Here is a 115,343-nt window from a genome sequence, read left to right as displayed (position 1 = left end):
GCGCTCACGTGGCGGATCGCCGTACCCGGGCACGGTTCGTGGAGCGCCGAGATCGTCGCCGAGGCGATGGTGGCCGGCCGGTGGATCGCCCCGGGCTTCGAGCGCGGCAGGCCGGTCGACGAGAGCGCGGCCGCCCGCAGGCTGAGCGCGTGGCGCTCGGCGGTCACCCGCGTCGGCGCCGGGAGTCCGGGGCTGGCCGCGGTGCTCACGCGTACGGAAATCGACCTCGGCGTGCTGCAGGCGCCGGACCCGCGCACCGGGCAGCCGTTCGTGGCCGCCGGCGCGCCCTGGTACATGACCCTGTTCGGCCGCGACAGCCTGCTCACCGCGTGGATGGCGCTGCCGCTTGACCTGTCGCTCGCCGTGGGCACGCTGCAGGCGCTCGCCGCGACGCAGGGCCGCACCACCGACCCGCGCACCGAGGAGCAGCCCGGCCGGATCCTGCACGAGCTGCGCCTCGGCCCGGACAGCGACCGCGCGCTCGGCGGCAACCGCTACTACGGCACCGTCGACGCCTCGCCGCTGTTCGTCATGCTGCTCGGCGAGGCCTGGCGGTGGGGCGCGGGCGAGGCGGTCGTCCGGGATCTGCTGCCGGCCGCGGACGCGGCCCTGGACTGGATCGACACGTACGGGGACCGCGACGGTGACGGCTTCGTCGAGTACGAGCGGGCCGCCGCGCACGGCCTGGTCAACCAGGGCTGGAAGGACAGCGCCGACGCGGTGAGCTTCGCCGACGGCCGCCCGGCGCGGACCCCGATCGCCCTGTGCGAGGTACAGGCGTACGTCCACGCCGCCCTGCTGGCCCGCGCGGAGCTGGCCGACGCGTTCGGCGACCCCGGCCGTGCCGCCGCGTGCCGGGACCGGGCCGCACGCCTGCGCGCCGCCTTCGCGGAGGCCTTCTGGCTGCCGGATCGCGGCTGGTACGCCCTCGCCCTGGACGGCGACAAGCGGCCGGTCGACGCGCTCACCAGTAACCCGGCTCACGCGCTGTGGACGGGAATCGCCGCTGACGCCCACGCGGAGGCCCTCGTCGCGCGGCTGTCGCAGTCGGACATGGACACCGGGTACGGCCTGCGCACGATGTCGTCGGCGATGGCCGCGTACGACCCGGTGAGCTACCACAACGGCTCGGTGTGGCCGCACGACACGGCCATCGCCGTGGCAGGCCTGCTGCGCTACGCGCACGTGCCCGGGGCCGTCGAGCTGGCCCACCGGCTGAGCGCGGGCGTCATCGAGGCGGCCGCCGGGTTCGGGGCCCGCCTGCCCGAGCTGTACTGCGGATTCGGCCGCGACGAGTTCGCGCCGCCGGTGCCGTACCCGACGTCCTGCTCGCCGCAGGCGTGGGCGGCGGCCGCGCCGCTGCTGCTGGTCCGGGCCGCGCTCGGGCTGGAGCCGGACGTGCCGCGCGGCACGGTCGGGCTGACGCCGCGGCTTCCGGCGTCGTGGGGCACGGTGACGCTGTCCGGCCTGCGGCTCGGAGCGGCGACGCTGCGCATCACGGCCGCGGGCGACGCGGGGGAGATCATCGGGCTGCCGGCCGGGTGGCGCCGGACGGGCGCCTGACGGACGAAGCCTTCCCATCTGTGCCCGATGTGGAGCGTGTCGGGGCACAAGCCGTGTACCGGTTGCGACGGTCGGTGTCGCATTCGTTAAGTTAAGTCCATGATCGAGACGGGAGGGGGGCCGCGCGACTCCCGCTACGCGGTCGGCGCCGTGCCGGGCGCGCCGCGGCGGCCGGGACCGCACCGGCGGCCGACCGCCGAGGCCATGGCCATCGTCCAGCAGACCGCCGCGGTCGTCGCCGACCGGCCGGTCGCCCTCGCCGAGGCCTTCTACCGGCACCTGTTCGTGCTCGCGCCGGACGTGCGGCAGATGTTCCCGGACGACATGACGGCCCAGAACGAACGGCTGTGCCGGGCCCTGCTCTCGGCGATCCAGTCGCTCGCGGAGCCCGAACGGTACGCCGCCGGCATGGAACGCACGCTGCGCATGCTCGGCCGCGACCACGCCCACCGGTACGCGGTCGCGCCGGAGCACTACCCGTACGTGGGACACGCGCTGGTGCGGGCGGTCCGTGACGTGTCCGGCGACTGGACCGTGGCCACCAGCTCGGCCTGGATCTGGATGTACGACTGGATGAGCGCGCACATGCTCGGCGAGGCCGCCTGAGCCGCGATCCTCAGGGGAACGCGGGCTCGCCCGTCCGCGCCAGCTGCCGGGCCTCGTCGTCCAAATAGAAGTTCGGGCGCTGGTCCGCCTCGTGGTAGTAGCGGTGGAAGACCGGCGTGGCCCCGCCCGAGATCGGCGGGACGATCCACGACCAGTCGGCCGGCACCTGACGGCCCGCCGCCTCCTCGCGGCGTACGTGCTCGAGGAAACGCGCCGACTCGGTGTGGTGGTCGGTGATGCGCACGCCGGAGCGCTCGAACGAGTGCAGCACCGCGCGGTTCAGCTCCACCAGAGCGCGGTCACGCCACAGGGTCGTCTCCGAGCTCGTGTCGAGACCCAGGAGCCGGGCGACCGTCGGCAGCAGGTTGTAGCGATCGCCGTCGGCGAGGTTGCGCGCGCCGATCTCGGTGCCCATGTACCAGCCGTTGAACGGGGCGAGCGGATAGTCGACGCCACCGATGCTCAGCCGCTGGTTCGCGATGGCGGGGACCGCGTACCAGCGCAGGCCCAGCTCGGCGAAGCAGTCGTGCTCGGGGTGCGCCAGCGGCACCTCGAGGATCGCGCTCTCGGGCAGCTCGAAGAGCGTGACGCCGTCCCGCGGGGTCTCGACGGCCAGCGGCAGCACGTCGAAGGCGGTGCCGGGACCCTTCCACCCGAGCAGCTCCATCGCGGTGGTGAACTGCTCCTGCGCCGGGTCGCCGACGATCGCGCCGTCCACGTCGCGGTAGCCGGCGTACCGGACGAGCTGCTCGTTCCACACCCGCGCGTACGGCCGCCCCGGCGCGGCCGGCGCGAACACGCTGATCACCGGGCGGATGACGCCCCCGCGGGCGTGCCGCCCGGCGCGGGAGTCCGTACCGCCGGCGATCTCCAGGTGGCGCACCAGGCTCTCGAAGATGCCGTGGGGAGTGTGGACGCTGCGCCGGTCCAGCACGAGCAGGCTGCGCCAGTACAGCCGGCCGATGCACCGGCTCGCGTTGCGCCAGGCGAGCTTGGCGCCGTACGTCAGCTCGTCGGCGGTGTGGACGTACGTGCCGGTGGCGTCGATCTCCCGGCGTACGGCGGCCAGCCGCTCCCGCAACCCCTCGGCTGCCGCGTTCTCGGCGTGGTACTGCCGCAGGAATTCCTCGGCCTCGGCGAGGTCGGCCGGCGCCGCCGGATCCCACGCGGGTGCCGGATGGTCCCGGTAACCGGGCGTGCCCATGCGTCGCGTTCCTTCCGGCCGGACGTGGCGCCCGTACCGGCGTGGTGGTGGCGACGTCGCTCGATGAGGTCAGATCGCCCAAGATCGTATTTTGGGGGGCAGATGACCGTCAATGCGACGGATGTCTCCTGCCCGAACGGGCAAGCCGCACGACCCGCGCCGCGTCCGCCTACGCTGGCGGGGTGGCCAAGGTCCTCATCACCGGCATGTCCGGGACCGGAAAGTCCAGTGCCCTGCAGGCGCTGGCGGCGCGCGGGCACCGCACGGTCGACACGGACACCGACGAGTGGAGCCGGTGGACGACCCAGCCCGACGGGTTCCGCGACTGGATCTGGCGCGAGGACGCGATGACCGCGCTGCTGGACGGCCACCGGGCGGGGGATCTGTTCGTCGCGGGCTGCAAGAGCAACCAGGGCGGGTTCTACCCGCGGTTCGACGCGGTGGTGCTGCTGAGCGCGCCGGCCGAGGTCCTGCTCGCCCGGATCGCCGCGCGCACCGGGAATCCGTACGGCAAGACCCCGGAGGAACGCGCCGAGGTCCTGCGGCACCTCGCGGCGGTCGAGCCGCTGCTGCGGGCCACGGCCACGGCCGAGATCGACGCGACCGCGCCGCCGGCCACGGTCACCCGCCGGCTGGAGGACATCGCGGCCGCCGTGGCGGTGAGCAGGTGAGGGAACCCGGTATCGCGGGTAGCCGGTCCCGCATGCGCCTCGGCGTCCTCGACATCGGCTCCAACACCGTGAATCTGCTCGTCAGCGAGGCCGACGGCGGGCTGCCGCTGCCGGCGCACACCTGGAAGCTGCGGACCCGGCTGGCCGAGCGGCTCGGCCCGGACGGCACCATCGCGCCGGGCGGCCGGCGGCGCCTGGTGCGGGCCGTCGCCGCGGCGGCCGGGGAGATGGAGCGTGCGGGTGTCGACTGGCTTTTCGCGTACGCGACGGCAAGCGTGCGGGACGCGCCCAACCGCGACCATGTCCTGCGGGAGGTGGAGAAGGGCAGCGGCATCCGGCTCGGCACCCTGTCCGGGCTGGAGGAGGCGCAGCTGACGTTCCTCGCGGCGCGGCGGTGGCTGGGGTGGAGCGCCGGGCCGATGCTGCTGCTGGACATCGGCGGCGGCACGCTGGAGGTGGCGTTCGGCCGTGACCGGCTGCCCGAGTCGGCGCTGTCGCTGCCGCTGGGCGCCGGCCGGCTGACCCGCGAGTTCCTGCGCGACGGCGACCCGCCCAGCGAGCGGGCCGTCCGCGAGCTGCGCCGGCACGTCCGCGAACAGGTACGCCGCATCGCCGCCCGCGGATCCTGGGAGTCGCCGCGCACGGCGGTCGCGGCGTCGAAGACGTTCCAGCAGCTGGCCCGGCTGACCGGGGCGGCGCCGCTGCGGCACGGCCCGTTCGTCACCCGGCGGTTGCGGCGCGGGGCGCTGCGCCCGGTGATCGAGCGGCTCGCCGGGCTGCCGTCGGCCGAGCGGCAGCGGCTGCCCGGCGTGTCGGCGCACCGGTCACGGCAGATCCTCGCCGGCGCGATCGTCGGCTACGAGGTGATGCGCGGGCTCAACGTGGAGGCGGTACGGATCTGCCCGTGGGGGTTGCGCGAGGGGATCCTGCTGCGCCGGCTGGAAGCGTACGAACCGGAGCTGGGCAACGCCGCCTGGCGGCCGTGGCCCCCTCAGACCGCGGCGAGGTCGAGGACGTAGGACTCGTCCTCGCGGCGGAACCCGAGCCGGTCGTAGTACGGCGCCAGCATGCCCGGCGGCGTCACGACCGTACGGCAGCCGCGGTCGGTGAACAGATGGCTGCGCCGGTACACGAACTCGCCCGGGGTGAAGTCCCGGTACCGCTGGGTCACGTAGTCCAGCTCCACCCGGGCCACCCCGGCCTCCGGGCGGAACAGCACCACGCCGACGATCTCGTCGCCGTTGACGATGAGGTACGCGGCCCGGTCCGCGCCGCCCTCCGCCCGGAAACCGGGGTTGAACCGCGCGATGTCCTCGCGATGCAGCTCCAGCACGTGCCGCAGCATGTCGCCGTCGGCGCGTACCTCCACCACCCGGTACGCCCGCTCGTCGTGCCGGCTGGTCACCATCCGCGCCAGATACCAGACGTTGATGATCGCCAGCACGACGTTCAGCCCCACCATGGGCCAGACCCCGACGGCCGCGTTGAAGCCGATGAGCACCAGGCAGCCCACCAGGTTGAGCGCGCGCAGGCGCAGGAGCCGGCTCTGCAGCAGCGACCACACCAGCAGCGCCGAACCCGTCCAGCCGATCACGTCGAGCCACGTCATCCGGCCAGCCTAGGCGGCCTGCCCGGCCGGTACGCCGGGAACCCGGCCCTGCGCGCCAGGTCAGGGGCAGGCCGAGCCGAACCGCTTCCCGTCCCGGTCGCGGTCGCGTACGGCCGGAGCCGCGGCCATGGCCGCGCTGGACATCGACAGCATGCGCTATCCGGCGTTGGCGTAGGCGGCCTCCAGCCAGCTGTGGACCTCGGCGTCGACCTGGGCCGGTTCCCACAGCTCCACGTGATGCATCCACACGTTGGGAGCCGGCTGCACCACCTGCTTGATGCGGGGCGAGTGCAGCCGGATGGGCAGGCCGAACGACAGGACCGCCGGTACGGAGCTGGTCACGTACTGGCCGGGGCGCCACACGTACGCGAAACCTTTGCGCCGGCGGAAGGAGATCTGGGCCTTGCCGACCCGAACCTCGGCCGGGCCGAGCGCGCCGACGGCCGCGGCCAGCGCCCGGTAGAGCGCCAGCCCGGCCGGTGAGCCGTCGAAGAACTGCTCCGGCGTCATGGTTCCGACGGGCGCGGCTTGCCGGTGTGCACGACCCGGTCGAGGCGGATGGCGGCGTAGCCGAGGCTGGACAGGACGCAGATGATCAGCAGGTCCAGGATCGCCACCGGTTCGGTGCCGAGCAGGCTGTTGAGGATCGGCACGTACAGCGCGGCGAACTGCAGGCCCAGCGCCGCGGCGACCGCGACCAGCAGCATCGGGTTGGCGCGGGTGCCCGGCCGCGCGCGGGAGCCGATCGCGACGGCGAGCTGGGTCGCCCCGAGGGCGAAGAACGCCATGCTCTGCCAGGGCCGGCCGGTGGCGTCGGCCCAGACGGCGATGCCGAGGGTGACGGCGGCGATGACCGCGCCGACGCGCAGGATCCGCTGCCACAGGCCCGCCCCGAGCACCGATTCGGCCGGCGGGCGCGGCGGGCGCCGCATGACGTCCGGCGGGGCCGGTTCGCTGCCGAGGGCCACGCCGGGCAGGCCGTGGGTGAGCAGGTTGACCCAGAGGATCTGGGCGGGCAGCAGGAGCAGCGGCAGGCCGAGGAACGGGCCGGCCAGCATGACGGCGATCTCGGCGGTCCCGCCGGACAGGCCGTAGAGCAGGAAGCGGCGGATGTTGGCGTAGACGCGGCGGCCCTCCTCGGTGGCGGCGACGACGGTGGCCAGCTCGTCGTCGGCCAGCACGAGGTCGGCGGCCTGCCGGGCGACCTCGGTACCGCGCAGCCCCATGGCGACGCCGATGTCGGCGCGGCGCAGGGCGGGGCCGTCGTTGACGCCGTCGCCGGTCATCGCCACGATGTCGCCGGCCTCCCGGCGGGCGGTGATGATGTCCAGCTTCTGCTCGGGGGTCGCCCGGGCGAACACGCGCGCGTGCCGCATCCGGTCGTCGTCCAGGGTTTCCCGGCAGTCGACGACGTCGTCGCCGGCGGCGATGATGCCCACCTCGGCGGCCACGGCACGGGCGGTGGCGGGATGGTCGCCGGTGATGAGCACCGGGGTGATGCCGGCGCTCTGCGAGGCGGCGATCGTCGCGGCGGCCGAGGGCCGCGCGGGGTCGCGGATGCCGATGAGGCCGAGCAGCCGCAGGCCGCTCTCCCAGGTGTCCGGTGCGCCGAGGCCCTCGTGGTCCGCCCGGGTGACGGCGAGGACCCGGTAGCCGTCGGCGGCCAGCTCGTCCGCGGCCGCGGTGGCGGACGAGATCAGGTCGTCCGGCTCGCCGAGGAACGCCGGGTGCAGAAGCACCTCGGGCGCGCCCTTGCAGATGAGCCGGATGCCGCCGCCGGGCAGCCGATGCGCGGTGGTCATGCGTTTGCGGCCGCTGTCGAACGGCAGCTCGCCGATGCGCGGCAGCGCGCTCCTCAGGGCTGCCGGGTCGAGTCCGAGCCGGCCCGCGGCGGCCAGCAGGGCCGCCTCAGTGGGATCGCCCAGCGCCGTCCAGTCGCCGCCGGGCTCGTCCGGGGCGCGCAGCCGGGCGTCGGTGCACAGGGCGGCGGCCGTGAGCAACTCGTCGAGGTCCGCGGCGGAACCGGCGGTAACCGGCCGGCCGTCGCGGCGTACGGCGCCGTGCGGGGCGTACCCGTGACCGTCGATCCGGGCCTCGCCGGCCGGCGTCCACAGCCGGCGCGCGACCATGCGTCCCTCGGTGAGGGTGCCGGTCTTGTCGGTGGCGATGACGGTCACCGAGCCGAGCGTCTCGACCGCGGGCAGGCGGCGGATCAGCGCGTGCCGGGCGGCCATCCGGCGCGCGCCCAGCGCCAGGGCCAGGGTGACCACGGCGGGAAGCGACTCCGGTACGGCGGCGACGACCAGGCTGATCGCGGTGACCACCATCAGCTCCGGCGACTCGCCCCGGGCCAGGCCGATGACGAGCACCACCGTGCACAGCGCGACGGCGGCCACGGCGAGCGCCCGGCCGACCCCGACCAGGCGGCGCTGCAGCGGCGTCAGACCCGAGCCGGTGGCCATCAGGCCGGCGATACGGCCCATGGCGCTCGCGGGGCCGGTCGCGGTGACCACGGCCCGGCCGCGTCCGCGGACCACCACCGTGCCCGACGAGACCTGCTCACCGGGGTGCTCGGCGCGGCCGCGGCCGTCGCGCACGGCGGCCTTGTCCACCGGTACGGACTCGCCGGTCAGCGCCGACTCGTCGACCAGCAGGGCCGCGGCCTCGACGACCGTGGCGTCGGCGGGCACGATGTCGCCCTCGGCCAGCACGAGCAGGTCCCCGGCGACGACGTCGGCGGCCGGGACGAGCCGCTGCTGCCCGTCGCGCAGCACCCGGGCCTCGGGCGCGGTCATCGTGGCCAGCGCCGTGATGGCCTGGTCGGCCTTGACCTCCTGCACCACCCCGACGCCCGTGTTCACGACGATCACCAGCGCGATGACGGCCGCGTCGGTCCAGTCGCCGGTGACGACGGTCAGCGCGATCGCGACCAGCAGCACGATGATCAGCGGGTCGCGCAGCTGGGTCAGCACCCGGCGCCACACCGGCACCCGCGGATGCGTGGGAAGCGAGTTGGGCCCGTCCTGCGCGAGGCGTTCCGCCGCCTCCGCGGAGGACAGACCGTGGACACCGGTCGGCATGGCTTGCAGGTCTCCGGGCACGGCCGCCTCCTCGCGTCAGCGTTCCCGCATCGAGGGTGCTCCCGTTCGCCCCTGTCCTCCCAGGGGCGCAGGGCCCGCGGCCGCGGGCAGATCGTCCCGCCGTCGTGGGGGACGGCTCGGCCCTGGCGTGTGCGCTCGTACCGGGGCGAGGCTGGAAAGCATGGCGCGACATGTGTCGATCGCGCGTCCCGACCGCACCGAGCCGGCCCCCGCCGCGATCATCTGTACCGGTCTGACGAAGGACTACGGCGCCGGCCACGGCCTGTTCGGCCTGGACCTGACCGTGGCGCGGGGTGAGACGTTCGGGTTCATCGGGCCCAACGGCGCCGGCAAGACCACCACCATCCGGCTGCTGATGGACCTGATCCGTCCGGATCGCGGCTCCGCGACGCTGCTGGGGCTCGACTCCCGGCGGGACAGCCTGGCCGTCAAGCGCCGGGTCGGATACCTGCCCGGCGAGCTCGTGCAGTTCCCCGGCGTGACGGCGGGCTACATGATCGGGTTGCTGGCCGGCGTCCGCGGCGGCGTCGACCCGGCTCGGGTCGCGGCGCTCGCCGAGCGCTTCGAGCTCGACCTCGGCCGCCGGTACGAGACGCTCTCGCACGGCAACAAGCAGAAGGTCGCCCTCGTCCAGGCGTTCATGCACCGTCCCGGCCTGATCATCCTGGACGAGCCGACGCTCGGGCTGGACCCGCTGATCCAGCGCGAGTTCCGTCAGGTCGTCAAGGAGTCGGTCGCCGCCGGCGCCACCGTGTTCCTCTCCTCCCACGTGCTGTCCGAGGTGGAGCTGATCTGTGACCGCATCGCGATGATCCGCGACGGCCGGCTGGAACGGGCCGGATCGCTCAACGACCTGCGGACGCTGCGCATCCACCGCATCGAGGCCGTGTTCACCGGCCGGCTGGCACCGGGCGACCTCGCCGACGTACCCGGTGTCACCGACGCCGCGGTCGCCGATCACCGCCTGACCTGCGCCGTACGCGGGACCGTCGCCCCGCTGCTGCGCGTGCTCGACGGCGCCGGGGTGGTGGAGCTGGACAGCCACGAGCTGTCGCTGGAGGAGGTGTTCCTCGGTGAGTTCCCCGACGCTGCCCAGCCGGCCGCTGGTCGCTGACACGATGCGGGCCCACCGCTGGGGCGCGCTCGCCTGGGTGGCCGGCTCGGCGGTGGCGATGGTCGCCATCGGGCTCGGCTTCGTCGCCGAGGTGAAACGCTTCGCCGGGGGCGCGGCCGAGATGGCGGCCGGGATGCGACCGGGTGTCGAGGCGATGCGGCTGCTGCGCTGGCCGGCCGACCGCCTGGACACCCTCGGCGGGTACCTGACCTACCACAACGTCACCCTGTTCGGCCTGGGCTTGGCGGTGTACGCGGCGGTGCAGGGCGGCCACGTCCTGCGCGCCGCCGAGACCGGCGGGATCCAGGCGGCGATCCTCGCCGCCGGGCGCAGCCGCACCGGCATCCTCGTCGACCGCGCGGCAGGTTTCGCGGCAACCCTCGGGCTCGTCTGTCTCGGGATCGGCGCCGGCCTCGCCGCGGCGATGGCCGCCGGCGGCGAGCCCGACACCGGCGGGTCGTTCATCACCGCGGCCGCGATGGGCCTCTGCGCGTACGCCGGGTACGCGCTGGGCCTGCTCCTGGCGCAGCTGATCCCCGCACCACGGGCCGGCACCGGCCTGGCCGCGCTGCTCCTGACTCTGCTGTATGTGCTCACCAACGTCTGGCAGAACGTGGGCTGGCTCGGCGTGGTGCGGTACGCGTCGCCGTTCTACTACGCCGGCTTCTCCCGTGCCCTCGTACCCGGCCACGGCCTGCACCTGCCGTCCACTTTGATCCTGCTCGCCGCCGGCACGGGCCTGCTGGGCGCCGCGGCGTGGGTGTACCGGCGCCGCGACTACGCCGCCGGCCTGTTCACCCGGCGAGCCCGGGCCGCCCGGCCGCTGCGCCGGGTGCAGCGACCGGCGCTGCGGGCCGTATGGTCGGCGACGCTGCTGCGGCAACGCTGGACCCTGCTCGCCTGGGCGTCGGCAGCCGCCGGATACCTCGCCCTGATGGGCTGGCTGGAACCCACCGTCGCGCAGATGTGGGACAAGTTCTCCTACACCGACCGCATCATGGGCGCCGACCCCGGGCACAGCGTCGCCGACCAGTACCTCGCGTTCACCGGGCAGCTCATCGTGCCGATCGTCACCGCGTACGTCATCACGCAGGCCGCGGGCTGGGTCACCGAGCTGCGGCAGGGCCGCGTCGAGCTGTTGCTCGCCGCGCCGCTGTCCTGGCCGCGGCTGACGGCACAGCGGCTGCTGGCCACCCTGGCCGGCGCCGCCCTGGTCACCGCGGCCGGCATCGGCGGGCTGGCCGGGGCGGCCACCGCGGTCGGCGCCGGGGTCGACGGGCCGGGCCTGATCCGGCTGGCCGCGGACACGCTGCTGCTCGCGGCCGCCCTGTCGGCGGTCGCCGCGGTGGTCGTCGCCGCACTGCGCAGCACCGCCGCGGTCGGCGTGCTGGCCGTCTTCGTCGCCGCCTCGTACCTGCTGATCTACCTCGTACCGTTGTTCGCCTGGCCCGATTGGGTCAATCGGCTGTCGGTGTTCGGCGCGTACGGCAACCCCTACCTGGAGATGCCCGCCGCGGCGAGCCTGACGGTCGTCACGGCGGTCGCCGTCGGCGGCGCCCTCGCGGCCGCCGCCGTCGCGCGGCGCAGCCCGAAGGTGTCCGGATGACCGCGCCACGGGTCGCATGAGGACCATCGGCCCTGGGCGCTGCCCGCCCGGCGCGCGAAGGATCGAAGGCGGGAACATCGCCATCAGAGCATCTGGAGGCTGCGATGTTGCAGGCACTGAAAGACCTCGTCACCAGCGCCAAGGAAGCTCTCGGCATCGAGACTCCCGCCGTCGACCCCGCAGCCGTCACCGACGCCGCGGCCGGCGCCACCGGCCAGGCCGGCGAGGCGGTCACCGCCGCGACCGACGCCGCGTCGGGCGCCGCCGCGGACGCCGCGGGTGCGGCCGGCGAGGCCGTCGGCGCGGCCGGCGAGCAGGTCGCCGCGGCCGGCGAATCGGTCACGGCCGCCGGCGAGGAGATCACCAGCAAGGTGACGGACTTCCTCGGCCGCTTCGGCGGCTGACGCGCCGTCCAGAGAGTCGCGGAGGAGGACACCATGCCCACGCTCGCGGAGCGCCTCAAGACCTTCCTGAACAGCCCACGCGGCAAGAACATCGTCGAGCAGGGGAAACGTCGGCTAGCCGAGCCCGAGAACAAGCGCAAGGCCCGGCAGATGGTCGAAGGTCTGCGTCGCAAGCGCTCTCCGGACCGGTAGACCTGACGCGGGATGCCGTGGCGCGCGGTCAGCGCCAGTCGAAGTGTTCGCGGTGGATGTCGCGGCTGCGGACGCCGGCCTGGCGGAACCGGCGGACGAAGCCGTCCACCATCGCTTTCGGGCCGCAGAGGAAGACCGACAGCCGGCGCGGATCCTCGTCGAGGGTGGCGAGGACGGCGTCGGGGGTGAGGTAGCCGTGCGCGCTGGTGTCGTGCAGGTGCACTCGGACGGTGGGGTGGGCCTCGGCGATGGCGGTGATCTCCCCGGCGAACGGCGGGACGCCCTGGGTGCTGTAGAACAGGTCGACCGTGCCGGGCGCGGCGTGCCGGTCGAGGGCGCGCAGCCAGCTGAGGAACGGGGTGATGCCGATGCCGCCGGCGATCCAGATCTGCCGGTCGGTGCCGCGGGCGCGGTCGAAACGGCCGTGCGGGCCGCCGACGACGGCCGGCATGCCGGGGCGTACGAGGGTCTGCATGCGGGTGGTGTCGTCGCCGAGCGCCTTGATCGTGAAGCGCAGGAACCGGTCGCGGGGCGCGCTGGAGATGGTGAAGGGGTGTCGCCGCCACCCGGCGCCGGTCTCCAGGAAGAGCATGGCGAACTGGCCGGGGGTGAAGGTGATCGGCCGCCCGACCGGCGCCAGCGAGATCTCCGTCAGGTTCGCTCCGACCGGCGTGACCTTGGCGACCTGGTAGTCGTGGAGGGCCGTCAGGTGCCGCGCGACGGTCTCCCGGTAGACGTAGAAGGCCAGCCCGGTGCCGCCCGCGACCAGGTAGGTCCAGCGCAGCACCGGTGAGCCGAACATGGTGCCGTCCAGCAGGCCGTGCACGAACGCGGCCGCCAGGAACAGCCCGGTGAGCCGGTGCAGGGCCCGCCAGCGCTCGTACCCTCCGAATATCCAGCGGCCGGCGGCCAGGACCCGGCGCATCGCCGGGTGGGCGGCCACGCGGTCCGCGGCGCGGGCGAGGTGCGGGCCGATCCAGGGCAGCATCGTGCGCCAGCGCGGCGCGATGGCCCAGGCGGCGAGCGCGAGCAGTCCCCACACCCCCACCTGGGCCAGCAGGCCGCCGATCCCGCCGCCGTCCTCGCCGCTGGAGAAGAGGACGTGCGGGGCCAGCAGCGCCAGGCCCGTTACCGATAACCGGCGGTGCCAGATCGCGGCGCGGTCGATGCCGTCGAACCACACCTCCACGGCCGGCAAGAGCGAGATGAGCACCATCGCGATCGCCATCAGCAGCACGGCCTCGGCGCCGGCGAGCTGCCCCGCGAACGACAGCCATCGCCCGTCCGGCGGTCCGGCGACGACCCACACCACGGCGAACGCGACGGCCACGAGCCCCACGCTGAGCGGGCCGAGGCGCCGGGCCGGCGGCATCAGCGACCTCGTCGGGTACGCGGGGGACCGATCGGCGACACTCATCGCCTCAGCATCGCACCGGCCGCAATCCCGCGGCGCCCGTCGCGGCTTCCCGCCGCGGCCGTCGCGTGGCCGTGACCGGGCGCCTCGCGTACCGTGCTGGCGTGATCGACACTGACCCGGCGCAGCCCGGGCCCGGTCCGCGGCGCCGGTGGGCGTCGTGGACCACGCAGCGCTGGTTCGCGACCGTCCTGGTCGCCATGGTCGTTCTGATCGTCGCGGGCGCGGTGATCGGGGCCGGCGCGCTGTCGCGCACGGCCGCGGTGTCGAACCGTCTCAGCGACCGGATCGCCCCGGCCGGCAAGGCCACGGTGCAGCTCGGCGCCGCGCTGGCCGACCAGGCCGCCGACGTGCGCGGCTTCCTGCTCAGCGGGGACCAGGCCTTCCTGGATTCGTACGCGGACAGCCAGGCACAGGAACAGGAGCTGCTCACCCGGTTGCGGCAGCTGCTCAGCGCCGAACCGGCGGCCGTGGCACAGGTGGCCGCGGTCGAGGAGCAGGCGCGACAGTGGCGGTCCACCGTCGCCGGCCCGCTCGTCGAGGCCCGCCGCGCCGGGGCGGCCGCCGACCCGGCCGGCCCGGTGGCCCGCAACGTCGCGGCCTTCGAGCAGGTACGCGGCGGCGTCGTCGCCCTGGAGGACCGGCTGTCGGAGCTGCAGGACGCCGCCCGGCGGGACCTCGCGGCGACCCGGCGGCTCCGTGACGCCGTCTTCCTCGGCCTGGTCCTCGCGTTGCTGCTGCTCGTCGGGGTCATCGCCGTGCTGCTGAGGGTGGTGGTGCTGCGGCCGCTGACGCAGCTGGGCACGGCCGTGCGCCAGGTCGCCGGCGGGGACTTCCACCACCGGCTGGACCCCGCCGGCCCGGCGGACCTGGCCCGGCTCGCCGGGGACGTCGAGGCGATGCGCCGCCGGCTCGTTGACGGGCTCGACGCCAGCCAGCAGGCCCGCGAGCAGCTGGAGCAGCGGCAGGTCGAGCTGCACCGGCTGAACCAGGACCTGGAGCAGTTCGCGTACGTCGCCTCGCACGACCTGCAGGAGCCGCTGCGCAAGGTGGCGTCGTTCTGCCAGATGCTGCAGCGCCGGTACGCCGGATCGCTCGACGACCGGGCCCAGCAGTACATCGGCTTCGCGGTCGACGGCGCCACGCGCATGCAGCAGCTCATCAACGACCTGCTGGCCTTCTCCCGCATCGGCCGCCTGTACGACGCCAGCCGCCTCGTCGACCTGGACGACGTCCTCGACGGCGTGGAGCAGACCCTGGGCCTGAGCATCGCCGAGGCCGGGGCGCGGATCTCCCGGCCGCCGCTGCCGACCGTGATGGGCGATCCGACCCTGCTGACGATGCTGTGGCAGAACCTGCTCGGCAACGCGGTGAAGTTCCGGCACCCCGAGCGCGCTCCGCACATCGAGATCACCGCGGCGCAGGCGGAGGGCCGCTGGACGTTCGCCGTCCGGGACAACGGCATCGGCGTCGACCCCGAGTTCGCCGAGAAGATCTTCGTGATCTTCCAGCGGCTGCACCCGCGCGAGGCGTACGCCGGCACCGGCATCGGCCTGGCCATCTGCAAGAAGATCGTCGAGCACCACGGCGGCACCATCCGGCTCGACGCGGCGCACAGCCCGGGGGCGTGCCTGACGTTCACCCTCCCGGCGGCCTGACAGTCGGTGCAATCTCCGCGCAGCCGGGACTCCTCTAGGTGGGAAGGGTGTCGCCGAACGCCGTGCGCGCGTTCCGCGAGGAGGACGGCTTCGGCGTCCTGGCCGGGCTGGTCTACCCGAAGCCGGCCTCCGGCCGGCGGCGGCGGACCACCGCGAGCCCGCCCTTGCCCGGCGCCACGGCGATGCCCCGGTTGTGCGAGCGTTCCGGACGCTGCGCCGTCGGCACGAAGGTGAAGTCGCGCAGCAGCGTGCGCAGCACGACGTTCATCTCCAACGTGGCGAAGGCGGCGCCGATGCACCGGCGTACGCCCCCGCCGAACGGGATCCAGGCCGGGTCGGTCCGCGCGCCCACGAACCGGTCCGGGTCGAACACGTCCGGGTTCGGGAAGAGCGTCTCGTCGTCGTGCAGCAGCGCGATGCAGGCCGTCACCACGGTGCCGCGGGGCAGGGTCCAGCGGCCGAGGCGCAGGCTCTCCGCGCGTACCTGCCGGGAGGTCATCTCGATGACGGGCCGCACCCGCTGCACCTCGATGAGCGTCGCCTCCCGCAGCGCGCTGCCGCCGTCGTCGGCCTCGGCGACCAGGCGGCTCAGCACGCCGGGGTGGCGGCGCAGCCGCTCGACGGTCCACGCGAGCGTCGTCGCCGTCGTCTCGTGGCCGGCCGCCAGCAGCGTCAGCAGCTGGTCGGCGATCTGGCTGCGGCTCATCGCGGAACCGTCGTCGTAGCGCGACTGCAGGAGCATGGCCAGCACGTCGTCGCGGTCGGCGAGGCGGGGGTCGGCGGCCGCCCGGTCGATGAGCCGGCCGACGATCGCGTCGTACCGCTGCCGGTAGCGCCGGAACCGCGCGCCGGGACCGTGGCCGCCCAGCTCGACCCGCGCCGCGGGCAGCACCGCCAGCACCGAGCCGAGCCTGACGATGGCGGGCAGCAGCTCCCGCAGGTCGTCGCGGTCGGCGCCCTCGGCGCCGAACACCGCGCGCAGGATGACGTTCAGCGTGATGCGCATGGTGGAGGGCATGACCGGGAAAGGGCGGTCCTCCGGCCAGGACGCCGTCTCGCGCCGCGTCTCCTGTTCGATCATCGATTCGTACGCCCGCAGCCGGCGCCCGTGGAACGGCGGCGTGAGCAGCCTGCGCTGCCGCCGGTGCTCCTCGTCCCTGATCGCGAAGAACGAGCCGGGGCCCAGCACCGAGCCGAGGTTGGCGTCGGGGGTGTCGGCGACCTCGGGCGGGGTCTGGAACAGCTCGCGGACCTCGGCGGGGTCGGCCAGCATCACCATCCGGCCCAGGTTGAGGGATTGGACGGTGAAGGCGGAGCCGTATCGGGCCCGTAGCCGGTGCATCGTGCGGCGGCGGCCGGCCGCGAACCGCACCGCCTGCACGAGGCGGGGAGTGGCAGGGCCGTCGGGCAGGACCGCCTCGGGAAGGGTGGTCGCGGTCATCGCTCACCTCCGCTGGTACGCTCACGTACCAGGCCACGGTACGGCCGCGTACCGCTACCGCACAAGGGATCAGGCACTAGCTTTAGGTCCGTGACGACCACCGACGTGCCGGCCGGCGCGGACACCGGCTTCCGCCGCCGCCTCCTGGACGGGATGGCGGCTTGCATCCGCCACCGCGGCTACCCGGACACCACGGTGGCGGACATCGTGCGGGCGGCGCGCACGTCACGGCGTACCTTCTATGCGCATTTCGCCGATCGCCAGGAATGCCTCGTCGCGCTGCTGCACGAGACGAACGAGCGCACGATCGCCCGCATCTCGGCGAGCGTCGACCCGGGCGCGGAGTGGGAGCTGCAGGTGCGACAGGCGATCGAGGGCTGGATCGCGGCGGTGCAGGCCGACCCGCCCATCACGCTCAGCTGGATCCGGGACGTGCCCGCGCTGGGCCAGGGCCGCGCCCGGCAGTTCCAGCGCGAGACGATGGCCGCCTTCGTCGTGCTCATCCAGCGGCTGACCGACACGCCGCGGCTGCGGGCCGCGGGCGTACGGCCGCCGTCCGAGGCGACCGCCGTCATCCTGCTGGGCGGGCTGCGCGAGCTGATCGCCGCCACCGTCGAGGACGGCCGCGACGTGCGCACGATCGTCGATCCGGCCGTCGAGGCGACGCGCCTGTTGCTGGGGCCGCGGACCGCCGGGCCCTGACCACCCGGGGCGGTGCGCGCGGGCGATCCATGATTTGCTCGGGGCATGGCGACCTATCCGAAGATCCTCCAGACCGTTCTGGACACCACGGACGTCCGAGGGCTGGCGGAGTTCTACCGCCGGATGTTCGGCCTGGCGTACCGGCCCGGCGACGAGGAGGACAAGGGCCAGGACTGGCTCGTGCTGCGCGCGCCCGACGGCTCCCGGCAGCTCGCGTTCCAACAGGTCGACGAGCTCCCCGCGGCGACGTGGCCCGGCACGCAGGTGCCGCAGCAGCTGCACCTGGACACGACCGTGCCCGACGTCGGCGAGCTGGACCTGCAGCACCGGCGCGCGCTCGACCTGGGCGCCGAGCTGCTGCTCGACCGCCGCGACGACCCGCACGAGCAGCTGTACGTGTACGCCGACCCGGCCGGCCACCCCTTCTGCATCTTCGTGGGCTCATGAGCGCGCCCGACCGCAGCGCCGTGCTCGCGCGGCTCAAGGCCGAACCGGGGCTCTCCGGGCTGCGCCGCTCGCTCGACTTCTACTACGGCGACGCCGGGCGCGAAGCGAGCATGGACGCCTTCTACGGTCGCTTCGTGCGCCCCGGCGACCTCGTGTTCGACGTCGGTTCGCACGTGGGCGACCACATCGCCTGCTTCCGCCGGCTCGGCGCGCGGGTGGTCGCCCTCGAGCCGCAACCCGCCTGCATGCGGGTGCTGGAGGCGCTCTACGGCGACGAGGAGGACGTGACGCTGGTGCACGCCGCCTGCGGCGCGGAGCCCGGCACGCTGGAGATGCACATCAACAGCGACAACCCGACGGTCTCCACGGCCTCGCCGCACTTCATCGCGGCGGCCACAGGCGCCGACGGCTGGGACGGGCAGCGCTGGGACGGCCGCATCGAGGTCCCGTCGACCACCATGGACCTGCTCATCGAGCGGTACGGCGCCCCGGCGTTCGCGAAGATCGACGTCGAGGGCTTCGAGGACCAGGTGCTCGCCGGGCTGAGCCGCCCCCTGCCCGTGCTGTCGTTCGAGTTCACCACGATCGAACGCGACCTCGCCGCGCGATGCCTGCACCGGGGCACGGAGCTGGGCTTCGACGGTTTCACCCTGTCGCTGGGCGACGAGCGGCAGTTCCTGGTGCCGGACTGGGTCTCCGCGGACGAGCTGGGGGAGCGCTTAAGAGCCCTGCCGCACGAGGCCAACTCCGGCGACGTGTACTGCCGCCGGGGCTGAGCGTCAGGCCGGACCGCGGTCGACCAGCGTGAACGCGGTCGGCTCGATGCCGCCGCCCGGCCGCTCGAGCAGGATCGCGCCGCGGTCCTCGCTCCATCGCGCCACCCCCGAGCCGGCGTGGGTGAGCAGCACCGTGTCGTCCGTGCGCGGGTCGATCCGGAACAGGGTGGCGTCGCCGGCGCACGGTCCGAGGGTCACCGCCGGCCCGGCGGTCAGGCAGCGCCCGGAGACCGCCCGGATCCGGTACGCGCCTGCCGCGGACGTGAGCACGAACTCCGTGGGCTCCGCCGACTCGGCCGGGACGACCCGCCCGCCGGCCGCCACGCCGAGGTGGAGGTTGGTGCCCGCCAGTCCCAGCGCGACCCGGCGGTGGCCGGCGAGCGCCGCGGGCGTGACATCGGCCGGGGTGGCCGCCGCGGTCGTCGGCCGGGCGGCCGCCTGGTCCGCCGGCGTCCCGGACGGCTGGCCGGTGGCCCGCAGGGTCACCACGACCGCCGTCGTGACGGCGAGGACCACGGCCGCCGCGGCAGCCACCTCGAACCGCCGCAGGGCGCCGATCCAGTGCGGCACGGCGCGGCGGGGTGCCGGCGGCGGCGCCATCGGGATGGCACGGTCGGCGGGTGCCGCGGTGGCGGGCCGCCGGCTCGCGGCCGCCTCGACCACCTCGCGCAGAAACGGCGTTCCCCGCATCGACGCCGGTGGCGCGGCGGTCGCCGGGGACTGCCTGCCGGGCTGGGGTTGAGGCTGGGGTTGAGGCTGGGGCGCGGTGGCGAGCAACTCGTCGAGCAGCTCGCGGGTGCCCGGACGCTCCGCCGGATCCTTGGCGAGGGCCCGCTCCACCAGGCCGCGCATCGGCTCGTCCAGACCGGACAGCTCGGGTGGGCTGGTCATGATGCGGACGGCGGTGGCGGCGGGTGACTCGGCGCCGAAGGGGGTACGGCCGGTGCCCGCGTACGCCACCACGGCGCCCCAGGCGAAGACGTCGGTCGGCGTGCCGACCCGTGACACCGACTCGTGCTCGAAGCGCTCCGGCGCCATGTAGGACACCGTGCCGACCATCTGGTTGGTGCGGGTGTGCATGCTGGTCGGCTCGAGCGCGCGGGCGATGCCGAAGTCGATGACCTTGATCCCGCCCAGGCCGAACAGCACGTTGCCCGGCTTCAGGTCGCGGTGCACGACCCCGGCGCCGTGGATGGCGGTCAGCGCGGTGGCGATGCCCACGGCCACGCTGTGCAGCGTCGTACGGCTCAGCGGCCCCTGCCGCTGCACCACCTCGGAGAGGCTCGGCCCGTCGATGTACTCGACCACCAGGTACGGCGGGTCGTGGTACGGGTCCGCGTCCAGCACCTCGGCCGTGCAGAACGGCGGCACCTGCCGGGCCCGGTTCACCTCGCTGCGGAAGCGCCGCCGGAACCGGTCGTCGAGCGCCAGCTCGGGCCGCACGACCTTGACCGCGACCTCCCGGCCCCGCGGATCGGCGGCCAGGTAGACGGTGCCCATGCCGCCCTCGCCGAGCCGGCCGAGGATCCGGTACGGGCCGACCTCGGCGAGGTCCCCCGTGAACCGCATCGGCCCCCTCTTCCGCGTGCCCGAACCCGTCGACGACCGTGACGGACCCTACCCCAGGAAAGCCACGGAACGGCTGTTCCGAAGGCGCCACTCAGGCGCTCGTAACCATTCAGAAATCGCTACTCATGAGTACGGCAGAACGGATCGGACAATTATCGGAAAAACCGGTTCAGTGACGCCCGGGGCGGCTATCGCAGCAGGCGGACGAAGACCTCGGCCAGGGCGGTGGCGGTGGTGGCCGGCTCGGCGAGCGGCAGCACGATGTGGCTGACCGTGAGGCGGACGATCGACTCGGCGGCGAGCCGGACCACCCCGGGGCCGGCGTCCGGCAGGTGCGCGGCCGCCCATTCCTCGATGACGGCCCCGGCGGCCTCGAGCACGAGCCCCGAGCGGGTCGTCAGGTAGGGCAGCAGCTCGTCGGCGCCGCCGCGGGCGCTCGTCAGGACGGCGCGGACCAGCGGATTGACCTCGGCCTCGCGCAGGGTGTGCAGGATGGCGGCGTGGGCGGCCGCACGGACGTCCGGGCCGTGGGCGAGCAGCTCCTCGCGGACCGCGGCGACGAAATGCCGGATCTCGGCGGTGGCGAGGGCCTCCGCCAGGCCTGGCCGTCCCTCGAACTCGTTGTAGACCGTCTGCCGGCTGACCCCGGCGGCGCTCGCCACGTCGGCCATGCGGACGTTGTCCCACCCGTGCGCGACGGTCAGGGCGCGCGCGGCGGCGATGAGCGACTCGCGGAGCCGGGCGCGGGTGGCCTCACGGTACGAAGGTGCGGACGTCATGGCCCGCCCAGCGTAGACGGCTCGGTCCGGCGCCGGCGGCGCGGCTGCGGGGGCCGTGGCCGGCCCGGCGCCGGCGGCGCAGGTGCGTGCCCGTCACCGGTTCAGCGTCGGCGGCGCAGGTGCGTGCCCGTCACCGGTTCAGCGTCGGCGGCGCAGGTGCGTGCCCGTCACCGGTTCAGCGTCGGCGGCGCGCGTCCGTGGCCGCGTTGGCGAGCGTGGCGTCGCCGCCGTAGTGGGCGAGCACCCGGTGGTCCATCACGCGGCGCCACAGCGGTGGCACGAGCGCGAGCAGCAGCATCGCGGCGTACCCGGCGGGCAGCTGCGGGGAGACGTCGAAGCTGCGCAGAGTCTGGTACCGGCGCAGCGGATTCGCGTGGTGGTCGCTGTGCCGCTGGAGCTGGAACAGGAAGACGTTGGTGGTCAGCCGGTCGCTGTTCCAGCTGTGCCGCGCGTCGACCTTCTCGTAACGGCCGGCGGCGTTGCGTTGCCGGAGCAGGCCGTAGTGCTCGAGGTAGTTGACCGCCTCGAGGACGGAGAACCCGACGAACGCCTGCAGCAGCAGGAACGGCAGCACCCGCGGTCCGAAGGCGACGGTCAGCGCGGCGAACAGCGCCACGGTCATGGCCCACGCCTGGAGGATGTCGTTGCGGACGGTCCACGGGCTGCGCCCGCGGAGCCGGTGCCGGGAGGTCTCGAGCCGCCACGCCGACCGCAGGCTGCCCAGCACCGTACGCGGCCAGAACCGGTAGTACGACTCGCCGAGCCGGGAACTGGCCGGATCCTCGGGGGTGGCGACGCGGACGTGGTGGCCGCGGTTGTGCTCGACGAAGAAGTGCCCGTACCCGGTCGGCGCCAGGGCGATCTTGGACAGCCACCGCTCGGCGGCCTCACGTTTGTGCCCGAGCTCGTGCGCGGTGTTGATGGCGATGCCGTTGACCAGGCCGGCGGTGAGCACCAGACCCAGGCCGCCCGCGAGGCCGGGGCCGGGTATCCAGGCCGCGCAGCTCACGACCAGGGCCGCGAACTGCGCCGGCAGGAACAGATAGGTGATCCAGCGGTAGTACGGCGAGGCCTGCAGCGCGGGGACGGCGTCCTCCGGCGGGTTGGCGTGGTCGTCGCCGACGAGCAGGTCGACGACCGGGATGACGCCCAGGATCACGACCGGCGTCAGCCACCAGGCCCACCCCGATCCGGTCGCGGCGGCCAGGGCCCAGGCGGCGAACGGCAGGACCGGCACCACCAGGGCCAGCGGCCACAGCGGCCGTTTGGTGTCCCGCCACACGGATTCGGCAACGTCCATGCCGCCATGGTTTACACGGCGACCTCATATGTCAAGCAAGAACCTTGTGAGCAGCGGTTTACCTCTTCGGGGCGATGACCATCACACCCAGGCACATCTCGTCGCTCGTGCCCTCGCCCCAGACCACGTACCGCGGGGGCAGGGTCTTGAGCTGCGGAAGCTGCTGGCGGAGGGCGGCGTCGTGGGTGCAGGTGACGCGGACGGTGTCACCGCGCTCCACGGTGACCGGTTTCGGCAGCGGCGCGAGCGCCTGGTCGTCGAAGTCGTACGCCGGCACGTCGATGACCGTCTGCGCTCTCGGCGTACCCGGATTGATCTCGACCTTGATGGACCGGCCGAGCAGATGCATGTGTCCCGCGGCCATGTAGACGGTGCCCGCTCCGCGGGCGGGCTGGTCGCATCGCTGGGTGGTGCCGGGCACCGGCGCGTGACCGGGATTGCACATCGCCTGCAGGCCGGACACCATCTCGGCGGAGTCCGCGCCGAACCGCTTGCCGACATCCGCCACGGCGGCAGCCCGGTCGCACAGCGGACCCGTCGCGCCGGGCTCGCAGGGCAACTCGATCGGCGCGAACGCCAGGGCTGTCTCCAGCGGGGTGAGCGGCGCCTTGCCGTCCGCGATCCGCATCCGGATGCCGGACCGGTCGGTGTCGCCGCCCTTCGCGCCCAGCAGGTTGTAGTGCACCTGCATGACCAGCTTGCTGCCGGGAGGCATCTCGAACCCGAACCCGGCGGGCATCAGCGTCTCGCCGGCCCCGGGCGCCCAGTGCGCCACCCACGCGGTCTCGCCCTGCACCCCGGTGTCGCCGAAGCAGGTCCAACCCTCGCCCGGCGTCGCGGCGTCCTCCCGGGCGGCGGACCGCGCCTGCTCGGGGCTCAGCCGGTAGAAGATCGCGTGGTGCACGATGGCGGCGTTCTGCGGCAGGAACTTGCTGCCGGTCAGGAACGCGCCCTCGGTCAGCTTCGGGTCGACGAGGAAGCACCGGTACTCGTCGGTGCCGCCGTGCGGCGCGGCCGGCTTGTACGGCTGCGGCAACGCCAGATCGACGAACCGTTCCCCGGCCCGCAGGGGCGCCGGCGGGGCGGCGGAGGCGACGCTGTGCCCGGCGTGGGTGCTCGTGGCGGCTGTGGGCGGTGGCGCGGCCGGGGGCGGCGTCTCGGTCTTCGACGCGCACGCGGCGAGGAGCAGCACGGCGGTCAATGCGGCAGCGGTGCGGGTTGCTCTCATGACGGCTCTCCCAGGGGGTCCGGATGTGAGACCCGTTCATCGTTCCAGCGGCGGTCCGGGAAATATATCCGGGAAGACCCGGATAGGTCGCTTTCGATCGTTCGCGCCGGCCCGCCTCGCCCGGGACCGTGGCACGAACCGGGGATTCACCGGGGCGGCGCGCGCCCTAGCGTCGGCGCGGAGATCGACTCCGCCGACCGCACCGGGAGATCCGTCATGCCACGCACCGCTCCGGTCTTGCGCATCGCGCTGCGGCTGGCCGCCACCTGCGTGGCAGCCGGCGTCGCGCTGGCGCTGACGGGCTGCACGCACGGCGGGGGCGAGCGGAGACGGTTCGCGTCACCGGTCTCGTTCATCCCGCCCAGCTCGGCGGCCGCGACCCCGCAGCCGCCGGCCTTCCCGCGGGTCCCGGCCTCCTCGTCGGCTCCAGCCGCCGCGCCGGCGTCCGCGACGCCGGCTGCCGGGCTGGTCCCCGGTTCCCCGCCGCGGGCTGCCGGACCTGCACCGGGTTCGGCGCCGGCGTCCACGACCGCGCCGGCTCCGAACAGCGCCGGGCCGGGTCTCTCTCCGGGGCCCACCGGGCGCCCTGCTCCGCGTGCCGGGGGACGGAGCCGCCGGCCTGGGACGGAGCCGGCCTGCCGGGCCCCGGCCGACGAGGCCGTCAGGCCAGGACCGAGCCGATCGCGACCGCTGACCACTGCGCACCACTGTCGGAGTCGCCAGGCGCACCGTCGATCCGCTGAACACTAGGTTCCTAGGATGCTCTAGGCGATGCGCTGCCACGCCACCGTGCCGGCGGGCGACGAGGCCGACGGTCAGGCGGGCGACGACGCGGTGGAGCGCACCGGCGTGGCCGGCAGCCACACCGTCATCGTGGTGCCCTCCCCGGGCCGGCTCGCCGCCGTGATGGTGCCGCCGTGCGCTTCCGCCAGCTTCCGCGCGATCGGCAGCCCGAGCCCGCTGCCGCCCGTGGCCCGGGTCCGGGAGCTGTCCGCGCGCCAGAACCGGTCGAAGATGCGGGGCAGGTCCTCCGGCGCGATGCCCACGCCGGTGTCCGTGACGGAGACCGTGAGGCCGTGCGGGTCGGCGGTCGCCGTCACCGTGACGCTGCCGCCGGGTGGGGTGTAGCGGATGGCGTTCGAGACGAGGTTGCCGACCATCTGACGCAGGCGTACGGGATCGGCCTGCACCTCCGGGTCTCCGTCGACCCGCACCGACAGCCGGACCCGGGCCTTCGCCGCGGCGCTGCGGTGGGCCTCGCCCACCTGCGTGATGAGGTCGCGGGCGTAGACGGCCTCGGGGTGGACCCGCAGGTTGCCGGCGTCGGCGGCGGCCAGGTCGCTGAGGTCGTCGATGATGTGCTGCAGCAGCAGCGCCTCCTCGTGGAGGAGGTCGAGCAGGGACGGGCCGGGCGGGGTGAGGCCGTCCTGGGCCGCCTCGAGCCAGCTGCGGATGTTGGTCAGCGGCGTACGCAGCTCGTGGGCGACGTCGCTGACCATCGCGCGGCGCTGGGCTTCGGCGTGCTCGCGGCGTTCGGCGAGGTCGTTGAGGGCACGGGCGAGGTAGCCGATCTCGTCGTCGCCGGCGACCGGCATGGGCGCGCGGTCGTCGACGGGCTGGGTCGCCGCGTCGGTGAGGGCGCGCAGCGGGCGGACGAGGCGGCGGCCCATGAGGACCGTGACGAGGACGGCGGCGAGCAGGACCGCGCCGGTGACCCAGGCGATGCGGAAGGCGTTGGCGCGGGAGAGGCTGAACACCGGGGTGTCCGCGTCGTCGGCGGGGTCGGTGACGAACAGCAGGGCCGGCGGGGCCACGTACGGCCGCAGCTGCCGCACCCGGGACTGCTGGAGGCACGAGCGGACCTGGGCGGTGCCGGCGGCGGGGCTGCGCCGGTCGACGTCGAGCGGGAAGACGCGGAACTGGCGGGAGATGTAGACCGCCTTCGCGTCGACGTCGAGGCACTGGGCGGTCAGTTTGGCGAGCTCGCGCAGCGCCCGCTCCTCGGTCGTGGTGGTGATGTCGCCGACCCGCTCGCCGCAGAAGGCGGTGATGTTCTTCGGGTCCAGCGAGACCGCCTCCACCGTCGGGCGCCCGCCGGGCGAGTCGACGATCTTGCCGTCCACCTGGCCGTCCGCCATGCACTTGAGCTGCGTCTCGAGCATCCGGCGCACCAGGGCGCGCTCGTCGGCGGGAAGCTTGTACGGCCCCACCGCGCGCGGGTCGATGCGTTCGGTGCCGCCGGTGAGCCCGAGGTCGAGACGCAACGGGTCGACGGTGGCCGAGGGCCGGGCGGTGCGCAGCGACGGACCGGGCCGGGAGTCGGCGATGATGTCACGGTCCTCGGTGGTGAGGGTGATGCGCCGGCCCAGCTTGGCGGCGCGGGGCACGATCACCGTGCCGACGTCGGACCAGTCGCGGTGGGTGGCGGCGTAGCCGACGAGCATGTCGTACACGCTCTTGTCGTCGGCGAGCGACTGGCCCTGTTCCTGGCGGATGGCACGGGTGGTGGTCTGGGTGGCGAGCCAGGCGGTCGCCACGATCGCGGCGACCGCGATGAGCACGGAGGTGGCCAGGAGGCGCCCCACGAGGCTGCGGCGCAGCGGTACCCGCCCGCGGGTCACTCGGCGCCGCCGGTGAGTTTGTAGCCGACGCCGTACACGGTGACGAGCAGCTGGGGCCGGCGCGGATCGGCCTCGATCTTGCGGCGCAGGTTCATGACGTGCACGTCGATGGTGCGTTCGGTGGAGTTGCGGTCGAGACCGCGGGTGCGGGTGAGCAGCTGGGAGCGGGTGAAGACGCGGCCGGGCTGGCGGGCCATCGCCTCCAGGATCGCGAACTCGCCGGGCGTGCAGTCGATCGGTTCGCCGCCCGCGCTGACCGTGTGCCGGGCCGGATCGACGGTGATCCGGCCGACGGTGACGAGCGGGCCGGCCGCCGGTGCGGTGACCCGGACCCGGCGCAGCAGGGTGCGGATGCGGGCCATCAGCTCGCGCGGGCTGTACGGCTTCGTCAGGTAGTCGTCGGCGCCGAGGTCGAGGCCGCGCAGGAGGTCGTCCTCGGTGGCCCGGGCGGTGAGCATGAGCACGAGCACGTCGGATTCGCGGCGCAGCGTACGGCACACGTTGAGCCCGTCGAGGCCGGGCATCATCACGTCCAGCACGAGCAGGTCGGGCGGTTGCCGGCGGGCCTGCGCGAGGGCGGTCAGGCCGTCGTGCACGACGGTGGTGGCGTGGCCCTCTGCCTCCAGGTATCGCCGCAGCACCTCGGCCTGCCGCCGGTCGTCCTCCGCCACGAGCACATGGGCACACACGAGGGCGACTATAGGGGCGGCCGGCCGGCGCGCCCATGGCTCGCGGGGGAACCTGACAAGTTCCTCATGATCTCTGCCCAGGATGGTCGGCATGTCTTCTGAGGCGCCGACCGAGCGGATCTCGTTACCGCCCGCAGCGTACGACGACGCTGCGGCCCGGCCCCGCCGCCGCCGATGGCTCGCGGCCGCCGTGGCCCTGCTGGCGCTGTCGGCCGCCGGGGTCGTGGTGGCGCTGCGCCGGCCGGACCGCGACGCCCGCGAGCAGGTGGCGCAGACCGGACCCGCGGTGGAGACCGCCGAGCTCGTCCGGCAGGACATGTCGACCACCGATTCGCTGCCGGGCACGCTCGGGTACGGCGCCCCGCGGCCGGTCGCGGGCGGCGGTGAGGGCATCGTCACGTGGGTGCCGAAGCCGGGCGCGACGGTACGCCGGGGCAGGCAGCTGTATCGCGTCGACGACCGTCCGGTGCCGCTCTTCTACGGCAGCATGCCGCTGTACCGCCCGTTGAGCACGCGCAACACCGCCGGGCGGGACGTGCGCATCGTCGCGAACAACCTGCGGGCGCTGGGGTACTCGATCGGTCACCAGCCGTCGCCGGGGGACTGGGTGAGCAAGCCGCAGCCGGCCGCGCCGAAGGGCGCGGGGAAGGCGGATCCGCCGGCGAAGCCGGCCGCGCCGGCGTCGACGAGGGTGCGCAGCGGGGAGAGCGTGCTGACCGCGTCGCTGATCGCGGCGATCAAGCGCTGGCAGCACGACGCCGGGATGCCCGAGACCGGCGCGCTCGCCCCCGGCGACGTGGTCGTGCAGCGCGGGCCGGTCCGGGTGGACTCGGTGTCGGTGCAGCCCGGCGCGGCCGCCGACGGCCCGCTCATGTCGGTCACGCCGACCGACAAGGTGATCACCGTGCTGGCCGACGCGAACCAGGGCGGCGCCGTGGACCGGGGCGACAAGGTGACCGTGTCCCTGCCCGGTGACAAGACCGCGCGCGCCACCGTCAGCGCCGTCGGCACGGAGCTGAAGGCGCAGGACGGCGAGGCCGGCGACGCCCCGCCGCGGTTGAGCATCACCGTCACGCTGGACGACCCGAAGGTGGCGCGGCGCATCGACTCCGCGGACGTCGAGGTCGCGTTCGCCGGTGAGACCCACGAGGACGTGCTGGTGGCGCCGGTGGGTGCGCTGGTCGCGCTCAGCGAGGGCGGGTACGCCGTGCAGGTCGAGGGCGGCGGCCTGGTGGCCGTGGAGACCGGCATGTTCGCCAAGGGCCTGGTGGAGATCGAGGGCGCCGGCCTGGAACCGGGTACGCGCGTGGTGACCACCTCGTGAGCGCGGTGACGCCGGTGCTGTCCGTACGCGGCGCCACCATGACGTACCCGGGCGGGGTGACCGCGCTGGCCGGGGTGTCGCTGGACATCGCGCCGGGCGAGTTGCTCGCGATCGTCGGGCCGTCCGGGTCGGGCAAGTCGACGCTGCTGAACATCATGGGCACCCTCGACCGGCCGACGTCCGGGACCGTCGAGGTGGCCGGGCACGACATCGCCCGGCTGGGCGATCGGCGGCTGTCGGCGCTGCGCGGGCGGCTGCTCGGCTTCGTGTTCCAGCAGTTCCACCTCACCGACGGGCTCAGCGCCGCGGAGAACGTGGCGACCGGCCTGCTGTACGCGGGGGTGCCCCGGCGGAACCGGCGCCGGCTGGCGCACGAGGCGCTGGCCCGGGTGGGGCTCGCCCATCGTGCCGGGCACCTGCCGCGGCAGTTGTCCGGCGGGGAACGGCAACGGGTCGCGATCGCGCGGGCGCTCGTGAACGGGCCGGCGCTGGTGCTGGCCGACGAGCCGACCGGCGCGCTGGACACCGTGACCGGCCACGCGGTGCTGGATCTGCTGCACCGGCTGCACGCGGAGGGGACCACGATCGCCTTGATCACCCATGACCGGGACATCGCCGCGTCGCTGCCGCGGCGCGTCGAGATCCGCGACGGGCGGCTGGTGTCCGACACCGCGCGGGCGTCCGTACCGGTGGTGTCGCGGTGACGGCCCCGGACATCCGTCCCGTCCGGCTGGCGCCGCTGGACCTGCTCGGGCTGGGGCTGCTGGGGATCCGTACCCGGCGGCTGCGCGCGGCGCTGTCGGCGCTGGGCATCTCGATCGGCATCGCCACGATGATCGTGGTGACCGGCATCCCGGCGTCCAGCCAGGCCGCGCTCCTGCGGGAGTTGTCGGCGCTGGGCACGAACATGCTGCAGGTGATGCCGACCCCGGATCAGGATCCGCCGGCGCTCCTGCCGGAGCAGGCGGTGCCGATGGTCCAGCGCATCGGCCCGGTCACGCAGGCGAGCGCGGTCGCCAACACCCACACCCTGGTACGCCGCAACGACCGTACGGATCCCAAGGACGGTTCCGGCCTCACGGTGCTGGCCAGCCGCCTCGACCTGCTGGACGTCATCAACGCGCGGGTCCGCGACGGCGCCTGGCTGAACCCGGCCACGGCGAAGTTCCCGGCGGTGGTGCTCGGCTCGGTCGCCGCCGACCGGCTGGGCTTCGCGAGCCTGCCCGGTGGTGCGGCGCCCCAGGTGATGATCGGCGACACGTGGTTCACGGTGGTCGGCATCCTCGCCACGACCCCGCTGTCGCCGGACATCGACCGCTCGGTGCTGGTCGGCTGGGAGTCGGCCCGTACGCAGCTGCGGTTCGACGGCCACCCCACCGTCCTGTACGTCCGCGCCGAGGAATCGCAGCTGGAGGCGGTCCGGTCGGTGCTGCCGGCGACGGTGTACCCGGAGCGGCCGGGCCAGGTCGTCGTGAGCCGCCCGTCGGACGCGCTGGCCGCGAAGCGGGCCACCGAGAACGCCTTCTCCAGCCTGTTCCTCGCCCTGGCGGCGGTGGCGCTGCTGGTCGGCGGGATCGGGGTGGCGAACACGATGGTGATCTCGGTGCTGGAACGCCGCTCGGAGATCGGCCTGCGGCGTGCGCTCGGCGCCAGCCGGGGTCAGATCCGGGGCCAGTTCCTCACCGAGTCGGTCGCGCTCGCGGGGCTGGGCGGGCTGGCCGGCACCGCGCTCGGGCTGCTCGGCACGGCGGCGTACGCGGCGTACCACGGCTGGCCGGTCATCGTGCCGGTGACAGCCGCGGTGGCCGGGGTCGCCGGTGCGGTGGTGGTGGGGATCCTCGCCGGGGTGTACCCGTCGATCCGGGCGTCCCGGCTGACCCCGACGGAGGCGCTGGCCACGGTGTGACCGCGGCGGCCCGCCGGGCCGCCGCGGCCGGCGGGCTCACTTGTGCTTCGCGGCTACTTCGCGTTCGCAGTCGGGCGCCTTGTCCATGCCCTTGGTGATGGACTCCTGGTCGTTCTGGTCGCCGCCGAGCATGATGTCGAGGCCGTTGTCGCCGACCTCGACGTACCGGATGCCCTTCTCCTTCAGACACTTCACGACGTCGCGCGCGAAGTCCTTGGCCTCCGGGTTGGCCGGGTCCTTCTCCCACGGCGGCAGCGGGTAGAACAGCGGGTTGCAGATCTTGTCCGCCGCCTCCAGCTTGTTCAGCTGGGCTCCCGTCGGCCGCTTGCCGCCCCATTCCCCCCGGGGCTTCGCCCCGTGTTCCTTCAGGCAGTTGTCGTACGGCTTCAGCATCGCCTCGAACTCTTCGGCCGTGGTGTCGAGCCGTTCCCGGGGCCGGGACGCGGCGGACGCCGATGCGGACGGGGTGCTACCCGTGCTTGCCAAGGTGGCGACCCGCGGGCTGTCGGTGGTGGACGCCGCGCTCGAGCACGCCGAGCCGGCGAGCATCACGGCGGCCATCACGACGACGGCGTGCCGGGGTCTGCGCTTGTATGCCATGGCTTTCGCCTTCCTGACGCGAGATTCCTCCGTCAGGCAGCATCGCGAGCGTATGTGTGAAAGCTGTCAGATCGTGCTCCCCGGCATCGTCGCGCGCTCGTCTGTCCGGTCATACGGCACCGCCGGTCCTGCGTGCCGGGTCGGGGGTGCCCGGACCGCTTGACGTACGATCTGCGCACTTTGACCGTTTTCCGGGGGAGTGCTGTGAAAGTTGCCGTCGTCGCGCTGGTCATGGCGGGCCTACTGAGCGTGCCCGCGCCTGCCCTGGCCGCGCCGCCCGACCCCGCGAAGATCGAGGCCGTCACCGAGATCCAGGACGACATGTGGCCGATCAAGAAGGACTACGCGGTCGCCCCGGGCGAGGTCGTGCCCGCGCCGCTCGGCGTGCAGAGCGCCGACTCCAGCCCGGTGCGGGGCCTGGTGGCGCAGGTGCAGGCCGGTGCGGGCCTCGAGTTCGCCCGCCGTTACCGCAACTGCTGGTACACCCGCGGCGGCGCGGGCGAGATGGCGTGGTGCTCGTTCGACGCGGTGCTCGGGCCGTACCGGACACTCGCCGTCACGGCGCCGATGGTCGCCGTGTCCCCTCAGGCGCAGCCCGGCGCCACCACGGTGCTGGCCTTCCGATGGCAGAGCCGGGCGTGGGCCGACGCGCGCGGCGGCCTGCGCGAGGTGGCCGGCTTCTTCGCCGCGCCGGGCGCCCCGGTCGTGGCCGGCGCCGGCGGTGAGCTGGCGCTGGAGCCGCGGGATCTGCCCACGGCCGACATCCGCGCCAACGGCAACCACGTCCAGGTGCGAATCCTGGCCGGGCCGCCGCCCTCCGCCACCGCATCGCCGGCTCCTACGGCTTCCGCCGGCGGTGCAGGGGCCCCCGGCCCCGCGCCGAGCGCCGGAGCGGGCGGCTCCGGGGCGACGGGCGGGCTGCCCGTCACCGGTCCCGGTTTCACCCTCGTGGGCGTCTTCCTGCTCGCGGCCGGTCTGCTCGGCTACCTGACCGGCCGCCGCGGGCGGAACCGCTTCGTGGCCTGAAACGCGAGGGGCCGGGACTCGTGAACGAGTCCCGGCCCCGGGCCGATCGGGGGGAATCAGCCCCGCCAGTTGATGGTCATCGCGTACCAGATGAGCGTCGCCGCCTCCCTCGAGTTCAGCGCCGCGTTACGGCCGAGCGAGTGCACGACCACCTTGGAGATGTACTGGCCCCAGTTGCGCTTGGCGATCGCGTTGTCGAAGTCCCTCAGCGTCGCCGCGCTCGCCTTGCCGCCCAGGTACTGGCGGGTCAGGATCTGCAGCCAGTTCCCGGTCGCCTCGACGGTGTACGTGAGGTTCACCTGAGCCGCCGTGTTGCCGGCCTTGTCGACGGCGCCCGCGCAGACCACCGTGTGCACACCGTCGTCGGTGGTGGTGTCGGTCAGCTTGGCCTCCGTCGCGACGCCGGACAGCGCGTCGGTGGTGCGGCAGGAGACCGTGGGAACCTCGTCCGCGCCGTACTTGGCACCGTTCGTGGCGCCCAGCACGGTGACGACCGGGGCCGTCTTGTCGACGTTCACCGTCGTCGTGGCGGTGGTGGTGTTGCCGGCCTTGTCGCTGGCCGTGCCCGGCACGCTGATCCCGGCGCCCTCGTCGGCGACCGTGGCTGCCGCGGGGCAGCTCGCCACGGCGGAGCCGGTGTCGGTGCAGGTGTAGCGCACGGTCGGAGCGCTGCGGTACCAGCCCGCGGCGTTCTTCACACCGTCGACGGTGGCGGTGAGCTCCGGCGAGACGAGGTCGACGTTGACCGTCACCGACGCGGTGGCGGTGTTGCCGGCCTTGTCGGTGGCCGTACCGCTGACGGCCTGGGCGGCGCCGTTCGTGGTGACCGTGACGTCGGCGGGGCAGTCGGCGATGCCGGAGCCCTCGTCGGTGCAGGTGAAGTGCACGGTCGGCGCGCTGTTGAACCAGCCGTCGGCGTTCGGCGCGTCCACCAGGGTCGCGGTGATCGCCGGGGCGGCCTGGTCGACGTTCACCGTGACCGAGGTGGTGGCGGTGTTGCCGGCCTTGTCGGCGGCCGTACCCATGACGATCTTGGCCGTGCCGTCGGTCACCGTGGCGTCGGCGGGGCAGTCGGCGATGCCGGAGCCCTCGTCGGTGCAGGTGAAGTGGACGGTGGGGGCGCCGCGGTACCAGCCGTCGGTGTTCGCCTCGCCCACGACGGTGGCGGTGATGACCGGCGCGGTGCGGTCGACGCTCACGACCACCGAGGCGGTCGCGGTGTTGCCGGCGTTGTCGGTCACGGTGCCGATGACGGTCTGCCCGGCGCCGTCCGTGGTCACCTCGGTGTCCGCGGGGCAGGCGGCCAGGCCCGAGCCGGCCTCGATGCAGGTGAAGTGCACGGTCGGCGCGGTACGGAACCAGCCGTCGCCGTTCGCCTCGCCCACGACGACCGCGCTGATCAGCGGCGCGCTGCGGTCCACGTTCACCGTGAGCGACGTGGTGGCGGTGTTGCCCGCCTTGTCGGTCGCGGTGCCGGTGACCGGCAGGTTCGCGCCCTCGCCGTCGACCTTGACGTCGGCCGGGCAGGCCTTGACGCCCGAGCCCCCGTCGGTGCAGGTGAAGTGGACCGTGGGGGCGGTGCGGTACCAGCCGTCCGCGTTCGCGTCGCCCAGGACCGTGGCGGTGATCTCGGGGGCCACCTGGTCGACGTTCAGCGTGACGGAGGTGCTCGCGCTGTTGCCGGCCTTGTCGACCGCCGTACCGGTGATCTTCTGACCGATGCCGTCGGTGGTGATCTTCCGGTCGGCCGGGCAGGTGGCGATGCCGGAGACCGCGTCGGAGCAGCTGAAGCGGACGGTCGGCGGGGTGGTGTACCAGCCGTCGGCGTTTGCGTCACCCACGACGGTCGCGGTGATGACCGGCGCGACCTGGTCGAGGTTCAGCACGACCGTGGCGTTCGCGCTGTTGCCGGCCTTGTCGGTCGCCGTACCGATGACGGTCTGGTTGACGCCGTCGACGGTGACCGGGGTGTCGGCCGGGCAGTTCAGCAGGGTGGAGATGCCCGACACCACGTCGGAGCAGGTGTAGGTGACCACCGGTGCGCTGGTGTACCAGCCGGCGGCGTTCTTGGTGCCGCGGACGGTGGCCGAGATGGCCGGCGCCGTCTTGTCGATGTTGAGCGTCCGGGTGATCGTGGCGGTGTTGCCCGCGGCGTCCACGGCGGTGCCGGAGAACCGCTGGCCGATGCCGTCGGTGGTGGCCGGCAGGTCGGCGGGGCAGCTCGCGATCGAGCCGCTGTCGTCCTTGCAGGTGAAGTGGATGGTCACCGGCGTACGGAACCAGCCGTTGTAGGGCGTCTGCGACAGCGTGGTGGTGATCGTCGGCGGGGTCTGGTCGGAGCCGCTCGCCACCGTGGTGGTGGTCGTGGTCGAGTCCGTCGGCTGCTCGGCCGGCGTGCCGGGGTTCTCCGCGGGAGCGGTCGTGACGCCCGGCTCCGGGGTGGCGGTGGGGGCCGGCGCGGTCGGGGCCTCGGTGGGCTCGGCGACCGGCGTGGAGGCCGTCGTGGCCTCGAAGACCGGCACGGAACCGGCCACCGCGCCGCTGCCGCCGTTGTCGTTGTACGCCTTGACCTCGACGATCCAGCTCTTGGCGACGTCGAGCGCGAGCGTGGCGGCGGTGGTGGCGTCGACCCGCAGCGACTTGGTGATCTTGGTCTCGCCATAGTTGATCAGGTAGTACGTGGCGGCGGGACCGGTCGTCGCCGCCTTCCAGACGACCTCGACGGTGCCCGGCGCGTCGGCGCGGCGCTGCACGACCAGGTTCGTCGGGTCGGCCGGGCGGAAGCGGTCGATCAGCGACTTGGCGGTCGAGCAGGCGCCGAACTCGTTCACCGTGGTGACGGCCAGGGTGTAGGCGCGAGCCGGGTCGATGCCCTCGAAACGGAACGACGTGTCCATGGACGTCGTGTCGGATAGCACGACGCCGTCGGACAGCCGGGTGAAGACGGCCCGGTAGCCGGTCAGCGGCGTGTAGCCGGTCCAGGACGGCACACGCCAGGACGCGACGGCGACCGTGCCGTCGTCCTCCCGCTTGGGCGCCATGCCCATGATGGTGCCGGGCGTCAGCGACTTGAGCGTCCAGAATCCGGTGCTCGTCGTGGCCCCGGCGGCGTCGGAGGCGCCCACCCGGATCTTGTACGACGTGCAGTTGTCCGGCGCGTCGATGGTGTAGCTCGTCGTCGAGGCCGGCACGTTGATGATCGTCTCGACGTCACCGGCGATGCTGTCCACGACGTAGTGGTCGGCGTCGGGAACGGCCTTCCACGTCACGTTGATCTTGTGCACGTCGTCCGCGGCGCGGGCGACCGTAAAGCTCTTGGGGGCAGCCGGGGCAGCACTCGCCATGGTCGGTGTCCCGACGGCGGTCACCGCCACTCCCAGCAGACCGGCGCCCACCGCAGTGAGCAGTCGCCTCACGTCCATGTGGCCTCATCTCGGTTCGAACAGTTCGGCTTCTCGGATCGGCGGGGAACCTCAAGCCCGTCTCAAGCCCTGCTCTGGTTGGGGTAAAGATCGACGGCCGGGGGAGGGCCGCCGTCCGTCAACCGGCCAGGTCGGCGACGACCGGGACCGGGCCGGCCACCGTCTCGGCGGCCGGCAGGGTGAACCAGATCCGCGCGCCACCGCGGAACGTCGGGTCGGCGCCGATGGCGCCGCCGAGCCGCTGCACGATGCGGCGGCAGATCGTGAGGCCGAGGCCGGTTCCCGGGTACGCGTCCGGGTGCGCCCGGTGCAGCTCGGCGAAGACGGCCTCGTGCTGGCCCTCGGGGATGCCGACGCCCTCGTCGGTGACCTCGATGCGGACCATGCCGTTCTCGTCGGGCCGAGCCGAGACGTGCACGCGGGCGGTCTCGCCCGGGCGTACGTACTTGAGCGCGTTGCCCAGCAGGTTCTCCAGCAGCCGCCGCAGCATCCCGTGGTCGCCGCGGACCGCGGGGAGGTCGTCCCAGGTGATCCGGGGCGGCGGGCGCTTCGGGGCGCCGGGCCGGGACAGGTCGACCACCCGGTCGGCCACCACGTCGTCGACGAGGGCCGACAGGTCGATCGTCGCCAGGTGCAGACGGGCGCCGCGCGCGGTCGAGTACGCCAGCACGTCGTCGATGAGCCGGCGCATCCGGTCGATGCCACGGTTGATCTCCGCCAGGAAGTCGTCGTAGTCCTGCGGCGGCACGAAGCCGAAGTCCATGTGGGTCAGCAGCTGCGCGTACCCGCCGATGCCGGTGAGCGGCGCCTTGAGGTCGTGGCTGATCTCGCGGGAGAAGGCCTCGAGCTCCGCCACCGAGCGGCTCAGGTCGCGGACCTGCCGTTCGAGCTCGGCGGTGCGCTGCCGTTCGCGTTCCAGTTCGGCGCGCAGGGCTGCGTCAGCGTGTTCCGGCACCGTCGCCCCTCTCGTCCGAGGCCAGGTAGCCGGCCATGACCTTGACCGCACCGGCCACCGCGTTCTCCACGCCGGCCACCAGTGCACTGAGTTCCTGCTCGCTGGTCTCGGCCGTCGCGCTGCGCTCCACCTGCGCGCACGCCTCGGCGAGCGGGTCGGCACCGAGCAGCGCGCTCGACGACTTGAGCGTGTGCGCGGTCGCCCGCAACGCGTCGTGGTCCTGCTTGCGCAGCGCCTCGGCGAGGGCCGTACGCCGCCCGTCCAGCTGGGACAGGAACGTGTTGACCGTGGTCACCACCAGCGCCCGGTCCTCGAGCTGAGCCTCCAGATCGCGCAACTTGCTCAGGTCCGGCCCGTCGGCCACCGGCTCCGGGCCGGGCTCGCCGGGCTCCTCCGGCTCCTCCTCCGACAGGTACGGCTCCAGCGCCGCCCGCAGCTCCGGCAGGGTGATCGGCTTGCTGAGGTGCCCGTTCATCCCGGCGGCCAGGCAGCGCTCGCGGTCGCCGTGCAGCGCCGTGGCGGTCAGCGCCAGGATCGGCGTGCCCGACCCGCCCGCGCGGATGCGCCGGGTGGCCTCCAGCCCGTCGGTGCCCGGCATCTGCAGGTCCATCAGCACCACGTCGTACGGCGTGTCGCCGAGCACCGCCGCGGCCGCCGCGGCCCCGTCGGCGACCGTGTCGCACTCGACGCCGAGCAGCTGGATCATGCGGCGGAAGACGGTCCGGTTGACGTCGTTGTCCTCGGCGAGCAGCACCCGGCCGCCGCCCAGCGCCGGCACGGTGATCGGGGCGCCGCGCACGCCGGTGCGCTCGAGGTTCAGCGCGGCGACCAGCCGCGAGAGCACGAGGGGAGCGGTCAGCACGCCGGGCTTGCGGACGATGCCGGTCCGCGGGTCGGTGGTGCTGATCATCAGGGCGCGGCCGGTGGGCCCGAGCGCCTCGATGACCGCGTCGGCGCGGCGTACCGCCTCGGGGTCGTGCGAGTCGTCGCACCACAGCACGGTGTCGGCCTGCGGGACGTGCCGGACGACGTCCTCCAGGCGCGCCTCGACGGGCTCCGCCCCGGCGCTGGTCAGCAGCCAGGACAGGGCGAGCAGGGACCGCGGCGACGGCGCGACGACGGCGACCCGGCGACGGGTCAGCGGCAGCGGCGCGGTCACCTCCGGCTGCTGCGGCGCCGCCTCCAGCGGGAGCCGGATCGCGAATTGCGAACCCTGCCCCGGCTCGGAGTGCACGTCGATGCGACCACCCAGCGCCGCGACCAGCCGCGCGGCCAGCGCCAGGCCCAGGCCCGCGCCCTCGTGCCGGCGCGCCGCCGAGGAGTCGGCCTGCACGAACGGCGCGAAGATCCGCTCCCGGTCCGGCCCGGAGATGCCCGGGCCGGTGTCCGACACGGTGATCACGTACGCGTCGTCGCCGTCGCGGGCCGCCGTCACGATGACCTCGCCGGCCTCGGTGAACTTCACCGCGTTGCCGACCACCCCGGTCAGCACCTGCCGCAGCCGTCCCGCGTCGCCGAGCACGGCGGCGGGCAGGTCGGGGGCGGGCGCGGCCAGCAGCAGGATCCCCTTGCGGCGGGCCTGCTGCTGCAGTGGCTCGACGATGCCCTCCAGCACCGCGCGCAGCGGTACGGGCTCGTGGTCCACGGTCAGGTTGCCGGTCTCCAGGCGAGCCAGGTCCAGCAGGTCGTCGGTGAGCGCCTTGAGCGCGTGCACCGAGCGGTGGACGCTGTCGACGACCTCGCGGACGTCCTGGGGCAATGGCTGCGCCCGCAGCAGATCCACTGTGGCGACCACCGTGGTGACCGGCGTACGGATCTCGTGGCCCAGCAGCGCGAGGAACTGCGACTTGGCGTGGCCGGCGGCGTCCGGGCCGGGCTCGGCGGCCGTCACGGTGACCAGCCGCCGGGGTGCGCCGCAGTCGCTCTCCAGGTGCGTGACCCGTACGGCGCTCGCAGCCCCGTCGCACTGGCAAGCCAGGACGGCGGGTCCGGCCGCCGGCGTCATGTCGCGGACGACCTCGGCGAGCTGCGCGTGTCCCGGGCACGGGCCGGGCGCGGCACCCAGAGCGGTGCCCTCGGGCGGGCGCCCGGCGCCGGACCACCGGCCGTTGGCGACCAGGACGCAGCCGTCCCGGTCCACGATCGCAGCCGGGCCGGGGTACGCCTCGACCAGCGTGCGTGCCGCAAATCCCATGCGCTGACCCTTCGCAGGACGGGACCCGGGGGTAGGTCCGCTCACCATGCTCGGGACATCTGGGGGCTACGCGGGAAGCGTTCGGGAGCGAATCGGTTTCAGGCCGCGCGGTGCCGGCTGAGGTACCCGGCCGGAGCCGCGACCGGGGCCGGCGTCCGGCGGGACCGCACCCGGTGCAGGGCGCCGAGGGCGAGGACGGCCACCGCGAGCGCGGCGATCGACCAGGGCAGGGCGTCCACCGGGCCGCGGGCGGCGGCGCGCGGCGGCACCGCGGAGATCAGCACCCGGGAGGCGCCGGAGACCGAACGGCCGGTGACGATGATGCTGGCACCGGACTGCCCGGCGGCGACGAGCTCCTGCGGCACGGTCACCTGCACCCGGCCGCTCTCGTCGCTGCGGGCCTGCTGCAGCGGGCTGTCGCCGAGCCGCACGTTCACGACGGCCTTCGGGCGGTACGCGTACCCGTCCACCTGCAGCTGCCGGCCACCGTCGATCCAGGTGAGCGCCAGCTTGTCCGCGCCCGTCTTGGTGGCGGCCCCGGCAGCGGCGGGCCGCGTGACGAAGAGGGCGCCCCAGAGGCCCAGCGCCAGCACGACGAGGGCGACGGCGAGGCGGGTCGGCGTGGAGAAGGTTCGCATGAGAAGAGATTGCGCCACCGCGAGCCGTTACGGAACGTCATGGAGCCAACCTTGCCCGACGCCTGAGCTGCCCTTGACCTTCGCGCTCCGCCGGGCTCATTTCCGCGCTCGCGGAGCCGATCAGCGGTATAGGACCGGGAACGGCGAAGGGAGGACGGCATGGCGGTCGACATCACGCCCGTTCCGGCCGTCACGCCCAGTGACCCGACCCCGCGACCCGCCCCCCTCGTGGTCGTCGCGGACCCGCCGAAGCGGCCGAAGTCGCGGCACCGGCGGCCACCCGGGCTCGCCGAGATCGCGGACCGGGCCTGGCGCCCGCCGCTCGCGTTGGCCGTCGCCATCTTCGCCGCCTGCGGCCCGGCGCACGCTCTGGGCCATGTGGATCTCGTGTACTACGCCGTGCTCGTGGCGCTCGCGCTGAGCGCCGTTGCGGTGCCGCTGGGACTTCTGGCGTTGCGTCGCCCAGCGGTGGCGGACGAGGAGCCCGAGGTTCGCCGGAGCTCTTCTTGATCTCGTCCTGAGGTCGTCTTGAGCGACGGTGCCGATGGCAGGTCCATGGCTAATCCCCACCATCCGCGCCCGCGTCGCGGGATCACTGTTCGTATGCTGGCCGCGGCGCTTCTGCCTGTTGTGGCCGCGCCGACTCTGACGTCCACCCCCGCCTTCGCCGACGACGACCCGGGTCCCGGAGGTTACTCGCTGGCCGCTACGGTGAGCCCGGCGGCGATGACCGCCGGAGAGTGCGCGGTGGACCCGCTGTGCGTACCCGCGCCGCCCCCGGCCACCGGCGACAGCTCACCTGCTCTGAAGACCGCCGTGGCGGCGGCCGCCGTCAAGGCCGTGCCGGCGGTGGTGGACGCCAACGGCGCCGTGGTGACGCCGCCCCAGCCGGCCACCGTGTTCCTGGGCCCGGGCACCTACTCCCTGGGCTCGACGCTGCGGCTGCCGCCGAACGTCAACCTGCGCGGCAGTGGCCTCACCGCGACGAGTCTCACCATGATCACCGCGAACTGGGCGAACTTCAACTACGGCTTCCTGGTCCGCTGGGATGACAAGGTGACGCTCTCGCCGGGCAGCACGAACCTCGTATCCGACCTGACCGTCAACGGCAACTGCCGCGAGGGTGCCGGTCAACCCGTTCCGGCCGACATGCCGGGGCGCCCGGGCGAGGCCTGCGACTTCCGGGCTGGCACGGGCGCACCCTCCACCGTCGGTGGTGGCGTGAACGTGGGCGACCGCTGGACCGTGCGGCAGGTGCGCTTCACCAACCTGGAGTACTTCAAGCTGTGGATCCTCGGTGCCAAGGACGTACACATCATCGACAACCGGTTCGATAACTGGGGCGGCGCTGAATCGGGCGACGAGGACAATATCGGTGGCGGCTTCCGCCACGACGGTGCGGTGATCGAGGACAACCAGTTCGACAAGACCATTCGCGGTAACGCCCTGGATTTCACCAACGCCATCCGGACCACCATCCGTAACAACGCGGTCTACACCGATCGGGCCGTCGGCGCGGCCCGCGACGCCCGGTACCCCGAGTACGGCGACATGTACCTCGAGGGCGTGCCGGAGGCGACGATCACCGGCAACGTGCTGGTCGGCGGGCACATCATCCTTCAGTCCAACGGCAAGTACAGCCACACGGGGACGAACAAGGACATCACCAATCCCCGGAACTCAGTGGTGCGCGGCAACCGCATCACCGACTCCTTCTACGCCGGCATCACCGTGACGTACGACGACTACGCCGACGCCGACGGCACCTACGGCACTCTCGGTACCTGGGATACCGCGAGCACCGATCCGGCAGACCACGTCGTGCGCGCTGGTGGCGGCAACGTCATCAGCGACAACGTCATCGTTCGCCCGGCCGAGTCGGGCATCGTCATCGCAGGGCTGATGGACCGGGTCAAGAACCAGGCCGACACGGTCACCGGCAACACGATCCAGAACGCCGGATCGGGCGGCTCGACCCAGATGTCGACCGGCGGCGGCACGTTCGAGACCAGCGGCGTCGGTGTCTCCATCGGCACCGGCGACAAGGTGTACGGCAACAGCATCGCCGACGACCAGGGCCACCCGACCACCTGGTACGGCATCCACCTCGGCGCGCGCAACGCCGGCAGCACGGTCAAGAACACCGTGCTGACCGGACCCGTGGGCGAGACCAACACGGTAAGCGGCGTCATCGGCGTCCCCGTGCGAGACGCGTCCGCGGCAGCCCTCGCCCCGGCCGGACTCACGGCCAACGGACCGCTGCTGACCTGGGCCGAGTCGTACGCTGTCGCACCCGCACCCATCGCCGGTTACCACGTCTACCGCGACAACGTGCTCGCCGCCGACCTCCCAGTGGGCAGCGCCGCCGTCCCGGGCAATCTGGTGGCCGATGCCGACGCCACCGTCGACACCGACGCTTCCGGATGGGCTCCTGTCGCCAACACCCGAGTCGCCCAGTACACCGGTGGCGGCGTGCTCGGCGCCGGCTCACTTTCGCTGACCGCAGTCGCGGCCGGGTCGGTCAACGCCGCCGGGCGACTGCTGCCGGTGGCTCCCGGTCAGACCTACACCACGGTGGCGTCGTACCAGGCGCTGGCCGGCCTTGCGCAACGGGCCCGGACCGGCATCGAGTACTACGACGCTGCCAAGACTCGGATCAGCCGCCTGTCGACCTTCAACTACAGCTCCGTCGACACCCCGGGCAACTGGACCACCAGCAGCTACACCAGCACCGCGCCGGCCAACGCGGCGTACGCCAAGGTGTTCGTGCTCGTCGACAATGCGAAGGCCGGAGACGTGCACCTGGTCGACCGGATGGGTCTGGTGGCCGGCACTGCTACCGAGCAGTGGGCTGACCCGGCCGGCGCGCCCGGCGCCGTGTACCGGGTCGTCGCCTACCGGCAGGTTGACGCCCAGCCGGGCTGGATGGCTAGCGTGACAGCGTCCTGACCACCTGCGGACCACGGCCGCCCCGCCGAGACTCCGGTCCCGGCGGGGCGGCCGGTCCCGGGCAACTCCTCAGAGCGGCGTCGCGGCGGCCGATCAGCCGGGAAAGGCCCGAGCGGAGGGGACGGTAGCGTGCGGCGTGTGTTCAGTCGGGCCGCCTGGCTCGCCGCACGCCCGTACGCGATCGTCCTCATGATCTCGTCGCTGATCGTCAGCCGGTGGTTCCGCACCGGCACGTTCATCGCCAGCGGGGACATGGGCCCGTACATCCGGCGCGGCTGGGCACCCGAGGCGACCTGGGCCTGGAACCACCAGACCACCGGCGCGGGATCCGCCGGTTACACGATGGCACGGGGCTTCGAATTCGTCGTCATCTGGCTCTGCAAGCAGGTAGGGCTCACGGAGTACTCCGCGCAGTGGTTCTTCTACACCTGTATCTACGGGCTGGTCGGTTTCGGCATCGCATACCTGGCCGGTGCGTTCGTCCGTAGCGAGGCCGCGATCGTGGCCGCTGGTGCGTTCGGCGTGCTCAACGGCTTCTTCCTGACCCGGCTGCCGAACCCGCTCAATATCATCTCCGTGGGCTCGGTGGCCCTGATCACCGGCATCGCGATGAGGGTCGCGCAGGGCCGGCGGGTGCCCACGCCGATCGCCGGGTTCGCGCTCATCCCCACCTCCTTTCTCGCGTTCAACCCGCCGATGCTGGTCGTCGCGTATGCCTGGGCTGTGGTAGGCACGCCGGTGCTGGCCTGGCTCGTGCTCGGGCGTCGCGGGGCCGTACGTCTGCTGAAGTGGTTCGTGCTGGCCGCGCCGTGGGCGATCGCATTGAACGCCTTCTGGCTGATCCCGCTCGCTCAGGGCTACATCGGTGGCGGCGGCGCGGCGGCCAACGCCGCGTTCACCGACCCGACGAACTGGTCGTGGTCACAGATCAACAACACCCCGCCGAACATCCTCACCATGGTCGCCAACTGGGCGTGGTTCCGTCCGCAGTACCTGCCGTTCGCCGCCGACCTGGACCGTCCGTGGTGGGTGTGGGTGCGCTACCTGCTGCCTGCACTGGTCTTTCTGGCCCCGCTGCTGGCTCCTCGGCGGCTGCGCCGGCTGGCCCTCTGCCTGCTGGCACTGGTCCTCGTATTCGTTTTCCTGGCGAAGGGCCTGCGCCCGCCGCTCAACCAGATCAACCTGTTCCTGTATCTGCACGCGCCCGGCTTCTGGCTGTTCCGCGAGCCGATGAGCAAGCTGGGCCAACTGCTGGTCTCGTTCTTCGGCATCCTGCTCGCGGTCGGTGTCGAAGGCGCGCTGGGACGGTTGCGCCGTGCGCCGCGCCTGCGACTGCCGGGCTGGCCACGCCGGTTCGCGTACGCGGGCTCCGTCCTGCCCCTGCTGCTCGTGCTGGCGTATCCGTACCCGCTCTACACCGGCGCGGTGATGCCGGACGAGCGGCCCACCCAGCCCTCAGCCCACGTGCGGGTGCCGCAGGACTGGTGGGACCTGGCCGAGAAGATCGACGCCGATCCCCGGCCGGGCAAGGTTCTCGTGCTGCCGCTGGACGACTACTACCAGATGCCCACGACGTGGGGGTTCTTCGGCGCCGACAGCATCGCGAACCTGCTGATCCAGCACCCGGTGGTGGCGCCCAAACCGGGTGGCTACTTCGGTGACGTGCCCGGGTTCAGCGCCAACGTGCACGGCATCGAGACCGCCTTGCTCGCCGGGGACCTGACCGCGGTGCCGAAGCTTCTCGACGCCATCGGCGCCAGCCGGGTGATCGTGCGCCACGACCTCGTCCGGGGGCTGCCGAACCGCTACTTCGCCGACGACCGGGTCCTGGCGGCGGCCATGGCGAAAGTGCCCGGCGCGGAGCTGGTCTCCGACGGGACGCTGCAGCTGTGGCAGTTCAACGGGGGGACCAGCCCGACGATGCGGACGTACGACCGGGTGCTGGACGCGCCGGCCCGGGCCGAGGCGGGCGCCGCGGTGCTGGGCACGGTCGACTCCCGTACGGCCATCGCCGCCCGGACGGACACCACACCGGCGTCGCTCAACCCGCAGGTGGACGACACGGCGGTGGTGACACCGGACGTGGTGCACTGGCCGGTGCCCGCGGTCGACTCCGGGTCACCCACCACGACCGTCGACGTGGCCGCCGGCACGTACACGCTCGCGCAGCGGGCCCGGGCCGCCGCCGTGCTCGTGCCCCGGATCGACGCCCGCACCAACCGGCTGATCCTCGAAGACCCGACCGTGGTCCGGGTGGACGGCAAGCCGGTGTCCCGGCGGCCCGCCCTGTCCGTTCCGCTGCCGTCCGGGCGCAGGATCGTCGCCGTCCGGGTCGGCGACCGTACGGTGTCTCTCGACGGCGGTGCCCCCGCGACCGTGGCGGTCGGCTCCGCGACCAAGCTGACGCTGCTGGCCGCCGCTCGGAAGCCCGCCGACACCACGGGTTACTCACCGGTGTTCGACTGCAACAACTACGAGCCGCGCCCGTGGCGCGAGCTGGGGCTCACCTCGACCCTGACCGACTCGCCCCAGGGCAGAACCGTCCGGCTGAGCGCCGCCGACCACGCCGCCTGTACCAAGGTGGTCGTTCGTGCCGCGGAGCCCGGCACCTTCTACCGTGTGCGGCTGCAGTACCGTCATGTCACCGGTAACCGGCCGCAGATCTGCCTGTGGCAGTCGGGCTCCTCCGGCTGCGAGCTGGCGGCCCGGCCGGTGCTCGACGACGGCTGGACCTCGTACGAGCGCGTGGTGACGATGGACAGTCTCTCGCACGAGCTGCAGGTGATCCTGCATGCGGACGTCGGGGAGCGGCTGAAGCCCCGGACCGTCAGCGAGTACCGCGGCCTGCGGATCGACGCGCTCCAGGCGGTGGCGACGCGGACGGTGTTCCCACCCGCGGTCCCCGAGGTCAGCCTCCCGCTGGCCGCCGGCAAGCACGAGTTGCGTGTCGACGGCGCCGTGTCCGGCTCCGTCCTCGCGCCGTTCGAGCCGCTGGAGGACTGCTTCCGCTACGACGACGAGAGCGCGGAGCAGGCCGGACTGGCCGCCGAGTCGCAGATCGGCGCGGACGGCGAAACCACGTACACGCTCAAGGCCGTGCGGCATCTGGCCTGCATCGGCTCGGTCGCGAACGACATGGGAGCCGCCTCGCTGTACGAGTACTCCATGGAGGCGCGCAGCGTCGCGCTGCGCAACCCGAAGTTCTGCCTCTACCTGCGCGGCCCCGACCTGTGCCGCACTCTGCCGGGTGTGGCCGTGTGGAAGGGCTGGACCTCGTACGAGACGTTCGTCGCACCAGATCCGAACGCCGTCGAGACCCGCGTCTACCTGTACGGCTTGCGCGACCTCAACGGAATGCAGCAGTCCCAGGTGGAGTACCGCGGCGTGCGGTTGCGCCCGGTCAACCCGTCGACCGTCGTGCTCGTACGCCAGGAAGCGCCCACCGGCACGTCCTCGGTGGACTTCTACCAGGACAACCCGACCCAGTTCGCCGGGACGGTCACCGCGTCCGGGCCGACCGCGGTCGCGCTGGCCGAGAACGCCGCGCCGGGCTGGTTGCTCACCGGCGCTCCGGGTGCCCGCAAGCAGACGTTGCAGGGCTGGATGGGTGGCTGGCTGCTGCCCGAGGGCGGCACGGTCACTGTGCGGTACACGCCCGCGCGGATCCCCCGGCTGGCGATGTACCTGCTGCCCGTGGCGGTCGCTGCGTCCCTGCTCTTCATGTACGTGGTCCGGCTCCCCGAGGGCCGTCCGGGCGTCTGGACGATGCGCCACCGTCGCCGGCCTCGCCGCTGGAGGCGCCGTTCATGATCAAGCTCAAAGCGGACCGTCGCCGCCTGCGCACCGCCGTCGCGCTGCTCGTGGTGCTGCTCCTCGTCGCTGTCTGGCTGCTCAGCCGTTGCTCGACCGGCCCGGAGACGATCCGGGTGGCCGCGGTCGGCGACATGGCCTGCGATCCGGACGATCCGGACTTCGCCTCGGGTGTGCACGACCACTGCCGGCACAAACAGGTGTCCGACCTGGCGGTGGCGCTCGACCCGGCGGTGTTCCTCGGGCTCGGAGACTTCCAGTACGAATTGCCGGCCACCGAGGCGTACCGGACCGTGTACGGGCCCAGCTTCGGCCGGCTGCTGAGCCGTACCGTGCCGGTCTACGGCAACCAGGAGTACAAGGTGCAGGACGCGAACTCGTTCACCGCGTACTTCGGCGACCGGGTCCGGGACAGGAAGGGCTACTGGTCGCAGGACATCGGACGCTGGCATCTCGTGGTCCTCAACTCCAACTGTTCCGCAGTGGCCGGTGGTTGCGGGAACGGCTCACCGCAGCAGACCTGGCTCGCCGGTGACCTCAAGGCGAACGACCGCAGGTGCGTCATCGCGGCCTGGCACCACCCGCGCTGGTCCACCGGCATCGCGGGCCCGGACGCACGCACCGCCGACCTGTTCCGCACGCTCTACGACCACGAGGTGGAGGTGGTGCTCTCGGGGCACGAGGCCGACTACGAGCGGTTCCCTCCACTGAACCCGGAAGGCAAGCCGGACCCCCTTGGCGTGCGTCAGTACGTCGTGGGGACCGGGGGACAGGCGCACTACCGGCCGGCAGCCGTCGACGACGCGCGCGATGAGAAGGGCGATCCGACCGTCCGTGCCGGCATGCCCGCCAGCGAGTTCGTCGACTACGACCACCACGGTGTGCTCGAGCTGGAGCTCAAGCCGGATTCGTGGAGCTGGAGGTTCCACCAGGTGGCGCCCGGGAACCCGGTCCAGGACGCGGGCTCGGCCTCCTGCCGCTGAGCGCTAGGGGTGCAGCACGGACGCGTACGCCTCGGCGGTCGTCTCGGCGACCCGCTCCCACCCCATGTGCCGGGTCGCCGACTCCAGCCCCGCCTCGGCGTACCGCTCCCACGTCTGCCGATCGTGCAGCAGCGTGATGAGAGCGCGCGCCAGCGCGGAGCTGTCGCCCGGGGGTACCGACAGGCCGTTGACGCCGTCGTCGAGAACCGCGCGGACACAGGCCACGTCGGTCCCGACGACGGGCAGGCCCACAGCCATCGCCTCGACCAGCGCCATCGCCGGCGGCGACGTGGTGTAGTCGAACTTGAACGGCCACGTTCCCACCTGCGCGGCGGCCAGCTCCGCCAGCAGGTCGGGCACGGGTTCGGTGACCACCTCGACGGCCTCGCCGGCCGTACCGGCCCGGGCCAGGATCCGCGGAAGCTCCGGCCGTGGGATCAACAACAGCCGCAGCCGGGCACCGGGCACCGCCGCCCGGACCCGGGGGAACGCGGCCAGCAGCGTGTCGAGCCCGCGGACCGACTCGGCCCGGCCGGCGAACACGATCGTCGGCCGCTCCGCGTCGAACCGGGCCCGGCGGGGGTCGACCGGCGCTCCCGAGCTGAACCGGACGACCGACAGGCCGCGCCGGCGTCCCAGCCGGTCGGCGACCCGGGGATCGGGGGTGAGCACAGTGGTCATGCCGGCGCGGCGCAGCGCGGCGGCGGCGAGGCGTACCGGCAGCACCGTCGTCACGAGGACCCGGGCTCGCAGCACGTTGGAGCTGCGCATCTCCGCCACGGTGGCTCGCCGCCACGCGGCCGGCCGGGGCAGCGTCGGCCACGCGTACGCGGTGAGCAGCTTCGGGTACGGCCGCAGCACCGGCAGCAGCGCCAGGAACGGGCCGAGTGCACCGGCGTGCAGGTGCACGACGTCCGGCCGGATCTTGTCGAGCGCATCCCGCAGTGCGTCGGAGCGGCCGAGCGGGAACGTCTCCAACGCGCCGCCGATCTCGTGCACACCGGCGAACGCGTCCTGACCGTCGAGCGCGTGGGTGGTGACGAGGTGGTGCTCGCCGTCGACCCGGTGCGCCATCTCGGTGACCGTACGGCCCATCGCCTCCTTGGCGGAGAACTCGGCGATCACGTGCGCGACCCTCATGCCGTACCCCCGCGGACGCCGCGACCCGGCCTGCGCAATGCCGCGCGATGCCGTACCTGGCCGACGGCACCGGAGCCGAACTCTCCGAGTTTCATCACCCACAGACCGCCGTACAGCAGCGGGTGCGAGAAGACGTACCGGGAACTGCGCAGGTACAGCCCGAAGCGGTGGAAGATGTTGGTCTGCCACCGGAATGCTTCCGGGTGCGCTTCGGCGAAGAGGTCGGCGGTGCCGGAGTAGCCCAGCTTCTTGCGCATGGTCCGGCCCAGCCGCAGGTCGCCCTCGTTGTGGTAGAGGAAGGCCCGCGTCCGGCCGATCCGGTAGCCGGCCTCGCGGACGCGCAGGTCGAAGTCCTTGTCCTCGGAGAAGACCATCCGCTCGTCGTGACCGCCGAGCTTGTCGTACACGTCGCGGCGGACGCAGCGCAGCGACTCGATCTGCTCGACACCGTCGTAGATCTTCTTCTCCAGCCATTTGCATCGGGCCCAGAACGTGGTGCCGAACGCCTCCTCGGGGATCACGAGCGCGTCGTAGCCGCCGGTGATCAGCTCCGCGCACTCGCCGATCAGCCCGGCAGTGACGGTCATGTCGGAGTCGAGGTGCAGCAGGATCGAACCGCGCGCCTCGGCGGCGCCGCGCTTGCGACCCTGCGCCATCGACCTGTTCTCCCGCAGGTACGTCACGTCCAGTCCGCCGGCCCGGAACTCCTCGACGAGCGCCTCGGTGCCGTCGGCGGAGCGCAGGTCATCGTTGATGACGACTTCGAAGTCCCGGTACTCCGAGGCGCGGCAGGCGCCCAGGAAGTCCCGCAGGAGCGTCGCGCTGTTGTAAGCGGGAACGATCACCGACACCACGGGCTCGCCAGTCATTCTTCCCATTATGAGCGGCTTTCGCCGCTTAGTGACCGATACCGGCCGATCGAATCAAGCGGCGTGCGGGAGCGGGGACGCCCCACCGGGTACGCGGGCGTGCTCGCGCACCGCATCGAGCAGTGTGGCGGCGACGTCGTCCCAGGAGTGGGCTCCGCCGTACGGCAGCGGCGCCGGAGCGGCCGCGGTCAGCCCCGGCAGCAGCTCCACCAGCCGGCGGGCCAGCGCCTCGGGCCGCGGCGGCACCACGACGCCGCCGGCCGCCCGGGTCGAGTCGCGCAGGCCGGGCACGTCGTACGCGATGGTCGAGGTCCCCATCGCCGCGGCCTCGGTGACCACCAGGCCCCAGCCCTCGCGGACGCTGGTCGCCAGGTGCACGTGGGCGCGCGCCATCCGGTCGTGCTTGACCTCCTCGGACACGCGGCCGAGGAACTCGACGCCCTCCGGGGCCTCGCGGCGCAGCCGGTCCAGCAGCGGGCCGCCGCCGATCATCCAGAGCCGCAGGCCCGGCACCTCGCGCCGGGCGAGCTGGACCGCGTGGACGACCTCGCGGGGACGCTTGTAGTTGACCATCCGCCCGCAGAACACGGCCGTGGGCGTCGCCTCCTTGACCACCTGCGGCAGGGTCGCCGGCGGCTCGTAGCCCTCCGGCACGACGGTGACGTCGCGGGCGCCGAAGCGGGCCAGCGCGTCGCGGGTCGAGTCCGAGACCGCGAGGATCGGCGCGCCGGCCAGGCGGCGCAGCCAGCGCGGCTCGAGGACGTAGCGGCCCAGGTGCGCGGCGAGCGGCGGGGCGTTGATGTGCCAGATCTCCTCGCAGGTCTGATGCACCAGGGCGATCGTGCGCGCGCCGTCGTCGACCCATTCGTGGGCGTGGAACGGCACGGTGTTGGTCTCGTCGACGACCACGTCGTAGCGGCCCCGGCCGTAGCGGTCCCACCAGCGGCGCGCCTCGCGGTACACGGTGTAGCGGTTGCCGGCGCGGACGACGCGGTAGCCGTCGACGATCTCGGCGGCGGGGCGCCCGGCGACGGCCGCGGCGAACAGCGTGACCTCGTGCCCGGCGGCCGCCCAGCGGCGCAGCACCTGCTCGGTGTAGACCTCGGCCCCGCCGGATTCGGGGTGGGCCAGGTCGCGCCAGTTCAGGACGAGGATGCGCACGGTGTGCTCCGCAGGTCAGGCCGCGGTCGCGGCGGTACGGGAAGAATCGGCACCGGCCGCGTCGACTTGAGGCGCGGTCCGCGGCGCCCGGGCCCACAGCCGGCCCTCGAGCACCGCCATGAGCAGCAGCGTCGGGGCGAGCGCGGCGGCCGAGCACGCGGCGATCTGGGCGGCCGAGTCGTGCCACACCTCGATCAGCGCCACCTCCAGCACGGCGCCGGCCCACGGCACCGCGATGGTCCACGCCTTGCGGGCCAGCGCCGCGTTGGTCAGCAGCGTCACGAGCGAGGTGGTGGCGGCGATCGCGGACAACGCGCGGACGAGACCGCCGGCGTCGGCGTACCCGTCGCCGTAGAGGACGCGCAGCACCAGCGACGGCACCGCGATGATCACGGCCGCGCCGAGCGCGGCCGGCCCGGCGACGGCGAGGCCGCCGGTGACCAGCGCGCGTCCCCGGCCGGGCCGCGGCCAGGCGGCCAGCAGGCGCGGGAACACCGCCGCCATGATGCCCGCCGGCAGCGCCAGCACGGTCTTGGCCACGGTCGCGGCCGCGACGTACGCGCCGGACGCGTCCTCGCCCAGGTGGTGGCGGGCGAGCAGCAGGTCGGCGGTGGAGAACAGGAACAGCCCCGTCACGGCCAGGCCGGCGTGTGCGACCGCGCCGAGACGCAGCGCGGCGCTGCCCCGGGGACCGCCCGGGTGGCGCAGCGGACCGGCTGCCACGATCAGCGACGCGGCCTCGGCGACGACCGTGCCGAGCAGGGCACCGGTCACGCCGAACGGCACGATGAGCGCCAGGCCGAGGGTGAGGCGGGCGACGGTGCTGACCACGTACGTCATCGCGACCGTGCCGACCCGCCGGTCACCGAGCAGCAGGCCGCGCGCCGCCGCCACCACGGCCGCCACCAGCAGGTACGGCGCCAGCTGCACCGCCTCGGTCACCGACGCCAGGTGGAAGTAGTCGCGCAGCAGGGGAGCGCAGAGCAGCACGACGAGTGCGGGGCCCAGCGACCACAGCGCCACCGAGCGCAGCGTGCGCCGTACCGTGTCGCGGGTCAGCCCGTGCTCGGCGACGAGCGCGGACGCGGCGGTCTGCAGCGCGCCCAGCGGCACGCCGAGCATGAGCATCGCCGACAGCACCGCGCCGAGGGCCCCGTACGCGCCGGGGTCGAGCAGCCGGCCGACCACCGAGTGGAAGGCGAGGTTGCCGGCGCTCTGCACCGCCACGGCAGCGGCGATCGGCGCGGCGCCACGGGCGGCGAGACGCGCGAGGCGGCCGAGGAGTGGATGCACATCGTCTCTATCGACGGCCGGGCCGGTTTTCCGAAGGTTCTCTCGTCGTGTGCGTCGGAGATCCATAATCGGGGGGAAATGACCGATTACCGGCAGGCCGGCACGGCACCGCAGGCGCCGCGGATCCCCGCGGCGGCGCCCGGCCGTGCCCAGATCGTGGCGGCGGTCACCGAGGCGCTGGAGGCCTCCGGTGAGCGGTGGGCCTGGCAGGGCGAGGCCGGCGAGGAGCAGCGCTGGGCGGCCCGGACCGGCCCGAAGGACCTGGACATCTGGTACGCCGGGGAGCCGTCCGCCGACGACCCGGTGGCCGTGCTCAGCCGCCGGTTCGCGTGCGCCCGGGTCGCCGAGGCGCTGGACCGGCGCCGGCTGCGGCACCTCAGCGTGGCCGTGGAGACGCCGACCGGTCCCGCGGTCGTGGACGTCACGTACGGCGACCTGTGCGTCGGCCCGGTGCTGCTGGTGCCCGGCACGCACGCCACGGTCGACCCCGCCACGCACCGGTTCACCGGCGCGGCGGCCGTGGCGGATCTGCTCGTCCGGCCCGTGCTGCGCGGCCGGCTGCCCACCCGCAACCGCCTCGACGAGGCCCGCGCCGCCTGGGCCGACGCCGACCCGGGGCACCGCCGGGCGCTCGCGTACGGGCTCACCGTCCAGCTCGGCGCGCGGGTGGCGGGGGAGCTCATCGCGGTCGCGAACGGGGAACCGCCGGACGCGTCGCTGCCCCGGCGGGCCCGGATCCGGCTGGCCGCCCGCAGCCTCGCACCCGGCGTCGTGGGGGCGACCTGGGCGCAGCGCCGCGCGGTGCTGCCGGCCGCCGGCGCGAAAGGGCCCGTGGGCCTGCGCACCCGGGGCGTGGTCGTGGCGCTGGTCGGCACCGACGGTTCCGGCAAGTCCACGGTCGCGAACGAGCTGCACGAGCGGCTGCGCCGGTACGGGCTGCCCACCGCCTCCGCCTACTTCGGCATGGCCCGCGGCAACCTGCCCGGTGTGGCGCTCGCCCGCCGCCTGCTGCGGGTCGGCTCGACCGCTCCGCGACCCGGCGGCGCACCCTCCCCGCAAAAGGCCGACCACCAGGCGTTGCGCCAGGCGGCGGCCTGGTTCTACGCGGGCGAGTACCTCTGGCGCTACCTGAGCGTCGTCGCGCCCGCGGTGGCCCGCCGCCGCGTCGTCATCGCCGACCGCTGGGTCTACGACCTGCGCGAATCGCCCTGGCCCGGCTCGCGCGCCGCGCGCGTCGCCGAGTGGGTGGTGCCCGCGCCGGACCTGCTCGTGCTGCCGGACGCGCCCGCCGAGGTGATCCACCGCCGCAAACCCGAACGCAGTCTCGCCGAGCAGGCCGGCCAGCAGCAGCGCTTCCGGGACCTGCTCGCCGAGCGTCCGGCCCGGCACGGCGAGCTCGTCGTGGACAGCTCGGGAGGCCCGGCCGACCCGCTCGCGGCCCTGGTGGCGGCGGTGGTGCAGGCGGCCCACGCCCCGCGGCGCCGCCCCCGGTGACCCTGACCGCGAGCCGGCCCGCCGCGGCGCGCACCGGCCCGCGGCACCGGTGGCTGCCCGGCGTCGATTCGCGCTCGGCCCGGCTGACCGCGGAGTCGGCGCTGCTGGGGGTGATCGTCGGCGCGGCCGTCGTGGCGCCGTGGACCCGCGAGGGGTACCTGCTCCTGCTCGACTGGGTGTCCGGCCCGCACCAGGCGATCACGCCCGGCCTGTACGGCCTCGACCCCGCCTCCCTGGACGCGCTGCCGTACCGGTTGATCACCCACGGGCTGCGCTCGGTGGTCGGCGCCGGCGCCACCAGCTGGCTGATCGTCTTCGCGTACTTCCCGATCGTGGCCTCCGGCGTGTCCGCCCTCGCCGCGGGCGGCCGCCGCCGGCGCCACCCGGCCGCGCTCTTCGCCTGCTGCAACCCGTTCGTCGTCGAGCGCATCCAGGCGGGACACGTCGCGTTCCTGCTGTCCGTCGCCCTGCTCAGCTGGCTGCTGGCCTCGGCCGTACGGGCCCGCCGGCGGGACCGCTGGTTCGCCGCCCGGCCCGCCGGCTGGTACGCACTGGCCATGGCCGTCGGCCCGCACGCGGCCTGGCTGGGCGGGGTGGCGCTGCTCGCCGTCACGCTGCTGCCCCGGCCCCGGCGGCGTGACCTGATCCGTCTGGGCTTCGTGGTCGCGGCCGCCGCCTGCATCTACTCGTACGCGGTGGCCCTGCTGCTCAGCGCGATCCTCACCGTCCGGGTGGGCGGGCAGGACCTGGAGGTGTACGCCCCGCACGCCGGGCCCGGCGGCCTGCTGGCCACCCTCGCCTCGCTGCGCGGCTTCTGGCGCGGTGCGGCCGACAGCAGCCCGCAGGTGGCTCTCGGGCTCATCCCCGCGGTGGTGATGGTGCTGGCCGCCGTCGCGGGCCTGGCCCGGCTGTGCCGCCGCGGCCCGGTTGCCGGCGCGCCGCTGGCCGCGCTCGCCGTCGTGGGGGTGCTGCTGGGCGCCGGCATCCACGGCCCGCTCGGCGGCGCGTACCGCGCTGCCTTCGACGTGCTCCCGCTGTTCGCCGCGATGCGCGAGCAGCAGAAGTGGGTCGCGCTGACGATGCTCGCGTACGCGGTCGGCATCGGTGTGGCGGTGGAGGCGCTGTACGGCGTCTGCCGATCGGCCCGTCCCGTCATGGCGCGGCTCCCCGCCGCCGGTTCCCTGGTCGCGGTGGCCGGGGTGTACGCCGTGGTCGCCTCCTCACTGCTGTGGGGGCTGGGCGGCAGCGTCAAGGTGAGCCAGTACCCGGAGTCCTGGTACACCGCCGACAAGATCATGGGTTCGGGCACCGAGTCCGTGCTGTTCCTGCCCTGGCACGAGTACCAGCCGTTCGGCTTCACCGGCAACCGGACCGTCGCCACCCCCGCCGGGGCGTTCTTCCGCCGCCCGGTCATCAGCAGCGATGCCGTGGAACTGGGCCCGGTACGCACCAACTCGGTGTCGCGGCGGATGGCGTACGTGCAACGCCTCGTGGCGGCCGGCGGTGGGGGCGCGTTCGGCCGGCTCGTGGCCCCGCTCGGGGTGCGCTACGTCGTGCTGGCGCGCGAGCGCGAGACCGAGCAGTACGCCTGGCTCGCCACCCAGCCCGAGCTGAAGCGGGTGCTGAGAACGCCCGACCTCGACGTCTACCGGGTCCAGGCAGAGGGCACCGGGCGCGTGGTCGGCGCCCGCGCGGGCGGCTACGACGAGGTGGTCACGCTGGCGGCCCGCAGGGTGCTTGGCACCGAGGCGGTGCTGCCCGGCGGCCGGGCCCGGCTGCCCCTGCCCTCGACGGCGGCCGGCGGGATCGAGCGGCTGAGCTCGACGAGCTGGCGGGTGGAGGCCGGCACCCCGGGCTGGGTGGTGATCCCGGAGGAGTGGTCCCCGGGCTGGTCGGCGGGCGACCTGCGCACCCGGGCCACGGCGGCCGGCACGGTTGCGGTCGATGCCGGGGACGCCGCGTTCACCGTGCGCTACACGCCGTGGCGGTGGCTGCGGCTCGGCCTCGCCGTCTCCCTGCTGTCGATGGCGGTGCTGGCGGCAGCGGGTCTCGTGGAGCACCGCCGGGAGCTCTGGCACTGGTGGTGGGGCGACGCCCCGGAGGTCAGGCGGCCTCGGCGACCTGAGCGGTCCACGCGGCGGGGACGGTCACGGCCTGCTCATCGTGCGCGGCCCGCACGTCGGCCGCCGGCCGGTACTGACGGGTCAGGTGCAGCCGGGCGAAGATGACGAAGGTGTCGCGGATCGTCCGCAGGATCGCCTTGCTCGTCACCGTGGAGCCGGCCACGCGCTCCTCCAGGCGGACCGGTGCGCCGACGAAGCCGCGGATCCCGGCCGCCTTGGCGGCGACGAAGAACTCGAGGTCGAAGGCGAAGCGGCGCTCGCGCAGCCGGGGCAGCAGGTCGGCCAGCACGTCGCGGCGCAGCACCTTGCAGCCGGTCTGGGTGTCGCGCATGCCCAGCAGGAACAGCAGCGTGACCAGCGTCGAGTAGAAGATCGAGACGAGCTTGCGGAACGGGGAGGAGGCGCTGGCCGAGCCGGCGTGCCGCTTGTCGGCGTAGACGCCGGCGTGCCCGCCCTCGCGCGCCAGCCGCAGGTAGTCGACCAGGTGCGCGGGGTCGATGTCGCCGTCGGCGTCGACGAAACCGATCCAGGAGCCGCGGGCGGCGGCGAAGCCCAGGTGCAGCGCGCCGCCCTTGCCCTGGTTGACCGGGCTGATCACGGTCCGCACGCCGGGGATGCCGGCGAGGGTGCGCTCCGAGCCGTCGGTGGAGCCGTCCGAGACCGCGATGACCTCGAAGGCGACCTGCTCGGCGGTCAGGCAGGCGACCAGCCGCTGCACCGTCGGGCGCAGCGCGGCGCCCGGGTTGTAGAACGGCACCACGACCGTCAGCTCGACGGCGGCGTCGGCCGGGCCCCACAGGCGCGCGGCGTCGAACAGCGGCGCCGTGCGGGCGTCGCCGGCCGAGGCGGCGGTACGGGCGGTGGTGGGGTGCAGCGTGACGGTCATGCCCGAGTCGATCGGCGGGCCACCTCAATGCAACCTCTGGTGATCTTCAAGCCCGTGGCAAGGTTGCGAACCGGGTTCCGGGGGGAGCGGTTCTGCAACCCGGGCGTGTCACGATGACGTCGTGACCATCACCCGTACGCCCAGGTCAGGCCCGCTGCTGCTGGCGGCCGCGCTGCTGGGCGCGGTCGTCTCCCCGGGCGCCGCGCTCGCCGACGGCCCCGGGTACGGCGGAACCGCCGACGCGCTGACCGTGCAATGGCAGCAGCCGGCCGCCGGCACCGACGGGCTGGCCGTCTACGCCCTGGGCTTCCGCGGCGGATCGCCGGTGAACCTGCGCGTGGGCGCCGGCGCCGAGCGGACCGTGGCAGCGGACGCCTCCGGTGCGCTGCGCGTGCTGGTGGTCGCGGCTGTCACGCCCATGCCGGCCCCGACGGCGGACACCACGGTGCTGCCGGTCGGCGCGGCCTCGGGCGGAGGGCTCTCGACCGGCACGAGCGTGCTGGCGGTGGGCAAGACGCCCGCGGGGGATCTGCGGACCCTCGTCGGGTCGGTGCCGCCGGTGACGACCGGTCGGGGCGTCCAGGATCTCGCGCCCTGGGGCGGCGCAGCGGCGGCGATGGCCGGGGCCGTGCTGTGGCTGCGCCGGCGCAACGCGGCCGCGGCGGCGGGACTCGTGCAGCGCTACCGCCACCCGGCCCGCCACCGCGTCTAGATTTACGCGCCTGAGGGTTCGAAGCGGTAGCCCACGCCCCGCAGCGTGCGGATGTAGCGGGGCGCCGAGGCGGACTCGCCGAGCTTCTTGCGCAGGTTGCCGACGTGCACGTCGATGATGTGGTCGTCGCCGTACCAGTTGTCGCCCCACACGTCCTCGAGCAGCTGCCCGCGGGTGAACGTGCGGCGCGGGGCGGAGGACAGCAGGTCCAGGATGCCGAACTCGATCTTGGTGAGCTCGAGCACCTCGCCGTCCAGCGTCACCTCGCGCACGTCGGGGTCGATGCGCAGGGTGCCGTACTCCCGGATAGCGGTGCTCTGCGCGGACGCGGAACCGCTGCGGGGCCGGCGGCGCATCGCCTGGATGCGCGCGGCCAGCTCGCGGGGGGAGAACGGCTTGGTCACGTAATCGTCGGCGCCGACGGACAGGCCCACGACCTTGTCCACCTCGTCGGTGCGGCCGGTGACCATCACGATGTACGCATCGGTGAACTGCCGGATCTGGCGGCACACCTCGATGCCGTCGACGTCGGGCAGCCCGAGGTCGAGGATGGCGATGTCCGGGCGCTGGCTCTGGGCCTGCTCGACCGCGCCACGACCGTCGGTCGCGACGACGACGTCGAAGCCCTCCTTCTCCAGCAGATGCCGGCACAGCAGCATGAACTCGGGCGAGTCCTCGACGACGAGCGCACGCGGCCTGGACACGGGACCTCCAAATTTCCTTGCGCAGACGGGACGTGGTCCGCCAGTCCTATCGGTCGCGGCGCGCGGAAACGAAGGGTTAGGAGCGGGTACGCAGCGCCGGCGTCTCGATCTCGGCGCGGTCGGGCAGCGGACCGGGCCGGGCGAGGAAGTACCCCTGCCCCAGCCGTACGCCCAGCGCCCGCAGCTTCTCGTGCTCCTCGACCGTCTCGATGCCCTCGGCGATCAGCATGGCGCCGATGTCGTGGGCGAAGCCCACCAGCGAGCGGGCGAGCGCCATCCGTACCGGATCGGCGTCGATGCCGCGGGTGAGCGTGATGTCCAGCTTGATGATGTCGGGGCGCAGCTGCAGGATGTGGCTCAGGCTCGCGAACCCGGCCCCCGCGTCGTCGACGGCGATGAGGATCCCGGCCGCGCGCAGGGCCTCGGTGACCCGCACCACGGCGGGGTAGTCGTGCACCTGCGCGTGTTCGGTCAGCTCGACGGCGATGTTGCGCGAGGCGTGCGCCAGCAGCGTCGCGCTGACCTGCGGGGTCAGCAGCGCCTCCACCGACAGGTTCGCGCTCAGCCAGGCGCCGGCCGGCATCTCGTCCAGGTGCGCGAACGCCCGCTGCAACGCCAGCAGCTCCAGCTCGACGCCGATGCCCGCCCGGGTGGCCGCGGCGAAGGCGTCCGCCGGGCTGGGGAACTTCTCCTTGTCGAACCGGGCGAGGGCCTCGTAGGCCTTGACGACACCGTCCTCCAGATGCACGACCGGCTGGAAGGTGGGCTGGATGGCCCGGGAGTGGATCACTTCCTGGAGGTTCCGCATCGTGGGCGGGACCGGCACGGTGAGCGTCATGCCATCCAGATCGGCGCCGATCCTCAAGCCAGTCTCAGACCGGTTTCAAGAGATCGGCAAGCCCGCCGGCGGATCTCGGGCCGCCGCCGGGCGCGCCCGGGCCCGGACGCGACCTGGCCCCGGCACGCTGGGCGTGACCGGGGCCGTGTGGTGCGAGCGGGCTTCAGACCAGGGCGGCCTCGTTCTCCCGGGCGCGGTGCAGGCATTCGATGAGCTCGTACGGGTCCACCTCGGCGTCCCCGTCGACGTCGACGACGCCGACCCAGGCACCACGGGCCGCCGCCGCGCCGGCCTGCAGCGCCGCGCCCTTGTCGCGTACGTCCGGATCGCTGATGAGCCGCACGTACGGCAGGTCGGCGAGGCTGCTCTGGGAGCCGTCGCTGGAGCCGCCGGACACCGCGATCATCTCGAAGGAGATGTTCTGCGCGTACAGGGTCTCGGCGAGCCGCTCGACGGTGGGCCGCAGCGAGGCCCCGGGGTTGTGGAACGGGATGACCACGGTGAACTCGACGGCGGCCTGGCCCCGTGACCAGAAGTCCCGCGGGGCGGGGCCGGCGACGACGAAGGGAGGAACGGCGATGAGGTGTGCGACAGTCATGCCCGGTGTTTCGGCCCGCCACCTCAATGCAACCTCAGGCCGTTCTCAAGCCGTACGCAAAGCTGGCGGACGCCGCTGAGCACTTTGTGGCCTTCCGGGTGAGCAGCCGCCCGTGGTGCCATGCCGCCCGTGCCCGCCGACCCCCGACCGCGCCGGTGGCCGGTCACCGTTCTCGGGGCCGGGCTCATCGTGGCCCTCGTCCTGCCGCTGGGCCTGCTCGCCCGGCGGGTCCCGGCGCCCACGCCGGCCGCTCCCGGACCGGCCGCCGTGCTGGAGGCCGCCGCGGCAGCCGCCGAGTCGGCGCCGGGGACGCCCCCGCCGCCCGGGCTCATGCGCTACGTGGCCGCGCGGCGGGTCACCCTCGAGGCCGTCCCGGACGGCGACCACCGGCGGCTGGTGCGCACGGGCATGATCACCGAGGAATGGATCCCGGCGGACCGCCGGCGGCCGTGGACTCAGTGGATCCGCGACGACGGCCCGCCGCAGGCCTGGGACGAGCGGACCGGCGCGTACACGGCCGGCGATCCCGTTCCGGCGAGCCGGTGGTCCGCCCGCTGCGGCGCGTACTTCCCGGTGCCCGGCGCGGACCCGTGCCGCCGGCCCGGCCTCTGGCAGGACCCGACCCCGGCGTTCGTCGCCGGCCTGCCCGGCGATCCGGGCGCCCTGCTGGCCCGGTTGCGCTCCGACGCCGCCGGCGACGACCTGGAGGCCCTCACGTACGCGGCCCAGGCGCTGAGCCGCGACCTGCTGCCGTCTCGCGTCCGCGCCACCGTCTACCGCGCCTTGGCGCTGCTGCCGGGGCTCGGGGTGACCGCCGCCCGGTGCACTCTCGGCCGCCGTACGGGCACGGCCCTCGGCCTCGGCCGCGGCGGTGAGCGCCTCGAGATCGTCGTGGACGAGCGGGGCGCCTACCTCGGCAGCATCCGCCGGCTCACGGCGGCCCGCGACGGCCTGGCAGCCGGCACGGTCACGGACACCACCGAGATCACCACCGGCCTCGCCCGGCGCGGCCGGACACCGTGACAGCCGGGCGTGCTCAGGGCGAGGGCAGCCTGGTCGGACGCTCCCGCGCCTCGTCGCGGCGGCGGGTCTTGCCGGCGTACATGGCCGCGTCCGCGATGCCGATCAGCATGTCGCGGTCGGCGCAGCGGCCGGGACGGGCCTGCGCCACGCCCGTGGTCACGCCCACCGACACGGTCGCGCCGAGCACCGCGATGGGTTCGCGTACCGCCGCGGTGATGCGGTGCCGCAGCTCGCCGGCGTCCAGCCCGGCCGCGCCGCGGCACAGGATGAGGAACTCGTCGCCGCCGAGCCGGCCGACCACGTCCTCGGCCCGGACCGCCGCGGTCAGCCGGGACGCGACCTCCCTGAGCACCGCGTCGCCGGCCGGGTGCCCGTAGCGGTCGTTGACGGGCTTGAACCCGTCGAGGTCGCACAGCAGGACGGTGACCTCGTCGAGCACCCCGCGGTCGAGATCCGCCAGCGCGCGGTCGATCTCGGCGGCCATGTGCCGCCGGTTGTGCAGGCCGGTCAGCTCGTCGTGCGTGGCGTGGAACGCCAGCGTCCGCTCCGCCCGGTCGCGCTGGGCCGACAACAGGTGGATCCGCAGCAGCACGAGCGGCACGACGAGCAGGCTGCCCATCGGCAGCAGCAGGCTGGCCGAGCCCTCGCCACGGACGACCTGCACCGCCGCGATCAACGGGTTGGCGCTCAGCGCGAGCGCCAGCCATCCGAGCCGCTGGCGGCTGACGACGGCCCCGGTGTGCGGCGGTGTGGTCACCTCGGCGGCGTCCGGGTGCACCGGCGCGCTCGCGATGGTCAGGTACGCCGCCAGCATCAGCTCGGCGCTCCACACCCCGCTGCCGCCCGGCGAGAGCGCCGACATGACCGTGGAGCCCAGCGTGAGGATCGCGGTGAGCACGAGGTACGCGAGCGTGCCGCGGCCCGGGCGGCCCATCATGCCCAGCCGCAGCAGGCACCCGGCGACGCCGCACAGCACGAGCAGGTCCCCGAGCAGCAGGGCCTGGCCGATCGGCGGGGCGCCGGGCGGCAGGTGGGGACGCACCACCCATTCCCACAGCGGACCACCCGAGCAGAGTCCGAACAGGGCGGCGTCGATGATGCCGCCCGGGTCGGCGCTCGCCCGCCGGCGCAGGGCCATAGCCGTGCCGAGCAGGAACAGGCTGTGGGCCAGCGACTGGGAGAGGTCCGGGAGGGCGCCCTCGGCGCGGCCGAGGTGCGCGTCGACGATCCACTCCGGCCAGGCCAGATGCTGCAGGAAGAGCATGACCAGCCCGGCGACGGCGAGCAGCCAGGGCCGCCGGTCGGGCAGGTTCCCGCTGGCCAGCGCGGCCAGGAAGGTGAGGATCGGCAGGACGGTGACGGCGGTGTAGACGACCACGCGCTGGTCCCGCCCGCCGGAGGCGTACGCCGTACCCGCGAGCAGGAGCACGCCCAGGAATCCGGCATGGACCACCCAGGCCGGCACAGTGGCGCGCGGCCAGCGCATCAGCAGTTCCCTTCCGCCGGGGGATGCATGAGCCTCATCGGCGGCGCGGGTCCGAACCTGAGTACGGGTCCGCGCCGGTGAACCGGCCTCCGTCCTATCCGGCCGGGCGCCAGCCGAGCGCCGGCCCCAGCCGCGTCGCCATGTCGGTCAGGATCTGCACGTAGTCGGCGTGCTCGAAGCTGAACGGCAGGGCGAACGCCACCTCGTCGATCTCCCGGAAGGCGGCGTGCGCGTGCAACCGTTCGGCAATCTCCCCGGACGTGCCGACGAGGTCGGGGGCGAACATCATCCGGGCGGGCCCCTGCGGGGTCGTGGTCCGGGGGGTGCGCTTCTCGGCGTACGCAAGGTATTGGGCCTTCTGCTCCGGCGTGGCGGTGTCCGTCGGGATGACGACGAGTCCCTGCGAGACCCGGGCCCGCTCGCCGTCGGGGTGGCGCGCGCGGAACGCGCGGATGTGCGAGAGCTGGATCTCGGCGAAATCCTCGGACTCCTCGGCCTTGACCACGCTGCTGGTCAGGAAGTTCATGCCGTGCTCGCCGGCCCACTGCGCCGAGCGCAGGCTGGCGCCGCCGTACCAGAGGCGCGAGCGCAGGCCGGGGGAGTGCGGTTCCACCCGCTCGGAGAACACCTCGAAGCCCTGGACGCCGCCGGCGGTGGCGGCGGGCTTGCCGGCCACGAGGTCCAGCAGCCGCTCCACCCGCCGGTAGCTGAAGTCCTCGGTGTCGCCGGTGTCCGGGTAGAGCGCCTCCTTGACGGTGTCGTAGCGCATCGGCGGCCCGACGCTGACGCCCGGGTTGAGCCGCCCGCCGCACAGCACGTCGACGGTGCCGAGGTCCTCGGCCAGGCGCAGCGGGTTCTCCCAGCCCAGCGGGATCACCGCGGTGCCCAGCTCGATGCGGCTGGTGCGCTGGGAGGCGGCCGCGAGCAGCGCGACCGGGGAGGAGATGCCGTACTGCAGGTGGCGGTGGCGCACCCATGCGCTGTCGAAGCCGAGCTCCTCGCCGAGGCGGATCATTTCCAGCGTCGACTCGTGGCCGGGACGGGGGTCGGCGCCGTCGAACAGACCGATCGTCAGGAAGCCCAGCTTGCGCAGCGGGCGGGAGGGCAGCGGCACGAGAAGAGATTCTGCCCTCAATCGAGCAGCGTGCAGAGGGCTGAGTCGAAGATTTCGTGGTGCCGGGACACATCGGCGGCCGTCGTCGCCGGGCACATCAGCGCCATGTTCTGGAACGGGGTCAGCAACACGCCACGATTCAGCAGGTAGACGTGCAGGTAGTCCTCCAGCTCCGCATCGGCGTGGGCCGCCGACTCCGTGCCGGTGCGCGGCGCCGGGCTCACCAGCAGCCGGATCGCCCAGCGGTTGGCGTCCGTCGCGGTCAGCGCGAAGCTCCACGCCGGCAGCCCGAACCGGCGCGCCAGCTCGTCGCCGGCCACCGCGGCGTCCTCAGTGAACCATTTTCAACCTGGCATCGCGGGGGAGTGCCCGGCCATCGCCGCGGTGTCGCTTAGGCAGAAGTCGACGTACTCGTGACCGTCCACGTCGGTGATCCGGGCGCCGTGGGCGCGCGCGTCCCATCGGGACCCACAAGCGTACGTGCCCGTCCGGGTCTGCGACCCGGTCGCGTTGCGCCAGTGGCCGAACGACAGGAATCCGATCTTCTTCCGCACGGGGCCTCTCAACCCCGGCGGGGCCGCTCGGATTCCCCGTTGCCGGTGTCCGCGCCGTCGGCGTGCCCGGTCGCCCGGCGCAGCCGGTCCATGCGGTCCGCGCCGCGCTGCACCGCCTCGCGCGAGCGCTCCAGGAGGTCGTTGCTGCGGTCCGTCCGCGCCGAGGTGCGCCCGATCGACTCCTGGAACCGGCGCATCGGGTCGGCCGGCTGCGGATCCTGGTCGGCCTCCGCCTGGTCGAGGCGCCGCTCGCGCTCGTTGGCGGCGGACTCGCGCGCGTCCGCGTCGCGTTCCCGCTGGTCGGCGTGGCGTTCCCGGGCATCGGCGCGGGCGTCGCGCCGGTCGGCGGCACGCTCGCGTTCGCGTACCCGCCGTTCGCGCTCGTCGAGCTGCGCCGCCGTCACGTCCCGGTCGTCGTCCCGGGAGTCCGCACCACCCACAGGGCCCACAGTATGCGAAAAGCAGTACCATCGGCCGTCCGCCGCCAGGAAGGTTCCGCCGTGCGTCGTGCCCGTCCCGACCTCGGGCTGCTCGCCGCGCTGGGGGCGGCAGGCCTGCTGCTCGCCGTGCCGCCGGCCGCCCACGGTCAGCGCGGCGGGCCCACCCCGGCGGCCCTGGCCTGGCCGGGCGCGCAGCGCGACGTGATCGCGGCCACCCTGCCCGACGGGACCGCGTACGAACCCGGTGCGTTCCTCGACGCCCACACCTCGATCGGCACCGCCCCCACCCGCGACGGCAAGGCGCTCCGGCTGCTCCGGCGCGGGCCGGGCGACTCCGTACGCGTGCTCCGCACGCTGCCCGCGGCCTCGAACCCGTCGTTCCAGGCCGTCACCGTCGCGGGTGACCTCTTCGCCTGGTTCGAGCGGACGGACGGCGGCCGGCTCACGCTCTGGGCGGCGGACCTGCGCGACGGCCGGCCCGCGCGTCAGGTGACCGCCGACACCGGCCAGGCCCGGTTCTACCGATCCGAGACCGACCTCGTGGCCGCCGCCGGCCGGCTGCGCTGGGTCGCCGCGGGGGCCGGTGGCGCCACCGAGGTGCGGTCGGTCGCGGTGGCCGGCGGGCCGGTCGAGGTGCGCCCGGTGCCCGGGACGTGGCGGCTGCTCACGTGGCCGTGGATGGTCGACGGCGTCGCGGACACGGCGGGGGCGGGGACCCTGCGCAATCTCGTCACGGGACAGGACGTCGCGGTCACCCGTACCCGTAAAGGCGCGACCGATTGCAGTCCGGCCTGGTGCCAGGTCGTCTCGCTCGATCGCGACGGCTACAGCCGGATCGAGCTGCTGCGACCCGGCGGCGGGGACCGCCGGGTGGTCGCCGGCGGCACGGCGGCGACCGAGATCGTCGACGTGGCCCCGCTGGACCGCTTCGAGGTCTTCGTGCGGGTCGGCCGCACCGCGGAACTGACCGGCAACGCCGAGCTGCTGGCCTACGAGATCGCGACGCGGCGCACGGTGCAGATCAGCCCGGACGCGGGCCGTATCGCCTACCGCGGCGGGGTGCTGTGGTGGTCGACGGGCAACCAGGAGAGCTTCGTACGCCACAGCCTCGACCTGCGGACGGTCCCGTAGCGGCCGCAGGCGTATCCGGGTGTCCACGGGGTAGGCCGACGGGGTCGCCGAGAACGAGGAGCCCTGCCCGATCCGGGCCGCGTCCACGGCGCCCACCCGGGCCGGGTCCTGCGGCACAGCCTCTTCACCCGCCTGATCGGACACCGGCAGCGGCCGGGCGAGCTCCTGACGGCCGCCCTGCGCGCCCTGCACCGCCGTGGACGCGACGACCGTCACGCACCCTTGGCAGGTACCCCCGGGGGGTATATGGTCAGGGCGAGGAGGTGAGGGGAATGCAACCTGGCACAAGCAAGGACACGACCCTTCTGCTGACGGCAGGGGACCATGAGACCGATGCGGCGGCAGCGCCGCACGGGCACATGGATCACGCGAGTCACGGCGGCCACGGCGGTCATGACAAGCACGCCGGTCACGACCCGGAGATGTTCCGCCGCAAGTTCTGGCTGAGCCTCGCGCTGACGGTGCCGATCGTGCTGACCAGCCACATGGTGATGGACTGGTTCGGCTATTCGATCGACTTCCCCGGCATCGGCCTGGTCGGGCCGGTGCTCGGCACGGTGGTGTTCGGCTACGGCGGGTGGCCGTTCCTGGCCGGTGGCATCGGCGAGGTCCGCGACCGTGCCCCCGGCATGATGCTGCTGATCTCGATGGCGATCACGGTCGCCTACGTGGCCTCGCTGGCCACCAGCTTCGGCGCCTTCGATCTCGACTTCTGGTGGGAGCTGGCCGCGCTGGTGACCATCATGCTGCTGGGCCACTGGCAGGAGATGAAGGCGATCGGTCAGGCCCAGGGCGCGCTGGCCGCGCTGGCCGCCCTGCTGCCCGACGACGCCGAGCGCGTCACCGGCGGCGGCGAGGTCGAGCGGGTGCCGGTCGCGGAGCTGCGCGTCGACGACGTCGTGCTGGTGCGCTCGGGCGGCCGCGTTCCCGCCGACGGCCGCATCGTCGAGGGCTCCGCCGAGCTGGACGAATCGATGATCACCGGCGAATCGCGCCCGGTCGCGCGGGCGGTGGGGGACCGCGTCGTCGCCGGCACGGTCGCCACCGACTCGGCGCTGCGCGTACGGGTCGACGCCGTGGGGGAGGACACCGCCCTGGCGGGGATCGGCCGGCTCGTCGCGCAGGCGCAGGCCTCCAGCGGGCGCGCGCAGGTGCTGGCGGACCGGTTCGCCGCGATGCTGTTCTCCATCGCGACGGCCGCCGCTGTGGTGACCTTCGCCGTGTGGTGGGCGCTCGGCGACGTCGACCAGTCGGTGGTGCGGACGGTGACGGTCCTCGTGATCGCCTGCCCGCACGCCCTCGGGCTGGCCATCCCGCTGGTGATCGCCCTGTCCACGGCCCTGTCGGCCAAGGCGGGCATCCTCGTCAAGGATCGCCTCGCGCTGGAGCGCATGCGTACCGTCGACGCGGTGCTGTTCGACAAGACCGGCACCCTCACCAAGGGCGCCCACACGGTGACCGCCGTGGCGTCCGCCGGCGGCACGTCCGACGACGACGCGCTGCGCATCGCCGGCGCGGTGGAGGCCGACAGCGAGCATCCCCTCGCCCGCGCCCTGACCACGGTCGCCCGCGACCGCGGCCTGCGGGCGACGGCCACCGGCTTCCGGTCGCTGACCGGCCGGGGGGTGCAGGCGGTCGTCGACGGTACGGCGTACGCGGTGGGCGGCCCGGCGCTGCTGCGGGAGCTGGAGACGACGGTCCCCGGCAGCCTGGCGGAGACCACGGAGCAGTGGTCGGCCCGGGGCGCGGCGGTGCTGCACCTCGTACGGCTGCCCGGCACCGGCGCGCCGGAGGTGATCGGCGCGTTCGCGCTCGAGGACGAGGTCCGGCCGGAGGCGCGGCAGGCGATCGAGCAGCTGCGCCGGCACGGCGTCGGCAAGATCGTGATGATCACCGGCGACGCCCGGCCGGTCGCCGAGTCCGTGGCCGCCGATCTGGGCTTCCGGCCCGGCGTGGACGAGGTCTTCGCGGAGGTGCTGCCGGCCGACAAGGACAAGGCGGTGGCCGACCTGCAGGCGCGCGGCCTGACCGTGGCGATGGTCGGGGACGGGGTCAACGACGCGCCGGCCCTGGCGCGCGCCGACGTCGGCCTGGCCATCGGCGCCGGCACCGACGTGGCGATCGAGTCGGCGGGCGTGGTCCTCGCGTCCTCGGACCCGCGCGGGGTCGCCAGCGTCATCCGCCTGTCGAAGGCCTCGTACCGCAAGATGGTCCAGAACCTGGCCTGGGCGGCCGGCTACAACGTCGTCGCCATCCCGCTCGCAGCGGGTGCGCTGGCCTGGGCGGGCGTCACGCTGAGCCCGGCGGTCGGCGCGGTGCTCATGTCGGCCTCGACGATCGTGGTGGCGCTCAACGCGCAACTGCTGCGCCGGGTCCGCCTCACCCCGCAGAACGGATGACGGCGCAAGGCCGTTAGCGTGGACGCCGTGACCCCGGTGGAGGCGGCAGGCATCGGACGTGCGATCCGGTTGTTCCTGCTGCTCTCCACCGTGTTCGGTCTGGCAGCCATGCACACCCTGGGCCACGCCGGAGTGCACGTCGGCACGCACGGGCACACCGCCGCAACCGCCGGCGTCGCGTCACCGGAGGCCGGCGAGACAGCGGCCGCCGGGTCCGCCGATCACTGCCCGGACGGTCACTGCCCGGGCCGTGACCACGGCGGGATGAGCGGCTGGGCGATCTGCCTGGCCGTCCTCGGTGGCCTCACCGCGGCGGTGCTCCTGGCGGCGCTGCTCCTGACATCCCGCCCCGGCCCACTCGGGTGGGGCCCCGGACGACCCTTCGCGCCGAGTGTGCCGCGACCACCGCCGAGACGGTGGATGGGACTGACCGTGGCATCGGTGGCGGTGCTGCGCATATAGAACGCCCTCACCGGAGCGCGGCCGTACGCGCCGTGCCCGGAGACGTTCCTGCGCATCCCGTTCCCCGCCTGGAAAGGTCGTACACCCATGTTCACCGCAGGTTTCCTGCGCCGCGGCGTACTCGCCGGCGCCGCGCTCGCCGCCACCCTGGTCGTTTCCGCCTGCGGCGGTGACGGCTCGTCGTCCGGTTCCGCCATGGATCACGGAGCCGCGACCGCGGCGAGTGCACCGGCGGGCACGGCGGCGTTCAACGACGCCGACGTGACGTTCGCCCAATTGATGATCGACCACCACCGGCAGGCCATCCAGATGGCCGCTCTGGCCGACGGCCGCGCCGCCGACCCCGGCGTCAAGGAGCTGGCAGCCACGATCAAGGCGGCCCAGCAACCCGAGATCGACACCATGAACCAGTGGCTCACCGCCTGGGGCAAGCCCGCCCCCGCGCCAGGTTCCACCATGGAGCCCGGCATGCCCGGCATGGACCACGGTGCGATGCCCGGCATGATGTCCGCCGAGGACATGGCCGAGCTGACGGGCGCCAAGGGTGCCGCGTTCGACAAGCAGTTCCTGACCATGATGATCGCCCACCACGAGGGCGCGGTCCAGATGGCGCAGCAGGAGGCGGCACAGGGCTCCGACCCCGAGGCCAAGGCCCTCGCTCAGAAGATCGTCACGGACCAGCAAGCCGAGATCGCCGAGATGAGGAAGATGCTCGAGCAGTCGTGACGGCTGCGCGCGTGCCGGGCACCCGCCCGGCACGCGTCGTCGGCCGGACCGGTTCAGCCCGGCGGCGCGGCGCCGGATGCGGCCGTGTCGCCGTGGGTGATGCGCAGGTAGTAGCCGTCGGGATCGGCGACGCGGAAGTCCTGCAACCCCCACGGCCTCGGCTGCAGGCCCTCCACCACGACGCCCTGCTGCCGGCAGCGCTCGTGCAGCGCCGTCACCTGGCCCGGCGAGTCCACTTCGAGGACGATCTCCACGCCCGCCCCGCGGCCGGCGGCGAGCCGTTGCCGGGTGAATCCGGGGCCGTCGCCGTGCTCGGGGAGCTTCGCCGCCGGCCCGAGGCCGAACACCACCGAACCGCGGCGCAGGCTGACGTAGTCGTCGCTGCGCCGGGTGACCTCGAAGCCGAGCGTGCCGGCGTAGAACGCGATGCTCGTGTCGAGGTCGTCGACGAACAATTCCATCCGCAGCCGCATCCATCGATGATGCACCGGCGGCGCAGGCCGCCCGGCTTCTCAGCCAGCTCTCAGCCAGACCGTCCTTCCCCGGCGTGCCCGGTATATGGCAGGTTGATGGCAGCCGGCACGCAGGGGGAGCGAGAATGGCAGCACCGAGGCAGGGCCACACCGTCCGTGCGGTCGTCGTCGCCGCCCTCGCCGCCGGATCGCTGATCGCCCCCGCACCTGCCGTGGCCGCCGCTGCCATCCCGTCCGCTCCCTGCCAGCCCGCCGGAGTGTCCTCGGCGGACGATGCGATCGCCGAGCGCCTGAGGCCGGCGATGAACGGCCGGCGGCTGGGCTCCTCGGTGACCGGCTACAGCGTCTCCTGCGCGCGGGCCATCGTGGGCAACGTCAAGAGCCGCGGGCTGAACCAGCGGGCCGCGGTGATCGCCGTGACCGCGGCCATCGCCGAGAGCACCCTGCATAACTACACCGTCGCGGTCGACCACGACAGCCTCGGGCTCTTCCAGCAGCGCCCGTCGCAGGGCTGGGGCAGCCCCGGCGAGCTGCTCGACCCCCGCTACGCCACGCACGCGTTCCTCAACGCGATGATCCGCAAGCATCCGGACGGAGGCTGGCAGATCGGTGACGTGGGACAGATCTGTCAACGCGTGCAGGGCTCCCGCTTTCCGCTGGCGTACGCACCGGAGGCGCACGACGCGCAGCTGATCGTGGGCGCGTTGTGGCCGCAGGGCTCACCTGTCGCCGCCCCGGTGAGGCGGAAGACCCCGGCGAAGAAGCCGGCGGGTCCTTTCCAGCGTGAGCTGGCGGCGGCCGCGACCAGCCTGGGCCCGACCGACGGCCGATACGACATGTCCACGGCCGACTGGAACGGCGACCGCCGTCCGGACCTGGTGGTGGTGCAACGCTCGGGCACCGGCAGCGGGCGCACCGAGCTGTACATCCTGGACGGCACGTCGGCGCTTCCCAAGGGCGCGGCAGGCTTCCAGCACCTGCTGCTGCACACCGGCACCGTCCTCGGCCCGACGGACGAACGCCACGCGTTCTCCATGGCCGACTGGAACGGTGACGGCCGGCCCGACCTCATCGTGGTGCAGAAGTCCGGCACCGCCAGCGGGCTGACGGAGCTGCGGGTGGTCGACGGCGCCTCGGGCTTCCAGCGCTATCTCCTGGAGACGACGACCGTGCTCGGGCCCACGGACGGGCGCTACGCGTTCGCCATGACGGACTGGAACGGCGACGGCCGGCTCGACCTGGTGGTGGTGCAGAAGTCGGGCACGGCGAGCGGCAAGACCGAGGCGCGGATCCTGGACGGCACGTCCCAGTTCCAGCACTACCTCACCGAGGCGGCCACGGCGTTCGGCGCGGCCGACGACCGCCACGACGTGTCGCTCGCGGACTGGAACGGCGACGGCCGGCCCGATCTGGTGTTCGTGCAGAAGACGGGCACGGCGAGCCGCAAGACCGAGGTACGCATCCTGGACGGCGCGTCCACCTTCCGGCGTGGCCTGCTGAAGGTGACGACGGCGCTCGGCCCGACCGGCGCACAGCACGCGTTCTCGCTGGCGGACTGGAACGGCGACGGCCGGCTCGACCTGGTGGTGGTGCAGAAGTCGGGCACGGCGAGCGGCCGGACGCAAGCGCGCGTCCTCGCGGGATAGTCACGCGGCCGGTGCCGCCTACGGTGGACTCGTGTCCCATGGCGGGCGGCAGGGCCGGCCGGATCATCGGCGTCACGGTGGACGTCACCGAGCGCGGCCCCGACGGGCAGGCGACGGCCTGAACGGACCTCAGAACAGCGACAGCTGCCCGGGCGTCGGGTCGCGGCGCCCGCTCATGCCCCGGCGGATCACCCAGGGCTGCAGCTGCGGGATCGGGTCCTCGTCGAGCGGTTCCCGCTGGGGTGGCACGCCGCCGGTGAGCGCCCACAGCGACGGCCCGAGGTTGATGCCGCGCTCGCGCAGGGCCCGGCGGAACACCGCCATGCTCAACGGCAGCCGGAGCGCGTCCAGCTCGGGCAGGGCCAGGTCGGTGCGCATGCTCATGAGCCGCCGGTTGCGCTCCACGGTTTCGCGTACGCCCGCAGCGGCGAGCTGAGCCGCGGCCTTGTCGCCGACCGCCTCCCGGACCAGGTGCAGCTCGCCCGCGTCCAGGGCGGCCCACGCGGAGTCGACCGAGCCGAAGGCCGCGAGCAGCCGCGCCGCGGTCGCCGAGCCGAAACCGCGGACGCCCGGCAGATTGTCCGACGGGTCGCCGCGCAGCGCCGCGAAGTCGCGGTACTGCCACGGCTCGACGCCACACAGCTCGGGCAGGCCGGCGGCGTCGACCAGCACCGCCTCGTCGAAGCCGCCGTTGCGGACGCGCAGCACGGAGGTGGTCTCGTCGATGAGGGCGAACGCGTCCCGGTCGCTGGTCATGAGCACCGCGCGCCAGCCGTGGCGGCGGGCGTGCGCGGCCGAGCTGGCGAGCACGTCGTCGGCCTCGTACGCCGGTGGCACCACCGTGCGCACCCCGGCGGCGGTCAGCAGCTGCGGCGCCCCGGCGATCTGCTCGGTGAGGTCGGCGGGCTTCTCCGGGCGATGCGCCTTGTACCCGTCGTAGTCGGTCCGGCGCGCTGAGTCATGCGGGCAGTCGAAGCCGACGATCAGCGCGTCCGGTCGCAGGTACGCCGCCGCCCGCGCGATGAACCCGACGAGCCCGCGCAACGCCCACACCGGACGGCCGTCCGCGTCCAGAAAGCCGTCTGCCGCACCGGCGTGGTATGCGCGGTGCAGCAGACTGTTGCCGTCGAGCACGAGCAGCAGAGGGGCGGACGGCGACACGCGCCGAGTCTAGTCCTCGCTGCCGCCGGCGTTGATGGACGACGCCTTCACCGCGCCGCTGGCCAGACCCCAGCGTTCCAGCAGCTCGCCGTACGCGCCGGAGCGGATCAGCAGGTCCAGGGCGTCGCGCAGCGTGTCCCGCAGCGCTGTGTTGTCCCGGGCCACGGCGAGGCCGTACAGGCCCGGCTCGTACTGCACGGTCGACGCCAGCTGGAAGTGCGAGCGGGTGCGCTGGTCGGTGGTCAGGTGCGCGGCGGTGGGGTAGTCGCTGAGCACGGCCACCGCACGTCCCGTACGCAGCCGCAGCAGCGCGTCCGAGTTCGTCTTGAAGGTGCGTACCGTCATGCGCTGTTCGCCGCAGCCTCGCTGGGACCGCTCGAGCAGGTCCACCTGGACCGTGCCCTTCTCCACCGCCACCACCCGGCCGCAGAGGTCCTTGAGGTCGGTGACGCCGTGCGCGTTGCCGCGCTGCACGATGATCGAGGTCCCGGCGGCGAAGTAGTTGACGAAGTCCGTGGTCTTCTCGCGCGCGGCGGTGTCGGTCATGGCCGACAGCACCCCGTCGTACGTGCCGGCGGCCGTCTCGTCCAGCGAGGAGTCGAAGTCGGCGGCGACCATCTCGACCTTGATGCCGAGCACCGCGCCGAGGGCGGCGGCGAGGTCGGGTTCGAAGCCGATGATGCTGCGCCCGTCGGTGCCGTACGACTCCATGGGCGGGTAGCTGGGGTCGGTGGCGAGGCGGATCGTGCCCCGGTCGCGGACCTTCTGCGGGAGCGCGTCGTGCAGCCCCTGGTCGAAGGCGACGTCACCGGCCGTACCGGCGTCGCGGTTGACGCCCTTCGTGCCGGCGCAGCCGGTGGTGGCGACGACGAGCAGCACCGCGGTCGTCGCGAGAGCCGTCCGGAATCCGGGCATGGGTCCCCCTTTTCACGTGCCGGCCGTGACAGCGGGGAGCTCCCGCCCGGCACGGCCGGTCGTCTCGATCAGGTCGGTCCAGGTCAGCGGGGCGGAGAGCAGCGTGCCCTGCACGGCGTCGCAGCCGGCCTCCTCGAGCCAGGCCCGCACGGCGGCGCTCTCCACGCCCTCGGCGGTGACCCAGCAGCCGAGGCCGTGCGCCAGCTCGATGACCGAGCGCACGATCGCCTCGCTCTGCGGGTTGCGCGTGATGCCGCGGACGAAGATCTGGTCGATCTTGATCTCCGACACGGGGACGTTGCGCAGCTGCGACAGGCTCGTGTAGCCCACGCCGAAGTCGTCGACCGCGACGCCGGCGCCGAGGCCGACCAGGTCGATCACCGCGCGGGTGGCGGTCGCGGCGTCGCCGGCCAGGGCCGTCTCGGTCACCTCGAGCATGAGCATGTCGGCGGGGACGCCGTACTCGGCGACCGTGGCGGCGACGAACTCGGCGAAGCCCGGCACCTCGAGGTTGCGGGCCGACACGTTCACCGCCACCGGCCACGTCCGCCCGGCGGTCAGCCAGTCCCGCTGGTCGGCGAGCGCCCGGTGCAGCACCCACGCGGTCAGCGGCTCGATCAGCCCGGACTGCTCGGCGGCGGGCAGGAACTCGGCCGGCGACAGCAGCCCGCGTACGGGGTGCTGCCAGCGGACGAGCGCCTCCACGCCACAGATCTCGCCGTCCGACAGGCGGATCTTCGGCTGGTAGTGCAGGACCAGCTCGTCGCGTTCCAGCGCGTGGCGCAGCTCGGCCTGCACGACCAGCCACTGGGTCGAGTGCGCGACGCCGCCGCCGGCGTACACCACGATGTTGATCGTGCCTCGTTTGCCCTGGTACATGGCGGCGTCGGCGGACTGCAGCAGCTCCTCGACGCCCGCGCCGTGCTCCGGGTAGAGGGCCACGCCGAAGCTGGCCTCGATGGTCAGCGGGATGCCGTCGAGGACGATCTCCTCGGTGAGCCGGGCACGGACGCCGGCCAGCAACGCCACCACCTCCCCGCGGCCGAGCCCGGGCAGGATCAGGCCGAACTCGTCGCCGCCGAGCCGGGTCACGGTGTCCTCGGGCCGCAGCGCGCCGACCAGCCGTTCGGCCACGACCCGCAGCAGCTCGTCGCCGGCGTGGTGGCCGAGCGTGTCGTTGACCTCTTTGAAGTGGTTGAGGTCGACCAGCACGACGGCGCCCCGGCGCGGCGCGGTGTCCAGCGCCGCCCGGGCCCGTAGCCGGAACGCGGCGCGGTTCGGCAGCCCGGTGAGCCCGTCGTGCAGGGCCTCGTGCTCCTGCCGGGCCGCGTAGCGGCGCAGCGAGCGGGTCGTCGACCAGGAGATCAGCGCGAGCACCAGGTACAGCCCGACGAGGCCGGCGCCCAGCCGCCAGTACGTCACGCTCATCTGCCGCTGCAGGTGCGCGGCGATGGTCTCGTACGGCAGGTACAGCTCCAGCACCCCGATCGCCCGGCCGGAGGCGCTGGGCACGACCGGCTCGAGCACGCGGATGACCTCGCCGGGGTCCCGCTCCGGGTCCGGCACGACCGCCACGTCGGTGCTGCCGACCGAGGCGGCCGTGAACGCCGGATCGCCGACCGGTACACCCCCGACGGTGGAGCCGTCGTCGGAGAACACGACCTGCCCGGTGAAGCTGCGCAGCCGCATCCGCACTACGGACCCGTGGAAGATCGCGAAGTCGGTGGCGGACTGCAGCCGGTCGCGCTGCGCCGAGGTCAGCCCGGCGGCCAGGTCGGCGCCCTCCAGCGCCGGGGCGACCGCCATCTCGGCGATGACCACGGCCTGCGCGCGGCCCTGTTCCTCGGCCTGCCGCGTGGCGTCGTCCCGGTAGCCGTTGACCAGCACGGCGCCCAGCACGGCCACGGGCACCAGGCTCGCGGCGGCGTACGCGACGAACAGCCGCGACCCGCCTTCCGCACCCGATCTGCTCCGTAACCGCACGGCGCTTCTATCGGCGCGAGCTGCGTCACCTGAAGGAGAACGGGCTCAGGGGCCCGTCCGGTTGCGGAAGAGCGCGACGGTGGCCCGGTCGAACTGCCAATACCCGGCGCGGACGAAGTGCGTGCCGAAGACTGCGCGCAGCGCGGGAAAGCGTTCGAGGGGATCGGCGTGGCGGCCGTCGACGACGAGCCACACCCGCCGCTCGCCGCTGAGCCGGGCCGGGGCGTCGCGCCGGTACTCGTCGGCCCGTACCTGGCCGGCCTGCGCGGCCGAGCGGCGCATCAGCACGTCCTGCGGCCGGCCGGGGTCGTCGCGCAGGTAGTAGTCCATGCCGGCGCGCAGGGCGCGGGTACGGGGCTCGTACACCAGGGCGTCGCCGGGCTGCTGGTCGTGGCGGATGAGCGCCGCGATGCCGCGGTAGTCGGGCCCGGCCTTGTAGGTGGCGCTGCGGACCCGCCGCTGATCGGGGTACGCCGAGGCGGCCAGCAGCACCAGGACGGCGAGGATGCGCAGCGCGGTCGTGACGCGGCTGCGCCGGGACGCCCACTCCGCGGTACGGGCGACGGCGACCGCGGCGAGGATGGCGGCCGGGGCGAGCACGACGAGCAGATACCGGTCGACCCAGAACGGGTGGAACAGCACGGACACCACCGCCACCGCGGCCGGCGGCGCCACGGCCATCACGGCCATGGCGACGACCGGGTGGGCCGGGCGCCACCGGGCGAGCAGGGCCAGCCCGAGAAGCAGCCAGGCCGCGCGATGGGCGCCGGCGATGTCACCCGGCGCCTGGTAGAGGGTCCCCAGGGTCAGCGGGTTCACCCAGGCGAGCTGCGTGTCGCTCTGCCGGGTGCCCAGCCAGGCCACCGGTGCCAGCGCGGCGGCGCAGACGGCGAGGGTCACGGCCCAGGGCACGAGCACCCGGCGGGGACCCTTGTGCCGTACGGCCACGACGACGGCGTGTGCCGCGAGCGTGCTCAGCGCGACCAGATGGCTGACACCCAGCAGCACCACCGAGGATCCGTACGCGACCCAGCGCCACGCGCTCGCGTGTTCCGTGGCGCCCAGCAGCAACAGGACGGCCAGGACCGAGAGCAGGCAGGTGAACGCGTACGGGCGGGCCTCGGCGGCGTACCGGGTGCTGTTCGGCAGGATGCACAGGAACAACCCGGCCAGCACGCCGACCAGGGGCGTGAACAGCCGCCGGCCCAGCTCCCCGGCCAGCCCCACCGCCACCGCCATCGCGATGATCGAGGGCAGGCGCAGGTCCAGCTCGGTCATGCCGGCGAGCCGGGTCCATCCGTGCATGAACAGGTAGTACGGCCCGAAGACGGCGTCGACGTGCTGGACGAGCTGCCAGATCTGCGCCGGCGTGCGCTGCGCGACGTCGGCGGTGGTGACCTCGTCCCAGCTGAGCACCGGATGCCCGGCGCCGATCAGGCCGATCACCGTCATGACCAGGGCGGGGAGCAGGCCGGGCAGCCAGCGGCGCCATCGGTCGCGGGACGACGGCCGAGCCGGCGGCGGCTGAGCCTGCTTCTCGTCCACAGCGGTAGGGACGCTCATCACCCCTCCGGCGATTTAGAGGGCTTCGTGCCCGGATGTCACCGTTGCACAGCGGGCCGTCGGCGATTGTCGTCGATCCGACTGGGAGACCACTGTGGACCGCCCGGGCCGCACGCCGGATCGCGACGGAAGGAGTGGGTCCAGGGGGTTGTCAGCCACGGATTCGGTGGAAAGGATGGGGCGGCAGACCGGGATACCGCACTCTGGAGGCCGGATGTCCGCCAAGACCGTGTTGCACAACGTCATCGCCGGGGCCCCGGCCGCGCCCGCCGACGGCCGGTACGCCGATCTCATCGACCCGGCCACCGGCGAGGTGTTCGCCAGCGCGCCGGTGTCGGGCAAGGAAGACGTGGACCGGGCCGTCCGTGCCGCCGCGGCCGCGTTCGAGGGCTGGCGCGACACCACGCCCGCCGAGCGGCAACGGGCCCTGCTGCGCTTCGCCGACGCGCTGGAGGCGAAGGCGGAGGAGCTGGTCGCCGCCGAGTCGCAGAACACCGGCAAGCCGATCGGGCTCACCATGAGCGAGGAGATCCCGCCGGCCGTCGACCAGGTCCGCTTCTTCGCCGGCGCCGCGCGGCTGCTGGAGGGCCGGTCCGCCGGGCAGTACATGTCCGGTTACGAGAGCTACGTGCGGCGCGAGCCGATCGGGGTCTGCGCCCAGGTCACGCCGTGGAACTACCCGCTGATGATGGCCGTCTGGAAGATCGCGCCGGCGCTGGCGGCCGGCAACACGGTGGTGCTCAAGCCCTCCGACACCACGCCGGTCACCACGGTGATGCTGGCCGAGATCGCCGCGGAGTTCCTCCCGCCGGGAGTCTTCAACGTCATCACCGGCGACCGGGACACCGGGCGGGAGCTGGTGGCCCATCCCGTGCCGCAGATGGTGTCGATCACCGGCTCGGTGCGCGCCGGGATGGAGGTCGCCGGGTCGGCCGCGGCCGACCTCAAGCGCACCCACCTGGAGCTCGGCGGCAAGGCGCCGGTCGTGGTCTTCGACGACGCGGACGTCGCCGCCGCGTCGGCCGCGATCGCCGAGGCCGGTTACTTCAACGCCGGCCAGGACTGTACGGCCGCCACCCGGGTGCTCGCCGCGCCCGGCGTCTATACCGACTTCGTCGCCGCGCTGGCCGAGCAGGCCCGGGGCACCCGCACCGGCCCGCCGTCGGACGAGGACGTGCTCTACGGCCCGCTGAACAACGCCCGCCAGCTCGAGCGGGTCAGCGGCTTCCTGGAGCGGCTGCCGGACCACGCCACGGTCGAGGCCGGCGGCGCGCGCCAGGGCGAGCGCGGCTACTTCTACAGCCCGACCGTGGTGTCCGGGCTGCGCCAGGACGACGAGATCATCCAGGACGAGGTGTTCGGCCCGGTCATCACGGTGCAGCGCTTCACCGACGAGGACGAGGCGGTCCGCTGGGCCAACGGCGTCGAGTACGGCCTCGCGTCCTCGGTGTGGACGAAGGACCACGGCCGGGCGATGCGGATGACCCGGCGGCTCGACTTCGGCTGCGTGTGGGTCAACTGCCACATCCCGCTGGTCGCGGAGATGCCGCACGGCGGGTTCAAGCACTCGGGTCACGGCAAGGACCTCTCCGTGTACGGGCTGGAGGACTACACCCGCCTCAAGCACGTCATGCACTACACCGGGGAGTAGGCGTGCCGTCGTCCGAGGAACTGCACAAGCGGCGTACGGCGGCGGTCGCCCGCGGGGTCGGCTCGGTGGTGGCGTCCTACGTGGAGAGCGCCGGCGGCGGGACGGTCCGCGACGTCGACGGCCGGGAGTGGATCGACTTCGCCTCCGGCATCGCGGTGACCAACGTCGGCAACAGCGCGCCCCGGGTCGTCGAGGCGGTCCGCGCGCAGGTCGAACGGTTCACCCACACCTGCTTCATGGTCGCGCCGTACGAGTCGTACGTGGCGGTGTGCGAGCAGCTGATCGCGCTGACGCCGGGGGAGTTCGACAAGCGCGCGGCGCTGTTCAACTCCGGCGCCGAGGCGGTGGAGAACGCGGTGAAGATCGCCCGGCACGCCACCGGGCGCCCGGCCGTCGTCGTGTTCGACCACGCGTACCACGGGCGGACGAACCTGACGATGGCGCTGACCGCGAAGGTGATGCCGTACAAGCACCGCTTCGGCCCGTTCGCACCCGAGGTCTACCGGGTCCCGATGTCGTACCCGCTGCGCGACGGCGGGCTCTCCGGTCCCGACGCCGCGATCCGCGCGATCGACGTGATCGAGAAGCAGGTCGGCGGGGCGAACGTGGCCGCGGTGCTCATCGAGCCGATCCAGGGGGAGGGCGGCTTCGTCGTCCCGGCGCCCGGGTTCCTGCCGGCGATCGCGGCGTGGGCGAGGGGTGCCGGTGCGGTGTTCGTCGCGGACGAGATCCAGACCGGTTTCTGCCGTACGGGCGCCTGGTTCGCGAGCGAGCACGAGGGCGTGCAGCCGGACCTCGTGACGACGGCCAAGGGCATGGGCGGCGGGCTGCCGATCGCCGGTGTCGCAGGACGCACCGAGCTGATGGACGCGGTGCACGCCGGCGGCCTCGGCGGCACGTACGGCGGCAACCCCCTCGCCTGCGCCGCGGCGCTGGCCGCGATCGAGACGATGCGCGAGCTGGACCTGGCCGGTGCGGCCCGGCGCATCGAGGCGCGGATGCTGCCGGCCCTGGAACGCCTGGCGATGACGGATCCGGGCATCGGCGAGGCTCGCGGCCGCGGCGCGATGCTGGCGATCGAGCTGGTCGAACCCGGCGGCATCGAGCCGGACGCGGCCCGCACCGCGGCGGTCGCCAAGGCCTGCCACGACGCGGGCCTGCTGGTGCTGACCTGCGGCACGTACGGCAACGTCCTGCGCTTCCTCCCGCCCCTGGTGATCGGCGAGCGGGAGGTGGACCGCGGGCTGGAGATCCTGGCGGTGGCGCTGCGCTGAGGATCAGGGCAGGTAGCGCATCTCCGGGAAGGCCGGGCTCGGGCCTTCCAGCAGGCGCTGCCGCCGGTGCCGCAGGTGCAGATCGAAGAACGCCAGCGGGTACGCCTGCTGGATCCGTACGGCCCGGCCCGGGTCGAGGGTGCCGATCCAGCTCGCGAGCTCCTCGTCGCTCATCCCGGTGATCCGCGCCAGCTGCGGGATCAGCCACTGGTGGTCGCAGTACGCCCCGTGCAGCGCGCCGTCGGCCTGCACATTGAGCCGCCAGCCGCGCAGCTGCGACCAGAACTCCTCGACGCTCTGCTCGGCGGCGCGGCCGAACTCCGCGGTCATCAGCATGAACGGCCGGCGGAGCCCGGCGACCGGCGGCTGCGCCTGCATCGGCCCGTCGAAGCTGAGCCCCGCGCGCACCCTCCGGTCCTCGTTCATGACGAGGGCGGTCGAGGTCGCGCCCTTCGACCAGCCGAACATGCCGATGCGGTCGAGGTCGAGCGCGGCGGCCAGGCCGGCAGGCAGCGGACGGTGCCCGGCGCCGGGGTTGCGCCCGGCGGCGAGATCCGCGATGCGGTCGAGGACGAACACCATGTCGGCGGCGGAGTCCCACGGCGTGAACGACGCGTCCTCGTCGGGCACGGCGACCCGTCCGCCCGGGAACTCGGTGTACGCGTCGTCCGTGTGGTCCACCGTCACCACGACGTACCCGTGGCTGGCCAGCTCCTGCACCACGATCGTCGTCTCGGAGCGGTGCCCGCCGGCGCCGTGCGAGAACAGGATCACGGGCAGCCGGCCGGGGCCGACCGGGCGGGGCCGCCCAGCGGCACGGCCACCCCGGCGGCGACGGCGGCGGTGAGGACCTGGCGGCGGGTCAGAGCGGTTGTCATCTCTCCTCCTCGGTGATCGTGGTCCCGATACGATCGATGAGCTGCCGCAGCCGTCCGATCTCGGCGGCGAGCGCGGCGGTCCCGGCGGCGGTGAGCGTGATCCAGGTACGCCCGCGCCGGCCCTCGTACCCTTTCTCGACCTCGATCAGGCCGGCCGCCTCCAGCACGCTCAGGTGCTTGGAGAGGTTGCCGGCGGTCAGTTCCAGCTGGGTGCGCAGGTAGCCGAACTCGACCCGGCGCGCCTCGTGCGCGATGGTGAGGATCCCCAGCCGGACCCGCTGGTGCACCACCTCGTCGAGTCCGGTGGCCGGGTGCGAGCTCTCCGCCTCGTCGATCACCGCTGCCGCCGGGCGGCGCGCCGGAACCCGATGCCACCCAGCAGCAGCAGGGTGCCCGCGAGGATCTGCTGGGGCAGGAACGCCCCGCGCGTGCCCCAGTGGGTCTGTGCGCCGAAGGCGCCCTCGAGGGGCATCAGCATCACCGCCAGGTAGACGACGGTGAACAGCAGCAGGGGCAGGTTGCGTTCCAGCCGCGCCAGCACCAGCAGCGCGATCCCGATCATGCCCCACGGGGAGAACAGCCGGTCGAACACCATCACCCACGAGGGGAACGCCTGCGGGTGTTCCGGGAGGTACAGTGCCGCCGCGACCCAGAGGGCGGTGAAGACGACGGTGGTGACGGCGCCGGTCACCGCGTACGGCAGCACGCGCGCGCCCAGCCCCCGCGCCCGGGCGGCCCGCACGTAGCCGTACGCGATGGCCGCGTACGCCAGCAGCAGCGCAGGCGGCCAGTAGTAGAGCACGCCCCGGCGCGCGAACTCGCAGCTGCCATCAGGGTGGCAGTGCACCTTCATGCCGAACCAGTCGAACGGCATCCCGAGGAGGGTCACGCCGGCCAGCACGAGTAGCGCGACCCAGGTCAGCCGCTGGTCCCGGCGTACCCGGGAGGCCAGGGAACGGACGTCCGAGAGCAGCCGGCGCGGATCGCCGGCGGGTACCGAGTCAGTGGTCATGCCAATAGGTTTCCACAGCAAACCTATTTGCGCCAGTGCTTCACTGCCGCCGCATCGCCCACGGCGAGCCGTACGCGCTCGAAAGCTCGAGAAAAGGCACCGCGTCGAACGCCTCCGGGCCCAGCACCCCGGCGCCCGCCCACGTCCCGGCGGCGAGCAGCTCCAGGGCGACCACCGGGTTCACGGCCGTCTGCCACACCACCGCCTGGGAGCCGTACTCCCGCATCGACCACTGGTTGTCCACGATGTGGTGCAGGTACACGGTGCCCGGCGCGCCGGCCTTGTCCAGGCCGGTGACGAGCGTGCCGGCGCACGTGGCCCCGGTCATGCGCTCGCCCAGCGTGGACGGATCGGGCAGCACCGCGGCGACCACGTCGCGCGGCGACACCGAGACCCCGCCGACGCGCACCGGCCGGGTCTGGTCCAGCCCGAGCTTGTGCAGGGTCTTCAGCACGTCGATGAACTCCTTGCCGAGCCCGTACTTGAAGGTGACCCGGCCCGCGTCGACCCAGCGGGGGATGAGCAGCACCTCCTCGTGCTCGACGTGCACGCACTCGACCGGCCCGATGCCGCCGGGGAAGTCGAACGTCTCCGGCTCGGACAGCGGCTCGGTGGTGAACCAGCCGCGCCCGCGCTCGTAGACGACCGGCGGGTTGAGGCACTCCTCGATCGTGGTCCACACCGAGAACGAGGGCGCGAAGTCGTAGCCGGCGACGACCAGGTTGCCGCCGTCGCGGATCCCGATCTCGTCGATGCGCGAGAAGAGATGATCGGCGGCGTAGCGGGCGAACACGTCGGAAAGCCCCGGTTCGACGCCCATGCCGACCAGCGCGAGCCGGCCGGCCGCCGTCCACCGGTCCGCGGCGGCGAACTGCTCGTCGCCGAGCTTGACCCCGGTCCGGGTGAACGGCTCCCGCGGGTGCGGCCGGGACAGCGACATGGCCATGTCGAGGTAGTCGGCGCCGGCCGCGAGCGCGCCCTCGAAGACCGGCATGACGAAGCGGGGATCCACGGCGTTGAGCACGTGCGTGACGGCGTGCTCGCGGCAGAGCGCGGCCACCGCCTCCGCCGACGAGGCGTCCACCCGGGCCGCCGCGAAGCGACTGTCCGCAACGGACGCGACGGCACGCTCGGCCCGTACGGGGTCGAAGTCGGCGATCACAAATCGGTCATAGAAGTCACGCCGGGCGGCGATCCGGGTGGCCGCGGTGCCCACGCCGCCCGCGCCGATGACAAGGATGCGCATGAGGGGTAGCGCCTTTCCAAGGGAAACCTTGTCCGCAGAGCGTTGTGGCCACGGAAACACTTGTCAAGGTCAGGGAAAGCTGCGATAAACGTATGTACATGAAAGACCGCCACGGATTCGCTCGCGACACGGGAGGATGACGACCGATTCCATTGCCGAAGCCGGGACGCCGGGGAACAATCGCGGCGTGACGGACCAGGCTCTGGACAGCATCAACAAGCAGATCATCGAGCACCTGCAGCGCGACGGCCGGATGTCGTACGCGACGCTCGCCAAGACCATCGGGCTCTCGGAGGCCGCCGTACGCCAGCGCGTGCAGCGCCTTCTCGACCACGGTCTCATGCAGATCGTCGCGGTCACCGACCCGCTCACGCTCGGCTTCGCCCGCCAGGCCATGGTCGGCGTGAAGGTGCTCGGCGACATGCGCCGCATCGCCGACGAGATCGCCGCGATCCCGGAGGTGGACTACGTGGTGATCTGCGCCGGCGGCTACGACATGCTCGTGGAGCTGGTCTGCACCGACGACGAGCACCTGCTCGAGCTGCTCAACGACAAGATCCGGGCGATCGACGGCGTCTCCGCCACGGAGACCTTCATGTATCTGAAGCTCGCGAAACAGACCTACGCGTGGGGAACGAGATGAGCCAGGACCTGTCAGCCGCAGCCCGTGACCACCTCTGGATGCACTTCACCCGGCTCTCGGCGTATACCGGCGAGCAGGCCGGCGAGGTGCCGGTCATCGTGCGCGGCTCCGGTCCGTACATCTACGACCAGCACGGCAAGCGCTACCTCGACGGGCTCTCCGGCCTGTTCGTGGTGCAGACCGGGCACGGCCGCACCGAGTTGGCCGAGGCCGCCGCCAAGCAGGCTGCCGAGCTCGCCTACTTCCCGGTCTGGTCGTACGCCCACCCCACCGCCGTCGAACTGGCGGAACGCCTCGCCGCGCTGGCCCCCGGCGACCTCAACCGGGTCTTCTTCACCACCGGCGGCTCCGAGGCGGTGGAGAGCGCCTGGAAGCTGGCCCGCAACTACTTCAAGCTGACCGGCAAGCCGATGAAGACCAAGGCGATCTCCCGCGCGGTCGCCTACCACGGCACCACGATGGGCGCGCTGTCCATCACCGGCCTGCCCCTGCTCAAGCAGCAGTACGAGCCGCTCGTGCCCAGCACCATGCGGGTGCCGAACACCAACTACTACCGGCGACCCGACGAGTCGATGAGCGAGGAGCAGTTCGGCGTCTGGGCCGCCGACCGCATCGCCGAGGCCATCGAGTTCGAGGGCCCCGACACCGTCGCCTGCGTCTACCTCGAGCCGGTGCAGAACGCCGGCGGCTGCTTCCCGCCGCCGCCCGGCTACTTCCAGCGGGTCCGCGAGATCTGCGACCGCTACGACGTGCTGCTCGTCTCCGACGAGGTGATCTGCGCCTTCGGCCGGCTGGGGGAGTACTTCGGCTCGCAGCGCTACGGCTACACCCCGGACATCATCACCTGCGCCAAGGGCCTCACCTCCGGCTACGTCCCGCTGGGCGCGATGATCGCCTCGGAGCGGCTGGTCGAGCCGTTCCTCACCGGCAGCGCCTCGTTCGCGCACGGCATCACCTTCGGCGGGCACCCGGTGGCCTCCGCGGTCGCCCTGACCAACCTGGACATCTTCGAGCGCGAGGACCTCAACGGCCACGTCCGCGCGCAGACCGGACTCTTCCGGTCGTACCTGGAACGGCTGCTGGACCTGCCCATCGTCGGCGACGTCCGCGGCGACGGCTACTTCTTCGGCATCGAGCTGGTCAAGGACAAGGCGACCAAGGCCACCTTCGACGACGCGGAGTCCGACCGGCTGCTGCGTGGTTTCCTGTCGCAGGCGTTGTTCGACGCCGGCCTCTACTGCCGCGCCGACGACCGCGGCGACCCGGTCGTGCAGCTCGCGCCGCCGCTGATCTGCGAGGAGCCGCACTTCGCCGAGATCGAGCAGATCCTGCGCGCGGTGCTGAGCGAGGCATGGACCCGGATCTGAGCCCGTCCTTCTGGCTCGCCTCGCTGGGCCCGTTCGCCCGCCGCGCCCCGCTGCCCGGCGACACGACCGCCGACGTGGCCGTGGTCGGTGGCGGCTACACCGGCCTGTGGACCGCGTACTACCTCGCGGTCGCCGCGCCGCACCTGCGCGTCGTCGTGCTCGAGGCCGAATACTGCGGGTACGGCGCCTCCGGGCGCAACGGCGGCTGGTGCTCGGGGCTGTTCCCGGTGCCGTACGACAAGCTCGCCCGCCGCTACGGACCCGAGCACGCGGACGCGATGACGCAGGCGCTCGCGGATGCCGTGGACGAGGTCGGCCGGGTCGCCGCGGCGGAGGGCATCGACTGCGACTACGCCAAGGGTGGCACGGTCTCGCTCGCCCGTACGCCCGCCCAGCTGCGCCGCGCCGAGGCCTCACCGGACTTCGTCGACGCCGCGAAGGCGGCCGCGATCTGCGGCGCCACCCGCGTGCTCGGCGGCACGTACAGTCCGCACTGCGCGGCGCTGCACCCGGCGAAGCTGGTGCGCGGCCTGGCCGAGGCCGTCGAGCGCCGCGGCGTCACCGTCCACGAGGGAACGCGGGTACGCCGCATCACCCGCGGCCGCGTCGATACCGAGCACGGCACGGTCCGCGCGCCCACCGTGGTGCGCGCGCTGGAGGGCTACACCGCCGCGCTGCCCGGGCACCGGCGCACCCTCGCGCCGGTCTACTCCCTGATGGTCGCCACGGCGCCGCTGGACGCCGCGACCTGGGAGCGGATCGGCCTGGCGCGGCGCGAGACGGTCAGCGACGAGCGGCACCTCATCGTGTACGGCCAGCGCACGGCAGACGACCGCCTCGCCTTCGGTGGCCGCGGGGCGCCGTACCACTTCGGCTCGCGGGTGAGAGCGGGCTACGACCGCGACCCGGCGGTCTTCGCGGCCCTGCGGCACGCCATCACCGAGATGTTCGGCATCGACGCGCCGATCGAGCACGCGTGGGGCGGCCCGCTGGGCATCCCCCGCGACTGGATGCCGTCGGTCGGCCTGCACGAGGGCATCGGCTGGGCGGGCGGCTACGTGGGCGACGGCGTGGCGGCGGCGAACCTGGGCGGCCGTACGCTCGCCGAGCTCATCACCGGCGACCTGACCGTGCGCACCACCCTGCCGTGGGTCGGCCACCGTTCCCGTCCCTGGGAACCGGAACCGCTGCGCTGGCTCGGCATCAACACAGCGTTACGGGCCACCGCCCTGCGGGACGCCTGGGAGCGCCGTTGACGCTGGGGTGAGTTCTCTCACATAACGGAAGGTATTGAGCGTCAGGCGCTGATCGGACAAGTCTGGACTCGTCTCTTCAGCCGAGGTCGGCACGGGGCGGGATCCGTACGGTTACACCCGATTCGCACCCCACCCGCTACCGACCGGAGACCCGATGTCCCCCTCCGTCCCCGGCCGCTCCCTCGCGGCGATCGCCCTCACCCTTCCGGCTGCGCTGCTGCTGGCAGCCGCCCCGGCGGCCGCCGCGGACGAGACCGCCGCCGCTGCCCCGGCCGGAACCTCCGTCGCCGCACCGGCGTACTCGCTCGACGCGACCGTCAGCCCGGCCCCCATGACCGCGGCGGCGTGCTCGGCCGACCCGTCCTGCGTGGCCGCCCCCGCCCCGCGCGGTGGCACCGCCGACGACTACTCCGCGCTCAACCAGGCGATCACGGCCGCCGCGGCCCGGACCCGCCCCGCGGTGCTCGCGGCCGACGGCACGGTGATCACCCCGCCGGTCACCGCCACCGTGTTGCTGCGCGCCGGGGCGTACCGGCTCACCAAGGGCCTGAAGCTGCCCCCGGACGTCGACCTGCGCGGCGCCGGGATCGCCGCCACCAGCCTGGTCGTCGACCCGACGGTGAACTGGAAGAACTTCAGCTACAGCTTCCTGGTGCGCCCGGCCGACACCAAGGAGGCCGGCAGCACCAACCTGGTCGCCGACCTCACCGTGAACGGCAACTGCCGCACCGGAGCCGGCGCTCCCGAGCCCGCCGCCCTGCCCGGGCGGCCGGGGGAGACCTGCGACTTCCGGACCGCGCTGGGGACGAACGACAGCACCGGCGGCGGGATCGCGGCCGGCGACCGGTGGACGATCCGTCAGGTCCGGTTCACCAACTTCGAGTACTTCAAGCTGTGGATCTCCGGTACGACCGGCGTCCGCGTCGTCGACAACCGCTTCGACAACTGGGGCGGCGCCGAGTCCGACGGCGAGGACAACATCGGCGGTGGCGGCCGCAACGACGGCACCGTCATCGAGCGCAACCAGTACGACGCGACCGCCCGCGGCAACTTCTTCGACTTCACGAACGCCATCCGGACCACCGTGCGCGACAACGTCGTCCACACCACCCGCGAGGTGGCGGCGGCGCGCGGCGTCACCGAGTACGGCAACCTGTACTTCGAGGGCGTGGCCGGCGCGACGGTGACCGGCAACGTGCTCGAGGGCTCGCACATCGTGCTCCAGTCCAACGCCCGCTACTCGCACGTCAACCCGAACAAGGACGTCACCCAGCCCCGCGACACGATTGTGGCCGGCAACCGCATCCTCGACTCGGCGACCGTCGGCGTGGCGGTCGGCTACGAGGACTACCTCGACGCCGACGGCACCGGCGGCACGATCGGTGGCTGGGACGACGCGAGCACGGACACCGCCGACCATGTCGTGCGGCCCGGCGGCGGCAACGTGATTCGCGGCAACGTCATCGAGCGCCCGCGGCAGAGCGGCATCCTCGTGTACGGCAACGCGGCCGTGAAGGACACCGCCGACACCATCGCCGGCAACGAGATCCGCAACGCCGGGTACGGCGGCTCCACCACGTACAACACCGGCGTGGGGTGGTTCGACACCGCCGGCATCGGCCTGGCCACCGGCACCGGCGACGTGATCTCCGGCAACGCCGTCATCGACGACCAGGCCCGGCCCACCACCTGGTACGGCGTCCAGCTCGGCGCCCGCAAGAACGCCACCGCGCCGGCCGGGACCGTGCTGAGCGGCAACACCACCACGGGCATCATCGCGGCGCCCGTGCGCACCGCAGCCCTCGCCCCCGAGGCCCCCGCCGGCCTGGCCACCACGCCGGCGGCGCTGACCTGGAACGAGTCGTACGCCACCGGCAACGCGATCGCCGGCTACCGGGTGTACCGCGACGGCGCCCTGGCCGCCGACCTGCCCGTGGGCAGCGCCGAGGTGCCCGGCAACCTGCTCGACGCCGACGCGGCGAGCCTCGAGTCCGCCACGGCGGGCACGGCCGGCTGGACCGCGGGCACCGGCGCCAAGGTGTCGCGCACCGACGTCGCCGGAGCGGTCGGCGGGGCGTCGCTGCAGCTCACCGCCGCCGGCAGCGGGCAGCTCAGCGCGTACAGCCGCAAGGTGCCGGTCACGGCCGGGGCCACGTACACCTCGGTCGGCTCCTTCCAGGCCGGCGCCGCGGGCCGCAAGGTCCGCGCCGGCCTGGCGTTCACCGACGCCGCCGGCAAGGTGACCCGCCTGGCGACCTCGAACACCGCCACCGTCGACCCGGCGACCGGCTGGGTGACCAGCTCCTACAGCGCCGCCGCACCGGCCGGCGCCGTCACGGTCCAGGCGATGCTGCTGGTCGAGGGCGCGGTCCCCGGCGAGACCCACCTGCTCGACCGCCTCGGCCTGGTCACCGGCACGGCCACCGAGCAGTGGACCGACCCGGCCGGGCGGGCGAGCAGCTACCAGGTCGTCGCCTACCGCGCCGGCAGTGGCGACAACTCGGCCGTCAGCACCTTCTGACAACGACCATCCTGACGGACCCGTCTCAAGGACGGCTCAGGCCCGGCTCCGCGGACGCGCAAGCCCGCGAAGCCGGGCCGGTCCGGTTTCGAGGTCGATCTTGTGGGTATCACGCCCTCTGCCCCACCGCCGGGGCGGAGAGGACGCCCATGATGGACGGTCACGATCTGCTGGCGCGGATCCAGGCGCGCGGTCGCCTGCACGGCATCAACCAGACCCGGCGGACGGTCCAGGGCGTCCTCGGCGCCCTGCAGGACCTCCTCCCGGCCCCGGCGTTCCGGCGGATGACCGCCCACCTCCCGGCCGACCTCCATCCGGCCCCACCGGCCGGCGACGCCCGCCCGATCGAGGTCCTCGGCTGCCGCGCCTTCATCACCCGGCTCGCCGCCCGCCTCCACCTCGACGAACCGGACGCGGCCTTCCTCGCCCGCACCGTCTTCGAACACCTCAACGCCGCCGGGTCCGGCCCGGCGCCGGCCGCGGTCGCCCACCTGGTGGCCGCGGACCTGCGCCCCCTGCTGCGCGCCGGCGTCACCCCGGCCCGCCAGCCCACACTTCGCATGCGAATTTCGCTCGCATCATCGTCAGGCTCCGCTGCGAAGCAGGTTGCTGGATCAGATCGCTAGCTAGCTTGCTAGATTGCCCTCCAGCATTCACAGGGAGGTGGGTGGACTCGTGCCAGTGCTGGCTACACCGAATCCGCCGGAGCGCAACGCAGCGGCTAAATCGGTTGTCAACATTCCTTGGCGGGGTGTCTTCGACGCTTCCACGGGCGGCAATGCGCGTGATGAGCCATACCTTCGTATAGATCGCTGGGCTTCCCCAGTTACATACTTCGTCGGCCGTAATGGAACGGGGAAGTCGCGTGCAGCAAAGGCATTGGCGTCTCATGTCGGTGGACGTTTATTGACGACGGACAGGCTTTTGTCTCTAACGGGAGCCCAGTCACTTGGGTACACGATCCTACCCAATGACTACAAAGGTGTTCCGCTCGGCGACTCCGAGGCAAGCCAGATCCGCTCGTTCGCTTCGCAGGCTCGGTACAAGGGCGCCTTCGAGGCTGTCGAGACGCTGTACTCGCTCAGGCAGGACCCGGAAGTCCTTTTAAGAGTGGCCGCCTTCATTCGGAGGGCCCTCGGCCGCGCCATCGAGTTGCGCGAGCGCTCTGGCTTTCTAGACCCCTATATTCAGATGGGAAACGTAAGCTACTCGCTCTTCCGTGACGAGGGCCATGGCCTTCGAGAACTGGTCATCCTCCTCGCTGCCGTTTACCGCACCGACTGGACGGTTCTCGTCGTCGACGAACCGGAGCTTCATCTCCATCCGGCAATGGCGAGGCTATGGGTCGGTGAACTCGACAAGGAATGTCGCCGGACCGGTCGGCACGCCGTCGTCGTGACACATGAACCGGCGCTGCTACGGCCGAAGAGCGCCGACGACCTCGAAGCGATCTGGTTATTCACGGTGGGGCGCGCACCCATCCGGCTTGCCGACGAGGTTCTTCCTGTTCAGCGGGACAGGGTTACCGCTTCGCTCGGTGAGAACGGCGAGATCGTGGCGAAGTTGGTCTTTTCCCCGCGACCCGTACTGGTGGAAGGTGTCCATGATGTGGCTGCACTTACAGCGGCTCTGCGCAGGACTCACCCACCGGAAGTCGTAGCCCAGACCGACTTGGTGGCCTGTGGTGGATCCGGCGCCGTTGCTCTATGGTTCGAGATTGCTACAAGAATGCATCTGGATGTACGAGCTGTTGCAGATCTAGATGCCTGTCTGGCGCCCGAGGTTACGCGAACAATGGACTCTCTCGAGAGAGTAAGAGTTCGCTACGCCGAGGACCTGGCAGCCGAGCCGGCGAACACTGCGGCGGTCCTTCGTCCTCTCATATCCGCTATGAACAAGGACGGTGTCGGCAACGATCCGAAAAGCCGTGCGAAGTGGCTCGCAGGCGCCGTCTGGTCCGGTGGCAGTGCCGTCCGGAAGGACAGACTCGTGGAGATTTGGCGGTCCGCAGGCATGTGGCTCCATCCGCAAGGAACCTTGGAGGATGTGTTGGGGATCGAAAGCAAAGGAGAAGCGCTCGCCCGCGAGGCTGCGGCAAAGACCGGGCCAATCGATGATGTCGCGGCTTGGTGCGCTTACCAGCTGGACCCCACAGGTGAAGTCTTCACCCTGCTCAGTGCAATGATTGAACGGATCGCGCACGACATTATTGAGGCCGTTCGGCTGGCTCCCGATGCTAAATTCACACAGTTCTTCGGGCCTACCGCGGAGAGTGATTCTCGCCTTGCTGAAATTGCTCCGGTTGAAGGCGGAAAGCACCGTCTGACGGTTCGCACTCCCATCGAATTTGCGGGCTACTGGGTTACGTTCTCGCGAGACACTCGCCCGAGTGACATCGTCTTGAGTCCGCCGAATGCACGATCGGTGTCGGAAACCGGCCCGCCTGGTGACCAAGTTTGGTCGGACCTGGGATCCGGGCCGCCCGACGGCCTACCACGTACGCGCTGACCGGTCCGGTTTCCCGTAGCGTGGGCGCCATGAAGCACAGCCGGCTCGGCGCCACCGGCCTCACGGTCAGCCGGATCGCGCTCGGCTGCATGAGCTACGGCGATCCCGGCACGGGCCTGCACCGGTGGACGCTCGACGAGGACGCCGCCGCCGCGTTCTTCCGGCAGGCGGCCGAGCTCGGCGTCACGTTCTGGGACACCGCGAACGTCTATCAGGGCGGCACGTCGGAGGAGTTCGCCGGCCGCGCGATCCGGCGGTTCTCCCGCCGGGAGGACATCGTGCTGGCCACCAAGGTCAGCGGCAGAATGCACGACGGCCCCGGCGGTAGCGGCCTGTCCCGCAAAGCCGTCCTGGAGCAGGTGGACGCCTCCCTGCGGCGGCTGGGCACCGACTACATCGACGTCTACTACATTCACCGCTTCGACCCCGAGACGCCGGTCGAGGAGACCATGGCGACGCTCGACACGCTGGTACGCGCCGGCAAGGTGCGCTACCTCGGCGCATCCTCCATGTGGGCCTGGCAGTTCGCGAAGCTCCAGCACGCCGCGATGAGCAACGGCTGGACGCCGTTCGCCGCGATGCAGGACCAGTACAACGTGCTGAAACGGGAGGAGGAGCGCGACATGATCCCGATGTGCCTCGACCAGGGCGTCGGCCTCACCCCGTACTCCCCGCTGGCCAAGGGCCGCGCGACCCGGCCGTGGGGCGAGCAGACCGCGCGCTCGTCATCGGACCAGGTGGCCCGCGCCTTCGACCGCGAGGGCGACAAGCCGGTCGTGGACGCCGTCCAGCAGGTGGCCGAGGCGCGCGGCGTGCCGATGGCGCAGGTCGCGCTCGCCTGGGTGCTCTCGAAGCCGGTGGTGTCCTGTCCGATCGTGGGCGCCACCAAGCCGCATCACCTGCAGGACGCCGTCGCGGCGCTGGACGTCGAGCTCACCGACGACGAGATCGCCACCCTGGAAGCGCCGTACGCGGCCCAGGACAACTACTGGTGGTGACAGCTAACCGGCCTCCCGCCGGCGCACGACCTCGGTGATCCAGGTCGGCGCGTACGGCGACGTGCAGTTCGGCGGAGTCGGATAGTCCTTGAGCACGCCCAGCCGCTCGCCGATCGCCAGGGCCCGGGCGCGGTGGCCGGCGTGCTCGATCCCGATCTGGGCGAGGCAGTGGTTCATCGCCCACTGCAGCCGGTCCGGGGCGTCGCTCATCTCCGCCTCGATGACGCCGAGCAGCCCGGCGAGGTCGAGCCCGTCCGGCTTCCTCGCCACCCGATCGGTGGTCAGCGCCCAGCCGGCGCTCGCCACCACCGGATCCGGGTCGGCGGTCCACGCCACCCGCAGCGCCTCCGCGTGCGGACTCTTCTTCACCACGTAGCCGACGAGCCAGTCGTGCACCTTGGGCGCCCGCGCCTCCCGGAGCATGGCGTCCAGCTCGTCCCGCTCGAACGCCTTGGGACGGCAGATCAGCAGCGCCAGCAGCCGCGCCGCGCTGTCCCCGGTCTGCCACAGCTCCCGTGCGAGGTCGTGCTGGGTCTTCAGCCGCTTCGCGAGCTCGCGGAGCCTGCCGAGGTTGACCCCGTGATCGTCGCCGTGCCGCTCGTTGACCGCGCGGGCCCGGGGATCCTCGAGGGCCGCGAGCTCGGCCATCACCCCGGCCACCGTCGTCCCCGCCACCTGCGACCCCCGCCCTCGCGCCACGTGTCCGCCCAGCCTACGAGCCGAAGCCGAACCCATACGATGCCTGTGTGGATGAGGTGCTGGACAGGGTCCGCGAGTTCGCCCCCGGCCTTCGCGCCGCCGCGGCCGGGATCGACCGGGACGGGGCGGTGCCGCAGGAGATCATCGATCGGCTGCTCGAGGCCGGCGTGTTCCGCTTGGCCGCGCCCGCCGCGCACGGCGGGCTGGAGGCGGAGCCGTCCCGCCTCGTGGCGGTCTTCGAGGAGTTGGGGCGCGCCGAGGCGTCCACCGGCTGGTGCGCCATGATCGGCGCGGCGACCGGCATCGCTCTGGCCTATCTGCCGGGTGAGGTCGCAGCGTCCATGCTGGCGGACCCCCGGTTCCTGATCGCCGGCGTCGCCGCGCCGATGGGCCGGGCCACCGCGGTGGACGGCGGATACCGGCTCACCGGGCGCTGGGCCTTCGCGAGCGCGTGCCGCCACGCGACCTGGCTGGTCGCCGGAGCGCTCACCCCTGACGGCGTACGGATGTGCGTGCTCGACGCCGGCTCGGTCACCATTCACGACACCTGGCAGGCGTTCGGGCTCCGCGGCACGGGCAGCCACGACTTCTCGGTCGAGGACGTCTTCGTTCCCCGGGACCACACCTTCTCCCTCGCCGGACCACCCAGCGACCGGGGCGCTCTCTACCGGTTGCCGCCCGCCTCGCTGCTGTCGCTGGGGATCCCGGCGGTCGCCCTGGGCATGGCCCGGGCGGCGATCGAGGATTTCGGCGAGCTGGCGCGGACCAAGCGCGACGGCGCCACCGGGGAGTTCGTCGCGTCGAGGGCGACGGTACGGACGGCGACCGCGCAGGCGCAGGCGCTGTACCGCTCCGGTCGGGCCTACCTGCTCGACGAGATCACGACGGGCGGCGCCGACGTCGAACGCCGGGCCGCCCAGCGGCTGGCGATCGCCACGGCAACCCGATTCGCGGCGCAGGCGGTCGACGTGGTGTACGAGGCGGCCGGCGGAAGTGCCGTCTACCAGTCCAGCCCCCTGCAACGACACTTCCGCGACGTTCACGCGGCCGCCCAGCACGCCATGGTGTCCAGCTCCGTGGTCGAGACAGCGGGCGCAGTGCTGCTCGGGCAGGACGTCGACGTCCGGCGGCTCTAGCGTCTCGCCGCCACCGGTGTCCTAGGAGTCGAAGCCGAGCCCCACCCGGTCCAGCGTGCGCAGCCACAGATTCCGCCGGCCGTCGTGCCGGTCCGCCTGGGCGATCGACCAGCGGGTCAGCTGGATCACCCCGGTGCGCACCGGTTCCGGCGGGAACGGCACCGGCTTGCTGCGGACGAGCCGCAGGGACGTCAGCTCGGTCCGGCACCCGTCCAGCAGGTCCAGCATCACGTTGGCGCCGAAGCGGGTCGCTCCCACGCCGAGCCCCGTGTACCCCGCCGCGTACGCCAGCCGCCCGCTGTGTGCCGTACCGAAGAAGCCGCTGAACCGGCTGCACGCGTCGATGACGCCGCCCCATTTGTGGGTGAAGCGCAGGTCGCCCAGCTGGGGGAAGGTGTCCCGGAAGTGGCGGGCCAGCACCCGGAAGGTCTCCTCGCGCTGGTCGTGGTCGGTGGTGATGCGCCCGCCGCGGTAGTAGACGGCGTCGTAGCCGCCCCACAGGATGCGGTTGTCGGCGCTGAGCCGGTAGTAGTGGAACTGGTTGCCCGAGTCGCCGACGCCTTGGCGGTTCGCCCAGCCGATCGCGGCCAGCTGCGCGGCGGTCAGCGGTTCGGTCATCAGCGCGTAGTCGTAGACCGGGATGACGTAGTGGCGCAGGCGGCGCAGCAGGTTGCCGTACGCGCCGGTGGCCAGCGCGACGCGGCGGGCGTCGACCCGGCCCCGCAGGGTGTGCAGGCGCAGGCCGGCGCCGGCCACGTCGATGCGGTCCACGCGGGTGTTCTCGTACAGGCGCACGCCCGACTCGAGGCAGGCCCGGCGCAGACCCCAGACGAGCCGTGCCGGGTCGACCATCGCGCAGCCGTCGCGGTCCCAGACCCCGCCGAGGTACGTGGGGGAGTCGAGCTCCGCCCGTACGGCGTCCCGGTCGAGCAGCCGCACGTCCAGGCCCCGGGCCTCGGCCGCCTCGTGGTACGCCCGCAGCTCCCGAAGCTGCCAGTCCGCGGTGGCGACGTGCAGCTCACCCGTACGCGAGAAGCCGCAGTCGATGCCGTGACGCCGGACCGTCTCCTCGATCTCGTCGAGGTTGCGCCGCCCGAGCCGTTCGAGCGTGTCCATCTCCTCGGGGAAGCGGCTGAGCCCGTTGTCGAAGCCGTGGGTGAGGCTCGCCGCGCAGAAGCCGCCGTTGCGCCCGGAGGCCGCCCATCCGGCCGTGCCCGCCTCCACCACGACCACGTCCCGGCCCGGGTCGCGTTCCTTGGCCAGCAGCGCCGTCCACAGCCCGCTGTACCCGGCGCCGATGACGGCCAGGTCGGCGGTCTCGGCGGCGGCGAGGGGCTCGGCTGCCGCGGGCGCGTCCGGCTGTCGCAGCCAGTACGGCTCCGGCGCGGCGTCCGCGAGCGCGTCCACGGCTCAGCCCTGCCGGCCCGCCGGTCGGCGACGAGCGCCGGCGGCCGGTCGGCGACGAGCGCGCGGCCCGGCGAGGCGCGGCCGGGACCGGATGCTCGCAGCCACCGCGATCAGCACGCCGGCCAGGAAGATCAGCGTGCCCATCACGTTGACCTGCGGCGGCAGACCGACCCGGGTGGAGCCCCAGATCCACAGCGGGAACGTGGTCGTGGTGCCGGCGGTGAAGTTGGTGACCACGAAGTCGTCGATGCTCAGCGCGAACGCCAGCATCATGCCGGAGCCGACCGCGGGCAGGATCATCGGGAAGGTGATCCGCCAGAACGTCGTCCAGGGGTTGGCGCCGAGGTCGGCCGCGGCCTCCTCGATCGAGCGGTCCAGGGTGAGCACCCGGGCGCGGACCAGGACGGCGACGAACGAGATCGAGAACATGACGTGCGCGATCGTGATCGTCACGGCGCCCAGGCCGACGCCCAGCGACACGAACAACGTCAGCAGCGAGGCGCCCATCACCAGCTCGGGGGAGGAGATGGCGGCGAACATGACGAGGTTGAGCGCGCCCGAGCCGCGGAAACGGTAGCGGCCCAGCGCGTAGCCGATGCCGGTGCCGAGGGCGCCCGCGACCAGCATCGTCGCCAGCGCCACGAGCAGCGAGGTCACCAGCGCGCGGGTCAGCTCGTCCAGCTCGAAGACCCGGCCGTACCACTTGAGGGTGAAGCCCTCCCAGGTCTGGTTGTAGCGGCCCGGGGTGTCGTTGAAGCCGAACAGAATCATGATCAGCACGGGGAGGGTCAGCCAGGCCACCACCACCCACGTGTACGCGTGCAGCACCCGTCCTCCGGTCAGGCGGTTGCGCCGGGTCACCGTGGCCGACGCCGGCAGTTCCTCGCGCGTCTCCGGCTCCAGCACCTGGGTCATCGCGCCGCCACCTTCATCACGTCCTCGGTGCCGAGCGCCCGCGCGTACGCGAACACGCCGATCAGCAGCACGGCCATCAGCGTGAACGACAGCGCGGACGCGGTCGGGTAGTTCGAGCTGGTCAGGTACTGCGACTGGATGACCTGGCCGATCATCGTGGTGGACGAGCTGCCCAGCACCGCCGAGTTGACGTAGTCGGAGCTGGCCGGCACGAACGTCATCAACACGCCGGCGAAGACCCCGGGCAGCGCCAGCGGGAAGATCACCTTGCGGAACGCGGTGGCGGGGTCGGCGTACAGGTCCCGGGCCGCCTCCACGACGCGCGGGTCGATGCGTTCCAGGGCCACGTAGATCGGCAGGACCATGAACGGCAGGAAGTTGTAGACCAGGCCGCCGATCACGGCCGCCGGCGTGCCGAGCACGTGGAACGCCTGGGGCAGCACGCCGAGGTCCTTGAGCGGGCCGAGCAGCATGCCCTCGTCGGTGAGGATCTGCCGCCATGAGATCGTGCGCAGCACGAACGACACGAAGAACGGCAGGAGTAACAGGAACAGGTACGTCGCCTTGCGGCGCCCCGCGTAGAAGGCGATCCAGTACGCGACCGGGAACGCCAGCACGATCAGGATCAGCGTGGTGGCCGCCCCGTACACCAGCGAGCGCACCAGCTGGGTGCGGTAGTTGACGATCGCGTCCGCGTACGTCTGCCAGTGGCCGGTGAAGACGTACCCGTTGACGACGTCGCCCTCCTGCAGCGACAGCGACAGCATCGTCACCATCGGCACGACGAAGAACAGCAGCAGCCAGAGCCCGCCGGGCAGGACCAGCAGGTACGGCGCGAGCCGGCGGCGCAGCATGTCAGCCCAGCACGATCGGTTCGAAGACGCCCTGGTACTCCTGCTGCTCCGCCGGCGTGGCGAAGTCGCGGTAGTAGTGCAGCTTGGCGTAGTCGGCCGCGCTGGGGAACACCAGCGGGCTGGTCGCCACCGCCTCGATCGACGCCTTGTCGTCGCCGGTGGCCGCCGCCGCGTCCTTCTTGATCTGCTCCTGCGCGGCCGGCACCGGGCACACGTAGTTGATGTACTCGGCGAGCGACGCGGCGATGTCGACCTGGTAGAAGAAGTCCATCAGCTTGATGGCGTCGAGCGGGTTCTTCGCCGTGATCGGGATGGCGAAGTTGTCGGTCCAGATCGTGCCGCCCTCCTCGGGGATCACGAACTTGAAGTCCGTGCCGTCGGAGACGTTCTTCTGGAAGATGTCGCCGGACCACGCCTGGGTGATCCACACCTCGCCCTTACCGAGCGCGTCGACGTAGCTCTGGTCGTAGTAGTTGCGCAGGATGCCCTGCTGCTTCTGCTCCTTGAGCTTGGCCGCGGCCTTCTTCCAGTCGTCCGGCGTGGACTTCGCCGGGTCGATGCCCAGCGCGAGCATGCCGAAGTTGCCCAGCTCCTGGGTGTCGGAGAACATGCCGACCTTGCCCTTGAACGCCGGATCCCACAGGTCGGCGAGCTTGGTGATCGGCCGCGTGATCTTCTTCGGGTCGTACGCGATGCCGGTCATCCCGGAGGTCCACGGGATCGTGTACGCGTTGCCCGGGTCGAACGCCTCCTTCGCGTACGCGGGGTCGGCGTTCTCGGCGTAGTTCGGCAGCTTCGCATGGTCCAGCGGGGCCAGGAAGCCCGACTCGACGAACTGCTTGAACTGGATGCCGTTGGTGATGACCATCAGGTCGTAGCCGATGTCCTGACCGGCTGCGAGCTGCGGCTGCACCTTGGCGAACCAGGGGCCCATCTCCTGGATGACTTCCTCGTACTTCACCTGTACGCCGGTGGCCGCCGTGAACTTCTTCAGCTCGGGGTGCGCGGGGTCCATGTAGAGCGGCCAGTTGGCGAAGTTCACCCTGCCGTTGCTGGTCTTGCCGGTCCAGTACTTCGCGACCGCGTCGGCGGCCGGGGCGCTGGCGGCGGGCGAGCCCTTGCCCTTGACGCCGCAGGCGCTCAGGGCCATGCCCAGCGCCGCGAGGCCGGACATCCGCAACGCGTCGCGGCGGTCCAGCCGCCGCCGCGTCAGGCCGCGGACGAAGGACGGATCGGGTACGGGGCGCTGGCTCATGAGACTCCGATCGGGTACGAGTGCTGCGGGTTCCAGGTGAGGAACACGCGGTCGCCGGGGCCGGCCAGGTCCTCGGCCGAGTACGCGTTCTGGTCGAAGACGACGAGATCCGGACCGGCGGTCGTGCGCACGGTGTAGTTCGTGGAGGTGCCGTGATAGACGACGTCGGTCACCACGCCCGAGAGCACGCTGCCGGCCGTGCCCGCGGGCTCCTCCCGGCTCAGGTCGATCTTCTCCGGGCGTACGGACACCTCGAGCGCGTCGCCCGGCTCGACCGAGTCCGGCACCGGGACCAGCACCCGGTCCCGCTCGCCGTAGCGCAGCACGGCCACGCGCGCGTCGATGCCGTCCACCGGGCCGTCGAGCAGGTTGGACGTACCGATGAACCCGGCGACGAAGCGGGTGGCGGGCCGCTCGTAGATCTCCCGCGGCGAGCCGAGCTGGTCGATGCGCCCGGCCTCCATCACCGCGATGCGGTCCGACATGGTCAGCGCCTCGCCCTGGTCGTGCGTGACGTAGACGAACGTGATGCCGACCTCGCGCTGGATGCGCTTCAGCTCGATCTGCATCTGCTGGCGCAGCTTGAGGTCGAGCGCGCCGAGCGGCTCGTCGAGCAGCAGCGCCCGGGGCCGGTTGACCAGCGCGCGGGCCAGCGCCACCCGCTGCTGCTGGCCGCCGGACATCTCCCGCGGGGAGCGCTTCTCCATGCCGCCCAGCGAGACGATCTCCATGATCTCGCCGACGCGGCGGCGGATCTCGTCGCGGGCGACCTTCTTGCGCTCCAGGCCGAAAGCCACGTTCTGATACGTGTTCAGGTGCGGGAACAGCGCGTACGACTGGAACACCATGTTGACGTCGCGCTTGTTGGGCGACACCCCGGTCACGTCCCGGCCGTCGAGGTACACGGTGCCGCCGGTGGGCTCCTCGAACCCGGCGATCATCCGCATCGTGGTCGTCTTGCCGCAGCCGGAGGGTCCCAGCAGGGAGAAGAACTCGCCCTGGCCCACGCTCAGGTCGGTGGGGCGTACGGCTTGCACGCGTTCGCCGTGCGCCAGGAACTCCTTGTGCACGCCGGCGAGCTCGATCGCGACATCGTTCATGGGGTACCTCTTCAGCCGAGACGACTCATCACGTGCTTGATCCTCGTGTATTCCTCGAAGCCGTAGATCGACAGGTCCTTGCCGTGGCCGGAGTGGCCGAACCCGCCATGGGGCATCTCGGACACGAAGGGCAGATGGGTGTTGATCCAGACGGCGCCGAAGTCCAGCCGGCGCGAGAGCCGCAGGGCCCGGGCGTGGTCGCGGGTCCACACGCTGGCGCTGAGCCCGTACCGGACGTCGTTCGCGAAACGCACCGCGGCGTCCTCGTCGTCGAAGGGCTGCACGGTGACGACCGGCCCGAAGATCTCGTCCTGGATCATCTCGTCGTGCTGGCGCAGGCCGGCCACGACGGTGGGCTCGACGAAGTACCCGCGCTCGCCGATGCGCCGGCCGCCGGTGACGATCTCGGCATGGCCGGGCGTGCGGTCGAGGAACCCGCGGACCCGGGCGAGCTGGGCCTCGTTGTTGACCGGACCGAAGTCCGCGCCCGGGTCGTCCGGGCCGCCGACCGTGGTGGCCTTGGCGGCCGCCGCCAGCGCGGCGGTGAAGTCGGCGGCGATGCGGCCGTGCACCAGCACCCGGGTCGCCGCGGTGCAGTCCTGCCCGGCGTTGAAGTAGCCGGCCGCGGCGATCGCCCGCGCGGTCTGCTCGACGTCCACGTCGTCGAAGACCACGACGGGTGCCTTGCCACCCAGTTCGAGATGCACCTTCTTGAGGCCGGCCGCGGCGGAGGCGGCCACCTCCATGCCGGCCCGGGTGGAGCCGGTGATCGACACGAGCTGCGGCGCGGGATGGGCGACCAGGGCCCGGCCGGTGTCCCGGTCGCCGCACACCACGTTGAGCACGCCCGGCGGCAGGAACTCGGCGGCGATCCCGGCCAGCATCAGCGTGGTGACGGGGGTGGTCTCCGACGGCTTGAGGACGACCGAGTTGCCCGCGGCGACGGCCGGGGCGAATTTCCACACCGCCATGACCATGGGGTAGTTCCACGGCGTCACCTGCGCGCAGACGCCGATCGGCTCGCGGCGTACCCAGGAGGTGTGGCCGCGCAGGTACTCGCCCGCGGACCGGCCTTCCAGCATCCGGGCGGCGCCGGCGAAGAACCGCAGCTCGTCCAGGAGCGGCGCCATCTCCTCCGTCCGCGTCGGCCCGACCGGTTTGCCGGTGTCGCGGCACTCGGCGGCGACGATCTCCTCGGCTCGGGCCTCGACGGCGTCCGCGAGGCGCAGCAGGGCCCGCTGCCGTTCGGCCGGGGTGGTGTCCCGCCACACCTCGAAGCCCGCAGCCGCCGCCTCCATCGCCGCCGCCACGTCCGCCGCGGAGGAGACGGGCGCGTGCGCGTACGCCTCGCCGGTGCAGGGATCCAGCACGGGCGAGGTCCGGCCGTCGGCCGGGTCGACGAGGGACCCGCCGACGACGTTCTGCAGCACGGGCAGCGCGGCACTCACGGAACGGACCTCCCCGGTCGGCGTTGACGGACCTTGACACATGCAAAGCCGTCAAGACAAGGGAATCCGAAGCATTTTCCATGCCCGAAACGAAATCAGGGGTATGAGTGCGTCCAGGCGACGTAATCCGAGGTGGACGGCGGCCGGGAAGAGGCTTACCGCGCCGCTGCCCGGCGGGTCGCCAACGGCGCGCGGCGCCGCCGGATCTCTCCGGCGGTGCCGCGCGCCGGGGGAGCGGCTCAGACGGCGGCGGGCAGGGCGCCGAGCGCGCGGCCTGCCTCGCGGGCGGCGGCGAGCGCGCCGGCGTGCATCCGGGCCGCCTCGTCGGCGAAGGCGTCCAGCGCCGGGTTGACCCCGACCAGGGTGAACTCCCGCTCGACGACGGTCAGGTCCGCGCCCCACGAGTCCGCCAGGATCCGGCGCAGGTACGGCGTGGAGTGGTCCCACCCGGCCCGCGGCGTGCCGGCCCCGTACGCCCCGCCGCGCACCGTGGCGAGCACCACCGGCTTGCCGGCCAGGAACGGCGTCCCGAACGCCCGGGGGTCGGTGCTGACCAGATCCACGTACGCCTTGAAGTGCTGGGACACGCCGTAGTTGTAGAGCGGCACGGCGAACAGGATCGCGTCGGCGGCGAGCAGTTCGTCCACGAGGGTCGCGGCGAGGGCGACGGCCTCGCGCTGCTCTTCGGTGCGCTCGGCCTCCGGGGTCGTGCCGGCGCTCACGGCGGCGGCCCAGGCGGTTGCGGGCAGCACGTCGACGCCGATGTGGCGCTGCACGACCGCGTCGCCGGGGTGGCCGGCGCGCCACTCCTGTTCGACGATGTCCGCGATCTCGCGGCTCGCCGAGCCGTGCGTACGGATGCTGGCGTCCAGCCGGAACAGGGTCACGGCAACTCCTCGAGGTTCGGGGTTCAAGCTTGAAGCCAACGTAGCACTTCGACTTCAAGCTTGAAGCTGGATGCGACGCTCGTCACTTCACCTGTGAAGTCAGGCCGTACGCTGGACGGCATGCCGGAGGAACCGCGGTGGCTGCAGAGCTGGGAGCGTGACGCCTGGCTGGCGCTGGCCGGCCTGATGTTCAAGCTGCCCAGCGCCCTCGACGCCCAGTTGCTGCGCGACAGCAACCTCACGCTCTTCGACTATTTCGTGCTCAGCCAGCTGTCCATGACCCCGCAACGCACCCTGCGGCTCAGCGAGCTGGCGCACCACGTCAGCAGCTCGCTGTCGCGGCTGTCGAACGTGGTCAAGCGGCTCGAGCAGCGCGGCCTGATCCGGCGTGAGCCCGATCCGCAGAGCCCGCGCTACACCAACGCCGTCCTGACCGACGCCGGCTGGGACGTCGTGGTCGCGGCGGCGCCCGGGCACGTCGACGCGGTGCGCCGCTACGTCATCGACGGGCTCACCAAGGAGCAGGTCGGCGTGCTGCGCGAGGTCGCCTGCCACGTGGCCGAACGGGTCGACAAGAACTGCGCCGGCGAGGAGCCACGCGCGTAACGGATCAGGGCAGCAGCTTGTCCAGCACCGGCGGCCGCGTGAAGATCCCGTCCTCGTTGCCCAGCGTCGCGAGCCGCTCCAGCGACGGCCGGTTGATGTCGTGCGGCCAGTCCGGAAGGATCATCGAGGTCCGGACCACGTCCGAGATCGGCGTGTACGTGCCGATGATGTCGCGAACCTCGTCCGGGTGCGCGCTCGCGTACGTCATGGACTCGGTGATCGCAGCGGTGAAGCGGCCGACCAGGTCGGCGTCCTGCGTGGCCGTCGTGGCGCCGGTGAAGTAGAGGGCGACCGTCAGGTCCGCGGCCGTGTCCACGAAGTTCGAGGCGATCACCTGCGAGCCCTGGGTCAGCGCCTCGGACAGCTGCGGCTCGACGACCCAGGCGGCGTCGATCTGCCCCGACTGCAGCGCGGTGGGCATGTCGGGGAACGGCAGGGCGGTGAAGGCCAGCTTGGCCGGGTCCCCGCCGGCCCGGCGTACCGACTGCCGTACGGTCGTGTCGCCCAGGCTCTTGAGCGCGTTGACCCCGATCTTCTTGCCGGCGAGGTCCTTGGGTGAGTGGATCGGGCTGCCGTCGGGCACGACCACGGCCGAGTAGTCGCGCCCCGGCTGCCCGGTGGAGGTGACGCCGTTCGCCACCGCCTTGATCGGCACGCCGTCGGCCTCCGCGGCCATCAGCGAGGTCACGTTGCTGAACCCGAACTGGTACTTGCCGCCGGCCACGCCCTTGACGATCGCCGCGCCGCCCTGCTCCTGCACCAGCGTGAGGTCGATGCCCCGGCTGCTGAAGAACCCCTTCTTCTTGCCGAGGTACGCCGGTGCCACGTCGACGATGGGGATCACGCCCAGGCTGATCTTGGCGCCGCCGGTGGCGGGCTCCGCCTCGCCGTCGTCGGAGGTGCAGGCGGTCGCCGCGAACACGGTCGCCGCCACGGCGAGCGCGGCGAGAATCCGGCGCATGAGGAACTCCTGTAGGTCACGACACGAACACGCTCGCCGCACGCTACTCGTGAGTCGGGTCGTACGGAACCGGCCGGAACGGACGAAGATCGCCGACGAACCGCCGACCGGCCGATGCCGTGCCCGGCCGGCCCTGGACGCGGCCCGACCGCGGAACCAGGATGGCGGCGTGGACGAGAGCGGTCTCGTGGCCTGGATGCTCGAGGGCGATCCGGCCGTGCGCTGGAAGGTGACCGGCGACCCGCGCGAGCGCGACCGCATCGCGACCGAGGGGTGGGGAGCGCGGCTCCTGGCCGAACAGGACCCGGACGGCCGGTGGGGCGGCGGCGCGTACTCCCCCAAGTGGACCTCCACCACCTACACCCTGCTGCGGCTGGCGTGGCTGGGGCTCCCGCCGGGCCATCCCGCGGCGCTGCGCGGGTGCGAACGGCTGTGGGAGTGGCAGAGCCGCTGGCGTACGGCCGAGACGTGCGTCGCGGCGATGCTGGTCACCGTCACGCGGGCGCACGGTTACGCCGCCGACCGGCTGCCGTCCCTCGTCGAGCTGCTCCTCGACCGGCAGCAGGACGACGGCGGGTGGAACTGCGCCGCGGGTGACGATCGCGGGCGGCACAGCTCCTTCCACACCACGGTGATGGCCCTCGAGGCGCTGCACGCGTACGACGGCGCGGCCGTGGCGCACGGCCGGGGCCGCGAGTTCTTCCTGCGGCACCGTCTCTACCGCTCGCACCGTACGGGCGAGGTCGCCATCTCGGGCAGCACCCGCTTGCGCGCGTTCCCGGAGTGGCACTTCGACGTGCTGCGCGGCCTGGAGCTCTTCGCCCGCTGCGACCACCACGACGAACGGCTCTCCGACGCCGTGGACGTGGTACGCGCGCACCGCCGCCGGGACGGCACCTGGCCGGTCGTGGCGCCGTACCCGGGGAAGCAGTGGTTCGAGATCGAGCCGCGCGGTCCGAGCCGGTGGAACACGGCCCGCGCCCGGGCGGTCCTGGGCTGGTGGGACGGTCAGATCATGACGACGCGCGGCAGCGGGAAGCCGTTGAAGCGCGACGCGTAGACACTCGTGTACGCCCCGGCCGACCCGATCATCAACTCGTCACCCTCGCGCAGATCCGCCGACAGCAGCACATCGCGGGCGAACGTGTCCTGGCTGTCGCAGGTCGGCCCGGTCAGGTGGTAGCAGCGACGCAGCCGGGTGCCGCGGCTGTCGTGGATCGGATAGTGCAGGTGCCCGCCCGACTCCAGCACCTCCATCAGCCCGTGGAACACCCCGAGGTTCGTGTGGGCCCACCAGCCGGACGGGCGCTCGGCCACCCCGATCACCCGGCAGTGGAACGTCCCGGCCTCGGCGACCAGGCAGCGGCCCGGCTCGGCGAAGACCTCGACCGGGTACGGCAGGTTCGCCAGTCCCGCCGCGGCCACCCGGCCGAAGGCGGCCAGCGGCGGCACGGGCTCGTCGTACGCGGCCGGGAAGCCTCCGCCGATGTCCACCATCTCCAGCCGTACGCCGGCCCGCAGCAGGCGGTCCATGACCTCGGCGACGTCGCGCAGCGGTCGCTCCAGCGCCGCCGGCTCCAGCGACTGCGACCCCATGTGGAAGGTGATCCCGTACGGCACCAGCCCCAGCTCGCGGGCCTGCAGCAGCAGGCGTACGGCCCCCGTGACGTCCACACCGAACTTGCCCTCGCTGGGCACGACGCTGTCCTGGCCGCCGGTGGCGAGGCGCGCGTACACGCGGCTGCCGGGGGCCTCCTGCGCGACCCGGTGCAGCTCCTCCGCGCTGTCCACACTGAACCGGTGCACCCCGGCGGCGGCCGCGCGGGCGGTCTGGTCGCGGGAGCGCACGGGATTGCTGAAGATCAGGTCTTCGGGCCGGACGCCGGCCGCCGCGAGCGTCTCGATCTCCTGGACGGAGGCCACCTCGAAGCCGGAGCCGGCGCCGTGCAGCGTCCGCAGCACGCCCGGATGGGTGTTGCACTTGGTGGCGTAGAACGGCCGGACACCGGGGAAAGCGGACCGGAAGGCGTCGAGCGCGGCGACGATGCGGTCGGCGCGCATCTGCAGGACCGGGCCGGTCCGGGTATCGACGATGGGATCGACGGTCACGACGCGAGAAAAGGTCTGGCGCACCGGGGGCCCCTTACGCTGAGTGGTCGTTTCAGTGCGGAGCGTGTGTTACTCAGTATGCACGGTCGCCCCGGAAACGTCGATGACCAGGCACCATGGAGATCAATACCGAATGATCAAGACAATGACCTGCGAAAATGCGATTCGGGACATCCATGCGGATGTCCCGAACGCGTCGTGCGCCTCCCCTGATCAGTGGAGTTGCACCATCTTGAATTCGATCATGGACTCTGGAGAAGTTGACTTTGAGTATCTACTTCCCATCTCTGAGTACAGATCGGTAGGCTCTCAGCGGTTGATATCGAACTCGCCGCTCTTGGCCGAGTTCACAAACTCGGTCCAATGCGCCGGGTTGAAGATGAGAGCGGGACCGGAAGGGTTCTTGCTGTCGCGTACGGCAACGGCTGTGTCGAGGAAGGCGACCTCGACACAGTTGTTGCCGCCGTTTCCGTTGCTGCGACTGCTCTTTTTCCAAACGGCGGCGTTGAGATGGTGCGCTGGCATGCCCATGCACCTCCCTTCCCTATGCGGTTGTGCGTGCCGGGCCCCTTACGCGTGCAAGAGGCTCTCGATCATCTTGAGCGTGAGGCGCGGGTCGAGCGCCCGAGTGCTCAACTGATCGAACTCCGCACGGTAACGTGCGACCTCTGAATGTTGCTCTTCGTAGAGGTCTCCCGCAAGACCCTCGAGGTAAACTACATCCAAATGAGTGGTCTCGGGGAACTCCAAAAGCGCAGCTGAACCGCCCAGGAACGGATGTTCGCCGGCGTCGAACGGCAGGATTTGCACCGTCACGTTGGGTAATTGAGCCACGTCGATGAGGTGCCGCAGCTGGTGATCCATCACCACGGGGCCGCCCACGGAGCGTCGCACCACCGACTCGTCGATGATCGCGAAGAGCTGCAGCGGGTTCTTGCCGTGCAGTCGGTCCTGCCGCTTGAGCCGCAGCGCCACCCGGCGGTCGATGTGCTGGGGGGAGTCCGTGGAGCGCCCGGTGCGCATGAGCGCACGGACGTAGTCCTCGGTCTGCAGAAGGCCTGGCAGGACGATGGGTTCCCAGACCCGCAGGGAGGCCGCCTCCGCCTCCAGGCCGACGAAGTTGCCCGGGCGCATGATGTCGCGGTAGTCGGTCCACCAGGTCTTCTGGCGCGACGAGCGGGCCAGCTCCATGAGGGCCTCGCGGTACTGCTCGTCGTCCACGCCGTAGAGCATCAGCAGGTCACGGACGTCGCGGGGAGTGACGGCGACCCGCGCCGTCTCGATCCGGGTGACCTTGGCGGCATGCCATTCGAAATGCCGGGAGACATTCTCCTGGGTCAATCCGGCGCGTTCGCGACACCGTTTCAGCTCCGTGCCCAAACGACGTCGCCGCAGCGTAGGACCTTCGTCTGTGGACACCCGTGGCTCCCTCGATCGTGGGACGTCGACAACCCGTCTGTATCGGTGCGTCTGTATCGACCCTTGATCCATCGTAGACGGCCGGGGTCGACGAGAAGTCTAGTACTTCTTGCATTGTCCTCGGGGGTCGGTACATGATGCTCCCGACAGCGAGTTATTGCCTTCTATACGGGCAGTTGCCCGTCGGCGTAACAGTTCGATGTTCTTAAGGAGTGGCGGCGTGCTGGCTGACCAGTTCTTCCTGATCGCGCACGAGGACCGGACCGGGCGGTCCCGTCTGCATCCCCGGGCCACCGGTCTCGGCCTGGCCGCCGCCCTGCTGGGCGAGCTCATGCTAGAGGGGCGGCTGCGCTGTTTCGACGGCGACCTCTACATAGAGAGCCGGCAGCCGCCGCGGGACTCCCTCGCCCATTCGGTGCTGGAGTTGCTCATCTCGCAGCCGCAGCACCGCGAGCTGCGCACCTGGCTGGCGTACCTGTCGCAGGACGCCGCCGACCGGGTGGGGGAGCGGCTCATGCGCTCGGGTGCTGTCGAGTCGGTGACCCGCCGGCGCATGCTGAGCACCCAGACGTTCTACATGCCCAACAACGAGGTGCAGCGCAACGCGGCCGCGTGGGCGCCGATGCGGCTGGCCAACATCATGGTGCGCGGGCTGGAGATGTCCATCAGCGACCGCGTGCTGGCCGGACTGGTGGTCGCGACCGGCCTCACCCGCCACGTGCTGTGGGACTTCGAGGTCCACCGGCACGCCCTCACCCAGCTGCCCACCGCCATCGGGTCGCTGCCCGAGGATCTGCGCCAGCTCATCGAGCACACCGAGGCGTCCGTCGGCTCCGTGCTCGCCGTCGGTCGGCGGTGAGTGCCGTCGGCCGTCACCACCGCCGGCGGGACAACATCGACCAATGGGCTGGGAGGCTCTTGATGGCGCGTAAGGACATGACCGAGCCCGACATCGTGTCCACCGCACTGGCACGCAACAGGCTCGGCGTTCCTTCGGTGGTGTTCTTCGGCGTCGCGGGCGCCGCCCCCCTCACGGTCATCATCGGCGCCATCACCACGATCTACGCCGTTGTCGGCAACACCGCGGTGCCGGTGGTGTACCTGGTCGTCGCGGGGATCCTGTCGATCTTCACGGTCGGGTTCGTGGCGATGAGCCGGCACATCGTGAACTCGGGCGCGTTCTACTCGTACATCAGTCACGGACTGGGGCGGATACCGGGCGTCGGCGCGGCGTTCGTGGCGCTGCCGGCGTACGCGATGATGCAGATCGGCCTGTTCGGGCTCTTCGGCGTCGTGGCGTCCGGGGTGCTCAACGGGCTCGGGCTGGACGTCGGCTGGTTCGCCTGCGCGATAGCCGCCTGGGCCCTGACCGCCCTGCTCGGCGTGCTGTGGGTCGACCTGAGCGGCAAGGTCCTCGCCGTGCTGCTGGTCGCCGAGATCCTCATCGTGCTCATCTACGACGTGGTGATGGTCGCCAACCCGGCCGAGGGTTCGGTCAGCTTCGCCACGCTCAACCCCGCTCAGGTGCTCACCCCCGAGGTCGCGGCCATGATGGTGCTCGCCATCGCCGGCTTCGTCGGCTTCGAGGCGACGGTCGTGCTCTCCGAGGAGGCCAAGGACCCGAAGCGGACCATCGCCCGGGCCACCCACTGGGCGGTCATCCTCGCCGGCCTGCTCTGCGGGCTCTCGGCGTGGGCGATGTCGGTGGGGGCGGGGCCGGGCAACATCGTCTCGGTCGCGAAGGCGGAGCAGACGGATCTGGTCTTCACGCTCGTCAGCCCGCACGTGCCCGCGGCGCTCATCAACGTCGGCTACGTGCTCTTCATGACGAGCATCTTCGCCGCGCTGCTCGCGTTCCACGCGGCCGTCTCGCGTTACCAGTTCGCGCTGGGCCGCGAGGGAGTGCTGCCCCGGGCCTGGGGTTACACGCACCCGCGCACCGGCGCGCCGATCGTCGGCTCGATCACCCAGAGCGTGCTCGCGCTGGCCGTACTGGTGGTCTACCGGCTCACCGGCGCGGACCCGCTCGTCTACCTGTTCGCCTGGCTGACCGTCGTCGGTGGCCTCGGCGTCTTGATCCTCATGTGGAGCGCGTCCGCGGCGGTCATCGCGTTCTTCGTCCGGCACCGGCACCAGGAGAACGTGTGGCGCGGCCGGATCGCACCGGTCGTCGCGTTCGTGCTGCTGAGCATCATCCTCGCCGCGACGATCTACGGGCTGGGCGACCTGCTCCAGGTCGAGTCCGGCTCGATGTTCCACTGGATCTTCCCGACCGGGTACGCGGTGTTCGCGGTGGTCGGCTTCGTCTGGGCGATCGTCATGCGCGCCGCCCGGCCCGAGGTGTACGCCGCCATCGGCCGCGGCGCGGACGGCGGGTTCATCGCCGACGCCCCGCGCCTGAAGGGCTCGCACACCGAGCCGATCAGCGTCCGCGCGATGTTGAACGCCGGCGCCGTGCCCGAGCCCCCGCCGGAGCCGGACGTGCCACCGGGACCGCCCCGGTGGGAGACCCCACCCGAACCGTCCCGGTGGACCTGACCTTGCCCTGGACGACACGCCGGACCGCCCGCCGACCCGAGAAACCGAAAGGAGGTCGCTCCCTGTACGGGCCGGACTTCCGTCAGCCCCCCAAGTGCCCGGTGCTCCGGCCGGCGGCGGCGGGCGGTCGGCGTGTCACATCCTCAGGCCGCCTGGGGGAACTGGTAAATCCAGAACTGCTGCGCGTCCATCATGGAGGCGTCGCAGTTGCCCGACAGCCGGTGCAGCATCAGCCGGATCACCCGGCTCATCTTGCGGGCCTCGTCGTTGTGCTGGCAGAAGTCCAGCCCGATGATCCCGTTCTGGGCGGCGGCCAGCAGGTACATCGCCTCGACCAGGTCGGCGAACGACGACCGCGCGGCCGGTGTCGGCAGCACGGCGACGAAACCGCAGTACCAGATCTTGCGCTGGGCGTACAGCTCGGGCCAGCGCCGCTCGAAATACTGCGGTGAGATCAACGGCATCGCGTCGAGGTCGTTCGTGTACGTCGACATCCCGCACAGATTGCCCTCGTCGTCGAGGCTCAGGTACTTCTGCACCCGGCCGTCGCGCATCACCTCGTCGAACTCGTTGCGGTACATGAGGTGACGCTGGACCGCCAGCGCGTTCAGGCCCCGGAACGACTCCTCGTACATCTTCCAGGCGGACTCGATGAGCTCGTCGTCGTTGATCTGCTCGACAACCTTGATAACCATGCGATGCTCCCCGAATTGCCGATGGTCGAGGCCACCAATGCCTATGGCACTCAAGCCGGTCGATGGTCTTTCTGACCACAGCGTACGGAGCGTATTTGGCAGATTACAAGGCGTGATTTATGCCAAGGTCAACGTGTCCTTTAATGACCGGGAAACGTGATCAACCGGCCGATTGAACCGCTGTTCGTCGCGGTACGTGCGCCAGAAGCGATCGTACCCTCGCGGGGGTGGTGCGACGGCGGTGCCGGTGGGGGCAGGGTCCATGACGCCGAGGCTAGGACTCGTGTCTGAAAAGGATCAGCCGTGTGGATCTTCCTCCGGAGCCGGCCGGCCCTCGGCGGGGCCACGGGCATCGATGTCGGGCGATAAGGTGTGGCGTCCGTACCGCCAGTGCCGGAGGCTTCTCGACGATGCGATCTTCCCGGACCGGGGCGCGGCTCTGCGCCGCCCTCTGCGCCGTTGTCACCGTTTTCGCGGGCGCCACGGCCGCCCATGCGACCCCGACAGCCGTCACTCCCTCGGGCACCGAGCCCGTCTACGACTACACCCAGGCGATCCGTGAACAGATCTGGGTGCAGGCGCCGACCGACAGCGACGCCGACGGCGAGCCCGACCGGGTGGCGGTGCGCATCATCCGGCCCCGCGAGACCGAGGCCGGCCTCAAGGTTCCGGTGATCTTCCAGCCGAGTCCCTACTATGCGGGGCTCAACGACGTACCCAATCACGACGACATCGACCGCGACGGCGCCGCCGCCCGCCGCAGCGCGTCACCTGGCGCGGATCGCGCGGCCGAGACCGTCACGTTCTCCGGTTACCTGGACAACTACTTCGTCCCGCGCGGTTACGCAGTGGTGTTCGCCGACAGCCTCGGCACCGGCGGCTCGACCGGCTGTCCCACCTCCGGCGGGCGCAACGAGACGCTGGGCATGAAGGCGGTCGTCGACTGGCTCAACGGGCGCGCCCGCGGCGCCGACGCGACCGGCGCGCCGGCCCGCGCGTCCTGGTCGACCGGGCGTACCGGCATGATCGGCGTCTCCTACAACGGCACCCTGCCCAACGCGGTCGCCGCCACCGGCGTCAAGGGGCTGGAGACGATCGTCCCGATCGCCGGCATCTCCAGCTGGTATGACTACTACCGCGCCAACGGCGGGGTGGTGGCGCCCGGCGGTTTCCAGGGCGAGGACACCGACGTGCTCGCCAAGGCGGTGCTGACCCGCGCGAACCCCGAGGTGTGCGCCGGCGTGATGGCCGCCCTCGAACGCGACCAGGACCGGGTGACCGGCGACTACAACGCGTACTGGGCCGAGCGTGACTATCTGCGCGACGTGGGCAAGGTGCGTGCCAGCGTGTTACTGGTGCACGGCCTGCACGACGACAACGTCCGTACGGGCCAGGCCGGTCAGTGGTGGGACGCCCTCGCGCGCCGCGGCGTGCCGCGCAAGATCTGGCTGCACCAGGCCGGGCACACCGACCCGTTCAATGTGCGCCGTGACGCCTGGCTCGACACCTTGCACCGCTGGTTCGACCAGTGGCTGTACCGGATCGACACCGGCATCATGCGCGAGCCGATGGCCGACGTCGAGGTGGCGCCCACCGTCTGGCGTACCTCTGCGACCTGGCCGGTGCCGGACGCCCGCGCCACCACGTTCGCGCTCGGCGGCCCGGCCGCCGACGGTCGTCCGGGCACCCTGCAACCCGGCCCTGCGCGGCCCGGCGCGCGGCAGTCGTTCGTCGACGACCCGTCCCGGACCGCGGACGAGCTGGTCGCCGACGAGCTGAGCGCCGACCCGAACCGGCTCGCGTACCTGTCGGCGCCGTTGGCGCGGGAGACCCGGTTGTCCGGGACGCCGCAGATCTCGGTCCGTGCCGATCTCGCGGGGAAGTCGCCGTATCTGACCGCGCTGCTCGTGGACTACGGTCCGGCGGACCGGTACGCGGGACTGCGCAGCCTCCCGGTGCAGGACTGCGTCGGCCCCGGCATTCCCGAGGACCCGGGCTGCTTCACGCGCCGTGAGTACGTCACCGCCACCACGCCGCTGGAGATCGTCTCCCGGGGCTGGCTGGACGTGCGGAACCGGTTCTCGCCGTGGCGGACGACGCCGATCGCGGCGGGGCGGGCGTACACGTTCCGGTGGGACCTGCAGACCGAGGATCACGTCTTCGCCGCCGGGCACCGGATCGGGGTCGTCCTCATCTCCACCGAGCGCGACCACACGCTGCGATACCCGGCCGGCACGAAGGTCGGCGTCCGCCTCGGTGTGTCCAAGGTGGTCCTGCCGCTGGCCGGCTGACGCGCACGCAACGCGAACGGGCGGATCGGCCTCGAGCCGGTCCGCCCGTTTGTCGCCGTACTTTCGCATTTTCCGAGGAAAGTTCGGCCCCATGAGGCAGAAGTTCTGGTGCGAGCGTCGATAGTGGACCAAGATATTCACAGCCGTGCATCGCGCCGGTAACCCGAGTTCGAAGGAGCAGCATGGTCCGTGCTCTCGTCCTCAGCCTCATAGCCGCGTCCGCCGCAGTCGCCGCCCACCCGGCCGCCGCGTCCGCCGCCGATCTGCCACCCCAGGAACCCGGGGTCACCCTGCGCACGTACGACACCCGCGCACCGCTCACGAAGATCTGCACGCTCAAGCCCGGGCAGACGCCGAACGTCGACAAGCTCATGCCCGACATCGACTACACCGGCGACGAGTTCGGCCTCGAGGACAACTTCGTCGCGCACGTACTCGGCAACCTGACCGTGCCCGCCGACGGCACGTACACCTTCCGGCTCGCCAGCGATGACGGCTCGCGGCTGGCGATCGACGGCAAGCCCGTCGTCGACAACGACGGCTTACACGGCGTCGAGTCCAAGGACGGCAGCGTCGAGCTCCCCGCCGGCGTGCACTCGCTGTTCGTCGAGTTCTTCGAGGCCGGCGGCGGCCAGCAGCTGACGCTGTCCTGGCGGCCGCCCGGCGCCGCCGACTTCAGCGTCGTCCCGGCCTCGGCCCTGAGCACCGAGGCCGGCGTGGTGCGGGTGACCGCCCCCGGCCAGAAGCAGTGCGAGGGCGCCACCGACACCCCCGGCGACGGGCTGCCGCTCGACGCGGTGAACCCCGGCTACACGCTGACGAACCTGCGCCCCGACGGCTTCCAGCCGCAGGTCTCGGCCATGGACTGGACCGAGGACGGACGCCTGGTGATCGCCACCTGGGGCGGCAGCGAGAAGACCGACGGCGAGGTCTACATCCTCGACCACGTCACCGGGCAGACCGATCCGTCCAAGGTCACCTACAAGAAGGTGGCGAGCGGCCTCAAGGAACCCATGGGGCTCGCCGTCGTCGACGGGACCATCTACGTGTCGCAGAAGCACGAGCTCACCGAGCTTCGCGACACGAACGGCGACGAGGTCGCCGACGCGAAGCGCACGGTCGCGACCTGGCCGTACGGCGGCAACTTCCACGAGTTCGCCTTCGGCCTGCTCTACCAGGGCGGCAACTTCTACCTGAACCTGTCGGTCGCCATCGACTACGGCGGCGCCACGACGAACCCGCAGCCGGCGGCGAACCGGGGCACGAGCATCGTCGTGAACCGGCGTACGGGCAAGGTCACGTACGTCGCGGGCGGTCTGCGTACCCCCAACGGTCTGGGGTGGGGGCCCGGCGGGGGCCTGTTCGTGGCCGACAACCAGGGCGGCTGGCTGCCGGCGTCGAAGCTGGTGGAGATCAAGCAGGACCGGTTCTTCAACCACTACACGAACCCGGCCGGGCCGTTCGACGCCAACCCGGTCACGAAGCCGGTGCTGTGGCTGCCGCAGAACGAGATCGCCAACTCGCCGAGCACGCCGGTGCTGCTCAAGCAGGGCCCGTTCGCGGGCCAGATGCTCATCGGCGACGTCACGTACGGCGGTCTGCAGCGCGCCTTCCTCGAGAAGGTCCACGGCGAGTACCAGGGCGCGGTGTTCCGCCACACGCAGGGCCTCGAGGTCGGCGTCAACCGCACGACGATCGGACCGGACGGGTCCATCTACATCGGCGGGCTCGGCGCCGGCGGCAACTGGGGCCAGGAGGGCAAGCTCACGTACGGCCTGCAGAAACTCACCCCGAACGGCATCACCGCCTTCGACATGAAGTCCATGAGCGCCACCCGTGGCGGCTTCACGATCGAGTACACCAAGCCGCTGTCCGACGAGACCGTCGCCAACCTCGCCAAGGGTTACCAGCTCGAGCAATGGCGGTACGCGCCGACCGAGCAGTACGGCGGCCCCAAGGTCGAGGAGCAGAAGCTGACCGTCAGCGGCATCCGCGTCTCCGCCGACCGGCGCCGGGTCACTCTCACGGTGGACGGCCTGCTGCCCGGCCGGGTGGTGCACCTGCGCTCGCCGCGGCCGTTCAGCGCCCAGGGCGGCGAGCAGCTCTGGAGCACCGAGGCGTGGTACACGCTCAACGCCATCCCCGGTGTACAGCCCGATGAGGTCTTCTACGAGGCCGAGGAGGGCCGCCGCCAGGGCGGAGCCGGCGTCGGCACCGACCACCGCGGCTTCTCCGGCATCGGGTTCGTCGACCGGTTCGGCACGCTCAACGCCTCCACGACGATGCACGTCGATGTGAAGCGGGCCGGCGACTACGAGGTGGGCCTGCGCTACTCCAACGGCCCGAACCCGTTCCAGGGCGACAAGACGATCAGCGTGTACGTCAACGGCCGCAAGATCCGCCAGACCGTGCTGCCGACGACCGTCACGTGGGACGACTGGGCGACGAAGACGGAACGGCTGACGCTGCGCCGCGGCGACAACACCATCCAGTACCGGGTCGACGCGGAGGACACCGGCCACGTCAACCTCGACCTGATCACCGTACGCAGGCCGGGGGAGCGGATCGTGCTCTTCGACGGCACCGGCCTCACCGAATGGCAGCACACCGACGGGCGTACGGCGAGCTGGCCGCGCGTGGGTGACGGGGCCATGGAGGTCTGCTGCGGCGACCTGCGGACCCGTCAGGCGTTCGGCGACTACAAGCTGCACGTGGAGTTCAAGGTGCCGCTGCTGCCACCGGACGTCACCGGGCAGAACCGCGGCAACAGCGGCGTCTACCAGCAGGAACGCTACGAGGTCCAGATCCTCGACTCGTACGGCGACACCACCCTCGACACCAACGAGGCGGGCGCGATCTACCTGCAGAAGGCGCCGGACGTGAACGCCGCGACGGCTCCGGAGACGTGGCAGACGTACGACATCGACTTCCGGGCCGCCCGTTACGACGCCGCCGGGACCAAGACCGGGAACGCCCGCATCACCGTGGTCTGGAACGGTGTGAAGGTGCACGACGACGTCGAGATCACCGGCGTGACCGGCGGCAGCATCGCGGAGGGGCCGGCCACGGGCTCGATCCGCCTGCAGGACCACGGCAACAAGGTCCAGTACCGCAACATCTGGATCGAACCGGCGAACTGACGGGTCACGCTCGCCCGGGCCGGCTGCGGCGGGCCCGGGCGAGCCGCGTCCCGGGGATTGGCTGTTCCAGCGCGGCCCCGGATGCGATGGGATCACCATCATGTCCTTCGCCCGCCGGATCTGGCAGCTGTACGAGCCGCTGCACGCGGTCACCTACTTCGCCCCGCAGGCCCGCGCGGCGTTCGAGAGCGCCGGGCTGCGCGGTTTCTGGCGCGGATACTTCGCCGGGCGGGCCGCTCCGCTCGGCGCGGTACGGGCGGCACCCGTCACCGCGCTGTTCTTCACCTTCACGCCCGGCATGGTCGCTCGCGCGCTGCCCGACGTGTGGCAACGGGCGTCGCCGGAGCAGGCGTTGGCCGCCCGCCTCGACGGCGCCGTCGAGGCGCTCCGAGCGATCCTGCCGGCCGAACCCGCACTGTGCGCCGAGGCCGCCGACCTGCTGGAGGCGGCGGCTGCGGCGACCGTGACCGACGGCCGCGCGCTCGGCGCCGCCAACGCCGCCCTGCCCCGGCCTGCCGGCGATCTCGCCCGGCTCTGGCAAGCCGCCACCGTGCTGCGGGAACACCGGGGCGACGGGCACATCACCGCCCTGGTCGCCGCCGGGCTGACCGGCTGTCAGGCGCTGGTCCTGCGCGACGCGCTCCACGGCGGCCGCGACCAGCTGCAGCCCGCCCGAGGCTGGACGGACGCGGAATGGGACGCCACGGGCCGGGTTCTGGCCGGGCTCGGCCTGCTCGACGCCGACGGGCGGCCCACCGCTGCGGGGCAGGCGGCACACCGGGCAGTCGAGGACCGTACCGACGCGCTGGCCACGCAACCGTGGACCGTCCTGGACACCGGCGACCGGGCCCGGCTGGTGCAGATCCTGACGCCGCTGGCCCACGCGGCGGGAGCGGTCATCCCGTACCCGAACGCGGTGGGCGTACCCCGGGCCGGCGACGGCGCGATCGTGACGGAGGACAGGGGCTGATCGGCGCCGTGCCGAACCGATGGTTGGTCCCGGTCACCTGTGCCGATCGGCTCTGTCTTCCGCCCTGACGCGCGAAGGACAGTGAGGAGGCAAGCGCCTCACCGAGGAGCGATGGACATGGCGGTCGGCGACGGTCCCGTGCTCGACGCCGAGGACGAGCGGAT

Annotated in this window: 99 protein-coding genes and 1 pseudogene (2 of these 100 running past the window's edge); 47 read left to right on the top strand and 53 right to left on the bottom strand. The window is 72.6% G+C overall.

Features of this window, described 5'->3' with window-relative positions; genetic code table 11:
- Together AB0K03_RS24040 and AB0K03_RS24035 are read left to right on the top strand one after the other, a co-directional pair.
- On the top strand, positions 1-1,563 hold the 3' portion of the coding sequence (locus AB0K03_RS24040; RefSeq protein WP_364688403.1) for a glycogen debranching N-terminal domain-containing protein. It extends 534 nt beyond the left edge of the window; only the last 1,563 of its 2,097 coding nucleotides appear in the window; the start codon falls outside the window, past its left edge; the stop codon is at positions 1,561-1,563.
- Between the two features lie 99 nt (positions 1,564-1,662).
- A complete protein-coding gene (locus tag AB0K03_RS24035) occupies positions 1,663-2,169 on the top strand; it encodes a globin domain-containing protein (protein ID WP_364688402.1) in 507 nt (168 codons plus the stop codon).
- Positions 2,170-2,179: 10 nt separating this feature from the next.
- Here the strand turns inward: AB0K03_RS24035 and AB0K03_RS24030 are convergent, their stop codons facing one another.
- The gene (locus AB0K03_RS24030) at positions 2,180-3,373 is read right to left on the bottom strand and encodes a nitric oxide synthase oxygenase (RefSeq protein ID WP_364688400.1); all 1,194 of its coding nucleotides are present in this window, start codon (positions 3,371-3,373) and stop codon (positions 2,180-2,182) included.
- A 182-nt stretch (positions 3,374-3,555) separates the two neighbouring features.
- Here AB0K03_RS24030 and AB0K03_RS24025 point away from each other — a divergent pair, with 182 nt between their 5' ends.
- A complete protein-coding gene (locus AB0K03_RS24025; RefSeq protein ID WP_364688398.1) occupies positions 3,556-4,044 on the top strand; it encodes an AAA family ATPase in 489 nt (162 codons plus the stop codon).
- A gap of 32 nt (positions 4,045-4,076) precedes the next feature.
- Positions 4,077-5,063: a Ppx/GppA family phosphatase gene (locus AB0K03_RS24020; protein WP_364688396.1), complete on the top strand. Its 987-nt coding sequence runs from the start codon at positions 4,077-4,079 to the stop codon at positions 5,061-5,063.
- Here AB0K03_RS24020 and AB0K03_RS24015 read toward each other — a convergent pair.
- The 3 genes from AB0K03_RS24015 to AB0K03_RS24005 form a co-directional block, all read right to left on the bottom strand.
- The gene (locus tag AB0K03_RS24015; RefSeq protein ID WP_364688394.1) at positions 5,036-5,653 is read right to left on the bottom strand and encodes a hypothetical protein; all 618 of its coding nucleotides are present in this window, start codon (positions 5,651-5,653) and stop codon (positions 5,036-5,038) included. The genes AB0K03_RS24020 and AB0K03_RS24015 overlap by 28 nt on opposite strands.
- Before the next feature lie 156 nt (positions 5,654-5,809).
- The gene (locus tag AB0K03_RS24010; protein ID WP_364688392.1) at positions 5,810-6,163 is read right to left on the bottom strand and encodes a DUF5655 domain-containing protein; all 354 of its coding nucleotides are present in this window, start codon (positions 6,161-6,163) and stop codon (positions 5,810-5,812) included.
- Positions 6,160-8,754, bottom strand: a complete 2,595-nt coding sequence (locus AB0K03_RS24005; RefSeq protein ID WP_364688390.1) for a cation-transporting P-type ATPase — start codon at positions 8,752-8,754, stop codon at positions 6,160-6,162. The genes AB0K03_RS24010 and AB0K03_RS24005 overlap by 4 nt, the downstream gene beginning before the upstream one ends.
- A gap of 160 nt (positions 8,755-8,914) precedes the next feature.
- On the opposite strand from AB0K03_RS24005, the gene AB0K03_RS24000 reads away from it, so the two are divergent.
- The 4 genes from AB0K03_RS24000 (at position 8,915) to AB0K03_RS23985 (ending at position 12,070) form a co-directional block, all read left to right on the top strand.
- Complete coding sequence (locus AB0K03_RS24000) at positions 8,915-9,868, top strand: ABC transporter ATP-binding protein (RefSeq protein ID WP_364688388.1); 954 nt, start codon at positions 8,915-8,917, stop codon at positions 9,866-9,868.
- The gene (locus AB0K03_RS23995; protein ID WP_364688386.1) at positions 9,828-11,474 is read left to right on the top strand and encodes a hypothetical protein; all 1,647 of its coding nucleotides are present in this window, start codon (positions 9,828-9,830) and stop codon (positions 11,472-11,474) included. The genes AB0K03_RS24000 and AB0K03_RS23995 overlap by 41 nt, the downstream gene beginning before the upstream one ends.
- Positions 11,475-11,578: 104 nt before the next feature.
- Positions 11,579-11,878: a hypothetical protein gene (locus AB0K03_RS23990; RefSeq protein ID WP_364688384.1), complete on the top strand. Its 300-nt coding sequence runs from the start codon at positions 11,579-11,581 to the stop codon at positions 11,876-11,878.
- Positions 11,879-11,911: 33 nt separating this feature from the next.
- Complete coding sequence (locus AB0K03_RS23985; RefSeq protein WP_364688382.1) at positions 11,912-12,070, top strand: hypothetical protein; 159 nt, start codon at positions 11,912-11,914, stop codon at positions 12,068-12,070.
- Between the two features lie 28 nt (positions 12,071-12,098).
- Here AB0K03_RS23985 and AB0K03_RS23980 read toward each other — a convergent pair whose 3' ends face one another.
- Positions 12,099-13,487, bottom strand: coding sequence for a hypothetical protein (locus AB0K03_RS23980; RefSeq protein WP_364688380.1), 1,389 nt, complete (start codon positions 13,485-13,487; stop codon positions 12,099-12,101).
- Between the two features lie 101 nt (positions 13,488-13,588).
- Between AB0K03_RS23980 and AB0K03_RS23975 the strand changes: the two genes are divergently transcribed.
- Positions 13,589-15,142 carry an ATP-binding protein gene (locus AB0K03_RS23975; protein ID WP_364688378.1) on the top strand — a complete coding sequence of 518 codons (1,554 nt, stop codon included), beginning with the start codon at positions 13,589-13,591 and terminating at the stop codon, positions 15,140-15,142.
- 112 nt (positions 15,143-15,254) lie between these two features.
- On the opposite strand, the gene AB0K03_RS23970 is transcribed toward AB0K03_RS23975, so the two are convergent.
- Positions 15,255-16,583 (bottom strand): cytochrome P450, encoded by a 1,329-nt coding sequence (locus AB0K03_RS23970; RefSeq protein ID WP_364688376.1) that lies wholly within the window; start codon positions 16,581-16,583, stop codon positions 15,255-15,257.
- 90 nt (positions 16,584-16,673) lie between these two features.
- On the opposite strand from AB0K03_RS23970, the gene AB0K03_RS23965 reads away from it, so the two are divergent.
- The 3 genes from AB0K03_RS23965 to AB0K03_RS23955 are packed head-to-tail and all read left to right on the top strand — an operon-like array spanning position 16,674 to position 18,508.
- Positions 16,674-17,285, top strand: coding sequence for a TetR/AcrR family transcriptional regulator (locus AB0K03_RS23965; RefSeq protein WP_364688374.1), 612 nt, complete (start codon positions 16,674-16,676; stop codon positions 17,283-17,285).
- Between the two features lie 45 nt (positions 17,286-17,330).
- Positions 17,331-17,732 carry a VOC family protein gene (locus AB0K03_RS23960; protein WP_364688372.1) on the top strand — a complete coding sequence of 134 codons (402 nt, stop codon included), beginning with the start codon at positions 17,331-17,333 and terminating at the stop codon, positions 17,730-17,732.
- Positions 17,729-18,508 (top strand): FkbM family methyltransferase, encoded by a 780-nt coding sequence (locus tag AB0K03_RS23955; protein WP_364688370.1) that lies wholly within the window; start codon positions 17,729-17,731, stop codon positions 18,506-18,508. Before AB0K03_RS23960 ends, AB0K03_RS23955 begins: the two co-directional genes overlap by 4 nt.
- A gap of 3 nt (positions 18,509-18,511) precedes the next feature.
- On the opposite strand, the gene AB0K03_RS23950 is transcribed toward AB0K03_RS23955, so the two are convergent.
- The 7 genes from AB0K03_RS23950 to AB0K03_RS23920 form a co-directional block, all read right to left on the bottom strand.
- Entirely contained in the window at positions 18,512-20,077 is a 1,566-nt protein-coding gene (locus AB0K03_RS23950; RefSeq protein WP_364688368.1) for a protein kinase domain-containing protein, read from the bottom strand.
- A 188-nt stretch (positions 20,078-20,265) separates the two neighbouring features.
- Positions 20,266-20,856, bottom strand: a complete 591-nt coding sequence (locus tag AB0K03_RS23945) for a TetR family transcriptional regulator (RefSeq protein ID WP_364688366.1) — start codon at positions 20,854-20,856, stop codon at positions 20,266-20,268.
- Between the two features lie 175 nt (positions 20,857-21,031).
- Complete coding sequence (locus AB0K03_RS23940; RefSeq protein ID WP_364688364.1) at positions 21,032-22,156, bottom strand: alkane 1-monooxygenase; 1,125 nt, start codon at positions 22,154-22,156, stop codon at positions 21,032-21,034.
- 58 nt (positions 22,157-22,214) lie between these two features.
- A complete protein-coding gene (locus AB0K03_RS23935; protein ID WP_364688362.1) occupies positions 22,215-23,384 on the bottom strand; it encodes a monooxygenase in 1,170 nt (389 codons plus the stop codon).
- A 146-nt stretch (positions 23,385-23,530) separates the two neighbouring features.
- Complete coding sequence (locus AB0K03_RS23930; protein WP_364688360.1) at positions 23,531-23,962, bottom strand: hypothetical protein; 432 nt, start codon at positions 23,960-23,962, stop codon at positions 23,531-23,533.
- A 237-nt stretch (positions 23,963-24,199) separates the two neighbouring features.
- On the bottom strand, positions 24,200-26,005 hold the full coding sequence (locus tag AB0K03_RS23925) for a HAMP domain-containing sensor histidine kinase (protein ID WP_364688358.1): 1,806 nt from the start codon (positions 26,003-26,005) through the stop codon (positions 24,200-24,202).
- Positions 26,002-26,694: a response regulator transcription factor gene (locus AB0K03_RS23920; RefSeq protein ID WP_364688356.1), complete on the bottom strand. Its 693-nt coding sequence runs from the start codon at positions 26,692-26,694 to the stop codon at positions 26,002-26,004. The genes AB0K03_RS23925 and AB0K03_RS23920 overlap by 4 nt, the downstream gene beginning before the upstream one ends.
- 91 nt (positions 26,695-26,785) lie before the next feature.
- Here AB0K03_RS23920 and AB0K03_RS23915 point away from each other — a divergent pair, with 91 nt between their 5' ends.
- From AB0K03_RS23915 to AB0K03_RS23905, 3 genes are read left to right on the top strand one after another with little or no spacing between them, the layout of a single operon-like run.
- On the top strand, positions 26,786-28,018 hold the full coding sequence (locus tag AB0K03_RS23915; protein WP_364688354.1) for an efflux RND transporter periplasmic adaptor subunit: 1,233 nt from the start codon (positions 26,786-26,788) through the stop codon (positions 28,016-28,018).
- 38 nt (positions 28,019-28,056) lie between these two features.
- Complete coding sequence (locus AB0K03_RS23910; protein ID WP_364688437.1) at positions 28,057-28,722, top strand: ABC transporter ATP-binding protein; 666 nt, start codon at positions 28,057-28,059, stop codon at positions 28,720-28,722.
- Positions 28,719-29,924: an ABC transporter permease gene (locus AB0K03_RS23905; protein WP_364688352.1), complete on the top strand. Its 1,206-nt coding sequence runs from the start codon at positions 28,719-28,721 to the stop codon at positions 29,922-29,924. The genes AB0K03_RS23910 and AB0K03_RS23905 overlap by 4 nt, the downstream gene beginning before the upstream one ends.
- 36 nt (positions 29,925-29,960) lie before the next feature.
- On the opposite strand, the gene AB0K03_RS23900 is transcribed toward AB0K03_RS23905, so the two are convergent.
- Complete coding sequence (locus tag AB0K03_RS23900) at positions 29,961-30,524, bottom strand: hypothetical protein (RefSeq protein WP_364688350.1); 564 nt, start codon at positions 30,522-30,524, stop codon at positions 29,961-29,963.
- A 204-nt stretch (positions 30,525-30,728) separates the two neighbouring features.
- Here AB0K03_RS23900 and AB0K03_RS23895 point away from each other — a divergent pair, with 204 nt between their 5' ends.
- Complete coding sequence (locus tag AB0K03_RS23895) at positions 30,729-31,550, top strand: hypothetical protein (protein ID WP_364688348.1); 822 nt, start codon at positions 30,729-30,731, stop codon at positions 31,548-31,550.
- Between the two features lie 56 nt (positions 31,551-31,606).
- Here AB0K03_RS23895 and AB0K03_RS23890 read toward each other — a convergent pair whose 3' ends face one another.
- The 4 genes from AB0K03_RS23890 to AB0K03_RS23875 all read right to left on the bottom strand — a co-directional run bounded on the left by AB0K03_RS23890 (position 31,607) and on the right by AB0K03_RS23875 (position 38,759).
- Positions 31,607-34,972 (bottom strand): Neogenin, encoded by a 3,366-nt coding sequence (locus tag AB0K03_RS23890; RefSeq protein WP_364688346.1) that lies wholly within the window; start codon positions 34,970-34,972, stop codon positions 31,607-31,609.
- A gap of 118 nt (positions 34,973-35,090) precedes the next feature.
- Positions 35,091-35,927, bottom strand: a complete 837-nt coding sequence (locus AB0K03_RS23885; RefSeq protein ID WP_364688344.1) for a HAMP domain-containing sensor histidine kinase — start codon at positions 35,925-35,927, stop codon at positions 35,091-35,093.
- On the bottom strand, positions 35,911-38,121 hold the full coding sequence (locus AB0K03_RS23880; protein ID WP_364688342.1) for an ATP-binding protein: 2,211 nt from the start codon (positions 38,119-38,121) through the stop codon (positions 35,911-35,913). The genes AB0K03_RS23885 and AB0K03_RS23880 overlap by 17 nt, the downstream gene beginning before the upstream one ends.
- Positions 38,122-38,219: 98 nt before the next feature.
- Positions 38,220-38,759 carry a hypothetical protein gene (locus AB0K03_RS23875; RefSeq protein WP_364688340.1) on the bottom strand — a complete coding sequence of 180 codons (540 nt, stop codon included), beginning with the start codon at positions 38,757-38,759 and terminating at the stop codon, positions 38,220-38,222.
- 159 nt (positions 38,760-38,918) lie between these two features.
- On the opposite strand from AB0K03_RS23875, the gene AB0K03_RS23870 reads away from it, so the two are divergent.
- The 4 genes from AB0K03_RS23870 to AB0K03_RS23855 all read left to right on the top strand — a co-directional run bounded on the left by AB0K03_RS23870 (position 38,919) and on the right by AB0K03_RS23855 (position 46,501).
- Positions 38,919-39,269 carry a hypothetical protein gene (locus AB0K03_RS23870; RefSeq protein WP_364688338.1) on the top strand — a complete coding sequence of 117 codons (351 nt, stop codon included), beginning with the start codon at positions 38,919-38,921 and terminating at the stop codon, positions 39,267-39,269.
- Positions 39,270-39,389: 120 nt separating this feature from the next.
- The gene (locus tag AB0K03_RS23865) at positions 39,390-41,708 is read left to right on the top strand and encodes a hypothetical protein (protein WP_364688336.1); all 2,319 of its coding nucleotides are present in this window, start codon (positions 39,390-39,392) and stop codon (positions 41,706-41,708) included.
- Between the two features lie 138 nt (positions 41,709-41,846).
- A complete protein-coding gene (locus AB0K03_RS23860) occupies positions 41,847-45,518 on the top strand; it encodes a hypothetical protein (protein WP_364688334.1) in 3,672 nt (1,223 codons plus the stop codon).
- The gene (locus AB0K03_RS23855; RefSeq protein ID WP_364688332.1) at positions 45,515-46,501 is read left to right on the top strand and encodes a metallophosphoesterase; all 987 of its coding nucleotides are present in this window, start codon (positions 45,515-45,517) and stop codon (positions 46,499-46,501) included. Before AB0K03_RS23860 ends, AB0K03_RS23855 begins: the two co-directional genes overlap by 4 nt.
- A gap of 3 nt (positions 46,502-46,504) precedes the next feature.
- Here AB0K03_RS23855 and AB0K03_RS23850 read toward each other — a convergent pair whose 3' ends face one another.
- From AB0K03_RS23850 to AB0K03_RS23835, 4 genes are read right to left on the bottom strand one after another with little or no spacing between them, the layout of a single operon-like run.
- A complete protein-coding gene (locus AB0K03_RS23850) occupies positions 46,505-47,641 on the bottom strand; it encodes a glycosyltransferase family 4 protein (RefSeq protein WP_364688330.1) in 1,137 nt (378 codons plus the stop codon).
- Positions 47,638-48,510: a glycosyltransferase gene (locus tag AB0K03_RS23845; protein WP_364688328.1), complete on the bottom strand. Its 873-nt coding sequence runs from the start codon at positions 48,508-48,510 to the stop codon at positions 47,638-47,640. Before AB0K03_RS23845 ends, AB0K03_RS23850 begins: the two co-directional genes overlap by 4 nt.
- Before the next feature lie 54 nt (positions 48,511-48,564).
- Entirely contained in the window at positions 48,565-49,671 is a 1,107-nt protein-coding gene (locus AB0K03_RS23840; protein WP_364688326.1) for a glycosyltransferase family 4 protein, read from the bottom strand.
- A 15-nt stretch (positions 49,672-49,686) separates the two neighbouring features.
- Positions 49,687-50,964: a polysaccharide biosynthesis protein gene (locus tag AB0K03_RS23835; RefSeq protein WP_364688324.1), complete on the bottom strand. Its 1,278-nt coding sequence runs from the start codon at positions 50,962-50,964 to the stop codon at positions 49,687-49,689.
- A gap of 78 nt (positions 50,965-51,042) precedes the next feature.
- Between AB0K03_RS23835 and AB0K03_RS23830 the strand changes: the two genes are divergently transcribed.
- A complete protein-coding gene (locus tag AB0K03_RS23830; RefSeq protein ID WP_364688322.1) occupies positions 51,043-52,458 on the top strand; it encodes a thymidylate kinase in 1,416 nt (471 codons plus the stop codon).
- The gene (locus AB0K03_RS23825) at positions 52,455-54,686 is read left to right on the top strand and encodes a hypothetical protein (protein ID WP_364688320.1); all 2,232 of its coding nucleotides are present in this window, start codon (positions 52,455-52,457) and stop codon (positions 54,684-54,686) included. The genes AB0K03_RS23830 and AB0K03_RS23825 overlap by 4 nt, the downstream gene beginning before the upstream one ends.
- 100 nt (positions 54,687-54,786) lie before the next feature.
- On the opposite strand, the pseudogene AB0K03_RS23820 reads toward AB0K03_RS23825, so the two are convergent.
- Positions 54,787-55,467 (bottom strand): annotated as a pseudogene (locus AB0K03_RS23820) (glycosyltransferase family 2 protein); the annotation flags it as partial.
- Positions 55,468-55,588: 121 nt separating this feature from the next.
- On the opposite strand from AB0K03_RS23820, the gene AB0K03_RS23815 reads away from it, so the two are divergent.
- A complete protein-coding gene (locus tag AB0K03_RS23815) occupies positions 55,589-56,179 on the top strand; it encodes a hypothetical protein (RefSeq protein WP_364688318.1) in 591 nt (196 codons plus the stop codon).
- Between the two features lie 2 nt (positions 56,180-56,181).
- Here AB0K03_RS23815 and AB0K03_RS23810 read toward each other — a convergent pair whose 3' ends face one another.
- From AB0K03_RS23810 to AB0K03_RS23800, 3 genes are all read right to left on the bottom strand, one after another.
- Positions 56,182-56,883, bottom strand: coding sequence for a response regulator transcription factor (locus tag AB0K03_RS23810; protein WP_364688316.1), 702 nt, complete (start codon positions 56,881-56,883; stop codon positions 56,182-56,184).
- A 76-nt stretch (positions 56,884-56,959) separates the two neighbouring features.
- Entirely contained in the window at positions 56,960-57,721 is a 762-nt protein-coding gene (locus AB0K03_RS23805; protein WP_364688314.1) for an EAL domain-containing protein, read from the bottom strand.
- Positions 57,722-57,884: 163 nt separating this feature from the next.
- Positions 57,885-58,319, bottom strand: a complete 435-nt coding sequence (locus AB0K03_RS23800; RefSeq protein WP_364688312.1) for a glycosyltransferase — start codon at positions 58,317-58,319, stop codon at positions 57,885-57,887.
- 129 nt (positions 58,320-58,448) lie between these two features.
- Here AB0K03_RS23800 and AB0K03_RS23795 point away from each other — a divergent pair, with 129 nt between their 5' ends.
- Positions 58,449-59,342: a hypothetical protein gene (locus AB0K03_RS23795; protein WP_364688310.1), complete on the top strand. Its 894-nt coding sequence runs from the start codon at positions 58,449-58,451 to the stop codon at positions 59,340-59,342.
- A 13-nt stretch (positions 59,343-59,355) separates the two neighbouring features.
- On the opposite strand, the gene AB0K03_RS23790 is transcribed toward AB0K03_RS23795, so the two are convergent.
- The 5 genes from AB0K03_RS23790 to AB0K03_RS23770 all read right to left on the bottom strand — a co-directional run bounded on the left by AB0K03_RS23790 (position 59,356) and on the right by AB0K03_RS23770 (position 62,936).
- Entirely contained in the window at positions 59,356-60,828 is a 1,473-nt protein-coding gene (locus AB0K03_RS23790) for a GGDEF domain-containing protein (RefSeq protein ID WP_364688308.1), read from the bottom strand.
- Positions 60,829-60,922: 94 nt separating this feature from the next.
- Positions 60,923-61,942 carry an LLM class flavin-dependent oxidoreductase gene (locus AB0K03_RS23785; RefSeq protein ID WP_364688306.1) on the bottom strand — a complete coding sequence of 340 codons (1,020 nt, stop codon included), beginning with the start codon at positions 61,940-61,942 and terminating at the stop codon, positions 60,923-60,925.
- A gap of 17 nt (positions 61,943-61,959) precedes the next feature.
- Positions 61,960-62,262: a hypothetical protein gene (locus AB0K03_RS23780; protein WP_364688304.1), complete on the bottom strand. Its 303-nt coding sequence runs from the start codon at positions 62,260-62,262 to the stop codon at positions 61,960-61,962.
- Positions 62,263-62,286: 24 nt separating this feature from the next.
- Entirely contained in the window at positions 62,287-62,496 is a 210-nt protein-coding gene (locus AB0K03_RS23775) for a hypothetical protein (protein ID WP_364688302.1), read from the bottom strand.
- Positions 62,497-62,504: 8 nt separating this feature from the next.
- Entirely contained in the window at positions 62,505-62,936 is a 432-nt protein-coding gene (locus AB0K03_RS23770; RefSeq protein ID WP_364688300.1) for a hypothetical protein, read from the bottom strand.
- Positions 62,937-62,996: 60 nt separating this feature from the next.
- On the opposite strand from AB0K03_RS23770, the gene AB0K03_RS23765 reads away from it, so the two are divergent.
- The 4 genes from AB0K03_RS23765 (at position 62,997) to AB0K03_RS23750 (ending at position 67,654) form a co-directional block, all read left to right on the top strand.
- A complete protein-coding gene (locus tag AB0K03_RS23765) occupies positions 62,997-64,067 on the top strand; it encodes a hypothetical protein (RefSeq protein WP_364688298.1) in 1,071 nt (356 codons plus the stop codon).
- Between the two features lie 359 nt (positions 64,068-64,426).
- Positions 64,427-66,466, top strand: coding sequence for a heavy metal translocating P-type ATPase (locus tag AB0K03_RS23760; RefSeq protein ID WP_364688435.1), 2,040 nt, complete (start codon positions 64,427-64,429; stop codon positions 66,464-66,466).
- A gap of 27 nt (positions 66,467-66,493) precedes the next feature.
- On the top strand, positions 66,494-66,928 hold the full coding sequence (locus tag AB0K03_RS23755) for a hypothetical protein (RefSeq protein ID WP_364688296.1): 435 nt from the start codon (positions 66,494-66,496) through the stop codon (positions 66,926-66,928).
- An 87-nt stretch (positions 66,929-67,015) separates the two neighbouring features.
- Positions 67,016-67,654 carry a DUF305 domain-containing protein gene (locus tag AB0K03_RS23750; protein ID WP_364688294.1) on the top strand — a complete coding sequence of 213 codons (639 nt, stop codon included), beginning with the start codon at positions 67,016-67,018 and terminating at the stop codon, positions 67,652-67,654.
- Between the two features lie 53 nt (positions 67,655-67,707).
- Here AB0K03_RS23750 and AB0K03_RS23745 read toward each other — a convergent pair whose 3' ends face one another.
- Positions 67,708-68,127, bottom strand: a complete 420-nt coding sequence (locus AB0K03_RS23745; protein WP_364688292.1) for a VOC family protein — start codon at positions 68,125-68,127, stop codon at positions 67,708-67,710.
- Between the two features lie 125 nt (positions 68,128-68,252).
- Here AB0K03_RS23745 and AB0K03_RS23740 point away from each other — a divergent pair, with 125 nt between their 5' ends.
- On the top strand, positions 68,253-69,773 hold the full coding sequence (locus AB0K03_RS23740; RefSeq protein ID WP_364688290.1) for a VCBS repeat-containing protein: 1,521 nt from the start codon (positions 68,253-68,255) through the stop codon (positions 69,771-69,773).
- Between the two features lie 129 nt (positions 69,774-69,902).
- Here AB0K03_RS23740 and AB0K03_RS23735 read toward each other — a convergent pair whose 3' ends face one another.
- Genes AB0K03_RS23735 through AB0K03_RS23720 form a run of 4 tightly spaced genes read right to left on the bottom strand, consistent with a single transcriptional unit; the run spans position 69,903 to position 75,395 of the window.
- Positions 69,903-70,934: a 5'-3' exonuclease H3TH domain-containing protein gene (locus tag AB0K03_RS23735; RefSeq protein ID WP_364688288.1), complete on the bottom strand. Its 1,032-nt coding sequence runs from the start codon at positions 70,932-70,934 to the stop codon at positions 69,903-69,905.
- A gap of 9 nt (positions 70,935-70,943) precedes the next feature.
- A complete protein-coding gene (locus AB0K03_RS23730; RefSeq protein WP_364688286.1) occupies positions 70,944-71,849 on the bottom strand; it encodes an ABC transporter substrate-binding protein in 906 nt (301 codons plus the stop codon).
- A gap of 12 nt (positions 71,850-71,861) precedes the next feature.
- Positions 71,862-73,832 carry a bifunctional diguanylate cyclase/phosphodiesterase gene (locus tag AB0K03_RS23725; protein ID WP_364688284.1) on the bottom strand — a complete coding sequence of 657 codons (1,971 nt, stop codon included), beginning with the start codon at positions 73,830-73,832 and terminating at the stop codon, positions 71,862-71,864.
- Positions 73,833-73,877: 45 nt separating this feature from the next.
- A complete protein-coding gene (locus tag AB0K03_RS23720; RefSeq protein WP_364688282.1) occupies positions 73,878-75,395 on the bottom strand; it encodes a glycosyltransferase family 39 protein in 1,518 nt (505 codons plus the stop codon).
- A 214-nt stretch (positions 75,396-75,609) separates the two neighbouring features.
- On the opposite strand from AB0K03_RS23720, the gene AB0K03_RS23715 reads away from it, so the two are divergent.
- The gene (locus tag AB0K03_RS23715) at positions 75,610-77,046 is read left to right on the top strand and encodes a gamma-aminobutyraldehyde dehydrogenase (RefSeq protein ID WP_364688280.1); all 1,437 of its coding nucleotides are present in this window, start codon (positions 75,610-75,612) and stop codon (positions 77,044-77,046) included.
- 2 nt (positions 77,047-77,048) lie between these two features.
- Entirely contained in the window at positions 77,049-78,320 is a 1,272-nt protein-coding gene (gabT, locus tag AB0K03_RS23710; protein WP_364688278.1) for a 4-aminobutyrate--2-oxoglutarate transaminase, read from the top strand.
- 3 nt (positions 78,321-78,323) lie between these two features.
- Here gabT and AB0K03_RS23705 read toward each other — a convergent pair whose 3' ends face one another.
- From AB0K03_RS23705 to AB0K03_RS23690, 4 genes are all read right to left on the bottom strand, one after another.
- Complete coding sequence (locus tag AB0K03_RS23705; protein WP_364688276.1) at positions 78,324-79,094, bottom strand: hypothetical protein; 771 nt, start codon at positions 79,092-79,094, stop codon at positions 78,324-78,326.
- Between the two features lie 100 nt (positions 79,095-79,194).
- A complete protein-coding gene (locus AB0K03_RS23700) occupies positions 79,195-79,536 on the bottom strand; it encodes a transcriptional regulator (protein ID WP_364688274.1) in 342 nt (113 codons plus the stop codon).
- Entirely contained in the window at positions 79,533-80,210 is a 678-nt protein-coding gene (locus AB0K03_RS23695) for a hypothetical protein (protein WP_364688272.1), read from the bottom strand. The genes AB0K03_RS23700 and AB0K03_RS23695 overlap by 4 nt, the downstream gene beginning before the upstream one ends.
- 40 nt (positions 80,211-80,250) lie before the next feature.
- Positions 80,251-81,456, bottom strand: a complete 1,206-nt coding sequence (locus tag AB0K03_RS23690) for a saccharopine dehydrogenase C-terminal domain-containing protein (protein WP_364688270.1) — start codon at positions 81,454-81,456, stop codon at positions 80,251-80,253.
- Between the two features lie 187 nt (positions 81,457-81,643).
- Between AB0K03_RS23690 and AB0K03_RS23685 the strand changes: the two genes are divergently transcribed.
- The 7 genes from AB0K03_RS23685 to AB0K03_RS23655 all read left to right on the top strand — a co-directional run bounded on the left by AB0K03_RS23685 (position 81,644) and on the right by AB0K03_RS23655 (position 90,749).
- The gene (locus tag AB0K03_RS23685) at positions 81,644-82,099 is read left to right on the top strand and encodes an Lrp/AsnC family transcriptional regulator (RefSeq protein ID WP_346015940.1); all 456 of its coding nucleotides are present in this window, start codon (positions 81,644-81,646) and stop codon (positions 82,097-82,099) included.
- Positions 82,096-83,466 carry an aspartate aminotransferase family protein gene (locus tag AB0K03_RS23680; RefSeq protein WP_364688268.1) on the top strand — a complete coding sequence of 457 codons (1,371 nt, stop codon included), beginning with the start codon at positions 82,096-82,098 and terminating at the stop codon, positions 83,464-83,466. The genes AB0K03_RS23685 and AB0K03_RS23680 overlap by 4 nt, the downstream gene beginning before the upstream one ends.
- Entirely contained in the window at positions 83,451-84,722 is a 1,272-nt protein-coding gene (locus AB0K03_RS23675; RefSeq protein ID WP_364688266.1) for an FAD-dependent oxidoreductase, read from the top strand. Before AB0K03_RS23680 ends, AB0K03_RS23675 begins: the two co-directional genes overlap by 16 nt.
- A 154-nt stretch (positions 84,723-84,876) precedes the next feature.
- The gene (locus AB0K03_RS23670) at positions 84,877-87,243 is read left to right on the top strand and encodes a hypothetical protein (RefSeq protein ID WP_364688264.1); all 2,367 of its coding nucleotides are present in this window, start codon (positions 84,877-84,879) and stop codon (positions 87,241-87,243) included.
- Positions 87,244-87,395: 152 nt separating this feature from the next.
- A complete protein-coding gene (locus tag AB0K03_RS23665) occupies positions 87,396-87,869 on the top strand; it encodes a DUF2267 domain-containing protein (RefSeq protein ID WP_364688262.1) in 474 nt (157 codons plus the stop codon).
- A 49-nt stretch (positions 87,870-87,918) separates the two neighbouring features.
- The gene (locus tag AB0K03_RS23660) at positions 87,919-89,751 is read left to right on the top strand and encodes an AAA family ATPase (RefSeq protein WP_364688260.1); all 1,833 of its coding nucleotides are present in this window, start codon (positions 87,919-87,921) and stop codon (positions 89,749-89,751) included.
- Positions 89,752-89,780: 29 nt separating this feature from the next.
- Positions 89,781-90,749, top strand: a complete 969-nt coding sequence (locus AB0K03_RS23655) for an aldo/keto reductase (RefSeq protein ID WP_364688258.1) — start codon at positions 89,781-89,783, stop codon at positions 90,747-90,749.
- A gap of 3 nt (positions 90,750-90,752) precedes the next feature.
- On the opposite strand, the gene AB0K03_RS23650 is transcribed toward AB0K03_RS23655, so the two are convergent.
- A complete protein-coding gene (locus tag AB0K03_RS23650) occupies positions 90,753-91,397 on the bottom strand; it encodes a DNA alkylation repair protein (RefSeq protein WP_364688433.1) in 645 nt (214 codons plus the stop codon).
- A 98-nt stretch (positions 91,398-91,495) separates the two neighbouring features.
- On the opposite strand from AB0K03_RS23650, the gene AB0K03_RS23645 reads away from it, so the two are divergent.
- Entirely contained in the window at positions 91,496-92,584 is a 1,089-nt protein-coding gene (locus AB0K03_RS23645) for an acyl-CoA dehydrogenase family protein (protein ID WP_364688256.1), read from the top strand.
- A 21-nt stretch (positions 92,585-92,605) separates the two neighbouring features.
- On the opposite strand, the gene AB0K03_RS23640 is transcribed toward AB0K03_RS23645, so the two are convergent.
- From AB0K03_RS23640 to AB0K03_RS23610, 7 genes are all read right to left on the bottom strand, one after another.
- Positions 92,606-93,991 carry an FAD-dependent oxidoreductase gene (locus tag AB0K03_RS23640; protein ID WP_364688254.1) on the bottom strand — a complete coding sequence of 462 codons (1,386 nt, stop codon included), beginning with the start codon at positions 93,989-93,991 and terminating at the stop codon, positions 92,606-92,608.
- Positions 93,992-93,994: 3 nt separating this feature from the next.
- The gene (locus tag AB0K03_RS23635) at positions 93,995-94,906 is read right to left on the bottom strand and encodes an ABC transporter permease (RefSeq protein WP_364688252.1); all 912 of its coding nucleotides are present in this window, start codon (positions 94,904-94,906) and stop codon (positions 93,995-93,997) included.
- Positions 94,903-95,760 (bottom strand): ABC transporter permease, encoded by an 858-nt coding sequence (locus tag AB0K03_RS23630; RefSeq protein WP_364688250.1) that lies wholly within the window; start codon positions 95,758-95,760, stop codon positions 94,903-94,905. The genes AB0K03_RS23635 and AB0K03_RS23630 overlap by 4 nt, the downstream gene beginning before the upstream one ends.
- Position 95,761: 1 nt before the next feature.
- A complete protein-coding gene (locus AB0K03_RS23625) occupies positions 95,762-97,015 on the bottom strand; it encodes a spermidine/putrescine ABC transporter substrate-binding protein (protein ID WP_364688248.1) in 1,254 nt (417 codons plus the stop codon).
- Complete coding sequence (locus tag AB0K03_RS23620; protein ID WP_364688246.1) at positions 97,012-98,115, bottom strand: ABC transporter ATP-binding protein; 1,104 nt, start codon at positions 98,113-98,115, stop codon at positions 97,012-97,014. Before AB0K03_RS23620 ends, AB0K03_RS23625 begins: the two co-directional genes overlap by 4 nt.
- 11 nt (positions 98,116-98,126) lie before the next feature.
- The gene (locus tag AB0K03_RS23615; protein WP_364688244.1) at positions 98,127-99,605 is read right to left on the bottom strand and encodes an aminobutyraldehyde dehydrogenase; all 1,479 of its coding nucleotides are present in this window, start codon (positions 99,603-99,605) and stop codon (positions 98,127-98,129) included.
- A gap of 197 nt (positions 99,606-99,802) precedes the next feature.
- Positions 99,803-100,450, bottom strand: coding sequence for an NAD(P)H-dependent oxidoreductase (locus AB0K03_RS23610; RefSeq protein WP_364688242.1), 648 nt, complete (start codon positions 100,448-100,450; stop codon positions 99,803-99,805).
- 120 nt (positions 100,451-100,570) lie between these two features.
- On the opposite strand from AB0K03_RS23610, the gene AB0K03_RS23605 reads away from it, so the two are divergent.
- Positions 100,571-101,056, top strand: coding sequence for a MarR family transcriptional regulator (locus AB0K03_RS23605; RefSeq protein ID WP_364688240.1), 486 nt, complete (start codon positions 100,571-100,573; stop codon positions 101,054-101,056).
- A 4-nt stretch (positions 101,057-101,060) separates the two neighbouring features.
- Here the strand turns inward: AB0K03_RS23605 and AB0K03_RS23600 are convergent, their stop codons facing one another.
- Positions 101,061-102,017 carry an ABC transporter substrate-binding protein gene (locus AB0K03_RS23600; protein ID WP_364688238.1) on the bottom strand — a complete coding sequence of 319 codons (957 nt, stop codon included), beginning with the start codon at positions 102,015-102,017 and terminating at the stop codon, positions 101,061-101,063.
- A 169-nt stretch (positions 102,018-102,186) separates the two neighbouring features.
- On the opposite strand from AB0K03_RS23600, the gene AB0K03_RS23595 reads away from it, so the two are divergent.
- Entirely contained in the window at positions 102,187-103,077 is an 891-nt protein-coding gene (locus tag AB0K03_RS23595; RefSeq protein ID WP_364688236.1) for a hypothetical protein, read from the top strand.
- Here the strand turns inward: AB0K03_RS23595 and AB0K03_RS23590 are convergent.
- The 3 genes from AB0K03_RS23590 to AB0K03_RS23580 form a co-directional block, all read right to left on the bottom strand.
- On the bottom strand, positions 103,026-104,126 hold the full coding sequence (locus AB0K03_RS23590) for a type III PLP-dependent enzyme (protein ID WP_364688234.1): 1,101 nt from the start codon (positions 104,124-104,126) through the stop codon (positions 103,026-103,028). The two genes, AB0K03_RS23595 and AB0K03_RS23590, sit on opposite strands and share 52 nt — an antisense overlap.
- A gap of 309 nt (positions 104,127-104,435) precedes the next feature.
- Positions 104,436-104,651, bottom strand: a complete 216-nt coding sequence (locus tag AB0K03_RS23585) for a DUF397 domain-containing protein (protein ID WP_364688431.1) — start codon at positions 104,649-104,651, stop codon at positions 104,436-104,438.
- Between the two features lie 45 nt (positions 104,652-104,696).
- Positions 104,697-105,545, bottom strand: coding sequence for a helix-turn-helix transcriptional regulator (locus AB0K03_RS23580; RefSeq protein ID WP_364688232.1), 849 nt, complete (start codon positions 105,543-105,545; stop codon positions 104,697-104,699).
- Between the two features lie 220 nt (positions 105,546-105,765).
- On the opposite strand from AB0K03_RS23580, the gene AB0K03_RS23575 reads away from it, so the two are divergent.
- Positions 105,766-106,404, top strand: coding sequence for a GOLPH3/VPS74 family protein (locus tag AB0K03_RS23575; protein ID WP_199512000.1), 639 nt, complete (start codon positions 105,766-105,768; stop codon positions 106,402-106,404).
- A 62-nt stretch (positions 106,405-106,466) separates the two neighbouring features.
- A complete protein-coding gene (locus AB0K03_RS23570) occupies positions 106,467-108,083 on the top strand; it encodes an APC family permease (protein WP_364688230.1) in 1,617 nt (538 codons plus the stop codon).
- Positions 108,084-108,226: 143 nt separating this feature from the next.
- Here AB0K03_RS23570 and AB0K03_RS23565 read toward each other — a convergent pair whose 3' ends face one another.
- Positions 108,227-108,778, bottom strand: a complete 552-nt coding sequence (locus tag AB0K03_RS23565) for a hypothetical protein (RefSeq protein ID WP_364688228.1) — start codon at positions 108,776-108,778, stop codon at positions 108,227-108,229.
- 410 nt (positions 108,779-109,188) lie between these two features.
- On the opposite strand from AB0K03_RS23565, the gene AB0K03_RS23560 reads away from it, so the two are divergent.
- From AB0K03_RS23560 to AB0K03_RS23545, 4 genes are all read left to right on the top strand, one after another.
- On the top strand, positions 109,189-111,069 hold the full coding sequence (locus tag AB0K03_RS23560; protein ID WP_364688226.1) for a Xaa-Pro dipeptidyl-peptidase: 1,881 nt from the start codon (positions 109,189-109,191) through the stop codon (positions 111,067-111,069).
- A 182-nt stretch (positions 111,070-111,251) separates the two neighbouring features.
- Complete coding sequence (locus tag AB0K03_RS23555; protein ID WP_364688224.1) at positions 111,252-114,209, top strand: family 16 glycoside hydrolase; 2,958 nt, start codon at positions 111,252-111,254, stop codon at positions 114,207-114,209.
- A gap of 100 nt (positions 114,210-114,309) precedes the next feature.
- Entirely contained in the window at positions 114,310-115,179 is an 870-nt protein-coding gene (locus tag AB0K03_RS23550; RefSeq protein WP_364688222.1) for an SCO6745 family protein, read from the top strand.
- A 117-nt stretch (positions 115,180-115,296) separates the two neighbouring features.
- On the top strand, positions 115,297-115,343 hold the 5' portion of the coding sequence (locus tag AB0K03_RS23545; RefSeq protein WP_364688220.1) for a hypothetical protein. 457 nt of this gene lie beyond the right edge of the window; 47 of the gene's 504 nt are visible here — the first part of the coding sequence; its start codon is at positions 115,297-115,299; the stop codon falls past the right edge of the window.

This window comes from Actinoplanes sp. NPDC049316 (assembly GCF_040677315.1).
Lineage (GTDB): Bacteria > Actinomycetota > Actinomycetes > Mycobacteriales > Micromonosporaceae > Actinoplanes.
Note: the sequence above shows the minus strand (reverse complement) of the source record. Positions and strands in the feature narration are given on the sequence as shown.

Bases quoted from the DNA above. Each gene is read 5' to 3' on its own strand.
- AB0K03_RS24035 (WP_364688402.1), top strand. From the start codon at position 1,663: ATGATCGAGACGGGAGGGGGGCCGCGCGACTCCCGCTACGCGGTCGGC.
- AB0K03_RS24030 (WP_364688400.1), bottom strand. From the start codon at position 3,373: ATGGGCACGCCCGGTTACCGGGACCATCCGGCACCCGCGTGGGATCCG.
- AB0K03_RS24020 (WP_364688396.1), top strand. From the start codon at position 4,077: ATGCGCCTCGGCGTCCTCGACATCGGCTCCAACACCGTGAATCTGCTC.
- AB0K03_RS24015 (WP_364688394.1), bottom strand. From the start codon at position 5,653: ATGACGTGGCTCGACGTGATCGGCTGGACGGGTTCGGCGCTGCTGGTG.
- AB0K03_RS24010 (WP_364688392.1), bottom strand. From the start codon at position 6,163: ATGACGCCGGAGCAGTTCTTCGACGGCTCACCGGCCGGGCTGGCGCTC.
- AB0K03_RS24000 (WP_364688388.1), top strand. From the start codon at position 8,915: ATGGCGCGACATGTGTCGATCGCGCGTCCCGACCGCACCGAGCCGGCC.
- AB0K03_RS23990 (WP_364688384.1), top strand. From the start codon at position 11,579: ATGTTGCAGGCACTGAAAGACCTCGTCACCAGCGCCAAGGAAGCTCTC.
- AB0K03_RS23985 (WP_364688382.1), top strand. From the start codon at position 11,912: ATGCCCACGCTCGCGGAGCGCCTCAAGACCTTCCTGAACAGCCCACGC.
- AB0K03_RS23980 (WP_364688380.1), bottom strand. From the start codon at position 13,487: ATGAGTGTCGCCGATCGGTCCCCCGCGTACCCGACGAGGTCGCTGATG.
- AB0K03_RS23970 (WP_364688376.1), bottom strand. From the start codon at position 16,583: ATGACCGCGACCACCCTTCCCGAGGCGGTCCTGCCCGACGGCCCTGCC.
- AB0K03_RS23960 (WP_364688372.1), top strand. From the start codon at position 17,331: ATGGCGACCTATCCGAAGATCCTCCAGACCGTTCTGGACACCACGGAC.
- AB0K03_RS23955 (WP_364688370.1), top strand. From the start codon at position 17,729: ATGAGCGCGCCCGACCGCAGCGCCGTGCTCGCGCGGCTCAAGGCCGAA.
- AB0K03_RS23950 (WP_364688368.1), bottom strand. From the start codon at position 20,077: ATGCGGTTCACGGGGGACCTCGCCGAGGTCGGCCCGTACCGGATCCTC.
- AB0K03_RS23945 (WP_364688366.1), bottom strand. From the start codon at position 20,856: ATGACGTCCGCACCTTCGTACCGTGAGGCCACCCGCGCCCGGCTCCGC.
- AB0K03_RS23940 (WP_364688364.1), bottom strand. From the start codon at position 22,156: ATGGACGTTGCCGAATCCGTGTGGCGGGACACCAAACGGCCGCTGTGG.
- AB0K03_RS23935 (WP_364688362.1), bottom strand. From the start codon at position 23,384: ATGAGAGCAACCCGCACCGCTGCCGCATTGACCGCCGTGCTGCTCCTC.
- AB0K03_RS23915 (WP_364688354.1), top strand. From the start codon at position 26,786: ATGTCTTCTGAGGCGCCGACCGAGCGGATCTCGTTACCGCCCGCAGCG.
- AB0K03_RS23910 (WP_364688437.1), top strand. From the start codon at position 28,057: ATGACGTACCCGGGCGGGGTGACCGCGCTGGCCGGGGTGTCGCTGGAC.
- AB0K03_RS23900 (WP_364688350.1), bottom strand. From the start codon at position 30,524: ATGGCATACAAGCGCAGACCCCGGCACGCCGTCGTCGTGATGGCCGCC.
- AB0K03_RS23890 (WP_364688346.1), bottom strand. From the start codon at position 34,972: ATGGACGTGAGGCGACTGCTCACTGCGGTGGGCGCCGGTCTGCTGGGA.
- AB0K03_RS23880 (WP_364688342.1), bottom strand. From the start codon at position 38,121: ATGGGATTTGCGGCACGCACGCTGGTCGAGGCGTACCCCGGCCCGGCT.
- AB0K03_RS23875 (WP_364688340.1), bottom strand. From the start codon at position 38,759: ATGCGAACCTTCTCCACGCCGACCCGCCTCGCCGTCGCCCTCGTCGTG.
- AB0K03_RS23870 (WP_364688338.1), top strand. From the start codon at position 38,919: ATGGCGGTCGACATCACGCCCGTTCCGGCCGTCACGCCCAGTGACCCG.
- AB0K03_RS23855 (WP_364688332.1), top strand. From the start codon at position 45,515: ATGATCAAGCTCAAAGCGGACCGTCGCCGCCTGCGCACCGCCGTCGCG.
- AB0K03_RS23850 (WP_364688330.1), bottom strand. From the start codon at position 47,641: ATGAGGGTCGCGCACGTGATCGCCGAGTTCTCCGCCAAGGAGGCGATG.
- AB0K03_RS23845 (WP_364688328.1), bottom strand. From the start codon at position 48,510: ATGACTGGCGAGCCCGTGGTGTCGGTGATCGTTCCCGCTTACAACAGC.
- AB0K03_RS23830 (WP_364688322.1), top strand. From the start codon at position 51,043: ATGACCGATTACCGGCAGGCCGGCACGGCACCGCAGGCGCCGCGGATC.
- AB0K03_RS23805 (WP_364688314.1), bottom strand. From the start codon at position 57,721: ATGACGCTCACCGTGCCGGTCCCGCCCACGATGCGGAACCTCCAGGAA.
- AB0K03_RS23800 (WP_364688312.1), bottom strand. From the start codon at position 58,319: ATGACTGTCGCACACCTCATCGCCGTTCCTCCCTTCGTCGTCGCCGGC.
- AB0K03_RS23790 (WP_364688308.1), bottom strand. From the start codon at position 60,828: ATGCGCTGGCCGCGCGCCACTGTGCCGGCCTGGGTGGTCCATGCCGGA.
- AB0K03_RS23760 (WP_364688435.1), top strand. From the start codon at position 64,427: ATGGATCACGCGAGTCACGGCGGCCACGGCGGTCATGACAAGCACGCC.
- AB0K03_RS23750 (WP_364688294.1), top strand. From the start codon at position 67,016: ATGTTCACCGCAGGTTTCCTGCGCCGCGGCGTACTCGCCGGCGCCGCG.
- AB0K03_RS23745 (WP_364688292.1), bottom strand. From the start codon at position 68,127: ATGCGGCTGCGGATGGAATTGTTCGTCGACGACCTCGACACGAGCATC.
- AB0K03_RS23740 (WP_364688290.1), top strand. From the start codon at position 68,253: ATGGCAGCACCGAGGCAGGGCCACACCGTCCGTGCGGTCGTCGTCGCC.
- AB0K03_RS23730 (WP_364688286.1), bottom strand. From the start codon at position 71,849: ATGCCCGGATTCCGGACGGCTCTCGCGACGACCGCGGTGCTGCTCGTC.
- AB0K03_RS23720 (WP_364688282.1), bottom strand. From the start codon at position 75,395: ATGAGCGTCCCTACCGCTGTGGACGAGAAGCAGGCTCAGCCGCCGCCG.
- AB0K03_RS23715 (WP_364688280.1), top strand. From the start codon at position 75,610: ATGTCCGCCAAGACCGTGTTGCACAACGTCATCGCCGGGGCCCCGGCC.
- AB0K03_RS23695 (WP_364688272.1), bottom strand. From the start codon at position 80,210: ATGACCACTGACTCGGTACCCGCCGGCGATCCGCGCCGGCTGCTCTCG.
- AB0K03_RS23690 (WP_364688270.1), bottom strand. From the start codon at position 81,456: ATGCGCATCCTTGTCATCGGCGCGGGCGGCGTGGGCACCGCGGCCACC.
- AB0K03_RS23680 (WP_364688268.1), top strand. From the start codon at position 82,096: ATGAGCCAGGACCTGTCAGCCGCAGCCCGTGACCACCTCTGGATGCAC.
- AB0K03_RS23675 (WP_364688266.1), top strand. From the start codon at position 83,451: ATGGACCCGGATCTGAGCCCGTCCTTCTGGCTCGCCTCGCTGGGCCCG.
- AB0K03_RS23670 (WP_364688264.1), top strand. From the start codon at position 84,877: ATGTCCCCCTCCGTCCCCGGCCGCTCCCTCGCGGCGATCGCCCTCACC.
- AB0K03_RS23665 (WP_364688262.1), top strand. From the start codon at position 87,396: ATGGACGGTCACGATCTGCTGGCGCGGATCCAGGCGCGCGGTCGCCTG.
- AB0K03_RS23655 (WP_364688258.1), top strand. From the start codon at position 89,781: ATGAAGCACAGCCGGCTCGGCGCCACCGGCCTCACGGTCAGCCGGATC.
- AB0K03_RS23650 (WP_364688433.1), bottom strand. From the start codon at position 91,397: ATGGCCGAGCTCGCGGCCCTCGAGGATCCCCGGGCCCGCGCGGTCAAC.
- AB0K03_RS23635 (WP_364688252.1), bottom strand. From the start codon at position 94,906: ATGACCCAGGTGCTGGAGCCGGAGACGCGCGAGGAACTGCCGGCGTCG.
- AB0K03_RS23630 (WP_364688250.1), bottom strand. From the start codon at position 95,760: ATGCTGCGCCGCCGGCTCGCGCCGTACCTGCTGGTCCTGCCCGGCGGG.
- AB0K03_RS23625 (WP_364688248.1), bottom strand. From the start codon at position 97,015: ATGAGCCAGCGCCCCGTACCCGATCCGTCCTTCGTCCGCGGCCTGACG.
- AB0K03_RS23620 (WP_364688246.1), bottom strand. From the start codon at position 98,115: ATGAACGATGTCGCGATCGAGCTCGCCGGCGTGCACAAGGAGTTCCTG.
- AB0K03_RS23615 (WP_364688244.1), bottom strand. From the start codon at position 99,605: ATGTGTCAAGGTCCGTCAACGCCGACCGGGGAGGTCCGTTCCGTGAGT.
- AB0K03_RS23605 (WP_364688240.1), top strand. From the start codon at position 100,571: ATGCCGGAGGAACCGCGGTGGCTGCAGAGCTGGGAGCGTGACGCCTGG.
- AB0K03_RS23600 (WP_364688238.1), bottom strand. From the start codon at position 102,017: ATGCGCCGGATTCTCGCCGCGCTCGCCGTGGCGGCGACCGTGTTCGCG.
- AB0K03_RS23585 (WP_364688431.1), bottom strand. From the start codon at position 104,651: ATGCCAGCGCACCATCTCAACGCCGCCGTTTGGAAAAAGAGCAGTCGC.
- AB0K03_RS23570 (WP_364688230.1), top strand. From the start codon at position 106,467: ATGGCGCGTAAGGACATGACCGAGCCCGACATCGTGTCCACCGCACTG.
- AB0K03_RS23565 (WP_364688228.1), bottom strand. From the start codon at position 108,778: ATGGTTATCAAGGTTGTCGAGCAGATCAACGACGACGAGCTCATCGAG.
- AB0K03_RS23560 (WP_364688226.1), top strand. From the start codon at position 109,189: ATGCGATCTTCCCGGACCGGGGCGCGGCTCTGCGCCGCCCTCTGCGCC.
- AB0K03_RS23555 (WP_364688224.1), top strand. From the start codon at position 111,252: ATGGTCCGTGCTCTCGTCCTCAGCCTCATAGCCGCGTCCGCCGCAGTC.
- AB0K03_RS23550 (WP_364688222.1), top strand. From the start codon at position 114,310: ATGTCCTTCGCCCGCCGGATCTGGCAGCTGTACGAGCCGCTGCACGCG.